The sequence below is a fragment of the Acidovorax sp. PRC11 genome, from assembly GCF_031844105.1.
Classification (GTDB): domain Bacteria; phylum Pseudomonadota; class Gammaproteobacteria; order Burkholderiales; family Burkholderiaceae_C; genus Paracidovorax.
In genome coordinates this window covers 55,463-166,119 of record NZ_JAUZUQ010000007.1, presented here as the reverse complement: position 1 = coordinate 166,119, position 110,657 = coordinate 55,463, and the positions used below count along the sequence as shown (strand labels likewise).

General features: G+C 68.6%; 108 protein-coding genes and 2 tRNA genes (2 of these 110 running past the window's edge). 34 read left to right on the top strand and 76 right to left on the bottom strand.

Features of this window, described 5'->3' with window-relative positions; genetic code table 11:
* A protein-coding gene (locus Q9R47_RS10330; protein WP_311233125.1) for an LPD38 domain-containing protein crosses the window boundary here: on the bottom strand, positions 1-8,952 show its 5' portion. Its footprint begins 21 nt before the window's first position; the window shows 8,952 of its 8,973 coding nt (coding positions 1-8,952); the start codon lies at positions 8,950-8,952; its stop codon lies off the left edge, out of view.
* Between the two features lie 106 nt (positions 8,953-9,058).
* Here Q9R47_RS10330 and Q9R47_RS10325 point away from each other — a divergent pair, with 106 nt between their 5' ends.
* A complete protein-coding gene (locus tag Q9R47_RS10325) occupies positions 9,059-9,766 on the top strand; it encodes a hypothetical protein (protein ID WP_311233124.1) in 708 nt (235 codons plus the stop codon).
* Between the two features lie 23 nt (positions 9,767-9,789).
* Here the strand turns inward: Q9R47_RS10325 and Q9R47_RS10320 are convergent, their stop codons facing one another.
* The 18 genes from Q9R47_RS10320 to Q9R47_RS10235 form a co-directional block, all read right to left on the bottom strand.
* Positions 9,790-11,349 (bottom strand): hypothetical protein, encoded by a 1,560-nt coding sequence (locus tag Q9R47_RS10320; RefSeq protein ID WP_311233123.1) that lies wholly within the window; start codon positions 11,347-11,349, stop codon positions 9,790-9,792.
* Positions 11,349-12,701, bottom strand: a complete 1,353-nt coding sequence (locus Q9R47_RS10315; RefSeq protein WP_311233122.1) for a methyltransferase domain-containing protein — start codon at positions 12,699-12,701, stop codon at positions 11,349-11,351. Before Q9R47_RS10315 ends, Q9R47_RS10320 begins: the two co-directional genes overlap by 1 nt.
* Before the next feature lie 2 nt (positions 12,702-12,703).
* A complete protein-coding gene (locus tag Q9R47_RS10310; RefSeq protein ID WP_311233121.1) occupies positions 12,704-13,567 on the bottom strand; it encodes a hypothetical protein in 864 nt (287 codons plus the stop codon).
* Entirely contained in the window at positions 13,545-13,976 is a 432-nt protein-coding gene (locus Q9R47_RS10305) for a GNAT family protein (protein WP_311233120.1), read from the bottom strand. The genes Q9R47_RS10310 and Q9R47_RS10305 overlap by 23 nt, the downstream gene beginning before the upstream one ends.
* A gap of 29 nt (positions 13,977-14,005) precedes the next feature.
* A complete protein-coding gene (locus Q9R47_RS10300) occupies positions 14,006-14,440 on the bottom strand; it encodes a tail fiber assembly protein (RefSeq protein ID WP_311233119.1) in 435 nt (144 codons plus the stop codon).
* Positions 14,437-16,368 (bottom strand): DUF1983 domain-containing protein, encoded by a 1,932-nt coding sequence (locus Q9R47_RS10295; RefSeq protein ID WP_311233118.1) that lies wholly within the window; start codon positions 16,366-16,368, stop codon positions 14,437-14,439. Before Q9R47_RS10295 ends, Q9R47_RS10300 begins: the two co-directional genes overlap by 4 nt.
* Positions 16,365-18,938, bottom strand: coding sequence for a hypothetical protein (locus tag Q9R47_RS10290; RefSeq protein WP_311233117.1), 2,574 nt, complete (start codon positions 18,936-18,938; stop codon positions 16,365-16,367). The genes Q9R47_RS10295 and Q9R47_RS10290 overlap by 4 nt, the downstream gene beginning before the upstream one ends.
* 39 nt (positions 18,939-18,977) lie before the next feature.
* Positions 18,978-19,385, bottom strand: coding sequence for a hypothetical protein (locus tag Q9R47_RS10285; protein WP_311233116.1), 408 nt, complete (start codon positions 19,383-19,385; stop codon positions 18,978-18,980).
* Entirely contained in the window at positions 19,385-21,451 is a 2,067-nt protein-coding gene (locus tag Q9R47_RS10280) for a hypothetical protein (protein WP_311233115.1), read from the bottom strand. The genes Q9R47_RS10285 and Q9R47_RS10280 overlap by 1 nt, the downstream gene beginning before the upstream one ends.
* Before the next feature lies 1 nt (position 21,452).
* Entirely contained in the window at positions 21,453-22,502 is a 1,050-nt protein-coding gene (locus Q9R47_RS10275; protein WP_311233114.1) for a hypothetical protein, read from the bottom strand.
* A gap of 18 nt (positions 22,503-22,520) precedes the next feature.
* Positions 22,521-22,937 carry a hypothetical protein gene (locus Q9R47_RS10270; RefSeq protein ID WP_311233113.1) on the bottom strand — a complete coding sequence of 139 codons (417 nt, stop codon included), beginning with the start codon at positions 22,935-22,937 and terminating at the stop codon, positions 22,521-22,523.
* 71 nt (positions 22,938-23,008) lie between these two features.
* Complete coding sequence (locus tag Q9R47_RS10265; protein WP_311233112.1) at positions 23,009-23,638, bottom strand: DUF6682 family protein; 630 nt, start codon at positions 23,636-23,638, stop codon at positions 23,009-23,011.
* Positions 23,629-24,249 carry a hypothetical protein gene (locus Q9R47_RS10260; protein ID WP_311233111.1) on the bottom strand — a complete coding sequence of 207 codons (621 nt, stop codon included), beginning with the start codon at positions 24,247-24,249 and terminating at the stop codon, positions 23,629-23,631. The genes Q9R47_RS10265 and Q9R47_RS10260 overlap by 10 nt, the downstream gene beginning before the upstream one ends.
* Before the next feature lie 6 nt (positions 24,250-24,255).
* Complete coding sequence (locus Q9R47_RS10255; RefSeq protein ID WP_311233110.1) at positions 24,256-24,660, bottom strand: hypothetical protein; 405 nt, start codon at positions 24,658-24,660, stop codon at positions 24,256-24,258.
* A 75-nt stretch (positions 24,661-24,735) separates the two neighbouring features.
* Positions 24,736-25,194 (bottom strand): hypothetical protein, encoded by a 459-nt coding sequence (locus Q9R47_RS10250; RefSeq protein ID WP_311233109.1) that lies wholly within the window; start codon positions 25,192-25,194, stop codon positions 24,736-24,738.
* A 35-nt stretch (positions 25,195-25,229) separates the two neighbouring features.
* On the bottom strand, positions 25,230-26,345 hold the full coding sequence (locus Q9R47_RS10245; RefSeq protein ID WP_311233108.1) for a N4-gp56 family major capsid protein: 1,116 nt from the start codon (positions 26,343-26,345) through the stop codon (positions 25,230-25,232).
* A gap of 52 nt (positions 26,346-26,397) precedes the next feature.
* A complete protein-coding gene (locus tag Q9R47_RS10240) occupies positions 26,398-26,601 on the bottom strand; it encodes a hypothetical protein (RefSeq protein WP_311233107.1) in 204 nt (67 codons plus the stop codon).
* Positions 26,601-27,608, bottom strand: coding sequence for a hypothetical protein (locus Q9R47_RS10235; RefSeq protein ID WP_311233106.1), 1,008 nt, complete (start codon positions 27,606-27,608; stop codon positions 26,601-26,603). Before Q9R47_RS10235 ends, Q9R47_RS10240 begins: the two co-directional genes overlap by 1 nt.
* Before the next feature lie 997 nt (positions 27,609-28,605).
* Here Q9R47_RS10235 and Q9R47_RS10230 point away from each other — a divergent pair.
* On the top strand, positions 28,606-30,135 hold the full coding sequence (locus tag Q9R47_RS10230; RefSeq protein ID WP_311233105.1) for a sensor domain-containing diguanylate cyclase: 1,530 nt from the start codon (positions 28,606-28,608) through the stop codon (positions 30,133-30,135).
* Positions 30,136-30,256: 121 nt separating this feature from the next.
* Here the strand turns inward: Q9R47_RS10230 and Q9R47_RS10225 are convergent, their stop codons facing one another.
* From Q9R47_RS10225 to Q9R47_RS10130, 20 genes are all read right to left on the bottom strand, one after another.
* A complete protein-coding gene (locus tag Q9R47_RS10225) occupies positions 30,257-30,514 on the bottom strand; it encodes a hypothetical protein (protein WP_404977126.1) in 258 nt (85 codons plus the stop codon).
* A gap of 47 nt (positions 30,515-30,561) precedes the next feature.
* Positions 30,562-30,927 (bottom strand): hypothetical protein, encoded by a 366-nt coding sequence (locus Q9R47_RS10220; protein ID WP_311233104.1) that lies wholly within the window; start codon positions 30,925-30,927, stop codon positions 30,562-30,564.
* Entirely contained in the window at positions 30,924-31,190 is a 267-nt protein-coding gene (locus Q9R47_RS10215; protein ID WP_311233103.1) for a hypothetical protein, read from the bottom strand. Before Q9R47_RS10215 ends, Q9R47_RS10220 begins: the two co-directional genes overlap by 4 nt.
* Entirely contained in the window at positions 31,187-31,816 is a 630-nt protein-coding gene (locus tag Q9R47_RS10210) for a glycoside hydrolase family protein (RefSeq protein ID WP_311233102.1), read from the bottom strand. Before Q9R47_RS10210 ends, Q9R47_RS10215 begins: the two co-directional genes overlap by 4 nt.
* A complete protein-coding gene (locus Q9R47_RS10205; RefSeq protein WP_311233101.1) occupies positions 31,816-32,151 on the bottom strand; it encodes a hypothetical protein in 336 nt (111 codons plus the stop codon). The genes Q9R47_RS10210 and Q9R47_RS10205 overlap by 1 nt, the downstream gene beginning before the upstream one ends.
* Positions 32,151-34,511, bottom strand: a complete 2,361-nt coding sequence (locus Q9R47_RS10200) for a hypothetical protein (RefSeq protein WP_311233100.1) — start codon at positions 34,509-34,511, stop codon at positions 32,151-32,153. Before Q9R47_RS10200 ends, Q9R47_RS10205 begins: the two co-directional genes overlap by 1 nt.
* The gene (locus Q9R47_RS10195) at positions 34,498-34,920 is read right to left on the bottom strand and encodes a hypothetical protein (protein ID WP_311233099.1); all 423 of its coding nucleotides are present in this window, start codon (positions 34,918-34,920) and stop codon (positions 34,498-34,500) included. The genes Q9R47_RS10200 and Q9R47_RS10195 overlap by 14 nt, the downstream gene beginning before the upstream one ends.
* 31 nt (positions 34,921-34,951) lie before the next feature.
* Positions 34,952-36,334 (bottom strand): PBSX family phage terminase large subunit, encoded by a 1,383-nt coding sequence (locus Q9R47_RS10190; RefSeq protein WP_311233098.1) that lies wholly within the window; start codon positions 36,332-36,334, stop codon positions 34,952-34,954.
* A 1-nt stretch (position 36,335) separates the two neighbouring features.
* Positions 36,336-37,145 carry a terminase small subunit gene (locus Q9R47_RS10185; protein WP_311233097.1) on the bottom strand — a complete coding sequence of 270 codons (810 nt, stop codon included), beginning with the start codon at positions 37,143-37,145 and terminating at the stop codon, positions 36,336-36,338.
* 102 nt (positions 37,146-37,247) lie between these two features.
* Positions 37,248-37,658 carry a hypothetical protein gene (locus Q9R47_RS10180; RefSeq protein ID WP_311233096.1) on the bottom strand — a complete coding sequence of 137 codons (411 nt, stop codon included), beginning with the start codon at positions 37,656-37,658 and terminating at the stop codon, positions 37,248-37,250.
* Between the two features lie 26 nt (positions 37,659-37,684).
* Positions 37,685-38,278, bottom strand: a complete 594-nt coding sequence (locus tag Q9R47_RS10175; protein ID WP_311233095.1) for a hypothetical protein — start codon at positions 38,276-38,278, stop codon at positions 37,685-37,687.
* Positions 38,279-38,281: 3 nt separating this feature from the next.
* The gene (locus Q9R47_RS10170) at positions 38,282-38,593 is read right to left on the bottom strand and encodes a hypothetical protein (RefSeq protein WP_311233094.1); all 312 of its coding nucleotides are present in this window, start codon (positions 38,591-38,593) and stop codon (positions 38,282-38,284) included.
* A gap of 5 nt (positions 38,594-38,598) precedes the next feature.
* On the bottom strand, positions 38,599-39,024 hold the full coding sequence (locus Q9R47_RS10165) for a hypothetical protein (RefSeq protein ID WP_311233093.1): 426 nt from the start codon (positions 39,022-39,024) through the stop codon (positions 38,599-38,601).
* Between the two features lie 65 nt (positions 39,025-39,089).
* The gene (locus tag Q9R47_RS10160; RefSeq protein WP_311233092.1) at positions 39,090-39,530 is read right to left on the bottom strand and encodes a hypothetical protein; all 441 of its coding nucleotides are present in this window, start codon (positions 39,528-39,530) and stop codon (positions 39,090-39,092) included.
* A complete protein-coding gene (locus Q9R47_RS10155; protein WP_311233091.1) occupies positions 39,524-40,663 on the bottom strand; it encodes a hypothetical protein in 1,140 nt (379 codons plus the stop codon). The genes Q9R47_RS10160 and Q9R47_RS10155 overlap by 7 nt, the downstream gene beginning before the upstream one ends.
* Positions 40,660-41,457 carry a hypothetical protein gene (locus Q9R47_RS10150; RefSeq protein ID WP_311233090.1) on the bottom strand — a complete coding sequence of 266 codons (798 nt, stop codon included), beginning with the start codon at positions 41,455-41,457 and terminating at the stop codon, positions 40,660-40,662. Before Q9R47_RS10150 ends, Q9R47_RS10155 begins: the two co-directional genes overlap by 4 nt.
* Positions 41,450-42,448, bottom strand: coding sequence for a hypothetical protein (locus Q9R47_RS10145; protein ID WP_311233089.1), 999 nt, complete (start codon positions 42,446-42,448; stop codon positions 41,450-41,452). Before Q9R47_RS10145 ends, Q9R47_RS10150 begins: the two co-directional genes overlap by 8 nt.
* A complete protein-coding gene (locus tag Q9R47_RS10140) occupies positions 42,445-43,155 on the bottom strand; it encodes a phage antirepressor KilAC domain-containing protein (protein WP_311233088.1) in 711 nt (236 codons plus the stop codon). The genes Q9R47_RS10145 and Q9R47_RS10140 overlap by 4 nt, the downstream gene beginning before the upstream one ends.
* Positions 43,152-43,463, bottom strand: coding sequence for a hypothetical protein (locus tag Q9R47_RS10135; RefSeq protein ID WP_311233087.1), 312 nt, complete (start codon positions 43,461-43,463; stop codon positions 43,152-43,154). Before Q9R47_RS10135 ends, Q9R47_RS10140 begins: the two co-directional genes overlap by 4 nt.
* Positions 43,460-43,765, bottom strand: coding sequence for a YdaS family helix-turn-helix protein (locus tag Q9R47_RS10130; RefSeq protein ID WP_311233086.1), 306 nt, complete (start codon positions 43,763-43,765; stop codon positions 43,460-43,462). Before Q9R47_RS10130 ends, Q9R47_RS10135 begins: the two co-directional genes overlap by 4 nt.
* Before the next feature lie 78 nt (positions 43,766-43,843).
* Here Q9R47_RS10130 and Q9R47_RS10125 point away from each other — a divergent pair, with 78 nt between their 5' ends.
* Entirely contained in the window at positions 43,844-44,311 is a 468-nt protein-coding gene (locus Q9R47_RS10125; protein WP_311233085.1) for a helix-turn-helix domain-containing protein, read from the top strand.
* Positions 44,312-44,343: 32 nt separating this feature from the next.
* Here Q9R47_RS10125 and Q9R47_RS10120 read toward each other — a convergent pair whose 3' ends face one another.
* Positions 44,344-44,583, bottom strand: coding sequence for a hypothetical protein (locus tag Q9R47_RS10120; protein ID WP_311233084.1), 240 nt, complete (start codon positions 44,581-44,583; stop codon positions 44,344-44,346).
* A gap of 9 nt (positions 44,584-44,592) precedes the next feature.
* Complete coding sequence (locus Q9R47_RS10115; protein ID WP_311233083.1) at positions 44,593-45,030, bottom strand: helix-turn-helix transcriptional regulator; 438 nt, start codon at positions 45,028-45,030, stop codon at positions 44,593-44,595.
* A 662-nt stretch (positions 45,031-45,692) separates the two neighbouring features.
* Between Q9R47_RS10115 and Q9R47_RS10110 the strand changes: the two genes are divergently transcribed.
* The 16 genes from Q9R47_RS10110 to Q9R47_RS10035 all read left to right on the top strand — a co-directional run bounded on the left by Q9R47_RS10110 (position 45,693) and on the right by Q9R47_RS10035 (position 55,799).
* A complete protein-coding gene (locus Q9R47_RS10110; RefSeq protein WP_311233082.1) occupies positions 45,693-45,914 on the top strand; it encodes a hypothetical protein in 222 nt (73 codons plus the stop codon).
* A gap of 134 nt (positions 45,915-46,048) precedes the next feature.
* On the top strand, positions 46,049-47,209 hold the full coding sequence (locus Q9R47_RS10105; RefSeq protein WP_311233081.1) for a site-specific DNA-methyltransferase: 1,161 nt from the start codon (positions 46,049-46,051) through the stop codon (positions 47,207-47,209).
* A gap of 58 nt (positions 47,210-47,267) precedes the next feature.
* The gene (locus tag Q9R47_RS10100; RefSeq protein WP_311233080.1) at positions 47,268-47,555 is read left to right on the top strand and encodes a hypothetical protein; all 288 of its coding nucleotides are present in this window, start codon (positions 47,268-47,270) and stop codon (positions 47,553-47,555) included.
* 24 nt (positions 47,556-47,579) lie between these two features.
* Complete coding sequence (locus Q9R47_RS10095; RefSeq protein WP_311233079.1) at positions 47,580-48,581, top strand: recombination-associated protein RdgC; 1,002 nt, start codon at positions 47,580-47,582, stop codon at positions 48,579-48,581.
* A 50-nt stretch (positions 48,582-48,631) separates the two neighbouring features.
* Positions 48,632-50,491, top strand: coding sequence for a DNA cytosine methyltransferase (locus Q9R47_RS10090; protein ID WP_311233078.1), 1,860 nt, complete (start codon positions 48,632-48,634; stop codon positions 50,489-50,491).
* 41 nt (positions 50,492-50,532) lie between these two features.
* On the top strand, positions 50,533-50,718 hold the full coding sequence (locus Q9R47_RS10085; protein WP_311233077.1) for a hypothetical protein: 186 nt from the start codon (positions 50,533-50,535) through the stop codon (positions 50,716-50,718).
* On the top strand, positions 50,715-50,903 hold the full coding sequence (locus Q9R47_RS10080) for a hypothetical protein (protein ID WP_311233076.1): 189 nt from the start codon (positions 50,715-50,717) through the stop codon (positions 50,901-50,903). The genes Q9R47_RS10085 and Q9R47_RS10080 overlap by 4 nt, the downstream gene beginning before the upstream one ends.
* 21 nt (positions 50,904-50,924) lie before the next feature.
* Positions 50,925-51,680 carry a hypothetical protein gene (locus Q9R47_RS10075; protein ID WP_311233075.1) on the top strand — a complete coding sequence of 252 codons (756 nt, stop codon included), beginning with the start codon at positions 50,925-50,927 and terminating at the stop codon, positions 51,678-51,680.
* 25 nt (positions 51,681-51,705) lie between these two features.
* Positions 51,706-52,551, top strand: coding sequence for a hypothetical protein (locus Q9R47_RS10070; RefSeq protein WP_311233074.1), 846 nt, complete (start codon positions 51,706-51,708; stop codon positions 52,549-52,551).
* A complete protein-coding gene (locus tag Q9R47_RS10065; protein WP_311233073.1) occupies positions 52,548-52,772 on the top strand; it encodes a hypothetical protein in 225 nt (74 codons plus the stop codon). The genes Q9R47_RS10070 and Q9R47_RS10065 overlap by 4 nt, the downstream gene beginning before the upstream one ends.
* Positions 52,769-52,966 (top strand): hypothetical protein, encoded by a 198-nt coding sequence (locus tag Q9R47_RS10060; protein WP_311233072.1) that lies wholly within the window; start codon positions 52,769-52,771, stop codon positions 52,964-52,966. The genes Q9R47_RS10065 and Q9R47_RS10060 overlap by 4 nt, the downstream gene beginning before the upstream one ends.
* Positions 52,967-53,242: 276 nt before the next feature.
* Complete coding sequence (locus Q9R47_RS10055; RefSeq protein ID WP_311233071.1) at positions 53,243-54,034, top strand: hypothetical protein; 792 nt, start codon at positions 53,243-53,245, stop codon at positions 54,032-54,034.
* A complete protein-coding gene (locus Q9R47_RS10050; RefSeq protein ID WP_311233070.1) occupies positions 54,031-54,432 on the top strand; it encodes a hypothetical protein in 402 nt (133 codons plus the stop codon). The genes Q9R47_RS10055 and Q9R47_RS10050 overlap by 4 nt, the downstream gene beginning before the upstream one ends.
* Positions 54,433-54,484: 52 nt before the next feature.
* Positions 54,485-55,036, top strand: coding sequence for a hypothetical protein (locus tag Q9R47_RS10045; RefSeq protein WP_311233069.1), 552 nt, complete (start codon positions 54,485-54,487; stop codon positions 55,034-55,036).
* Positions 55,033-55,515, top strand: coding sequence for a hypothetical protein (locus tag Q9R47_RS10040; protein WP_311233068.1), 483 nt, complete (start codon positions 55,033-55,035; stop codon positions 55,513-55,515). The genes Q9R47_RS10045 and Q9R47_RS10040 overlap by 4 nt, the downstream gene beginning before the upstream one ends.
* The gene (locus Q9R47_RS10035) at positions 55,512-55,799 is read left to right on the top strand and encodes a helix-turn-helix domain-containing protein (protein ID WP_311233067.1); all 288 of its coding nucleotides are present in this window, start codon (positions 55,512-55,514) and stop codon (positions 55,797-55,799) included. The genes Q9R47_RS10040 and Q9R47_RS10035 overlap by 4 nt, the downstream gene beginning before the upstream one ends.
* On the opposite strand, the gene Q9R47_RS10030 is transcribed toward Q9R47_RS10035, so the two are convergent.
* The 18 genes from Q9R47_RS10030 to Q9R47_RS09945 form a co-directional block, all read right to left on the bottom strand.
* The gene (locus tag Q9R47_RS10030) at positions 55,720-56,838 is read right to left on the bottom strand and encodes a site-specific integrase (RefSeq protein ID WP_311233066.1); all 1,119 of its coding nucleotides are present in this window, start codon (positions 56,836-56,838) and stop codon (positions 55,720-55,722) included. The two genes, Q9R47_RS10035 and Q9R47_RS10030, sit on opposite strands and share 80 nt — an antisense overlap.
* Before the next feature lie 177 nt (positions 56,839-57,015).
* A tRNA-Val gene (locus Q9R47_RS10025) sits at positions 57,016-57,091 on the bottom strand.
* A gap of 18 nt (positions 57,092-57,109) precedes the next feature.
* Positions 57,110-57,382 carry an HU family DNA-binding protein gene (locus Q9R47_RS10020; RefSeq protein WP_311233065.1) on the bottom strand — a complete coding sequence of 91 codons (273 nt, stop codon included), beginning with the start codon at positions 57,380-57,382 and terminating at the stop codon, positions 57,110-57,112.
* 317 nt (positions 57,383-57,699) lie between these two features.
* Complete coding sequence (gene pgsA, locus Q9R47_RS10015; RefSeq protein ID WP_311233064.1) at positions 57,700-58,269, bottom strand: CDP-diacylglycerol--glycerol-3-phosphate 3-phosphatidyltransferase; 570 nt, start codon at positions 58,267-58,269, stop codon at positions 57,700-57,702.
* 60 nt (positions 58,270-58,329) lie between these two features.
* The gene (gene uvrC / locus Q9R47_RS10010; RefSeq protein ID WP_311233063.1) at positions 58,330-60,360 is read right to left on the bottom strand and encodes an excinuclease ABC subunit UvrC; all 2,031 of its coding nucleotides are present in this window, start codon (positions 60,358-60,360) and stop codon (positions 58,330-58,332) included.
* 36 nt (positions 60,361-60,396) lie between these two features.
* Positions 60,397-61,161 (bottom strand): amino acid racemase, encoded by a 765-nt coding sequence (locus Q9R47_RS10005; protein ID WP_311233062.1) that lies wholly within the window; start codon positions 61,159-61,161, stop codon positions 60,397-60,399.
* 276 nt (positions 61,162-61,437) lie between these two features.
* Complete coding sequence (locus Q9R47_RS10000; protein WP_311233061.1) at positions 61,438-62,256, bottom strand: M55 family metallopeptidase; 819 nt, start codon at positions 62,254-62,256, stop codon at positions 61,438-61,440.
* A 69-nt stretch (positions 62,257-62,325) separates the two neighbouring features.
* Positions 62,326-63,396, bottom strand: coding sequence for a P1 family peptidase (locus Q9R47_RS09995; protein WP_311233060.1), 1,071 nt, complete (start codon positions 63,394-63,396; stop codon positions 62,326-62,328).
* Positions 63,393-64,331 carry a glutathione ABC transporter permease GsiD gene (gene gsiD / locus Q9R47_RS09990; RefSeq protein WP_311233059.1) on the bottom strand — a complete coding sequence of 313 codons (939 nt, stop codon included), beginning with the start codon at positions 64,329-64,331 and terminating at the stop codon, positions 63,393-63,395. The genes Q9R47_RS09995 and gsiD overlap by 4 nt, the downstream gene beginning before the upstream one ends.
* Positions 64,332-64,371: 40 nt before the next feature.
* Positions 64,372-65,292, bottom strand: a complete 921-nt coding sequence (gene gsiC / locus Q9R47_RS09985) for a glutathione ABC transporter permease GsiC (RefSeq protein WP_311233058.1) — start codon at positions 65,290-65,292, stop codon at positions 64,372-64,374.
* Positions 65,293-65,402: 110 nt separating this feature from the next.
* Positions 65,403-66,953 carry a glutathione ABC transporter substrate-binding protein GsiB gene (gsiB, locus tag Q9R47_RS09980; RefSeq protein ID WP_311233057.1) on the bottom strand — a complete coding sequence of 517 codons (1,551 nt, stop codon included), beginning with the start codon at positions 66,951-66,953 and terminating at the stop codon, positions 65,403-65,405.
* Between the two features lie 56 nt (positions 66,954-67,009).
* Entirely contained in the window at positions 67,010-68,905 is a 1,896-nt protein-coding gene (locus tag Q9R47_RS09975; protein ID WP_311233056.1) for a dipeptide ABC transporter ATP-binding protein, read from the bottom strand.
* A 58-nt stretch (positions 68,906-68,963) separates the two neighbouring features.
* Positions 68,964-69,956 carry an isoaspartyl peptidase/L-asparaginase gene (locus Q9R47_RS09970; protein WP_311233055.1) on the bottom strand — a complete coding sequence of 331 codons (993 nt, stop codon included), beginning with the start codon at positions 69,954-69,956 and terminating at the stop codon, positions 68,964-68,966.
* 99 nt (positions 69,957-70,055) lie between these two features.
* Positions 70,056-71,009: a MurR/RpiR family transcriptional regulator gene (locus tag Q9R47_RS09965; protein ID WP_311233054.1), complete on the bottom strand. Its 954-nt coding sequence runs from the start codon at positions 71,007-71,009 to the stop codon at positions 70,056-70,058.
* Between the two features lie 283 nt (positions 71,010-71,292).
* The gene (locus Q9R47_RS09960) at positions 71,293-72,279 is read right to left on the bottom strand and encodes a tripartite tricarboxylate transporter substrate binding protein (protein ID WP_311233053.1); all 987 of its coding nucleotides are present in this window, start codon (positions 72,277-72,279) and stop codon (positions 71,293-71,295) included.
* Positions 72,280-72,341: 62 nt separating this feature from the next.
* Positions 72,342-73,343 carry a tripartite tricarboxylate transporter substrate binding protein gene (locus Q9R47_RS09955; protein ID WP_311233052.1) on the bottom strand — a complete coding sequence of 334 codons (1,002 nt, stop codon included), beginning with the start codon at positions 73,341-73,343 and terminating at the stop codon, positions 72,342-72,344.
* A 29-nt stretch (positions 73,344-73,372) separates the two neighbouring features.
* Positions 73,373-74,359, bottom strand: a complete 987-nt coding sequence (locus Q9R47_RS09950; protein WP_311233051.1) for a hydroxymethylglutaryl-CoA lyase — start codon at positions 74,357-74,359, stop codon at positions 73,373-73,375.
* The gene (locus Q9R47_RS09945) at positions 74,356-75,594 is read right to left on the bottom strand and encodes a CoA transferase (RefSeq protein ID WP_311233050.1); all 1,239 of its coding nucleotides are present in this window, start codon (positions 75,592-75,594) and stop codon (positions 74,356-74,358) included. Before Q9R47_RS09945 ends, Q9R47_RS09950 begins: the two co-directional genes overlap by 4 nt.
* Before the next feature lie 105 nt (positions 75,595-75,699).
* On the opposite strand from Q9R47_RS09945, the gene Q9R47_RS09940 reads away from it, so the two are divergent.
* The 4 genes from Q9R47_RS09940 (at position 75,700) to Q9R47_RS09925 (ending at position 79,169) form a co-directional block, all read left to right on the top strand.
* Positions 75,700-76,605 (top strand): LysR family transcriptional regulator, encoded by a 906-nt coding sequence (locus Q9R47_RS09940; RefSeq protein ID WP_311233049.1) that lies wholly within the window; start codon positions 75,700-75,702, stop codon positions 76,603-76,605.
* Complete coding sequence (gene earP, locus Q9R47_RS09935; RefSeq protein ID WP_311233048.1) at positions 76,602-77,705, top strand: elongation factor P maturation arginine rhamnosyltransferase EarP; 1,104 nt, start codon at positions 76,602-76,604, stop codon at positions 77,703-77,705. Before Q9R47_RS09940 ends, earP begins: the two co-directional genes overlap by 4 nt.
* A gap of 172 nt (positions 77,706-77,877) precedes the next feature.
* A complete protein-coding gene (gene efp, locus Q9R47_RS09930) occupies positions 77,878-78,432 on the top strand; it encodes an elongation factor P (RefSeq protein ID WP_311233047.1) in 555 nt (184 codons plus the stop codon).
* 197 nt (positions 78,433-78,629) lie between these two features.
* Positions 78,630-79,169, top strand: coding sequence for a hypothetical protein (locus tag Q9R47_RS09925; protein ID WP_311233046.1), 540 nt, complete (start codon positions 78,630-78,632; stop codon positions 79,167-79,169).
* A 10-nt stretch (positions 79,170-79,179) separates the two neighbouring features.
* On the opposite strand, the gene Q9R47_RS09920 is transcribed toward Q9R47_RS09925, so the two are convergent.
* The 5 genes from Q9R47_RS09920 to nikR form a co-directional block, all read right to left on the bottom strand.
* The gene (locus Q9R47_RS09920; protein WP_311233045.1) at positions 79,180-80,475 is read right to left on the bottom strand and encodes an MFS transporter; all 1,296 of its coding nucleotides are present in this window, start codon (positions 80,473-80,475) and stop codon (positions 79,180-79,182) included.
* Positions 80,476-80,621: 146 nt separating this feature from the next.
* Positions 80,622-81,944, bottom strand: a complete 1,323-nt coding sequence (locus tag Q9R47_RS09915; RefSeq protein ID WP_311233044.1) for an Nramp family divalent metal transporter — start codon at positions 81,942-81,944, stop codon at positions 80,622-80,624.
* Between the two features lie 107 nt (positions 81,945-82,051).
* Positions 82,052-83,443 carry a 30S ribosomal protein S12 methylthiotransferase RimO gene (gene rimO, locus Q9R47_RS09910; RefSeq protein WP_311233043.1) on the bottom strand — a complete coding sequence of 464 codons (1,392 nt, stop codon included), beginning with the start codon at positions 83,441-83,443 and terminating at the stop codon, positions 82,052-82,054.
* A gap of 94 nt (positions 83,444-83,537) precedes the next feature.
* Positions 83,538-85,616 (bottom strand): TonB-dependent receptor domain-containing protein, encoded by a 2,079-nt coding sequence (locus tag Q9R47_RS09905; RefSeq protein ID WP_311233042.1) that lies wholly within the window; start codon positions 85,614-85,616, stop codon positions 83,538-83,540.
* Positions 85,617-85,704: 88 nt separating this feature from the next.
* Positions 85,705-86,196, bottom strand: a complete 492-nt coding sequence (gene nikR, locus Q9R47_RS09900; protein WP_311233041.1) for a nickel-responsive transcriptional regulator NikR — start codon at positions 86,194-86,196, stop codon at positions 85,705-85,707.
* Positions 86,197-86,790: 594 nt separating this feature from the next.
* Here nikR and Q9R47_RS09895 point away from each other — a divergent pair.
* Positions 86,791-87,513: a hypothetical protein gene (locus Q9R47_RS09895; RefSeq protein ID WP_311233040.1), complete on the top strand. Its 723-nt coding sequence runs from the start codon at positions 86,791-86,793 to the stop codon at positions 87,511-87,513.
* A gap of 27 nt (positions 87,514-87,540) precedes the next feature.
* Here Q9R47_RS09895 and phaR read toward each other — a convergent pair whose 3' ends face one another.
* On the bottom strand, positions 87,541-88,080 hold the full coding sequence (phaR, locus tag Q9R47_RS09890) for a polyhydroxyalkanoate synthesis repressor PhaR (protein ID WP_311233039.1): 540 nt from the start codon (positions 88,078-88,080) through the stop codon (positions 87,541-87,543).
* A gap of 224 nt (positions 88,081-88,304) precedes the next feature.
* Here phaR and Q9R47_RS09885 point away from each other — a divergent pair, with 224 nt between their 5' ends.
* From Q9R47_RS09885 to Q9R47_RS09870, 4 genes are all read left to right on the top strand, one after another.
* On the top strand, positions 88,305-88,820 hold the full coding sequence (locus tag Q9R47_RS09885; RefSeq protein WP_311233038.1) for a surface-adhesin E family protein: 516 nt from the start codon (positions 88,305-88,307) through the stop codon (positions 88,818-88,820).
* A 111-nt stretch (positions 88,821-88,931) separates the two neighbouring features.
* On the top strand, positions 88,932-89,534 hold the full coding sequence (locus tag Q9R47_RS09880) for a type 1 glutamine amidotransferase domain-containing protein (protein WP_311233037.1): 603 nt from the start codon (positions 88,932-88,934) through the stop codon (positions 89,532-89,534).
* A 34-nt stretch (positions 89,535-89,568) separates the two neighbouring features.
* On the top strand, positions 89,569-89,766 hold the full coding sequence (locus Q9R47_RS09875; protein WP_311233036.1) for a hypothetical protein: 198 nt from the start codon (positions 89,569-89,571) through the stop codon (positions 89,764-89,766).
* Between the two features lie 129 nt (positions 89,767-89,895).
* A complete protein-coding gene (locus Q9R47_RS09870) occupies positions 89,896-90,567 on the top strand; it encodes a hypothetical protein (protein WP_311233035.1) in 672 nt (223 codons plus the stop codon).
* Here Q9R47_RS09870 and Q9R47_RS09865 read toward each other — a convergent pair.
* Positions 90,551-91,960: a PLP-dependent aminotransferase family protein gene (locus Q9R47_RS09865; protein WP_311233034.1), complete on the bottom strand. Its 1,410-nt coding sequence runs from the start codon at positions 91,958-91,960 to the stop codon at positions 90,551-90,553. The two genes, Q9R47_RS09870 and Q9R47_RS09865, sit on opposite strands and share 17 nt — an antisense overlap.
* A 119-nt stretch (positions 91,961-92,079) precedes the next feature.
* Between Q9R47_RS09865 and Q9R47_RS09860 the strand changes: the two genes are divergently transcribed.
* The 4 genes from Q9R47_RS09860 (at position 92,080) to Q9R47_RS09845 (ending at position 95,986) form a co-directional block, all read left to right on the top strand.
* Positions 92,080-93,369 carry a hydroxymethylglutaryl-CoA reductase, degradative gene (locus tag Q9R47_RS09860; protein WP_311233033.1) on the top strand — a complete coding sequence of 430 codons (1,290 nt, stop codon included), beginning with the start codon at positions 92,080-92,082 and terminating at the stop codon, positions 93,367-93,369.
* Between the two features lie 87 nt (positions 93,370-93,456).
* Positions 93,457-93,939, top strand: coding sequence for a hypothetical protein (locus Q9R47_RS09855; protein ID WP_311233032.1), 483 nt, complete (start codon positions 93,457-93,459; stop codon positions 93,937-93,939).
* Positions 93,940-93,954: 15 nt separating this feature from the next.
* A complete protein-coding gene (locus Q9R47_RS09850; RefSeq protein ID WP_311233031.1) occupies positions 93,955-95,337 on the top strand; it encodes a tripartite tricarboxylate transporter permease in 1,383 nt (460 codons plus the stop codon).
* A 169-nt stretch (positions 95,338-95,506) separates the two neighbouring features.
* Positions 95,507-95,986, top strand: a complete 480-nt coding sequence (locus Q9R47_RS09845; RefSeq protein ID WP_311233030.1) for an OsmC family protein — start codon at positions 95,507-95,509, stop codon at positions 95,984-95,986.
* Positions 95,987-96,143: 157 nt separating this feature from the next.
* On the opposite strand, the gene Q9R47_RS09840 is transcribed toward Q9R47_RS09845, so the two are convergent.
* Together Q9R47_RS09840 and Q9R47_RS09835 are read right to left on the bottom strand one after the other, a co-directional pair.
* On the bottom strand, positions 96,144-98,042 hold the full coding sequence (locus tag Q9R47_RS09840; protein WP_311233029.1) for an IPTL-CTERM sorting domain-containing protein: 1,899 nt from the start codon (positions 98,040-98,042) through the stop codon (positions 96,144-96,146).
* 370 nt (positions 98,043-98,412) lie between these two features.
* Positions 98,413-99,666 (bottom strand): MFS transporter, encoded by a 1,254-nt coding sequence (locus Q9R47_RS09835; protein ID WP_404977125.1) that lies wholly within the window; start codon positions 99,664-99,666, stop codon positions 98,413-98,415.
* Positions 99,667-99,774: 108 nt separating this feature from the next.
* Here Q9R47_RS09835 and Q9R47_RS09830 point away from each other — a divergent pair, with 108 nt between their 5' ends.
* On the top strand, positions 99,775-100,737 hold the full coding sequence (locus Q9R47_RS09830; protein ID WP_311233028.1) for an AraC family transcriptional regulator: 963 nt from the start codon (positions 99,775-99,777) through the stop codon (positions 100,735-100,737).
* Positions 100,738-100,772: 35 nt separating this feature from the next.
* Here Q9R47_RS09830 and Q9R47_RS09825 read toward each other — a convergent pair whose 3' ends face one another.
* The 5 genes from Q9R47_RS09825 to Q9R47_RS09805 all read right to left on the bottom strand — a co-directional run bounded on the left by Q9R47_RS09825 (position 100,773) and on the right by Q9R47_RS09805 (position 106,129).
* Positions 100,773-101,867, bottom strand: a complete 1,095-nt coding sequence (locus Q9R47_RS09825; protein WP_311233027.1) for an alkene reductase — start codon at positions 101,865-101,867, stop codon at positions 100,773-100,775.
* A 23-nt stretch (positions 101,868-101,890) separates the two neighbouring features.
* Entirely contained in the window at positions 101,891-103,309 is a 1,419-nt protein-coding gene (locus Q9R47_RS09820; protein ID WP_311233026.1) for an NAD-dependent succinate-semialdehyde dehydrogenase, read from the bottom strand.
* 95 nt (positions 103,310-103,404) lie between these two features.
* Positions 103,405-104,211 (bottom strand): helix-turn-helix transcriptional regulator, encoded by an 807-nt coding sequence (locus tag Q9R47_RS09815; protein WP_311233025.1) that lies wholly within the window; start codon positions 104,209-104,211, stop codon positions 103,405-103,407.
* Positions 104,212-104,225: 14 nt separating this feature from the next.
* Positions 104,226-105,008 (bottom strand): IclR family transcriptional regulator, encoded by a 783-nt coding sequence (locus tag Q9R47_RS09810; RefSeq protein ID WP_311233024.1) that lies wholly within the window; start codon positions 105,006-105,008, stop codon positions 104,226-104,228.
* A 134-nt stretch (positions 105,009-105,142) separates the two neighbouring features.
* Positions 105,143-106,129, bottom strand: a complete 987-nt coding sequence (locus tag Q9R47_RS09805) for a tripartite tricarboxylate transporter substrate binding protein (RefSeq protein WP_311233023.1) — start codon at positions 106,127-106,129, stop codon at positions 105,143-105,145.
* 378 nt (positions 106,130-106,507) lie between these two features.
* Here Q9R47_RS09805 and Q9R47_RS09800 point away from each other — a divergent pair, with 378 nt between their 5' ends.
* Positions 106,508-108,022 carry a N,N-dimethylformamidase beta subunit family domain-containing protein gene (locus Q9R47_RS09800; RefSeq protein ID WP_311233022.1) on the top strand — a complete coding sequence of 505 codons (1,515 nt, stop codon included), beginning with the start codon at positions 106,508-106,510 and terminating at the stop codon, positions 108,020-108,022.
* A 109-nt stretch (positions 108,023-108,131) separates the two neighbouring features.
* Here the strand turns inward: Q9R47_RS09800 and Q9R47_RS09795 are convergent.
* The 3 genes from Q9R47_RS09795 to Q9R47_RS09785 all read right to left on the bottom strand — a co-directional run.
* A tRNA-Val gene (locus Q9R47_RS09795) sits at positions 108,132-108,208 on the bottom strand.
* Between the two features lie 102 nt (positions 108,209-108,310).
* Entirely contained in the window at positions 108,311-110,572 is a 2,262-nt protein-coding gene (locus tag Q9R47_RS09790) for a bifunctional (p)ppGpp synthetase/guanosine-3',5'-bis(diphosphate) 3'-pyrophosphohydrolase (RefSeq protein ID WP_311233021.1), read from the bottom strand.
* Positions 110,569-110,657: the 3' end of an alpha/beta fold hydrolase gene (locus Q9R47_RS09785; protein WP_311233020.1), read on the bottom strand. Its footprint extends 883 nt past the window's final position; only the last 89 of its 972 coding nucleotides appear in the window; its start codon lies off the right edge, out of view; the stop codon is at positions 110,569-110,571. Before Q9R47_RS09785 ends, Q9R47_RS09790 begins: the two co-directional genes overlap by 4 nt.

Genomic DNA, 110,657 nt, shown 5'->3' with positions numbered 1-110,657 from the left:
GTCCTCCACGGCCTTGTTCAGCAGGTACATGCTGCGCTCGATCTCGGCATTTACCTCCTTCACCAGCTCGCGCTTGTTCGGGTCGCCACCGGCCTGGATCTGCCGCCGCATCTTCACCAGGTCGGACACTCGCTTGTCCAGCAGATTTGCCGCCCCGTCCACGCGGGCCAGCGGCACGTCCAGCAGCACGGCCTCGGCCTCCTCCCCCCTCGCCACCCGCCCCTTGGCCTCGGCCATGCTGGTGTTCACCCGCTTCAGGTTCTCGTAGTAGGACGTGCTCTGACCGTTCACGCCGCGCGTGCTGCCGTAGAACCGCCCCGCCAGGGTGATCTGGTGCGGCGCCAGCTCCTCGCCGGTCACGGCGGCCGTCACCATATTCCCCGCCTTGGTCAGCTCGCGGCCCACGCCGCCGGTGAACTGCCCGAACAGGTATTCCAGCGCATCCGGATTGGGGCTCCACTTCCCCGGCTGCCATTCGTTGCCGCCGCTGGCATCGTTGATGAGCCGGGCCACCCAACGGGCCGGGGGTGTCACCGAGTCCTTGCCCATGGCGTGCCCGGGTTTCGGATCGAGCCCGCTGCGCTGCTCCTTGTAGATCTGCCGCCCGGTCCAGTCCTTGTTCTCCATCAGCGCCACCACCGGGTCGAAGGGCGTGGGCGCAAGCATCTGCATGATGTTGTCGGCGCCGCCGAGCGGGTTGTAGGCGTTGAGGGCGATCATGGCCATGTCCGCCAGGTGGCCGGCGCGGCTCTTCGTCGGATCGTCGTGCATGCCGAATTCGACCAGCTTGCGGCCGATGTTCGGGAAAACGTGGAAGCCCAGCGGCATCGGGATCGCCACGTAGTCCTGCCGGCTCAGCGGGATGATGATGCTGCGCTCCTTCACGAAGTCGGGGATCTTCTTCCACTCGTCGTCAGCACCGCCCCCGCCCATGATGAGCGCGCCCGCCAGCCCCGACAGCATGCCCAGGGCGACCCCGCCGGCCATGACCTTCCGCCCGGCCGGCCCGGCCAGCGTTTCCAGCATGCGCACGTTGCCCTGGATGGCGGCGTTCAGGAACGCGTAGTAGCTGCCCACCACTGACGTGTTCCGTCCCTTCCGGTTGAAGTTCACCGTGATGTTCTTGGCCAAGCTGGCCGCGGCCTCGCGCGACTGGCCGGCGTCCAGCGCCGCCTTGTACACGGCCAGGCGCGTGGAGGCCTCCAGCGTTTCGTTGAAGTCGGAAAGCCATTCGCCCACGCCGCGCGCCATGCCTGCAGCGCGGCCCTCGCCCTGCTGCTCGAGGGCCTTGCGCAGCGCCGCAGCCCGGTCCTCTGGCTTGGTGTAGAGGTCGCGATAGCCGGTGGTGCCGCCGTCCAGCTGCAGTTGCTCCCAGAGCCGGGCCCACGGCCCCTGCCCTCCACCGCTCTCTCGCCGCTCGCGCCGCAGATCCTGGTAGATGGCGCCCATGTTGCTGCGGATGTTCTTGAACACCTCGCGCTGCCGGCCCGCCAGGGGGGTGGAGGACAGCTGCAGCAGCGAGCCCTGCACGTCGCGCGCCAGGTTGAGCACGCCGAAGATCGGGTTGTACTGGGTGTTCACCGCCGCGAACCAGCGCGTGAGGTGCCCCATCGTGCGAGTGAAGCGGTCCAGCTCCGTGGCGTCCAGGTTCTTCATCGCCAGCGCCAGGCGGGCCGCCCGCTCGTTGCGCTCGTTGAAGATGATGTGCTTGTCCTTGCCGCCGATGCGCAGCGTCAGCACGTTGTCGCGCAGGCGCGCCCCGATGTCTGGCATGGTGCGCACGAGCCCCGTGTCCGGGTCGATGGCCTTCTTCTTCGGCAGCTCCAGGGACCACAGGCTCTCGTCGGGGTTCTGCGCCGCGAGCACGTAGAGGCGCTTCATCACGTTGTTCTTCTCGCCGCGGGTCAGCGCCGCCTCGCGCTGCATCACCAGGTGGCTCAGGATGTTCGTCACCTTCTCATTGGAGCCGGTGCGGCGCTTGGAGGCGTCGCCCTTCGTGCTGAAGCCCTGGCCGATCGGATGCGCCTTGCTGTCCGGCCGAGCCTCGTCGCGGTGCAGCGGGACGTAGTGCTGGTAGGTCTTGCGCCAGGCCTCGATCGAAAGGCGATCCATCAGGCCGTACTGCTCGAGCGTCTGCAGGGTGATGTTGTTCATCCGGTCCACGCGCGTGGCCAGGGCGTCCATCACCTTGCGCTGCTCGGGGCTGTAGCCCCCCATGACGTTCTTGGCCTCGGCGTCGCTCATGCCGGACAGGGATAGGCGATCCTGCTCCGTGCCCTTGAACGCCTCGGCGCTGTTCCAGCGGTCGGCCTCGGCCATGGCGAGCCCCAGCGAGCGCTGGATGCCGCTGATGACCGAGCCGGACGCGCGGGCATGCTGCAGCTGCCGGCGCAGGTCCGCCACGGTCTTGGCGGCGTCGGCGCGCTTCTGGTCCAGCTCCTGCTTGCTGGGGTTGCGCTCGGCCAGCACGCGGTTCGCCTCCGGAGCGTGCCGGGCATGCAGGAATCGCTCGAACTCCTCCATGCCCACTTCCGCGTCGTTCATGGCGGCAAGCAGCGGCCGCACCTCGTCGCGCAGGAAGTTGGCCGTGCGCTTCGCCACGCGCTTGTGGTACAGCTCCTCGCCGCGGTAGGCGTCGTTCGTTTCGCTGACGGTGCCGTTCAGGGCCTTGATCTGGTCCTGGATGCGCTTCAGGTCGATGAACTTGTCCTGCCAGTTGTAGAGCCAGCTGTCCACCGCCTCGGGACTGGTCAGCTGGCGCACGCGGTCCTGCAGGCGGGCCAGCACCCCCTGCACCCCCTGCGGCGCCTGTGGCGTCTGGGGCGCGCCGCCGGCAGCACGGCTGAACATGGCCGGGCCGCCCGCCTGTGCCCCCTTGAATGCCTCCAGGTCCTTTGCGTACAATACGCGCTGAACGAGGTTTGGAAGTTTATGACTGCTGGCCATGACTGCCTTCAGTTCTCTGGCTTCCTTGCCTCGTTTTTCTTTTGCGAACTGTTCAGCTTCGCGCATCGCCTTGGGATCGATCCCGGCAATCTCCCCCTCCCCCACATAGACGGCCCCGCCGTCGCGCACCATCGCCAGGATGGCCGAAGGCTGCTTCTCCGTCACCGTCGCCATCCAGTGGTGCCGGCCCTTGATGGTGCCCTTGTTGGGATGCAGCGCAATGATGAAGGGCTCACCCTTCGCATTGCTCATCGACGTAACGAAGTTCAGGCTGCTCTCGCCACCGCGCCCGCGGTTCCAGATCATCACCATGCGCGGGTCCGCCAGCTCGTCCAGCACGCGCTTCATCTGCGACGGCTTCACGCCGTGGTTGTAGAGCGCGTCCATGGCGTGCACACCGGCGTGCACGGGCAGATCCGGCAGCCCCAGCATCTTCATCACCGCCGTGGAGGACGGCAGCACCTCGTAGGTCTTCGTCTCGTCCAGCCCACCACGGACGAACTGATCGACCAGCCCGGCCCACTTCGCTCGAGCCTGGGCCAGAGCGTCCGCCGGCAGGCTGAAAGCCAGGGCGGGCGCGCTGCCAGCGGCTGCCGGCGCTGCGGCCGCCTGGCGCTCACGCTCCACCCAGCCCCGCGCCGGCACGATGAAGTCCCGGACGATTTCCGCGTCCGTCATGCGCAGGTCCGCGAAGCCCGGAATGTGCGCCCGCACCCAGCTCCGCACGGCGGCCACCGCGCGCTGCACGAAGCCCAGCTTGGGCCGGGACTGCGCCATCTCGGCCAGCACCTCCTCGGCGGCCTGCATGCGCTGGGCCCGGTCGCTGTAGTCCAGACCATACTCCTCGGCCTTGCGGCGCACCTCGGCGGGCCGCGCCTGGGCGAGCTGCTGCAACACCGCATCGAGCCCCGAGCCGAACACCCCGGCGAGCCCATGATGGCCCAGCGCCTCGTGCATGAGCACGCGGGCCACGTCCTGCTCGCGCGGCAGCTGCTCCGCCAGCAGGTAGACCTTGCCACCGAAATAGAACCCCTCCGGAGAGCCCCCGGCGCCGCGGCTGCGCTGGCTCAGATCGGCATCGCGCACCTGCTGCGGCACCTTCGGGTCGGCCATGTCGAACGCCACAACCACCTCGGGGCCGTTCGCCCACCCGGAACGGATCGCCGCCGCAGCGGATTCCGTGCGGGCCACGGCCTGGGCCTTCGCCTCGTCGGGCACGGCAGGGGTGTCCTCCAACGTGCGCAGGAAGGCATCCACGTCGAAGTCGTCGGCGCGGTTCGCTTCGCTGCCGGACTGCTTCCGCTGACGACTGAACACCGGCCCCGAGGCGATTTCGTCGTCGTACTCTGCAGCCGAGCGCCCCGTCGTAACGTTGATCGAATCGAGGGGGCGCACATCCACCTTGGCCAGGGCTGCCGCGATGTTGTTGCCGATAGTGGTGATCCCGCCGAGTTCGTCAGTGGACTCGTCCAGGGAGCCGTCGTGGACCAGGATGGCGGCGCCGGCGTTCGACTCGCTCACTGCCCTGTAAATAGATGCGAGGGCTCCTGTGTTTCGGAGCAAACCGCGCATGCCGTCGCTGACGGGCAGCCACCCGATGACCCGCATCTGAGAATCCAGCAGCAGAACGCCGTCGCCTCCGGCTTGGTGGGATTCCTTTGCGATGCGCCGCGCGGCGGCCGGACTATCCACCACCTCTCGCCGAACGTCTTCGCGTACCTGCTCCCGCTCTACAACAGGCACCCTCACCGAGCGCCCTGGCGGTGGCACCGATCCGCTATCGTCAGTTCGCCCGGTTGGTGAAACCCATTGGTACCGATCGTCGGCAACAGCCATCAGCCCCATGGGCTCAATTCCGCTGCCACGAAAAACGTCCGTCAGAAGTTCATTGAGATGACGGTCTGCCTTGGACAGCTTGGGATCACCGCTCGGGTGGTTGTGAGAGAACCAGACGCGAGCGGCGCCTTTGACGCGGATTGCCTCGCCCACGAGGGTGGCCGGGTAGATGGAGGCCTGCGTCAGCGCGCCCTTGAAGCCGCCCACCACAGCCAAGGGCGTGCCCGCCTCATCGGTCACCAGCGCATCGAACCGCTCGACGGCAGAGCGCGTGAGGTACGCAGTGGCTTGCGCCGCTTCTGCAGGGGTCAGGACTTCGTTCGTTCCGAGGGCTTCTTCTCCACGCCGGCCGATGATGGTGCGGACGGTGTATTTTCCGGCGGGAGCAGGCGTGTCGCCTGGTAGGGCTGCAGCGGCTGGAACGTCCCCACCGGGGGCGGCCGAGAGCCATCCGCGTGGACGCTTTCGCTGGGGCGCCGGTACCGGATCGCCAAAGAGGTCGGTTTCGTAGGCATTGAGAGGACTGTAGCCTCGGTCCGGCTCGCGTGCTACCGCGGGGTGGTCAAAGACACTGCCTTGCCCAGTAATCCCGTCTTCCGGCGCTTGGCCCAGCTGGAAGTTCTCGGCGCTGGCCTCCATGCGGCTGGCCACCTCGCGGCGCTCGCGCTCGGAGCGCGCATCGGCGTAGGCCTTCGCATCGGCTTTCGCCCGGGCCTCCGCGGCCTCCTGCTGCGCGTCTTCACGCGCTGCAACCTCCTGCGGGGTGTAGCTGGAAAGCTCGAGGTCTGGAGCTACTGCGCCACGGCCGTCTTCTGCAGCTCGGCGATCGCCTTGCCCATCCGGCTGTCCGCCGGGATCTTGGGCATCTTCCCGGCCGCCGCGTCGGCCATCCTCAGCAGGGTCTGCCCCTGCTCGATCTGCGAAGGGTCCCCGTGCTTGCCCCCCTGGCTTATCAGCACCGCGGCCAGCAGCGTCGCTGCCAGCGGCTCCTCGCTCGCCTTGCGGGGCTGCGGGTGCGGGTTGTCCGGTTGGTTCGGTGGTTGCTGCTGCATCGCTGGCTTTCTCGGTCGGTTGTGCGCTGAGCGCGGAAAGGATGGCGGCAGGGCCCACCTGCTCGCCGAACATATCACCCTCGGCCCGCGTCGCTGCCGCGGCACCCAGGTAGTCGCGCAGGGCCTGCGCCACGCGCTCGCGCCCCAGGGCCCGGGTCAGGTAGTGGCCCGAATACAGCAGGCGCAGAACGCCCACGGTCATCGGATCGGGCACGTCGCCTGTCACCATGTCCACCTGGTTGATCGCGTCGTAGAGCGATGCGCGCTCGCGCCGCGCCTTCTGCACCAGCCGGATGGCCTGCAGTAGGTTGCCCGTCACGTCCACCTGCGGGTTCACGGCGCCGGCGGCGGCCGCTTGGCGCAGGTTCGCCCACTCGCCCGCCACGTCCTTCAGCGCCTCGCCGATGGCGCGGATGTCGTTGTCGGTGGAACCGAACATGGATTCGACCAGATCGCCGTCGCTGTACGCCTTGTGCACGAGGGCCGCCTGCAGCCGCACCACTCCCGCGGGCGAGAGTGCGCCGCCGGCATCCAGCATGCCGGCCACGTCCTGGCCCTCGGCCTGCAGCTTGCCTACGAACGCCCGCGCGAAATCGCGGTTCGCAGCGCCGGCCAGGTCGCCCGCCTCCAGCACGTCGAGCACGCCGGCATCCAGCAGCGCGGCGTCCGTGGCGGCCTGCTCGGCGGCCGACAGCCCCAGGGCCTGGCTCTGGCTCTTGGCGCCCATGCGGGCCTGGTTGTCGCGCTCCGAGTAGAGGCGCACCAGCATCGGCGCGCGCATGCCGGCGATCACCTGCGGGTCGATCCCGTGCATGGCGCTGTCCGCCATCAGCTCCTGCCGGTAGCTGTCGGCCGTGCCGCGCTCGTAGGCTGCGCGCAGGCCCGCGGTGCGCCCGTTGTTCAGCGCCTTGACGGTGCCCGGGTGTGCGGCGTCGAAGAGCGGGTTCACGCCGCCGTCCGCGAAGTTCGACGGCTGCACGTCGCTGGCCTCCATCACCGCGTACTGGAACGGCACGCGCTGGCCGTCGCTCATCACCGCCGTGTCGCCCCGCCCGATCGCGTGCGCGGCGTGCACCTGATCGCCCACGGCGAACACCATGGGGGCGCCCGTCTCGGGGCTGCGCGACGGGCCCAGGCGCATGTAGTCGGGGCTCTGGGCCATGCCCTGCATCTGCACCACACTGGCCGGCCGGGCCCGGTCGCGGTTCTGGATCTCGGGAGTGGCCGCGCCCACGGCGCCGGTGCCTTCGGGGTTCGTGCCGGCGCGCTTCGTCTTCACGGCGGTCCATTCGTTCTGGAGGCGATCCCACGCGGGCGAGCCCCGGCGCAGCCGCGCCACGTTCTCGCCGCGCTCGGCCACGAACTGCGGCCAGGTCTGCGCGCGGGCGGCGCCGGGCTCGAATGCTTGCGCCGCCTCGGCAGCAGCTGCGGCGACATCGCCATCCTGTGTGTACACCGAATCGGCGCGCACGCGGTCCTGCAGCTCGCCCAGCGGATCTGCCACCGGCCGGCGGTAGGCACGCTCGAATTCCTGCCGCTCCTGCGGCGTGAGCCGATCCGGGGCGGCCGGTGCCGCGGCAGCGTCAGGCGCAGCACCATCGGCCTCGGCCGGCCCGGCGGGCGCGGCGCGCGCGGTGGCCACCAGGTCGGCGGCCTCGCGCTCCACGAAGCGCTGCACATGGGCCGGCATGCCGCCGCCCTCCAGCCGGGCCAGCAGCTCCACCGCGTTGCGCCGCGTGTCGCCGCTCGAGCGCTGGGCGACCGCCCGCAGTTCCTGCTGCAGCTGGCTGCCACCCTGGGGAGCCCCCGCAGCGCTGGCATCCCCGGGCTGGGCTGCTTCTGCCGCAGGCGCGGCTTCGGGCTGCGGCGCCGCGGCGCCGGCCGCTTCCTCGGGCGTCTCGCCGATGGCCTCCAGCTCCTCCTCGCGCGCAGCCGCCCGCTCCACGCGCTCGGCCAGCACCGCACGCTCGGCCTTCTGCTCGGCGCTCAGGCCCACGCTGCCGTCGATGACTTCCAGTTCAGCCAACCGGGTGACGGCCGCGGCCGTGTCGGCAACGTCGGCCGCCGGGCCCGGCGGGCGTGCGGGCTGCTCGGGTAGGGAGTCGGGGAGCATGTCTTCCGCAGGGGTGCCCGCCTCTGCCGGCGGCGCCCCCTCCTCCGCCTTGGCGGCGGCATCACCACGGCGCAGCGCGGTCATCGCGCCGGACACGCCCGCGCCCGGCGCCGAGCCGATGGCCGTTTCCACGGCAGTGCGCCCGACGTTCCGCGAGAGCGGGCGCTGGTCGATGTCGCTGGCCTGGTAGTTCGTCGCGACCTGGGGCAGCACCTCCTCCGCCTGCTCGCCCAGCAGCTCCGCCGCCGCGGAGCGCGTGCCGGCCGCCAGCCCGCCGCGTGCGCCGCCGCCCACCACGGCATGCTCCAGCCCGATCTTTCCCGACAGGAAGCCCGTGGCGGCGCCCACGGCGGCCGGCATGCGGGAGCGCTCGAGCGCCATGCGCTCCGCATCCTCGCGGCTGTGGCCCTGCTTCACGAGCGCATCACGGATGTCCTCGAAGGCCTCGCCCCGGGCGCCGCCCGCATTGAGCACGGCATTGGTCACGCCCGCCGCCGTGGTAGCCGACCCTGCCGCGACGGCCGCGCTCGCGCCGCCTGCGAGGCGCGCGACCTGCGCAGCCTTGGCCACGGCCACGCCCGGGAGCATGCTGGGCAGGTTGGTGGTGACGAACCGCGCAGCCAGCGCCGGATCGCTCCCGTAGGCCTTCGCCGCGGCCACGGCCTGGTCCACGATGGAATCCTGGTTCGCCTGTGCGATCTGGGCGTCCGCGTCGGCGACCTTGCGGCGCAGGGCCTCGCTCTGCTCCCCACGCCAGTGGTCTGCGTTGTCCCGGAAGAAGGACGCAACCCCGGACTGGGGCGCGATCAGGTTGGGCACCGCCCCGGCGATGTTGTTCACGCCCTCGGCCAGCTGCACCACGGTATCGGTCGCCGCCTCACCCCAGGTGCGTTCTGCGGGCTTCTTGGGCTGGGGCTTGAAGCCGGCCATCTCGAAAAGGTCGGAGCCGCCGCCGGCCGCGGCATCACCATCACCTCGCGCCATCGCGAGCAAATCCTGGGACATAGACACACCTTTGAAGTGAACCCCGGAAGGCTGGCAGGCTTGGCACGCAGCCCGGCGATAGGGGTCTGATACAGTTCCCGCGCACGAAAACTCAGAGGGAAGCAAGATGCGCTACGCGATTTCGGCGATGTTTCTGGCGGTGCTGTCAGGCTGTGCCAGCACCGCGAAATGGCAGCACCCAGCGCGAGCGGGAGGAGGCCACGACGGCGCTACGATGGCGCTGGCCGAGTGCGAGAGTTACGCTGCTGGGCGAACTCCAATGCCCAAGCTGCAGGCGTATATGCCCGTGCCCGCGCCCACCGCATATAACACCACCGGCACCATTTCCAGTTATGGGAACGTCAGCACGTTCCAAGGGACCACCACACCATCCGGCGGCCTGGCTTCTGGATATGCGACCGGCGCGAATATGGGTGCGAATATCGCCAACGCCTATGCTTTATCAGCCGCCCGCCAACGCGAGGCAGAGCTGACGGGCGCGTGCATGCGGACACAGGGATGGATCGACACCAGCACCGTCGAGGGGCAGGAAAAATTCAAGGTGGCATTGACCCAACGCCAAGCCCCAAAAGGTGAGGCCACAGAGCAGTCCGCAGTACGCGAATGGGCCGCTGCGGTTTCCACGTTCTTGGACACGGAAGCAGCTCGCCCCGGCGGGATCGATTACCGAGCGGATGCCGCCAAGCAGGCGGCACTCGACCGGTATGTGAAGGATCTCGCCAACGATCCCAAGAACGACCATCAGAAAATGTCGTGGTTCCTCATCGAAGCCCATAAGCGGGTGTTGGCCGACATTTCCAGCTCAACCAAATAAACGCCACTTTGGATCGGCGGGGGCTATTTCGAAATGCCCTGCTTCTGCAGCTCCTTGATTACATCCTCCACCGTCATGCCATATTTCTTGGCCGTGGCGTCGAGATTTTCGGGAGACATCGCACTTCGCACCTTGGCTTTCACAGAATCGCCGGCTTGTCGCGCGGCGCGATCTTTCTGGACCTTGGCGCGATTGAAGCGCACTAGGCCCTCGTCCACGTCTCGGATGGAGGGGTTGTCCGCCATGAACTCCTGAAACTCCTGTTCCGCGCTCGGGTTCCGCTTGACCTTCTCCTTGCCGGATAGCGGGTCGATGGACGTTTCGCCGAATGCCTTCTGCACCTTGGTGGGGTCGTAGTCATACTTCAGCTTCGAGGTGTCCGAGCCAGGGGTTTGCAGGATGCCCGCGCGCACCGCGCGCAGCTGGGTCGGCGTCATCCTCGGGTCCGTCTCGCGTGCCAGCGCCTCGCGCACGTCGCGAAGCTCGCGCTTCTCTGCCAGGCGCTCACCCCGGTCAGCCATGGCCAGGCCGTGCGCTGCCGCCGCCCGGCCGTCGGCATTGTCAGCTCGGCGATCAGCATTGTCCGCGCGGGCCTCGGCGCGCAGCCGCAGTTGGTTCTGCAGCTCGTGCTGGCTGTATTGGTAGAGCGCCATCGGATCGTCCAGCGCCTTCAGCATGGCCAGCGCCTCGCCCTGGTTCTTCAGGGTGAAGGGCGCCACCGGCTTGCCGTCCAGGCCGGTGCGCTGCACGATCAGCTGTCCATCCTTGCCAGCCTCGATGCCCGTCACCTTGTCGCCGCTGGGCACGAATCGGTTGTACACGTCGGCGAGCTGGGAGTAGTCGCCGGCCGCCAGAGCCGCCGCAGCCTTCCCCGCCGCCACCTTGCGCTCGGCCGCGTCCATCTGAATCTTGATGTGCGCGTTCGCCGCGTTCTCGCGGAAGGCCTGCTCCGCTTCCTTGACGTGGCCGGCCTGTGCGAGCCGGAGCGCGCGCTGCTGCGTGGCGCCCAGGTAGTCCTCTGCCGTGGGGGTACGGCGTTGGCCGTCCGGCCCCACGAGGCCCTTCTCGAACGCGGAGCCAAGGTCCTTGTCGATGGCCTCGATGTCGTCCTCCCGGGCCCACTGCTTCTCCTCGCGCCCCTGCTTGCGCGCAGCGAACAGCCCCTGCTGCGCCTGCAGGCTCATTTGCAACCCGCGGACAGGATCCGTTCGGCCGACGGCATCTGCCATCGCCCGCATGCGCAGGTTGTCCTGCTGCTCTCGGCCCATGCTGCCGGCGGTGCGCTCCCCCAGAAAGTCGGACACCCCCTGCATCGCCACCGTCCGGGCCTCGCCGGCCGAGTTCTTTGCCACATAGGCCTTGGCGCCATCATCGAATGTGATGTTGTCAAACCCCTGCTTCGCCAGACTCTCCAGCTGCTGGCCCTGATCTGCTGTGAAGCCGGTGGATTCCACGGGCCGCGCGCTCGCTACTTCGTCAAGCGCACGCTGCTGCTGCGCCTGCTGGAACTGGCTGTGGAAATTCTGAAAAATCTGCTGGCCCTGCAGGATGCCTGCCGCCAGTCCGCCGCGTGGTGCTGCCATTACTCCGTCTCCGAAAGCTCGTCGTCCAACTCCTGCATGCGCCGCGCCAGTTCGGCGCGGATCGTCTGCAGGCCAATCCTGTATTCCGGCAGCACCTCGGGGTGGCGCTGCTTGAGGTACGCCGCCTTGCCGTCATCCCACCACGCCGTGCAGTGCAGGCACTCCGGGGCGCTGATCGCCCGGAAGGTGTCGTAGACCGGGCTGCGCGGCGCGCCCACCTGATCAAGGTAGGCGAACACGTCGTCGTGGCTCCAGTCCAGCAGCGGCAGCAGCACCTCGTAGTGCTCGGTCGCGCCCACGGCAGGCACACGGCCGGTGTCGGCCCGCTTCGTGCCGCGGATCACCAGGTCGATGCCGTCGGCCAGCATGCGCTCGTGCATCGGCCGCATGAGGTTGTGCCAGCAGCAGTCCATCCGCCCGACCAGGGCCACATCGCTCATGCCGTACTGCCGCCCGATCCAGCCGGATTGCGCGGTGGTCACATCGCTGGGCATGCCGTGGGCGGCCTTCCATGCCAGAACATCCGCCTGGATGACGCGGAAGTCCGGCACCCACGCCCGGGCCTGCTCGACCACCTCCACCGTCTCGGGAATCGTGTCGCCCGTGTGCGTCCAGTACACCGGCAGCCCCAGCTCCACGAACGGGCGCAGCAAGTGCAGGCAGGCCTGCGAGTCCTTGCCGCCCGAGAACTGCAGGGCCGCATGGCGGCCGCGGAAAGAGTGGCCGCGATCGCCGAGACGGAACACGGCCACGCTGTGATCGAAGCGTCCGAACACCGGGAGCGCACCGGCTACGGTGGCACCTGGGGCCCGGTGCTCATCCTGCAGCGCCACCACCAGATCGAACCCCACCAGCTGCGCCCACAGGCTGACCTCGGGGAAGGACGCAAGGCGGTAGCCCAGCACCTCGCGGGCCAGGGCCTGATCGTCGTGGCGCGCGGCGTACAGCTCGTGCAGCACCAATTGCCCGCCGGGCGCGAGCAGCCGGGCCGCCTCTTCCAGTACGGCCACCGGGTTGCAGTACCCCAGGGCATAGGCCACCACTACGGCGTCGGCGCGCCCGGCCGAGAGCCCCGTCGCCACCATGTCGGCGGCTACAACCTCCGCCCAGTCGGGCGCCTGCGCCAGCTGCCAATGATCGACGTTCACCAACGTCCAGTGCAGGTCCGGCCGCACGGGCCGGCACAGCTCGGCCAGCCGGCCCGTGCCGCAGCCAAGGTCAACCACACGGGCGCCGCGCGGGAGGGCCAGCAGGCGCAGCAACTCGGCTGCATGCTCTGGCTCGCTCTCGGCGAGGCGCCAGTAGGCCAGCAGCTCGACGCCCTCGGCGTTCAGGATTTGTTCGGGCCGCATCGTCAAATCGCGATCGCTGCGGAAACACCGATGCCCAGCATCGCGCCCGTGTTGGCGCCGGCCGTGGCCTGGCTCTGCTGGTGCGCCTGGCTCTGCGCGGACCATGCGTTGGTCGCCGAGTTGGTCGCTGCGTTCGCCGCCCCGGCGGCCTGGCCGTAGCCCGCGTTGAGCCCCGCCAGCCCGTTGGTCGCGATGGTCTGCCCCGATGTGCCGAAGCCGGCCGTGGCGGCCGTGGTCTGCATGCCCATGGTGGGATAGCCGGCAAGGGCGTTGCTCGCGCGGTCGGTCAGCGCTCGCCCCTCGGCGCGGGCGGCCGTGCGCGCGCCGTTCTTGGCCTGCGTTAGTGCGAGCCCCGTCTGTGCCACCAGCGCGTTGCCTGCGGCGCCATATTTCCCGTCAGCCGGGTTGATGCCCATCCGGGCCATTTCCGCGGCCTGGGTGCGCTGGGTGCCGGTGTAGGCCTGCGACACGTCCGCCGCGGCTTGGCCCGCGAGCTCTTCGCGCTTCGCCTCCGTGTTGAAGGTCGCCGCGTCCTGGATCATGCGGTCCTGCTGGCCGGTCAGCTGGTCGCGGCGGCCCAGCGCGTAGTCGCGGTCCTGCTGCGATTGCTCCCAGGCCTTGCGCGACGTGTCCAGCGCGAACTCGGTCTGCTGGCGCTGGATCGGCGCCATCTCGTTCGTGTTCGCGATGATCTGGCGGACCATATCGTCCTGCACGCCCAGGTTGCGCACCTGGGCCTCCACCAGCCGCGGATCGGGCGCGGGCGTGCCGCCACCCTTGCCCTCCAGGGTCATGCCGCCGCCGGCCCGGGGCCGGAAGGCCTGGTCCGGAAGGAGGTCGAAATCAGTTCGGTGCCAGCGAGACATACCTGCAATCCTTCTTCCACATCACGTACAGAATCACGTCGCTGCCGTCGGGTGCCGCGCCGCGCAGCCGGGCCTCGGGCTTCCACCCCAGGTGTTCGTTCAGGCGCCGGGCCGCCTCGTTGCTCTCGAGCACGTAGCCGCTGATGCGCTCGCACCCGCACACCACGAAGGGGTAGGCGAAGCCGGCCCGCAGGAACTCGCGCGTCATCCAGCGCGCGCCGGGCGTGCCGGCCAAGTGCACCCACAAGTTCCGGCCGTTGAACCCCTCATAGACGGCGCCGGCCACCAGCACGCCGCCCCGGCGCAGGCCGATGGCCCGCTGGCCCTCGCACGCGGCGAAGCCCGGGATGCGCTCGCGCATGAAGGGCAGCACCGCTGCGATATCGAATTCCAGCGCGTGAACAGTCATGGCCCGCAGGGTGGCAGGCTTGGTACGGGCTACCCGGGCGGCGCCGGCCACTCGATCGCGCCCGGGTCGCCCTGCCCTGTCACATCGCGAAGCGCCTGGCGGTACTCCAGCCAGGCTTGGCGTATGTCGGCCGGCGTGGGCGCATCCGGCAGCACCCGCCAGTCGCACGCGCGCAGCAGCTCGTCTCGCCTCGCGCGGACGTGGCCCCACAACTCGGCCGAGTCCGGCACCCACTCCAAGCGCTCGAAGTCAAACGTGTGGCCCTTGCCCGGCCGCGGCGGGAACGGTACCGGCGCGCTGGCGGCGTGGCTCCAGTAGTGCGTCATGGGAAGCACGTCGGCGCCCACGGCCACCCAGCCCTCCGGGGTGCCCATGTCCGGCGGCACGTCGGCGATGCGAAAGATGGTCGCGAGGTCCGGGCAGCCCGGCACTTCCCGCAGCTCGGCGCAGCGGCGCTGGTTCATCGTTTTCCTCCAGTGGCGGTGATGGTGGTGCGCGCCACGGTCAGCTGCTGGTTCGCGCCGGGCCCGTAGTTCGGACTGACCACCTCGATGTCGTAGAAGTGGGTGGCATCCCACCAAGGGGCGTCGAAGCCCACCACGACGATCTGCGATGTCCAGCCCCCGCGCATGGACGTGGCAGCGTGCGCGAACCGCACGCCGTTGCGGCGCAGGTGCACCACCACTGTGGCGTCGCCGCCCAGCGGGTTCACCTCGGCGTAGGCCGAGAGCGTGATGCCCGACGAGTTCGCCGGCATCGGCAGGTAGAGCCCCGCACCACCGCCGCTGCCACCGGCCGGCACCACGAACCCTCCGGACTCGCCGAAGGACATAGCCGTCACTGCCCCGCCCTGCACCTGCAGCGTGCCGATGGCGGCCTGCCCGATGTAGGCCGTGCCGATCGCGGCCGTGTCCATGAACACGCCGATGTTGTTGCTGGTGATGCGCTGCAGCCGGTTCACGAAGTCGGTGGTCTGCATCACGGAGCCGTCCGGCAGCCCCACGGTGTCACCGATGCGCACCATGTCGCGCCGCGCCAGCGCCCCGAGCCCGTTCACCTGGGCCGCCTGCAGGTTGCGCAGCCACTGCGCGTCCATGCCGTTGGCGGACAGGATGACGTTGCCGGCGTTGTCGCGCACCGTCAGCCCCCGCGTATCCACCTTGCGGGCCGCCACCGTTCCGTCCACCAGCAGGTCGCCGCTCAGCACCGCGCCGGGGATGGTCCAGGCGTAGCCCATCCAGTGCCGCGTCTGCGTGAAGGCCCCGCCGTCCGTGATCGTCACCCCGTCGCCCAGCACCAGGTGGTTGTTGTTGGGCGCGCTGCCGCTGTAGCCCAGCGCCTGCCAGATGGCTTGCCGGGCCGTGGCGTCGCTCCAGCCGCTGCCGCTCGCCATGAGCAGCAGGGAGCCCCGCATGCCGTCGGCGAGCGTGCGGCCCTGTCCGTCCACGCGGAGGTTGCCCTTCACATAGACGTTGGCCTGCAGGTAGATCCCGTTGCCGTCCACCCCGAACACCACGTCCTGCGGCCGCGGCGTGCGCAGCAGCCCCCCGCTGTAGTTCGGCGCCACCACGGCGAACTTGTCGGCCAGGATGATGAAGGCGCTGGTGGTCTGGCCATCTCGCTCCTCCGCCGCGATTCCAAAGCCGGCGAGTGCCCCGCCGGCCTGCACCTTGAACGTGTACTGCGCGCGCAGCCCGTCAGAGTAGCTGGCGAGCACAGTCATTTCCTGCTCGAGGCTCGCGCGCCCGGGCGTGCCGTCGCGATAGTACTTCCCAAGCGAGGCCTGCAGCTGCAGCACGTTGGTGGCCATGGCGCGCTGGCCGTCGCTCCACGCCGCCTGCGTGGCGCGGATGCCGGCGCTGGCCTGTTGGAGGCTGGCCGTCACCTCGCGCACCTGGCGCGCGAAGCTGCGCTCGTTCGTCTGCACGATGGTCTCCAGGTCGCGCACCTCCGCACCGCGCTTGGCGGCCTCGTCGGCGATCGAGCGCACCAGCTCGTCGCGGATCTCCTTCGCAAGGTGGTCGAACCGCGTGGGGTCGTCCAGCGTCTTGATGAGGGAGCGGAACAGCTGGGAATCGATGATGGACCGGGCGAAGCGCTCGATCTGCACGGTGGCCGACAGCCCGCCGCCCAGGTCGATCACCGTTTCCCCCGGGCCGGGCTTGCGGTCCTTGTCGAGGATGTCCACCAGCCCCTGCATCCCACCCATCGCGTCGCGCAGCTCGCGCAGCGTCACGCCGCGCTCGAACTCGTTGCCGCGCGCGCCCGCGCGCACCTCCAGGTGCTCGGTTACGGCCTGCGCCCAGTTGGCCAGCTCCTTGTCCTGGGCGTTGAACCGCGGCAGGCCCGGAAGGCGAGCCGCGCCCGTGTCGATCTTGCGGCTGTTCGTCATAGACCCCGCAGCTCCTCGGAGGTCGAGCACAGCACCACGGACGTGACACGCGCGGCGCCCTGGATCTCCACCTGGTGCTCGAGCCACCGCCCCGGCGGCAGCCGCTGGGGCTGCAGGTTCGTGAACGTGGCCGTGTGCTGCAGCACGCCGTCGCCCCACAGTCGCAGCGTGATGGGGTGCGCGTCGTCCTGCTGGCCGTAGACCTTCGCCCACGCGAGCGGCTGCTGGCGCGGCTGCGTGGCGATCCCCGTGCGCCACCGGCCCGCGCGGCCGGCCCCGCCGGTGAAGCACTCGAGGATGTCCGAGCCCCGGGCCAGGTACATCAGGTCGTTGAGCTTGTCCACCCACACGGCCGAGCCCGACAGGTCGATGCGGCCCAGCTTCATGCCGTCCTGCATGTTGCACGCGAGGCAACCGCCGCCCGCGCCCGCGTAGAACAGGTAGTAGACGCCCTCGTGTTCGGCCGCGAACATGCTGGCCGGCTGCATGGCCTGCCAGTCCTTGCGCGCGATCAGCTGCCGGGACACCACCTCCACGCCACGGGCGCTCGCCAGGCACAGCCCGTCCGGCGACGCGTAGAGCACCCCACCCTGCACGCCCACCACAGACCGGCGCGAGGCGCACGCCTGGTTGCTATCGAGCCGCTGGGCCGACATGGAGGCCGAGTGCGCGCCGGTGATGAAGTAGGGATTGCCGGCCGTGCCTACGAACAGCGTCTGGTCGAACACGGCCATGCCCACCACGGGGAATTCGGTCGTGACCTGGTATTCCACCGGCCAGGCGTAGGGCACGTAGGGTTCGCAGAACGCCACCGTGTTGTCGATGAAGCCGGCCATGATCCCGTTGGGCATGCCCACCAGCCCCCGCAGGTAGGGGTTGGCGCCCACGCTGGGCTTCAGCTCGCCATCGAATTGGCCGTCCATGCGATACGGCGGCGCCGCCCAGGCGAACTGCGGCTGCAGGCTCTCCAGCTCCTCGCTTGCCTTGTCGTCCAGAAAGGCGGCCACCGCGATGGGCATCTCCTGCACCAGCTGCCACGCGGCCGCGGTGCCGGACGTGTTGCTGCGGTACAGGCGCCACTTCACGATGAAGCGCTCCGCGTGGCTCTCGCCCGTCATCAGGGCCGGCCGCTGCACGGTCACCGTGTCGTTCGCGTCCGCCTCGAGTAGATCGGACAGCGGCGACGGCTCCGACTCTTCGCCCCAGTCGGTGACGAATGCCACCACGTAGTAGCGCGAGGACACCACGCGGTCCACTGTCTCGCCGGCCAGCTTCGCCACGCCGCCCAGCTTGTCCACCCAGGTGCCCACCACGGCCACGTCCTTGGTCAGCGCCGTGAACTGGTTGGCCAGCTGGGTCTGGATGCTCGCCACCAGCGTGGTGCACCGCTGCTGGATCTCCACCAGCCGCGCGTTGAGGCTCGCAGCCTGGGTGGATGCCGCATCCTTTCCGGAGGTGTACGTCTCGAGCGCCAGGAAGTAGGCCTCCAGGTCCTTGCGGTACTGGATCCAGGCCGACGATTCCACGAGTTCGGTGCTGTCGCCGCCCGTGGACTGGTATTGCGGCACGGAGGGCTCCTTCGGTCGCACCGGCGCGGATGCGGGCGCAGCCCAGCTCTTCTCCAGCGCCAAGGTTGCGAATTCCTTCACCAGCTTGTCCAGCTCCGTGCGGGCGGCCGCGCACTCGGCGCCGGGTGCGGCTGCCTTCTCCGCCAGATCGGCCACCTTGCTGGCCAGTTCCGCCGTCAGCACCGTCTCGCCCGCGCGCTCTCCCGCGATGGCCGGGAACTCGTGCAGCTGCAGCGCCTCCACCAGCGCCGCGCGGCGCAGCGGGTAGGTCGCCGGCATGGCAGCCACCGGCACGGCCCAGCCCCCGCCGGTCTGGGTGGCGCCCAGGCGCGTCATGTCCATCTGGGTGGCGGTCGCGCGCGCAGCTGTCATCACGGCGTAGAGGTTGCCCGGCGCCACGCCGCCGCCCACGGCGGTGGAGAGCGTGAGGCCGTAGTTCGACGTGGGCCCGGCGTAGGCCTTGCCCGAGGCGTCCCACCGGACCGCCTCCTGGTTGCCGGCCGGCACAACGAAGGTGGCGAGCAGGTCGTCCAGCAGCTCCTGGGCGAAGTCCCCGTAGAGCCAGGTTTTCGCCTCCTCGGGCGTGAACTCGTCTACCACCTGCAGCTTCACGGTCGGCTTCACCGGCCGGGCCACGCCCAGCAGCCGGTCGTTGCCGCGTGCGTCCACCACACGCGGGCGCGCGCTGCCGTCGTCGGTGGTCAAGTAGGTGCGTTCCGTGGCCTCGTCGTTGATCTGGCCCTTCACGAAGGACAGCTCCTGCGCGTAGGACCGGATGGGCGCGGCCGGATCCTTGACCACCTCGCCGTTCGCGTTGCGCGCCATGCGGTGCAGCGTGCGCGCGCCGGCTATGCAGGGCGAGTGCAGACGGTCGGCGGCCAGCGGCCAGAACTCGCCGCTGGGCAGGAAGAGGTTTTCGTTCACGCGAGCGAAGTCGCCCAGAGCGCGATCGGAAACGCTGGGGGCTTCGCCGCCGAACGCGGCCAGGCGGTAGATCGTCATGCCCGCCAATCTGGCAGGCTTGGCACGCGCGGCGTTAGGTCATAGAGCAGCCGCCCGGATGAACAGCGAATCCAGCCCCGCATCATCCAGCCCTATTGCCGGACCCAGGTGCTGCACCAATGTCGAAGCGCGCTCAACGGTGGCGCGAAACTGCCAATCGATTTTGGCCAGTGACCGCTGAGGCTCCGGCATCGCATCGATGGCGGCGTTGACCGCGACCAGCAAGCCCGCCTCGAGTAACGCGTGGCGTGCTTGGGCCATGGACACGCTCGCCGGCACGCGAGTTCGCGGCGGAACGTATGGGGCCGGCACTCCGCCAGCCTCGCACCATGCATCGAACGCTTGGCGCATCTTGTTGTCAGGATCAGCCGGGACTGACCACATGGCGCCATCGTCATCGGTGTAAAGCACCGCTTTGGTGGCAGTAAGGGCGTAAGGCGTCGTCATTAATAAATGTCCGCGTCGGCAACAAATCCGACGTTAGTCGCGGTCGAGAAGAAGTAGGCATCTCCAGCGGCTACGGCGTTGGCAAACAAGGTTACGTGTGACTTACTGACAGAGCTAGGAGCGGGCTGACCACAGTTCCCGGTGACCCATGCGCCCACCATGGAAACCGATGGTGCTGCTCTCATCTCGACGGGCCACGGCATACTGAAATAGATGGCTGATCCCCCGCCGGGCGCCCCCCGCGCGGGGAACGCCGCACCTGCGCCCGACCCCATAAACTGGTTGCGGTAGCGCTGACACAGTGCCAGCTCCTGCGCATGGGGACGTGGCACATACCGGCTGCGCCCAGGTGCAGACATGCACATGGCAGTGACCCGCACCGTGGCCGGTGAAGCACTGCCGATGTTGCTGATTGCATTGCCTGCCAAGAAATTTCCAGACAACCATGCACCGGTCGTTGCAGTTCGGTACGTTGCTGCAGCCTGGATCGTCACCCCCACGCGCAGCCCGGTCCCATTGGTCGAATTCCATGTCCCACTCGTAGGCGCGGGGACACTGACGGTGAAGCGCTCTACACCGCTACCCGTGTGAACAAGAGGAAATACGAACGACTGTGTGAAATCGTAGTTGCGTAGGCTCAGGAAGTAGGTCCCAGCCGCAGCCGTGTCGAGGGTAATCCCAATTTCGATTGGGCGACCTTGTGCAGTTCCCCAGCGGTAGCGTGCAGTCGAATAGCCTTCCAAAGCTGTCTCGAAAACCAGCAAGTCCCCATTTCCGAGAGCGCCGGTCGCTGCAGTAATGGCAATCTGCGCGGCTTTTCCTGTCCCCTCGACGCCGTTCTGCTCGACAACAGAAACCACAACGGTTCCGCCGCCAGTGCGGAATGCTGTAAATCTGTCGATGAACCGCAAGTAGGTTCCACTGGCCAAGGTTTGGGCGCCAATTGCAAACTGATCAATTTCAAAGCCACCGTTGATAATCTCGTTTGCACTCGTCGCTGCGTTGTCCAGCGCAGTCTGCAGGCCCGCAATAGTGGCGATTGCCTGTGTCCCGGTATGGGTTGCCCGGTCCCGGAGTTGCGCATCGGCGGCGTTCGCCGTGGCGCCGTAGCCCACGCCGTCCAGCTTGGTCTTGTCGTCGGCCGAAAGAAAGCCAGCCGCGCCTGTGCTGGCCACTGCATGCGCGCCACCGCCGGCCCCAATGTGCGCAGAGATCTGGCCCTGCAGCTTGCCCAGCGCCACCAGCACCGAATCGGCCGCTGCGATGACGGTGGCGGCGGCCGTGCTCAGGCCCGTCAGGACAGAGGCGCGCACGTCCGCCCCGAAGTCCCTCCACGTCTTGTCCCCGCGCCAGTACTGGCCGCCCGCACCCGCGGCGATCACGGGCTCCTTCACATCGAGGCTCGCCTGCAGGTCCGTCACGGTGCTGATCGCCTGCATACCGGTATGCGTGCTGCGGTCGCGCAGCTGGGAGTCCGGCGCGTTCTTGGTGGCTTGCTCCGCGACCCCGGCGAGCTTGGCCACATCGGCGTTCGTGTAGTCGTTGGCGCTCAGGCCCTTGCCAGCCACCTTCTCCACCCTGCCCTCCATCTGGGCGACGGTGGCCATGGGCTGGGCGAACCCCGGATTCGGGTAGCTGCCCGAGAGCACGCCGCCCGCGGCGCCGGTGGGCGTGCGCGAATCGGACATGCGCGGGTCGGTGGTCTGGGCGTACTGACTGATGCCGCCGGCCGTCAGCCGCAGTTCCACCAGGTCGCCGGCCACGTAGGCCTTCGGCGCGGTGCCCTCCTGCCCCCGCAGCACGGTCAGCCGGCACTCGCCCACCACAGAGTTATCCACCCCGGTGACGCGCAGGATCTCGTAGTCCGATTCCAGGGTGCCGGCGCGCTTGAAGGCCGTGAGCACATACCAGCTGCCGGCCGGCGGGTTGATGAGCGTTCCGGCCGCGCCATCGGACACGCGCAGCACACCGTAGTCGAGTTCGCCCGCCGGGTTGGCGCTGGCCGGCGCGGACTTGACGGACGCGATGAACTGCGTGGTGAAGTTGTTGAGGTAGAGCTGGGGCATGTCACTGCTCCTTGATGGGTACGACCAGCTCCACCTCCTTGACGCGGCCATCGCTCGTGGTCGCCGTCACGGTGATCTGGTACTTGGTGCCGCTCTTGCCGCCCGCGTACACCCATACCTTCACACGCTGGGCGTTGATCGCGTAGCTGGGCGGCATCGGCATGGCGGGCGCCACCTTGAGGGCCACGGTCACGATCTCGTCGCCGGGCGGAAACCAGCCGTCGAATTCGATGTCGTAGTCCTGCACGTCGGCGGGCTGTTGCGGGGGGCTGGCTCTGAACATGCTGGTGCCCTGGTCGGTCACATGGAAGGTGGTCATGGCGGGCGGCACGGAGAACGTGCGCGAATCGGGTGCTGGCTCATCGAACGGCAACTGCTTGAACACGGCCGGGTCGATCGCAATGACCGCCCTCCCCCGCGTCGCCAGCGGTGCGCGAGCTGCGACGTGACCACGAGGTGTGACGCTGGCCGCGGCGCGCAGCAGCACGCCCAGCCGCGCGGAGGTCCGCGTGCGCGTCACGATGAAGGCCTGGGCCTTGGCATTGAGGGGCGATCGAACTTGGCGCCGGGCGTACACCGTGCCGTCCGCCGTGATGCCCGCGGCAGGCTGGGCGCGAACCGGGCCGCGGCGCTCCAGGTATGTGGACTGCGACAGCTTCGCGCGGGCCGCCACCGAAGCCGCTCCGCGCGCCAGGACATGCGCACGGAGCCCAATGCTCGCGTGCGCTTTCGCTGCCACCACTGACCGCACGGGCGGCAGCGTCACCTTGATGACCGCGCGGCCGCTCGCGGCGATCAGGCCGTGGACCTCCGCGTGGCCGAGCGCCCCCAGGACCGCTGCCCGCGCCATCGCATCGGCGCGGATGTGCGCCTCGACCCGGCCCAGGTGCCCTGCCAAGCTGGCGGCGGGCTCGCTCTGGATGCGCGCATAGGCGAGCACCCGCCCGCCGGAGCGGATGCGGGCATAGCCGCGCGCGTCAACGCGGACGCGAACAACCTGGTCCCCTGCGGGACCGTTGATCGCGAACCCGTTGAACTTGCCTCGATTCACGCAGCCGCCCCGCCGTGGTTACAGCAGCTGCAGGGCGAAATCGCCCGCGAGCGCCTGGCTGTCCACCACGAACACGTCGTTGATCTGCAGCGTGCGCGGAGCCGGCAGCGCCTCCGAATACATGAGCGTTGCGGTGGGATCGTTGAGGGAGTCACCCTCCACGATGCCGATGTGCGTGACCGTCGTCTGGGCACCGGTCACGGGCGGGAACGCAGCACGCACGGCGTTGTAGGTGGCGCCGTTCACCGGAGCGGCGAACGCGCCAGTGGGCACGCGGCGATACCACGCCGCATTCACTTCGGTGCCCGCGGTGAACGCGTCGGTGGGATCGCTCGTGAAGAGCGCGAAATACGGCGTGCGAATCGCCGGGAACGCCTGCTGCCGCAGCGTGGCGCTGATGATCGCGTTGGCGAGGGAGTTGGAGAAACCGGCCATGGAGGCCTCCTGTGGTTTCGAGCACTCCAGCGCCCCGGTTGCAGAAATTTCCCGCCAGGATGGCAGGCTTGTCACATGGTCGGCGCCACCTCGTTGGAAGCCTTGACCTGCACACCGAGCGCGCCCTGGAACAGTTCAAGGTGCGCGGCGGCCAGCGCCTGGTTGCCGGCGAACTCACCGTCCACGGACCAGGCCCGGAAGAGCATGAAGTGGCGCAGCGCATCGAGCCAGCGGGCCGGCACCCACGGCGATGCGCTCTCGTCCGCCAGATCCACGGCGGCGGGGGCCACCACCGCGCGCACCTTCACGCCCGCGCGGGCCGGCGGGTACACCAGGTACTCCCGCGGCGTGCGCATGTCGTGCATGAAGTGCTGCACTTCCAGCGCGGGCGTCTGCGAGCGCCAGGCGCCGGCCACGGCGTCCAGCGTCCACAGTGCGGTCTTCGTGATGCGGCGCTGCGCGGTGTTGGCGTTGTTGGTGATGTCGATGAGGGTCAGCACGTCGGCCGGCAGCTCCTGCCGCCAGCCGGCGGCCAGCACCAGCTCGCGGTCCTGCGCCAGCTGGTCGGGCCGGTACTCGGCGAACGCGCGCTGGGCCGCATTGAAGAAGTCGAGCAGGTCCGCCCGCGTCCAGCGGACGTTCCCCTTGTCCTGCAGCTCGCGTGCCACGTCGTCCAGCAGCTGCTTCACGTTCAGAGCCATTGCGCCCTCCCCCGCGGCGTGCTCGACGTGTGCGACCGCCACACGTCGGTAGTGGCGTCATCGATCGCGGCGTTGAACAGCGCCAGCGCCACGGCGGCTTGGTCGGGCCGGTAGTAGTCGGTGCCCGCGGTGGCCAGCAGCTCCGCCTTCGCGCCGTCGCGGATCGCCTCGTGGTAGAGCCGCGCCACGCTGTCGGGCACGCTGGTGCCGCGTGTGGACGGGATGAGCGATGCCCGCACCTGTACGGTGCCGCCCGCCCCGAGCGCGCCCACCGCGAAGGAGGCCAGGTCGGAGGTCACGAGGTAGGCGCAGCCCCCCCGCGCATGCCGCCAGGGGTCGGCCGGCAGGCTACCCTCCTTCGCCACCTCCAGGGGCTTGCCGTCAAGCGTGGCCGCCTCGATGCGCCGCAGCTCGGCGCCTTGGGGCAGCTCGAACGAGTATTCGGCGAAGGGCGCGCCCGTCACCTCCACCGGCTCCAGCCATTCCTGCCACGCGCGCGTCTTGCGCAGGAACTGGCGGGCGGCCCGGTTGACGCACAGGTAGATGAGCGGCACGGGCGCCGTGGGAGCAGCCAGCACCAGCTCGGGCATCCAGTTGTCCCACGATGCCATGGCGCGTCAGCCCTTCACCACGTCGGACTTGCTGGCGCGGCGCACGCGGCCCGTGGGCGGGGTGTTGCCTTCCAGCGGCAGCCCGGTACCGGCGTCCGCCAGGTCGCTGCCCGCATCGTCGTCTTCGTCGGTGCCGCCGCCGAAGGTCGGCGAGAAGGTGCCGGCGTTCCCCTTCGAGCCATCCCGTGCGGCCAGGCGCGCAGCGCGCTGCGCGGCACGCTTCTGGAATTCGTGCTCGGCCTCGAAGTCTTCCTCCGTCAGGAAGCCATTCGCCTGCAATTCGTCCGCGTGGTCTTCGTCTTCGACCTCGGCCGACAGCGGCATGCCGCGGAAGGTGTAGACGGCGCCGTCAGCGAGGCGGGCGATCAATTCGCCGGTCTTGCGCGCGGGCAGCATGGTGAAGAGTTTCATCTTGTTCTCCGTGATTCAAAAAGCCCCGCCGGGAGAGAACCCAGGCGGGGAGGAAAGCCCTTGCGGGCCAGCACATCAGGCGTTGGCGTACACCAGATCGACGGCGAAGAGGCCGGCGGGGGTGCCGGTGCCGGGGGCAGTGATCTTCAGGAGCACGCGGCGGTCGTAGTCCTTGGGCGCCACCTTGGCGAAGGCGGAAGGCGCGAGCTGCACGTAGCCGCCGGCCGCGCCGGTGTTGTTGTCCACCACCCAGGCCGCGCCGCCGTCCTCGGCGGCCGTGCTGAAGTCCGTGCCGGCGGCGTTCGCGATGCCGATGGACGCGGTGAAGCCGGCGCCGAGCGCAGTGGGCACGCGGACGTACAGGTGCGCCGGAAGAGTGCCGGCCGGCAGCACGCCGATGACGCCCACCGTGCCGGCCACATGGTCGGCCGCGACGAGCTGTTGACCGCAGCGGCACACGACCTGCTCCGGGCCGCCGGGGGTGATGGGGTTCTGATAGCCCGCCAGCTGCGGGCTCTTGTTTGCGAAAGGCATTTCGACTCCTTCGATAGTGATGGTGCGGCTTGGGCTCAGCGCGGCGCGCAGGCCGTTTCGACGGCGAACACGCCCTGGTCGTGGGTCACGCCTTCCCAGTCGAACGTCGTCTTTTTGACCCCGAAGATCGAGCTGGTCGTGATGACCACCTGGTTCCCGTTGTCGCGGGTTTCCTCGTGCCAGCCGTAGCGCATGCCGGTGCCGGGCGACCCGAACGCCATCACGCCGGCTTGCGAGCCCATGAAGAGAGCGCGCGCCGTGGCCACGTTGCCAGCTGCGCCGTGGGTGCTGTGGCGGATGACGTTGCGGTGCGAGTGCAGCACCACGTTGCGGTGCATGCCCAGTGCGTTCCGCACCAGGGGGGACTTCATGCCGGTGGCCGCGGCGAGCGCCTTCTGGATCTCCAGCCAGCCGGAGGCGCCCAGTTCGTTGCGCATGTCGTCTTCCTGCCAGACGTGCATGACCATCACGAACACGTCTTCACCGTCCACGGAGCACGGCTGCATCACCGGGATGTTGGTCGCGCCGCCGCCCTGCGTATCAGCGCGGGTGCGAGCGTCGCCCACCAGCTTCAGCGCCATCTTGTCGGTGGCGTCGATGTTGCCGGTGCTGGTCGCGTCGCCGCCGAACAGCTGGTGGTTCACAGTGGGCGGCGTCAGCGGGTTGTTCGCCCGGCCGGTGTAGCCGAACGGCAGGATGAAGTTCTCGTTCACGCCGCGGCTTCCGCTCAGGTACGTGAACGTCAGTTCGTCCTGGAAGCGGCCCCACCAGCTGGCCTGCTGCGCCTTGGCGCGGGTGCGCAGGTCGTGCAGCGTGCGCTTGCGCGACATGCGGCCACCCGTGTTCACACCGCCGCGGGCCTGGTCGATGTACAGCTGGTCCGTGTAGAACTTCTGCGCTTCTTCCTTGCCTTCCAGCACGCTGTCGCCCTCGACCGGCGCCATGCGCAGTTCGGTCAGCAGGTCATAGGTCACGAGGTCGCCGGCCTCGGATTCCAGGTCCGTCAGGATCTGGATGGGGGTCTTCGCGCCCTGGCCCACCGCGGCGAAGCGGCGGCCGAAATAGGACTGCTGAGAAACATCGAGCGCCAAGTCGCCCGAGAAGCGCTTGACGGCACGCGGGCTGTTCACGCCCGTGCTGGTTTTGCCCATGGAATGCTCCTAGAGAGGATGCGAGCACTCCAGCGCCCCGGTTGAAAAAACTTCAGGCCTTCACGATGGCAGGCTTGGTACGGGCCGGCACCTTCTTGAAGGAGATTTCCGGCGCCGCGCACACCACCATGCGCGCGGTCTGGCCGGACTTCTCCACCATCTGGATCACCACGCCCGGCAGCTCGAGAACGTCCCCGGTACGCAGCTCCAGGTGGACGCGGCGCACGGTGTCTTGTGAGGTGTTGGCGGCGGTCATCACACCCTCAGGTAGCGTTCGCGTTGCTCGAGCGAGAGGCGGATCAGCGCGCGCTCGTATTCCAGGCCGGTCAGCTTGTCGAGTTCCGAGAACTCGTCGCCGACGGGATCGGCGTCACCGCCGCCGCCGGGCAGGTCGGCCAGATTCGTCACCACAGCGCTTGCGTCGGGCTTTCGCGTCGCGGGGGCGGCTGCCGCCGGCTTCGCAGTAGCAATGCCGTGCAGCGCGACCACGCGGCGGTGGCCTTCCTCGAGGAACCAGCGGTGCGGCTTTGCGGCGTTCTCCGGAGCGGCGGCCAAGGCCTTCACGAACACGTCCAGGTCGGCCGCCTTCGCCTGGTCCTTCGCGTAGTCCACCAGGCCCAGTTCCGGCTTCGTGGCGGCGTCGGCGACGAACGTGTTGATAGCCGACACCCAGGCACCGGCCTCGGCCTGGTCCTGCATCTCACTCGCGACCTGGGCGCGGGTCTTGGCTTCGCGCAGGTCCGCGCGCTGCTCCTGCAGCTCGTCCAGCTTGGCGTGGTATTCGGAGGCGTCCACCTCCCCGTCATCGAACTTCTTCCGCAGGTCGGTCAGCGCGACCTTGTTGGCGGCCACCTGTTCCTCGTAGTCCGCCGGCAGCTCGGCCTTGTAGGCGGGATGCGGTGCGGGTGCGGGTGCGGGTGCGGGTGCGGGCGCGGCCCGGTCGCCGCGGGCTGCTGCGGCATCCTCGGCGGGCGCAGGCGCTGCAGCAGGCGCGGGTGCATCCACCGCCGCGGCTGCAGGAGCGGGCGCAGGCGAAGGGGCTGCGGCCTGCGCAGGCGAAGGTGCCGGGGCGGGCGCGGCAGTGCTTGCCTTTTCGCCGTCGTCCTCACCCCCGTCGTCATCCTTGTCGTCCAGGTCGCCGCGGCCGATCTCGCGCATCGCCGCCGCGTTGTCCTCCTCGGGGTTGTAATCGTCGTCTTCCATCGCCGCGCGCTCGGCGTCGGAGAGCAGGCGCAGGCGATCGTCGTCCTTGTCCATTGTCATTTGGTGTGCTGCTGTGGTTGTTGAGCAGTAGACGATGGCAGGCTTGGTACGGGGTGTTCGGCTGCCTTGGATGTGCGATGCAGGAACGCGTGACAATACGAAAGGGTCAACTGAACCTGGCTCCAGCTGCGCATCCGTTCCTAATAAACCGGTATAGTACTGTCCCGTTAATCTACTTGGCAGCACTTCATGCCCCTCGAATGTCTTACTCGATTGATTGGCTCGGGCTTACCCGCTCAGGTTCAAGTACTGGAAGACATTGACAAAGTCCGAATTTTAGTGGCTGCTGGGCTTGCGACAGCTGATCTGCCAAAGCCTGGGGAAGAGCAGGAAGGTGCCATTCTCACAGGAGTGACAGCGGAAGGTAGAGCGGCCTTGGTGCGTGCGAACATGGCTCCGCCATCGCTTCCTTAGGGTCCTGACGAGCGCTTGTCGGTAGTGCAGCGCGCGACCCGAATCGCCAAGCCAGAGCGGTCAGTCTGGCGAAATTCGTATCTCTGGCCCGCCTCGCACGGCTCAGTGCGCGCAGAATAAACGGCAATTTCGGCGGTTCTTCCGTCGTGATCCAAGATGTCGCAGTGGATCGTTTCGACGGTAGGTTCTTCATCGAGTGAGCATGTAAAGCCGACCGCTGGCCAGCGCTTAAAATCAGTCGGGATTCAATGGTTGAGATGTGAGCGTGTGGAAGCATCGGGCAGGTCGATATAGACCACACAGTTGCATCGCTTTTTTTAAAGCCCTATCAGGTTCGCGAGTTAATAGAATTGATCGTACCAAAACATGCACACGGGCCCGCTGTTCCCAAAAATTGGGCATCGAAACAACCAAAAGTCGGGGGATTTCCACCCCCCGGAACTTGGAACATCGGTATGACGGCCTCGGGGACGTGCTAAAAGCCGGCATCGTTCGGTAGTACCGTCACTCTATGGACTTGTCAAAAAAATCTCAGTCGGCCACGAGGCTCCCGAAAGTAGGGCGGCCGCTTCTGGTGACGGGCGTGCTCCTCGCGCTGATGACGGCTGTTTTAGTTGGGACGAACTTGTGGCTGGCTGTGCGAGCCTATGATGCGGAGTGGTCGCAGGTGACTTCTACTTCGAAGAATCTGGGTCACTCAGTAGCAACTCAACTGGACAGTATCTTCAATGAGGCAGAACGAGTTCTTGGAACCATGGGCTACATGGCGGAAAGCGCCGAGTTCAGCCAACAGGCTCTGGACGCGCTGCAGCCAGTGATGGTCAATTACGTCAGCCGCAACGACTATTTCAACGGATTGTTTGTTTATGGAGCGGACGGCAGCTGGCTCGTCCATACGCAGTCGGCGCAAGGACCCATCTCGAATAATTCTGATCGTGAATACTTCCAGGTCCACCGTAGCAGTCGCAGCGAGCGGATCCTCATCGGCAGACCCATAACCAGCCGATCCACCGGGGAGTGGGTCATCCCGGTGTCAAGACGACTCAACGATGCAAACGGGGAGTTCGCAGGAGTGGCTCTGGCCACGGTCAAAGTGACCTCGATCTTAAAACTGCTCAACAGCTTCGACGTAGGCGCCAAAGGGGCCATCTCCCTTAGTCTGATCGATGGCACGATCGTGGTGCGGCGCCCATTCTCGGTGGACGACCTCGGCCGCCGGGTGAGCGATAACCCTTTGCTACGGCTGGTTGCGAATGCCCGCAGCGGTTCATTGTTGTTGGCGTCGCCAATCGATGCCGTCGAGCGCCTTGTCGTTTTCGAACATCTGGCGGACAGCCCGCTCTTTGTGACTGTCGCCGTTGCGAAAGAGGAGGTATTGCAGCAGTGGCGCCGTAGTACTGAAGTGCAGTTTCTGTGCGTCACGCTGCTCATCGCAGTGATAGGCTCTGCAGGATGGTACGTCGTGCACGCCTTGACGCTTCGCCGTGCAAGTGACCATGCTTTGGCTCAGGCCCATGTCCAGCTCATGCAAGCAAATGAACAGTTGGCTCACATGGCCGACCATGACGCACTCACGGAGCTGCCGAATCGTCGGGCGTTTGATCGCAGACTTCTCGAATTCATGGGGCATTGCAAGCGACACAACCGTCCCGTCACCCTGCTGATGTTCGACGTCGATTTCTTTAAACAGTACAACGACGAGTACGGACACCCTGCCGGCGATGAATGCCTGCGCATCGTTGGTGCGGCTCTAAGGGCGGCTATGCGACGACCAGGAGACTTCGTTGCCCGGTATGGCGGCGAAGAGTTCGCGGCGGTACTGCTCGAGACGGACACGCCTGGCGCCGCGCTCGTGGCCTCAGCTGCGCGGTCGCAGGTACTCCAACTCCAGTTGCGGCATGCCAAGGGAATCGACGGCGTCGTGACAGTCTCATGCGGCTTGGCGTCTACCAGCTGCAAATCAGGAGGCGAAACCCCGGCCGACTTACTGAAGCGCGCAGACGCCGCCTTGTACGCTGCGAAGCAAGGCGGGCGCAACAGGGTGGAGGCTGCGCCGGATGTGCAGGACGTGGAACTACAGCACTCGTCGGGCGCTTCTCGGGAGAGCCTGTGACGGTATGAGCAATTACTTGTTGGCGATGAGCATGAGAAGGAGTTCCACCCCAGCCTTCCCGCAGCAGCCGCACGCTGATTTTGGGCCTTCCGGCGCGGCGAGCCTGCTTGACCGCCTCCTGTCATGATGGAACCGGGGAGCGGCACGCTTCCAGTGCCGCGAGCAGCTGCCCCTCGTAGCCCTCGCGGCGCGAGATTTCGGCCATCGCCGCGCGCGTGAAGTCATCGACCGTGGCGCCGAGCTGGAGCGAATCGGTGGGCATCACCGGCCGGGCGGGCACGGGCTCCTGGCACTCGACCGGCACCGCCACGTTCACGCGCTGCACGACTACGCGCGTAGGCGCCGTTGTGCAGCCGGCCAGCAGCGCGCCCGCCACCAGAAGGAGAGGAATTTGCGAAATTGCGCAACTTGAGCGTTTCAGCAAGTTCACGGCCTCGCCCTCCCCTGCAGCCAGGTGTCTACCCGATGCTGCGCGCTGGCGCAGGCATCGCCGAGCACGGCCGGAGGCGCGGCCAGGATGGCGTCGGCGTCCCGGTTGTGGTCGGATGCACGATCAGCCGCCGCGCGCCGGGCGGGCGCTGCCGTCTCCGCGCGTTTGCCCGCGAGAGCCCGCAGCTCGTCCACCGAGGAGCTGCAGGCCTGGGCCGCGCCGCGCACGCCCGCCAGCTCCTGGCCCTTCGCGGACACCGCCGCGCGCGCCTCGGTCGCATCGTCGCGCTCGCCCAGGTACGCCCATCCGAGCAGCCCATTGGCTGCCAGACTGACCAGCAGGATGATCTGCAGGGGCGTCATGGCATGGCCTCGCAGTCCTTGCTGTCGCGATACCCACCCTGAGCCGAGGCGAAGCACGCCCGGCGCTCTCCATCGGCCCGGGCGCCCTGCTGCCCGCACCGCTCGAGCACGGCGCCCGCGTCGATGTACCAGGCCGGCGCCATGTCCGCCTCGCTGCTGGCCACCTGCAGCAGCCTGCATGCCTGCTGCGCCGGGCCCGTGGGCACGATCGTGCAGCCGGAAAGCGCCAGGGCGGCGCACACAGCGATGGAAATGCTCTTCATTGCGTCAACCTCCATTCACGGCAGATCTCGTCGTTGGAATCGCCGCGGATCTGCAGCCCGGGCAGCACGGTGGACACGCCGCGCACGGTGCCGCGGTTCCAGCGAGGGTTCTCACGGCATGCGCCCACCAGATCGCCTGCGTTGGCCTTCCGCCGCATGGTGCTGGCCTCCAGCGCCTGCGGCCCCTTGTTCCACACGAAGTCCACAAACGTCGCCTGAATGAACGGGTCGTAAGCGGCCCAGTACCGCAGCAGCCGCGCCGCGTCGCGCTCGGCCTGGATGTACCGGGCCCGCTCCAACTGGTAGCAGTCGGCGGGCGTGTAGTAGCGCCACGCGTCCACCTCCGGGCCGGTGACGCCGTTGCACACCGTGAGGGGCTGCCCGCGGCCGGCGCGGTCGATGTAGGGCGTGCCGATGTGCCGGCTGCTGGACTCGTAGTGGGAGCCCATCACCATGGCGATCTTGACGGCCGGCGACGTGCCGGGGTCTGCAGCAACGGCCTGCACGTACTGGTCGCGCTGCGCGGTTTCGGTTGCCTGCTGCGCGACGTAGGTGCCACCGCCGAGGCCGGCCAGCAGCACTAGGGCCGCCAGCTTCTGTGCGAGTTGTGGTGGGATGCGGGACATCACAGCGGCGCCCGATCCGTGTCCTGCTGCTCCTGCAGGTCATCCAGCGTGATGATGTAGCGCTTCCGGGGCTTGACCCACCGGCGGCGCTCGGCGAGCGGTCGCAGGAGCTTCTTCCACAACCACTCCCCGATGAGGAGGGCGGTGTAGGCCGCAGCCATGATGGACGCGATAGTGCCCCACGGGATGGCGTTGACCGCCCCCCAGGCATTGGCGTTGGGGTGCCCCGTGGCGGCTGCGGCGATCTGGTCCACCACGTCCGCCTTCGCCGCCGCGGCCACGCCGATCGCGCTGATGCCTTTGGTGATCGGCATGCTGATGTCTGCTCGTTCCATCACTGTGTCGCCTCTTCATTCGTGGGTATGGGTGCCTGCTGCTCGTACTGGGCCAGGCGGTCGCCCATTGCCGTGAGGCGTTCCTTGCTCGCGGCCTGGATCTCTGCCACCCGTTCGCGCGAGTCGGCTTCGATGCGCGCGACCTGCAGGCGCACGTCCCCGTCCGCCTTGATCTGCAGCGTCTTGTTGGCCAGATCGGCCTGGGTCTTGGCGAGCTGGCGGCGCACGTTGTCCAGCTCCATGTCCGCATCGCGGCGCACGGTGGCGGCCACGCCCTCAAGCTGCTGGGCCTGCGCCGCCTCTCCGCCGGAGCGCAGCTGCTCGGCCTCGGCTTCCAGCTTCTCGGCGCGGGCGTTGATCTCGCGCACCTTCGCCAGCTGCTCGTCCAGCGCCGCGCGCGCGGCCGCCTGCTGCATCTGCAGGGCCTCGGCCTGGGCCTGCATCTGCTGCTGCATCTGCTGCTGCTCCTCCGGCGTGAGGGGCTTGTTCGGATCGCGCTCGCCGGTCAGCTTGCGCATCTCGTCCGCCATCTGCTCGTGGTTGGGCAGGTCGCTGTAGTCCATGGCCATGGTCATCAGCCGCATGGCCGTGGTCGGGTCCATGCGGCCGGCGAGCCCCAGCATGGAATTGAACATCTCCTGCCGCAGCGTGCCGGCATAGTCCTGCTCGGACACCACGAAATCCGCGATGCTGGCGGTGATGTCGTTGAGGTAACGGATCGAGCCGTCCGGCTGCTGCTCGGGCGTGTTGACCTTGACCCACTCCAGCTGCCCCTTGTGCCCGGACAGGCGGATCACCTTTTCTTCCGTGTACCACTGCTCCACGAGGGAGAGCATCTTTTCGCCATGCACCTGCGTCGAGAAGCGCAGGTTGTCGAAGGGCTGCGTGGTCACGACGGAGCCCTGCGTCTGGCGGGCCTTGATGGCCTCGCCGCTGCTGGCATTGGTCTGCCGGCCGAGGTTTTCATTGCTGATGCCGGCGTTCCGCTGGATCGCCTGTGCGTCGAGGGTCATCATCTGCACCTGGCCGGTGGCCATCTCGCTGTCGCGGTGGACCTCGAATTTCTTCCCGGCCTTGTAGATGACGGTACCGTCAGGCTGGTTCACTTCCTCGCGGGCTTCCGCGATGTCGTCCACCGCACCCTTCTCGGCGAAGATCTGATTGGTGTTCAGCAGGAAGAGCGCCTTAGAGGCGCGCTTGTTCATGTCCATCTGCAGGTCGCGCACGCGGCGCACCACCCCGTAGGGCATGCGGTCCCGACCGCGCCGGTAGCACCAGATGGGCGTGAGGCTGAAGCTGTTGTGCCGCATGGGCATCGGGCCCAGCGCCAAGAGGTGGCCTTCCGTAAACACCGCGACGTGCATGCGCATCACCACGCGATCCACGATGGAACCGCCGAACGCCGACACGGCCGCCATGAGCGCGCTATCCCAGCCCTCCACCACGGAGCCCTTGAACGGGCCGCTGGTGACCACGCGCGTCTGCGCCGGCATCCGGAACTGGCATTCGATCAGGCGCACGCGCCGCCGCGGCTCGCTGTCCACCGTGCTGTGGCCGCCGGACGCGTACCCGCCCGCGGCCTCCCCGCTGCGGCTGGAATGGCCCTGGTAATAGAACTCGTCTTGCTCCCACTGCTGGGCGCTCCACTCGCGGTCCTGCTGGACGGCCCGGCGCACGACATCGGCACGCTCAGGGTACATGGCCGCCGCCACGTCCTCATCCACCCACCTGGTGCGGAAGATGTACCGGCCGTCGCTCAGGTCCGGCTCGATGGACATGCTGTCCCACAGGACGTTGCGCCAGTCCTCGTACTTGTCGTAGATGATGTCCTTGGTCGGGTCGTTGCGCACGCCGCAATCCAGCCAGCCCACCCCGACCTTCACGGCATCCTCGAAAGCCCGCGACCGCGCGAAGGTGCTGCGGTTCACGTCCTGGACGTATTTCATGACCTTCGTTTTCACGTCGGCCAGCTGCACCGCGTCTTCCGTCCGCGGCAGGATGGTCCAGTCCACGCGCGCACGGCGCTCGGTGCCGATCAGCCAGTCCACCATGGGCGCGATCTCGTTGAAGACCAGCGGCATCTGGCCGCGGTCTTCCAGCACCGCGGCGTCGGCCGGGTCCCATTGCTCGCCGTCGTACATGTCCGCGTCGATCGCCATGTCCAGCCGATTCGCGGCCTGGATGTCGCGCTCGCGGTAGTACCATCCAAGGCATTTGCGCAGCGTGTCTCGCGCGGCCGGCCCGTCGAGCTTGTGGCGCGGGGCGGCGTCCGCGTCTTGGTCGAACTGCAGCGGCACATCGTTCAGGATGCGCTCGCCGACACCAGCCCGGCGGTTGAAGCGGATATCAAGCGCGGACATACTCCGCCCCCTGGTCCCCGACCGTCACAGCCTCGGCCGCGATCTCCCGCCCATCGAGCTTCGCCACCAGCGTGCCGATTTCGCGGCCCGCCCTCTCCCAACTTGGCTCGCTGGGCATCTTGATCAGGTCGGGCAGCCCCTCGTGGATGATGGTCGCCACGCGCACCCAGTTGGGACGGGACGGCTCGATGCCGAGAACGCCGCATGCCACCCGGCACTGCTTCGCCAGGTAGGCCGGGTTGTCGTAGCGGTAGGCGGCGCTGTCCAGCACCACGTACCAGGGAGCCCCCGGGCGCAGGTGCGGGATCAGGACCAGGGCGCGCTCACCGTTGATCCAGGTGTAGATCGCCATCAGGTCGCCGTGCTGGCGGTGCAGGTGCGCTTTGCGCAGGTCGATACATGCAGGCATGGCCGGCAAGATGGCAGGCTTGGTACGGAAATCACCGTGCCATTCCGCTGCCGCGGCGCTTCACCTGGGACGAGTTCTGGCGCATCACGCTGTTGTCCATCCGCGGCAACGCCATGCCGATGTACCGCCACACGTCCGCGCCGTGGGAGAACTCATCGTGCAGCGGCGCGCCGGGCTCCTGCGTGCGGGGATCGATCTGCCGGCGGTACTTGCTCAGGCACTCCAGCAGCCGCGCGCCCTTCGAGGTGTCGATGTAAGCCTGGCTGAAGATGCCGCGGGCGATGCGGATGCCAGCCTCCAACCCGAACCGGTCCAGCACCTCCACCTCCCGGTTCAGGTCCTCGAGGATCTGCTGGGCCGTCTGCCCCGTCTTGAAGTCGCCGTGTGAGCCGTCGTGCGGCAGGAAGTCCGTGCCCCAACGGTAGGGCAGCTTCTCCATCTCCTCCACGTAGGACTCGAGCGTGCGCTGGTTGTCCTGGATGAAGTTGATGACGCGGAAGTCCACGGCCGTGCGCTGGATGAACGCGATGGCCATGTTGTCGGCCCAGCCCAGATCCCAAACGGTGTGCACGGGCAGCTTCGGGTCGTAGGGCACGCGGCACACGCGGTCGTCGTTGTAGAGCCGTTCCACCTCTTTCGCGTAGATCGCGCCGGCCAACGTGCGCTTGGGACGCCCCTCCCAGACGTTCCAGTAGGTGTCCGGGTCGCGCTTGAAGTGGCGGACCCGCTCCTTCTCGAGCACGGCCGGGAACCAGGGGTTGTCCCGCCAGTTGATCTCGCAGAGCCAGGTGTCTTCGTCCGAGTTGGTGATGAAGCGGGAATAGGTCGGGTCGCTGGCCAGGTCGGGATTCAGCGTCAGCCAGATCTCGGAGCCGGGCCGCCGGATGGTCGGCACCAGCACTTCCCAGGACCGGGCGCTGACGGACTGCGCCTCTTCCACCCACACGATGTCGATGGCCTCGAAGGACTTGATGGAGTCCACCGTGTGGGCCTGCAGCCCCGCGAACAGGATCAGCGTGCCGTTCGCGCCGCGGATCTCCGTGTCCAGCACCTCGTAGAAGCCGCCCAGGCCCAGCGTTGCGATCTGGTCGGAAAGCAGCCGGTGCACCGAGTCCCGCATGGACTTCTGGACCTCCCGCGCGCACAGGATGCGCAGCGGCCGGTTGCTGCCCATGATGAGCAGCGCCATGGCCACGGACCAGGACTTCGCCCCGCCGCGGCCGCCGTACATCACCTTGAACCGCCGAGGCTGGAACAGGCCGCGCAGCTTGGCGGGTAGCTCGATGCGCACCCGCTCCCGCTCTACCTCGTAGTCATGAGCGAAGTCGGCCACGGCCGAGCCCGCCAGCACATCCGACAGGGATGACGCGAGGATGGTGGGCTGGGTGGTGCCGCGGATTGGGTTGAGACGCACATCAGCTCCCGCCGGCTGCTGGATCGTTCTCGCGGGGCGGCGGCTCCACGAAATGGATCTCGAAGTGACCCACGCCGCCGCCCTTCGCCCCTTGCTCGTTGTCGCGCTTGTAGAGGCCGTGGTAGCGCATCAGCTTCTCGGCCACATCGAGCTGGCTGTGCAGGCTGACCTCCAGCCCGTTGCGCGTCTCCTTCGCGCCGGCGAACAGGGCGAGCGCCCCGGGCGACATCTGGCGGGTGTCCTTCAGCACCGTGCGGGACTGCCCAGCGCCGAAGCACTCGGGGCATTCCTGATTCGGCGGCTTGCGTGCGTCGTACCCCACTCCGCCCTGCTCCGGGAAATCAGCCGCATCCTTCCGGTCGTTCAGCCACTTCTCCCGCTTGGCGTTGTATTCCGCCAGGGTGTACTGGTACTGATGGCCGATGCCGTAGCAGTGCCTGCAGCAGGCCACGAACACTTCCACCAGTTCGCGCGGGTCGGCCATCAGCATCTGGTTCAGGCGGCGCACCACGTCCTCGCCCTTCACCTCGGCGCGCTCGATCACCACGGCCTTCGCCTCCCGCACATACTCCTGGACCTTGGCATCTCTCAACAGGCGTGCACCTTGGGACGCAGCGGTGTTGGTGCTGTATCCGGCCGAGACGGCGGCCTGGGTGGCGTTGAAGCCGTTGGCGACGAACTCACGCGCGAAGAGCCGGTGCCGGTCCTCGGTGGTGATCTGGGCTTTCTTGGGCGCGGCCCCGGCCTTGGCGCTGCGCCTGGCGCTCTTGCCCTTGGCGAGCTTGGGCTTCTTGGGGGTCGGTTTGGTCATGTGCCGAAGCTGTCAGGCTTGGCACGGTCACAGGGGCGCAGGCAAAAAAAAAGCCCCGTCGTCCGGGAGGACAAGGGGCTGGGCGCAGGGGGGTGGATTGACCTAGAACGGAATGTCGTCCTCTGGAAGGAGTTGCCGCACCTGTTGGCCCTGCTCGGTGGCCATTTTCTCAAGCGCGACCAGACACGCCTGCCGGAGAGCTGCCACCCTCGGGCGAAGTTCGTACATCGCCACCCCTAAGGAAGGCGACAGCAGTTCGAAGATCAGTTGCTGGTGCTCGCGCACGCTCCACACCTCCACCAACCAGGCCATCCAGAAACAGGCCTGCCCGAGCTCTTCACGGCTGGGTATGGGGTGAGAGCGCAGGTCCACGCCATCGAGGTAGAAATCCACCAGCCCCTCGCTGTCCTGCCACAGTTCGGCTGCGGCATCATCGGTTTCCGGCTTGGCCGCCAGAAGGCGCTCTACCGCGCGGAGCGCCTCCGAATGGTCCGGCGAAGATCTCTTGGGCATGTTCTCCCTCCTTTGGAAGAGCAACTCTACCAAGGATTCAGCCCATCCCTCGCCCGGCCGCGTGCCGCGTTCGGCTGCCGCCTCCGACCCAACACCTGGGCCAACTGCCTGGCGATCTCTATTCCCAGTCGCTTTTCCAGCCAGCCCGCCGGCGAGTCGTGCAGAGCGTCCTCGGAAATGGCGTAGACCACCTCCCCACTGCCCAGCGTCACGCGCATGTGGATTCGGTATTCCGAGTCACGCAGGCCGGGGGGCCGGTGCTCAGCGTCAACCAGCAGCGTGCGCATGCGCTGGACCTTCAGCGCAACCTCTTCCCTGGCGACGTTCGCGGTGATGTCGTCCAAGGCCAGTCGCTGCTGTGGGCGCGGAAAGGCTTCGAAGTCCCCGCCGCGTGCGTAGGGGTGCCGGCCCGCATGCTTCGGCGGCAGGGCGATGGAAGCGCCCAGCAGCTCGCGCGCCTCGTCCAGCACATCCTCGAGGGCGTGCACCTCCTGCCGCATCGCCTGGGCGCGGCTGGCCTGGCTGCGCGCCGCGTCGAGGCGGGTTTCCGCCAACTGCTGCGCCGCCTGCAGCGCCTCGCGGGCCCGGCGGCGCTGGTTCCGGCCAAATCTCTGTGCCATTGCTCAATTTCCTTTCAGCTTGTAGCGCGCCACGGGCTTCCGCCCGGGCAGTTCGGCCGTCTCGGCCAGGATGAAACCCTGCCCTGTCAGGTACTGCAGAGCCCAGTCCACCTCTCCCTTGGAGCGGCCCAGGGCCAGCACTAGCTCGGGGTGGAAGAACCAGCGCAGGGGATGCAGGCGCAGGAACCGCAGCAGCACGTCCGTTCCGCTGCCCGGGCGGATCACGCCGGCCGGCCTGGGGTTGGCGTGCAGCGGGCGCGGTGGCTCCTGGCGGGCTCCAATCTGGGCCGCCAGCCAATCCATGGGGTCGTTCATCGTTATCAGGATGGAAGTTCTACGAAAGCAGGCACCGGCAAGGACTTCGGCCAGAGCCCCATCGCCCAAATCTGCCGCTGGGTGTCGGCGATCCAGACCCGTTCAATCTCGCGGCGCGCCAACTTCGTCAGCAAAGCCCCCTGGTCGAACAGCGCATGGCAGCCGCGCACGCCGGGCCGGTCAGCGCAGAGGGGGAAGCTCTCGAGGTCGCACACCTTGAGCGAGACGCCCTTGTCGGTGTTCGCGTGTGCGCACTGGCTCAGGCCCGGCACGCCACAGAACTTGCACGGCAGCTGCGCCACCAGGTGACGGTACGTGCGACTGCGCACGAAAACGCCTTTCAGCACCGCGGGCGCTGGCGAGCCACACGGCGCGTGCACCGCAGCCCGTGGCGTCACCTCCGCCATGGCGCGCGCCGCGCGGACAGCCAAGCGCTCCTCACGGTCACTCGGGCGGGGGGTAGGCGGTGCCGAGCGGCGGAAGCCAGACCTACGCATCACCGGCCTCCCTTGCGCAGATCGGCGGCGCGGCGGAAAGGCCAAGCGATCATGCCGGCGTCGCGGCTGTGCTCGTTCGACGGACCCGCCCAGCCGGTGATCCGAGCGAAGGCCTCAGCGTTCAGCTTGCCGCCCTTCCCCGCGGGGCTGATGCCGTGGGCAGGTATGCCCAGCTCGCCGCACACCTCGGTGATGAGGTTGCACCACGCGTCAACGGTGCCCACGTTGCGGGCCATCTTGGCGCTCGCCGCCGCGCTCTTCGCCCGCGTCCAGACGTGGCTCTGCAGCCGGGAATCCTCGAAGACTACCCGGGCCGGCATGCGGCCGCGGATGATCCGCTCAATGTGGTGCGGCGGGATCGTCTCCAGGTCCGTGAGCACGCCATCCACGTAGGTCGCCACACCGGTGTGCGCGCCGGGGTCCATCCCGAGGATCAGCATGCAGACCTCCCGCCCAGCCCCGCGAACGGGCTGGTCACCACATAGTCGCGATAGCTCCGGCCCGCGCGGGCGTCCTGCACCACCGATTTGGTCTTCCCGAGCTGGCGCGCCAGCTCGGCGCCCGTCAGGGGGCTGGTGCGGATCAGTTCCACCTGCTCGGGCGACAGCGATCCGACCTTGTGCCGGATGGCGGCAGAAACCCGTCGGCCGTGCGCTTCACCGCCGAAGCCGATGGCGGCGAACGCCTTGCGCATCGCCGCGCTGCGCGTGACCTGCTTGTGGTGCTCATGGTTGCAGCAGCCCGGCGTCTCGCAGGTCCTGGTGAGCGTGTGGCCCTTCTTGAGTTCCTTGCCATGCACGGCCGTCCACAGCACGATGTCCACGCGCTTCACGTTGCCGTCGTGGCGCGTCAGCGGATGGCCTTGCGGACTGCGCGCGCCGCTCCAGCGCAGGCAGTCTCCGCCCACGTCCTCGCAGCGCAGCAGGATGTCCTGCTCGATCTCCGCGGACGTGCGCACGTAGTCCGGCAGCACGTAGCGCCAGCTGCCGTCCACTCCGCGGATGTTGACCTTGCCCTCGCGGCGCAGCTGGTGCACGCGCTGCCGGGTGTAGACGCGGCCGCGCCCCGTCAGCTCCGCCAGATGCTCCAACCGCATGGGCTGGTGCTGGGCGATCAACGCGAGCAGGTCGCCGTCGTAGGGCTCGGGCCGCGAGCCCCCGGGGGCGATGTACCGGCCGAAGGGCACCCACTTCCGGAGGCCGTCGAACGCCGCGAGCTTGATCCGTTTCGCGCGTTCCATCCTGCGCAGCAGGAGCCCCATCGCCACCTCGGGGGACTTCGCCGCCTCGGCCAGCTCGCGGGTGCCCATTTCCCGCACGGTGATGGCCTTGAGGATCCGGGCAGGCTTCCAGGGGCAGCGCGCGATCAGCACGTTCACAGCAACCCATTCGGTGTCTTCCTGGGGCTTCGTGGCGACCGGTCGGGTGAGCAAGCCCTCGCGGGCCTCCTCCAGCACCATCGCCAGATGCTCGGCTGTCCAGCCGGTGGCAGCACGCAACGCGCTCTCACGAGCAGAGCCCCCAGCATCGCGCAGCGCCTCCAGCAACTGAGCCATGGTCTTCTTCATCGTCATGCATTTCCCTTCGAGGCCTGGGCGGCCAGATGCTCATCCACCATCCGCTGCGCAGCGGCCTTCAGCTTCCGCGTGCGTCGGCGGTCCTGCCACGCGCGCACGCGCTTCACGCGCCGGGCCCGCGAAAGCCCGCGGGTCACCAGCCGTTGAAGCCGCGGCAACTGGGACAGGGCCATGGCTTTTGCGGCGCTGTCGCCCGCAGCGGGTGCGGGCAGCGCACACAAACCGCGCGGCGCCGGCAGGGCCAACTGCTCGCGCACGTCGGCGGGCAGCGCCTCCAACCCACCGGGGAGGCGGCCGGCGGCGATGGCCTCCTGCACGGCCCGGGTGCGGCCCTCGGCGTCGTAGCCCAGGCTCACCTGCAGCTGCGGCCGCTTGCGCAGGGCCCGCGCCTCGCCGGTGATGCGGGCGTAGCCCTCCATGAACGCCTGCCGCGCTCCGAACTTGTCGCCCGCATCGAGCAGTGGCGCGGCCAGCCCCCATGCCTCCGCGATTTCGTTGTTCCACACCACGGTGCTGCGCTCGTCCTGGCTGGACATGGCCAGGGCGTAGGCCTCGGCGGGCAGCAGGCGGCCCAGCGCGTGGTCGGCGTACTGCAGCACCGTGCCGGTGAGGATCGGGCCCCTGTGCTCGGCCCGGATGCGGGCCAGGGCCATCTGCAGCACCGGCTTGGGCAGGTGAGCCAGATCGTCCATCAGCAGGCTCAGCGCGGCGGGCCGGATCTGCTGGCCCGCCAGCTCCATCGTGGCGCCCAGCTCCTCCGCGAGCCAGTCGCGTGCGTCGTCGTCAAGCATTGCAGCCCTCCCCGCTCTGGCCTGCGCGACGGGCGGCCCGCTCCCGCGACAAGCGTTTCGCCTCCTCGATGGCATCGAGGTTGCCCGCCGTGCGGTCTTCCTGCTGGGCCTGCACCCGCGTCATGCCGGTCCCCGTGCTGGCCTGGGTGTGCCACTTCTCCGCATCGGCCAGCAGCAGGCGAACGGGGTGCATCTGCTGCACCACGAACTGCTCGGCGACACGACGGACATAGTGCACCGCGACCCGCGGCGCCGCATCCGCGCCCACCCGGTCGATGAACTTGGCCATCTGCCCGGCCACCGACGCGTTCCACACCGGCCATGCGGCGTAGCGGACGAAGTAGGTGATCGCGTAGGCCATCCAGGCCTTGAAGGTCTTCGACTTCTCGAGGGGGTAACTCAGCTCGCCCGGGATCTCGTAGATCGTGCCGTTGGGTGCCGTGAAGCGGCGAGGTGCTGGGGGCTCCGCCGGGGCGTCAGCCCCTGCCGGAGAAGTATCTGCCGTAGTCTCTGAGGTAGTCTCTGAGGTAGTCTTTCTTATCTTAGATTGCGGGGTTACAGCAGTCCTGTTTGCGGGATTCCCGCAATCTGGCGTGCTGGATTCCGGCGTGCCAGATTGCGGGGCCTCTGCACTCTTGATTGCGGGATTCCCGCAATCTTGATTGCGGGCAGCTTCAGCGGTGAGCAGCTGGGCCTCCAGCTCCTGGAAGTTCACCCGGTAGAACAGCTTCGCGGGGATGCCGCGGCGCTCTTCCTCCATCGCGCCCAGCGCGATCAGGCGCTTGCGGGCCGTCTCCTGCTCGGCGCGCCTGAGCCCCGTTTCTTCCTCCCACTCCACCTGGGACTTGAAGAACCAGCCGTCCTCGTCTTCGCTGCGGCGAGCCCAGTAGACGGCCTGGGACAGCATGAGCGCCCCGGTCACGCCAATGCCCAGCCCCACGAAGGAGCGCTGGAACGCGATCGGGCGATCCAGATAGTTCGCCAGGTTCATGCCTGGGGCCCTCCTTGCGCCTTCCGCGCCTGATGCCGGCCCCAAAGCCCCGCAACCCACTCCACCCCCTTCGGCGTGAACTTCGTGACGTTGAAGGCGTGCTCGGTGGCCGTGGCCACGCCCGAACGCACGACGAAGCGGCCGGCATCAATGTGGCTCTGGTAGGCGGTCCACTCCCCGCCCAGGCGGTACATGACCTTCTCCTCCTGCAGGAACGCGCGGAACTCGTGTTCGTTGGCCCGCAGGAGCTTCGCGACCTGTCGGAAGCCCTTGGCGCCGTTGGCGGCCACGTACCGGTCGACGTACTCGACTTTCGGCGCGGCCTCCTCCAGCTGGGCCCTCTGCAGCTCGATCTGCTCCAACTGGTCAGCAGCCAGGCGCAGGGCCTGCGCCATGGTGCGCGGCAGCGCGGGGGCGGCCTGGGCCTCCAGCTCCTGCCAGCGGTCGACCACGAGGGCCGTAAACTCGGGCGACAGCCGGGCGATCAGCACCAGCGAGTCGCGCTTGCTCAGGCGGCACTCCATGTAGGTCTGCCCGTTCTGGGTGTTGGTCCAGGGGGTCTCCTGAATTTCAGGGCACACCCCCGACTCCCGCAGCGAGCGGCAGATGGGCATCACGTTGTCGTGGCGCCTCCCGGTCAGCTCGGCGATCTCGCGGCTGCTCATGGTGAGGGGTATAGGCCCCTGGGTTGCGAGGATCGCGCTCATTGCCCAAAGCCCTCGGATTCGGGGGCCCCGAACGGACCTATGAGCTTCGCCAGCGCGTCGATACGCTTCGAGTCATGGCTGATCTTCTCCACCAACATTTGCCGGTACGTCTTGCCGTGCACCAGCGCGTAGATGCAGTCGCGCAGCACCCCTGCGGTGTCCAGCCCGCGCGCAGCACAGTGCTGCAGCCACAGCTCGTGGGTCACTTCGTCGATCTTGGTCTTGGCGTCGCAGGTGAGCTTGCCGAGCGGCCCGGCAATGCCTCGGGCGAACATGGGGTCGTCGTGGTCTTCTGGGGTCGTGCTCATGCGTCCGCCGGTGTGGGTTTCAGGGATTGGCTGCTTTCCCTTGCGGCGACCGGGGCGGCCTGGTCGGCCAGTTCGGGCCAGATCAGGTGCCAGTCGTCGGGGCGGAGGTCTCGGCGCGTGACCGTCTTGGCGGCACGCTCGATGCGAAAGCAATACACCTCTGGGAAGATCCGCTTGCCGGACGTCCAGGGGAACACGTTGCGGCGGTCTGGGAAACCGAGGTGCCGCGCGACCGCGGCATGCCCCCCGATTTCTTCCGTCGCCTTGCGGTTTGCTGCCGCCCAGGTGGGTTCTTTAAGCATACCGTCAGTCTAAATTGATTAGACAGATACGTCAAACCTCTTTAGACGCCGTGTTTGGCGCGCTTGTACCCTTCCGCGATGGCAAACGAAATTGACCCGGACCGCGTCGGCGTGGGCCTGAGACTGAAGGCGGCGCGTGAAGCCGCCGGCCTCTCGCAGCATGCGGTGGCGGAACGGTTCAGCTTGAACAAGGCGACTGTGTCTGCCTGGGAAACCGGCCGAGGTGACCCAGGTGTCTATCGCTTGCGGGAACTCGCGAAACTCTACAAGACGAGTTCCGAATCGCTGCTATGGGACAGCGCCCCGTCCCATGAAGCCATGCAGATTGCTGTGCAGTTCGACGCTCTGGCCGATCGGAAGAAGCAGACACTGCGCACGCTGTGGATCGCTTTCCTGGCGGACAGCAAGGGTGACGACGAGGTTGAAAGCTCAATGCCTGCCACCAGGGCGCTGAAAGAGCAGAACGCCCGCGCGACCGACATTCCCGCGGCCGTGCCCCGGCTGGTCAAGGCTTCAAAGAGGAAGAACACGGAGGGCGCCCGATAGGCGCTGTGCCGGCAAGCCCCCCCCTGCTGGACCTACCCGCCGCGGGACTTCTTCAGCCAGTCCTCAACATTCGTGGCGCTCAGCACGGGCACCAGCACCGTCGACCGGCGGTGCACCACCACTCCCAGTTCGATCATCTGCTCAAGCTCCGCGGGCGAGAGCTTCGGCGCGATCGCGGCCAGGCGTGCGGCGTAGAGAGAAGTTACGCAGCGGACATGGGGAGCTTTCGCGTCATCGTCGTCCATCCGCTCGTACAAGGTCTTCGCATCCATCGTGGTTCCTCACCGTTGCGACAAGGCTGCAGCGCCTCGCCTGACCATGGCCGCAACGCTCACATGCGTGAACGGCTCGCCGAACAGAAGAGCATGGGCACACGCGCAGTAGATGGTGGCCAGCTCGCCCAGCTGAACCGCCGACGGCACGCTCACGCCCGTCTCCCAAGCTGACACCGACTGCCGGGTCACGCCGAGCGATTCCGCCGCGAACTCTTGCGAGAGCCGGGCTTCCGCCCGCGCCGCCTTGAGACGCTGCCCCAACAACTTCCTGCGCACATCCATGAGACCTCCTGTTTTTTTATACAGTGTTTCATAAACTTCACCAGATCGCAACCGCAAGTTGCCGAGGCGCAAACACAGCTTGCGCAACCGCAAATTGCAACGCGCGGCAGGCCGCACGGCATCGCGCTCGAACGCTATCAATCTGTGTTTTTTTGCTTCCATGTCTAAATTGGTTTGACTGCATTGTCTAACCTAGATAGACTTTCCTCAATCGCAGCAAAGGCCGTTCGGCAGTGCCTGCGATGGGGCCCGATCCATCGAGAGCAGCCCGCCAAGTTCTTGCAGCAGGCACGGCTGGGTAAACACAGGGTCGCCGCAGGCGGTAGCGGGATAGAAAAGATCGCCGTGCAAAGGCCAGTAGCGCTCTGCCCCCGGATGGGATCAGGCATCGCGAACGAGATATAGGTGGGCAAAGGAAGGAAACGACCGGAAGACCCCTGCATTGCGAAATCCACCCGCTGGGATCAATACGGCGGTGCGGCATCACGGGAGGCCAAGAGCAAGAACGACCGGCGCGTGAGCGCTGACCACCTCGGGAAAGTAGCGAGGGTATGATTTCACCGTGCAGCGCCTGCCCAAAGCGGTCGCTGCCCAGTGCGATCCACCGCATCCAGTTTTCGCCGCGCGCCCCGCTCTCCTCCCTCCCTCTTCTTTGGGGCGCATCCACGCGGCTCTTTCTTTCGGCGTCCTGCTCAGGGCCGCCCTCCACCGCGCCCGGAGGGTCTCCACTCCTCCCTCTCTTCCTTCCCTCGGCACGCCCCGATGGGGCAGCGGTCCTTCTACAACCCGGCCCCGCCCGGGGCCCCAGCCCCACGGAGCCCCGCATGCCTGACGATCTCGTGCTGCCCTTCCGCGTCCCCGACGGGAAGTGCTTCGTGCTGATCGGGCCCAGCTGCTACGGACCCGTGCCGACGTTCCTGCGGTCGGTCGCCGATGTTCGCGAGCTGCAGCGGCAGTACCGGGCCGACGGGTGCCACGCCGGTGTCACCGCTTGGCAGCGCCGCACGCCCACGGCGCCGTGGCGCCTGATGGCCGCCGCGCCCTGACGCCGCACACCACTTTCGCCAGCCGGGCCGGGGGCTCTCCTCCCTCCCTCTCTCTTCCCCCTGCAGCCCTTCGATGGGCAACCGGCTTTTTCTCTTCCGCCTGCCCGCCGCATGCGGGCTTTCCTGGAGCCCGCATGGAATACACCTTGCACCGCGGGGACTGCCTCGCCGTCCTGCGCACCATGGCCGACGCATCGGTCGACGCCATCGTGACCGACCCACCGTACGGCCTGACATCGGATGGCGGCGGCCCGAGCCGGAAGGGCCAGGACGGGCCGTATGGGCGCGCGCGGGCCGGCGCAGCGCGCGGCGGCTTCATGGGGCTGGCCTGGGACAGTGGCGTGCCCGGCGTCGAAATCTGGGCCGAGTGCCTGCGCGTGCTCAAGCCGGGTGGCCACCTGCTGGCCTTTGCCGGCACGCGCACGCAGCACCGCATGGCCGTCAACATCGAGGACGCCGGGTTCGAGATCCGCGACATGATCGCGTGGGTCTACGGCAGTGGCTTCCCGAAGAGCCGGAACCTCGACGGGGAATGGCGGGGATGGGGCACTGCTCTGAAACCCGCACTGGAGCCGATCACGGTGGCGCGCAGGCCGCTGGCGGGCACAGTGGCGGCGAACATGCTGCAGCACGGCACCGGGGCGCTGAACATCGACGGGTGCCGGGTCGGTGGTGAAGGTGGCCGCTGGCCCGCCAACCTGATCCACGACGGCACAGAGGAAGTGGTCGCGCTGTTCCCGGAGAGCACCAGCGGCGCCATGAAGGCAGGGACGATGCGCGCGGCCCAAGAGGGCCCGGGCAGCGTCTGCTACGGCACGTTCGGCGGCAACTTCACCAGCGCCGACATTCCGGCCAGCACGGGCAGCGCCGCCCGCTTCTTCTACTGCGCGAAGGCATCCCGGGCCGATCGCAACGCCGGCATGCCCAGCAGCGACACGCCGGCCGTAGCCTACGGCGCCACCATGCGCGAGCGCGAGGACGCCGACTGGGGCGCCCGCAACGGCAACTTCCACCCCACGGTCAAGCCCACCGACCTCATGGCCTACCTCGTGCGCCTGGTGACGCCGCCCGGCGGCCTGGTGCTGGACCCATTCATGGGCAGCGGCAGCACCGGCAAGGCCTGCATGCGGGAGGGCTTCCGGTTCGTCGGGATCGACTTGGACGACGACGGCAACGGCAACCCGCTCGGCTACGTCGAGATCGCCCGGGCCCGCATCGAGCACGAGCGGCAACGCGTCCAGCAGGCGCCGCCGCCCGCTCCGCAGCAACTGGACCTTCTGCAGGCGATCGCCTGACCACCACACTTGGCCCGCCTCGCGCGGACCTTCCTTTTTTTCCCAACCGGAGACACCCATGGACGTTCATCACCCCGCCATGCGCGCAGCCACGCAAGCCCCCGCCCCGAAGCCCCAGAGCACCTTCCTCGGCTCCGTTGGGCTGGGGCTGCTGATCTTCGCGGCCTTGATCTGGGCCGGCCAAGACGACAGCCAGGCCGACACCCGCCACCGCGCCGCCGCCGAGCAGGCCCACGTCAAGGCCGCCGAGGAGCGCCGCGCCGCCGCCGCGGCCCGCGCGTGCGAGCCCGGCACCACGCCGGCATGGATCGATGCCACCACCGTGCAGTGCCTGCGCGCCCGTTGACCATCAACACGAGAGCCCCAGCCCATGTTTTCCAACCTGATCATCTACCGCATCGCCGAGTGGCATGCAGAACTCGCCCAGCTCGAGGAAGCCCTGGCCCGCACCCCGTTCGTGGAGTGCGGCGCCACCCAGGAGAAATCCGTCGGATGGGTGCCGCCGCGAGGCGAGGCCTACGGCGCGCTCGTCGAATCCGTAGGCGGCCAGTGGATCCTGCGCTTCATGACCGAGGCCAAGACCATCCCTGCCGCGGTGCTCGCGCGGAGGGTGAAGGACAAGGCCACGCGCATCGAGCAGGAGACGGGCCGCAAGCCCGGCAAGAAGGAGACCCGGGAGTTGAAGGAAGAGGCGAAGCTGGACCTGCTGCCCATGGCCTTCTCGAAGCAGGCGGCGATGTGGGTCTGGATCGACATCGAGGCGCGCCTGTTGGTGCTCGATACCGGCAGCCAGGGGCGTGCTGACGAGGTGGTGTCTCTGTTGGTCGAGGCGCTGCCGGGCCTGTCGCTGTCCCTGCTGGACACAGCCACCAGCCCTCAGGCCGCCATGGCGCACTGGCTCAAGGAGCAGGAGCCGCCCGAGGGGTTCAGCCTGGACCGCGAGTGCGAACTGAAAGCCGCCGACGAGACGAAGGCCGTGGTGCGGTACGGCCGCCACCCGCTCGACATAGACGAGATCCGCGAGCACATCGCCGCCGGCAAGCTGCCGACCAAGCTCGCGATGAGCTGGGACGACCGCGTCGCCTTCGTGCTGACCGAAGGCCTGCAGATCAAGAAGGTGTCGTTCCTCGATACGGTGTTCGAGGGCCGCGGCCAGGACGACTCGGGCTTCGACACCGACGTGGCGATCGCCACGGGCGAACTCTCCAAGCTGATCCCCGACCTGATCGAGGCGCTGGGCGGCGAGGGCCGCGCGGGCCTGGGCGGCGCGGCACCACCCACATCGGAATCCCAGGCCCCGGATCTGTGCACCTGCCCCACCGGCGACGGATCGCTGCGCTGGCCCTGCCCCTCCCACCCGCCAGCCGCCTGACCAACACCCACAGCCCGCCACGAGCGGGCTTTTCTTTTTCTGGAGCCCGCATGCTCGCACCCCAGTTCATCCTCCCGCTCGCCGCCAAGCTGGTGATCGACCTGTTCGCCGGTGGTGGCGGTGCATCGACCGGCATCGAGCAGGCCATCGGCCGGCACGTCGACGTGGCGATCAACCACGACGCCGAAGCGATCGGCATGCACGAGATTAACCACCCGCAGACCCGGCACTACCGGGCGGACGTGCGCGAGGTGGATCCGCTCGCCGTCACGCGCAGCCAGCTGGTGGGCTTGCTGCATGCCTCGCCGGACTGCACGCACCACAGCCAGGCGCTGGGCGGCCAGCCCCGCAGCGAGGAGATCCGCTCCCTGGCCTGGGTGGTGCACCGGTGGGCCGGCAAGACCCGGCCCGACGTGATCACGCTGGAGAACGTCGAGCAGATGCTGCAGTGGTCGCCGCTGGTCGCAAAGCGCTGCCCGGACACACGCCGCGTCATCACGCTGGACAAGGTGACGGACGCCGCCGGCAAGACGGTATACCGCGTGGCAGCTCCGGGCGAGGTGGTGCCGCGGCGCAACCAGTTCCTGGTGCCGGACGCGAAGCGCAAGGGCCGGAACTGGGAGCACTTCGTCGGTGGGCTGCGTGCCATGGGCTACAAGGTCGAATGGCGCGTGATCTGCAATGCAGACCTGGGCGCGCACAGCACCCGCACCCGGCTCTACATGATCGCGCGGTGCGACGGCCTGCCGATCGTGTGGCCTGAGCAGACCCACGCGAAGAAGCCGAAGGCTGGGCAGCAGCGCCACCGGCCGGCCGCCGATTGCATCGACTGGAGCATTCCGGGCGCCAGCATCTTCGGCCGCAAGAAGGAGCTGGCAGAAGCCACGAAGCGCCGCATCGCCCACGGCATGCGGAAGTACGTGCTGGAGAGCCCCGAGCCGTTCATCGTCTCTGGCATCGCGCCCGCTCTGATGCCTGTGACCCACACCCGGGACACGGCCTACGACGTGACCAAGCCCATGCGCACCATCACGACCGCCAAGGGCGGCGAGACAGCGCTGATGGGCGCTCACCTGGTGCAGATGGGCTACGGCGAGCGCCCCGGGCAGCAGCCGCGTGCGCTCGACCCGCGCGCCGCGCTGGGCACCATCACCGCCGGCGGGCAGAAGTTCGCTGCGGCTGGAGCCTACCTCGTCCAGGCCGGTCACGGCGAGGGCAACAGCGGCGGGAAGCGCTGGAGCCACGGCGCCAACGACATTACCGGGCCGCTGGGCACGGTGACGGCCAGCGGCGGCGGCCAGAGCCTGGCGGCGGCGTACATGGTCCAGGCGAACGGCGGGCATAACACGGTGCACGCGCGCGACCTGCGGGAGGGCGTGTCCACGGTCACGACCTCGGGCAGCCAGCAGCAGCTGGCGGCAGCCCACCTGGTGACGCTGCGCCGCAACTCTGTGGGCCGCGGGATGGATGAGCCGGTGCCCACCCTGACGGCCGGCGCAGAGCACCACGCGCTGGTCCAGTACCAGCTGAGCCCCGAGCACGAGGCCGGCGCGCTCCAGTGCGCGGCGTTCCTCATGCGCTACCACGGCAACGGCGGGCAGTGGTCGGACCTGCGCGACCCCATGACGACCATCACCACGCACGACCGCCTGGCGCTGGTGACGGTGTGGCTCAAGGGCGAGCCTTGGGTGATCGTGGACATCACGCTGCGCATGCTGGTGCCGCGCGAGCTTTACAACGCGCAGGACTTCCCGGCCACCTACGTGATCGACCGCACCGCCGCGGGAAAGCCCCTCACGAAGACCGCCCAGGTGCGCATGGCAGGCAACAGCGTCAGCCCCCTGCCCATGAGCCTGATCGTCCGGCTGAACTACAGCGACGGCGCAGACCAGCTGCGCGCCGCAGCCTGAACCCACCCGCCCGCACCAGCGGGCTTTTTTTTGGAATCCCCATGCCCCATTCCCCCACCACCCAGCCCTACACGCCGCCGGACGGCGACTACCAGGGCGGCGAGCTGCAGCGGTCCCGCGGCCTCCCCGCCGGCCGCTACCGCGCCCTCGATCTGCCCAGCCGCATGGGCGACCGCCTGCACTACCCGGATGGCCGGGTGGAGCCCTTCCCGGAGCCCCAACCATGAGCGCGCCGGCCGACCACCTGGCCGAGAGCCGCACCCGGGCCTCGCTGCCCGACGCGCAGCGCGCCGCCGCCCGCGCCCGGGATCTCTGGTGGCAGCAGCGCCAGACCCAACTGCGCTGCGCCAGCTGCGGCGCCCCTATCCCCCACCGGCCCGCCGAGGGCCAGGGCCTGCCCTGCGGGCATTGATCCACACCACAGGAGGCCACCATGGCCCGCATCGTTTGCCAATTCAGTTGCGGCGCGGCTTCGGCCGTGGCCACGAAGATCGCGCTTGCCCAGTACGGCGGCACCCATGAGGTCCACATCCTGAATGCGCTCGTCCAGGAGGAGCACCCGGACAACCGCCGGTTCCTGGCGGACTGCGAACGCTGGTTCGGGCGGGCCATCACGGTGCTGCGCAACGAGAGATACGGCGCCTCCGTGATCGAAGTCTTCCGCCGCAAGCAGTTCATGAAATCGCGGTACGGCGCGCCCTGCACGGCAGAGCTGAAGCGCAAGTTGCTCGACTCGTGGCGCCAGCCGGGGGACGTGATGGTATTCGGCTACACGGCCGAGGAAGAAGACCGCCTCGAAGACTTCCGAGAGCGGAACCCGGACAAGACGGTGGTGGCCCCGCTCATCGAACGCGGCCTGGGGAAGAAAGACTGCCTGGCGATGGTCGAACGCGCGGGGATCGAGCTGCCGACGATGTACCGCCTCGGCTACTCCAACGCCAACTGCATCGGCTGCGTCAAGGGTGGCGAAGGCTACTTCCGCGCCATCCGCGAAGACTTCCCCGAGGAATTCGAGCGGCTGTGCCAGGTGCAGGAAAGCATCGGCCCAGGCGCCTACCTGTTCCGCGATCGCAAGACGGGCGTGCGCTACAGCCTGCGCGACATACCTCCCGGCAAGGCGCGGCGCGACCTGTCCCCGCCGGCCTGTGGTCTGCAGTGCGAGATCGCCGAGCAGGAATACACCGCCTGACCCCACCAATGCCTGAAGGATCACCATGACCGAGAACACCACCACGGCCGCCCCGGCGGCAACCCAGCCCGAGGCAATCGGACTGGCCCTCGACGTCCTGCGCGAGATGCTGAGCGACCCAGACCAGCGACTTGATCAATGCCCAGCACGCATGGATCGAGCGAATCAGGCCGCAAGGGCGCTGGCCGGGGTGCAAGCACCACCGGCCGCCCAGGAGGCCGAGCCCGCCGCATGGATGGACCCTGCCACGTCTGATGTGATCAACTCAGCCCGCAAAAAAGCATGGCTGGAGGATTTCGGCATCGGCTGCAAGACGAAGGCTGAGGCGTACACGGTGCCGCTCTACGCCCACCCTCCGCGCCCCCAGGCGGATGCGGGAGCAGTGCCCGGCAAGGTGACGCCGGACATGCGCAGGGTATTCCGGGAGGCATACCGCGTCGGCGGGTTCTGGGCCGACCGCCTGGACTATGCACTGGACCGCATGCTCGCCGCCGCAGCAGTGGCGCCGGCCTATGCGCCGCTGCCTGAGCCGGCATGGCACGCCAAAACCATCGGAACCACCGAGGATGGCTACTGCGCCGAGCAGATGCGAACCTACGCCGACGCACATCGCGCCCCGGCCGCCGCCCCCACTCAGGAGGCAGACGGGTGGATGCCGATCGAGACGGCGCCGGATGGCGAGCGCGTGCTGCTCGGCCCGCGGCATGCGCCCGTGGTGGGCACGGTCCACCGGCCGGCGCATTGGCACGAGGAGCAGGAACCCACCATCACCGTCGTGCACTACAACGGCAACGTGCTGGTGGCCGGCTACCGCTGCAGCGAGTGGCACCGGCTGCCGGCCGCCGGCGCGCGGCAGGACGGCGGAGCATGAGCGCCGACACCAACCTGGCGCCGACCGTCGAACAGTACGAGCAGGCGCTGGCGCTGCTGGCTGGACTGCACCCCGGCCTGACCATCGACGGACCTCCGATGGAGGTGGCAACGCGCATCTTCGATGCCGTGACCGCAGACCGGGCGCACTACGAACAGGAGATCCGCCGCCAGGAGCGCGCCCTGGAATCGATGCGTGCGCACGCTTGGCGCCGGCCATGAAGAGCCCCACCAAAGGCCGCCCAGCGCGCCTCACCTTCGCCGACCTCGCCACCGTGCACTGCATGGTGTGCGACAAGGACAAGCCCGCCGAGGGCGCCCGCCCCTTCAGGGCCTGCCACGTCTGCGCGGACTGCGTGCGCCTGGTCACGCAGCGCGCCGCGGCCCGAGCCAGCGCGCCAGCCCCGCCGGGATAGCCCCGGCACACCCCCACAACCTCAGCCCGCCACCCGGCGGGTTTTCTTTTTCTGGAGTCCGTATGTCCGAGCACCCCGGGATGCGGCCGACAAGGCCTACCAGCTCCACCACGTCAGCTGCGGCACCTGCATCGGAGCAGGTGCGAGCCCCAACACCCAGACCCGATGCCCGGAAGGTCAGGCGCTCTGGGATGCCTACAACGCCGCCGAGCTGCCCGCGTACTTCTCGCGGCCCCGCACGCTCGGCATCAAGCCCACGCCCCAAGGAAACCATCCATGACCGAAACCACAGCCCAGCTCGAAGCCCGCGACCAGGCGATCGGGCCCACCATCCTCCTGGCCTCGGGTCGGTATTTCAGCTTCACGGACCCAGAGAGCACGCCCGTCAGCGTGGAGGACATCGCGCACGCGCTGTCCCACCTCTGCCGATTCACCGGTCACTGCCGCGGCTTTTACTCTGTCGCGCAGCATGCCGTGCTGGTGTCGCACCTCGTGCCGCCGGAGCATGCCTACCACGCGCTGCACCACGACGACGTGGAGGCCGTCATGGGCGACATGTCGAGCCCCCTGAAGCGCCTCATGCCGGAATACAAGGCGCTGGAGCACCGCGTCGAGGCCGCGATCCTGGCGCAGTTCGGGCTGCCGGCGGCCACGCCCGCCGAGGTGAAGCATGCGGACCTGGTGGCGCTGCACACGGAGCAGCGCGACCTGATGCACATCGACGGCGGCCGCTGGCCCATGCTCGACGGAATCGCCCCCAGCGCGAAGCACAAGCTCGAGCCGATGCCGCCCGAGGAGGCTCGGCGCGCGTACTTGGAGCGGCATTTCCAGTTGCTGCTCGCCACCCACGGGGCGCCCCCACCAGCAACCGAAGCCCCGGCCATGAACGCCACGCACTGGATCCCCGCCCCAGGCGAGCACGGCTGGGTGGCAGAGCGGAAGTGGATCGGCTCGACCTACGACTACATGCGCCTGCGCCGTGGGCTGGTGTACCTGGTCGCGGGTGACGCAGCAGTGCGCGGGCGGTTCATGGCCGCCGCACACGGCGGGGCAGCGGAGGCGGCATGACGATGATCGAAAACGAATTCACCCTTGAGGACGCCCCGATCGGCACGAAAGCCCCTTGCGCCGGCGGCGGCGCCTGGTGCAAGACCGCCAAGGGCTGGAAGTGGAACGGCCCCGGTGGCCACGGCAGCACTTTCCCGAGGCCCGGCGCCGAGTGGGACGGCCGCCTGCTGCCGCCGTCGGGCACCCTCTCCCGCGCGCCAGCGCTCCCGGTCCCGGCCGACCCCCAGGCCAATGCGAAAGCGCTGGCTGCGGGCCTGCAGATGCCCACGGCGACGGCGATGGCCCTCATCACGGCTGCCTCCTGGGCCCGTTCGTACAGCGTTTCCAACCTGGATGCGCTGGAGCTGGTCCGGGAAGTGGAGCGCTACTACGGGCGGACGGAAAGCGCCCCCGCCTGATCCACCCGCCCACAGCCCCGCCGCCGCGCGGGGCATTTTTTTGGAGCCCCCAATGTCCCAAGCAACCATCACCGTAGACGCCAATGCTCTTCGCCAGGTGCTGCATGCCCTACTCGGTCCGACCCATCACGTCGCCGAACTGCAGGCCACGCGCACGCTGCACTCCATGGGCGGCAAATACACGAATCCCATCGAAACCCTCTGGGAGCAATTCAAGGCGGGCGGGGTGACGCCGGCCCCCGCCACGACCAGCTCGTCGCCGCTCGGTCTGGAAGCCGTGCCTGCAATGACCACGGAACAGCTCGCGCTTTTCATGCTCGGCCGAAAGCTGGAGTGGGTCAGGATCGCCGCGAAAAAGCCAGACGCGAACCTTGAGACGTGCGTCCAGTTGGATGTCTCCGTCAGAGCCAGCGACCTTCTGGACGTGGCAAGAAAGCATGGACTGCTGCCGCCCGCGCTCGATACGCAACCGCCCCCCCCCACGCAGAAGCCCTCCGATGACGCCCGGTGGAAATGCCTGGTCTGCGGCAGTAACCGCCCGGGGCACCACGGAGCCATGGAAGACGGTACCCCCTGCACCAACGGGAAGGCGGGTGCAGCATGAAGATGGCCCGCCCTTCCGCCCGCGACATCGATGCGGCCGACGAACTTCACTGGGTGCTCTCCGCGATCGACTCACGATGGGGTGGCCCGTGGGCGACGGATGGCCCAGACGATCTTCGCGCCGCACTCGCCGCAGACGAAGAGTTCGACTCTGACAACCGCGAGCACCTGCAGGCGCTGTACAACCACCTGGCCAAGCTGCTGCGGCGGACGCCGAATTTCTACGGACGGGTGATCGACGGCATGTGCCACGTCATCTGTTGGGACCGCAACGCGATCCTGGACCCGGCCGACGACTGCCTTTCGCTCCATCCCGACCTGCTTGCGGGCCGGGAGCTGCTGCACAAGCACCGGGCGGACTTCCTCCCGCGGTTGGAGCGCGAGGCGCGCGCCGCCGTCGCTGCCCAAGTCGAGCACTCGGCCGCCACCCACCTGACCGCCATGCGCGCCGACTGGGCGCAGAAAGCGAGCCCCGCATGAACAGCCCTATCAAGCCCACCATGGATCTCCAGGAAACGGCCGACACCCTGAAGATGCACCCGCACTCGGTGGAGAAGCTGATCCGCCAGGGAGATCTGCCCGCGGGCAAGGCCGGGCGGGCCTACCTGCTCCTCACGCGCGACGTGCTCGCCTACGCCGAGAAGATCGTCATCGAGCAGACCGCCGAGCGCCTGAGCCGTCGGCCTACCAAAGCGCCTTCGACAGGTCGGAAGCGCGGAGGTTCGCGTAGCGCATCAGCATCCGCTGGCTCTTGTGCCCGGTGATTTTCATGATCTGCGTGTCCGAGAGCTGCGTGCGCTCGAACAGCCGGCTCGTGGCCTCGTGCCGCAGATCATGGAATTTCAGACCCTCGGCGCCGGCCTGGGAGAAGATGTCGATGAACAGCTTGCTCAGGTAGTCGCTGGTCGCATCCAGATCATTCGCTTCCCCGTTCCACCAGGGGAACAACCGCGTGCCGGGCTCAGGGGAGAGCCCGTGCACTTCATCCAGGTAGCTTCGCAGCTCGGCCAACGCGACCGACGACAGCGGCACCTGACGCTTATCCCCATTTTTTGTCTTGTCCAAGAACACCGTGCGCCGCGGCAGGTCCAGCTGGGCGAGGTGCAAGGTGAACATTTCCCGCAGGCGCATGGCCGATTCCACGGCCAGGATCATCAGGCAGCGCAGGGCCCGGGCGTGCTCCAGCACCAGCGGCCGCTGCTTGCGGGCCAGCACGCCGCCGGCGAGCACAGCCAGCGCCTTCTCGAACTCGCCCTCCTCCAGGCGCCGATCGCGCTCCACGTCCTCGCGCTTCACCCCGGCGATCGCCTCGTCCGCCTTGGTGTATTGGGCGTAGCCCTCCGGCAGCGTGCGCAGCGGGTGGTCCGGCATGACCAGGAAGCCCTTGCGCATACCCCAGTCGCAGCACCGCGCGAGAGCCCCCACCTTGGCCCGGATCGAGGACGGCGCGAGCTTGTCGACCCGCTTCATTTCCGTGATCCAGTCGTCCACCCAGCCGGAATCGATCTTGGTGAGGGGGGCGCCGCCGCGGGACGCCACGATGGTGTTCAGGGCGCCGATGTCTTTCTTGGACGGGTGCGCATCCCGGATGTACAGCCCCGCGAGCTGCTGGATGGTCATGGGCCGATCGGGCGTGCGCAGCTCGGTCGGGACGATCCCGCGTTCCAGCAGGGCGTCGAGCCTAGCCGCGTACCGGTCCCCCTCCTCCTCATCATCGAAGCTGAGGTACAGCGGCTTCTCCAGCACCCCGGCCCGCTTGAAGATGTATTCCCACGAGTTGCCCCGTTTTCTCTTGCCTGCCATGGCCCTCCTGAGCGTTGGTTGCGGGCGCGATTCTATGCCGTTTACGGAGATAGTACGGGTGGCAGGCGGCGTTTTGTGGGTGGCAGTGGCGTCCTTTGGCGTCCTTCGGAGGTGGCGGAGCGGGCAAAGAAAAAGGGCCTAAATTTCTCTAGGCCCTTGATTTCATTAGGTTTTTAGTGGTGGGTGCTGACGGGGTCGAACCGCCGACCTACGCCTTGTAAGGGCGCCGCTCTACCAACTGAGCTAAGCACCCCACCTTGAACCTGTGGCCTCAGTTGAGGGCATCCTTCAATGCCTTGCCGGGGCGGAACTTCGGAACTTTAGCAGCCTTGATCTTAATCGTATCGCCCGTACGGGGATTGCGGCCCGTACGCGCAGCGCGCTTGCCCACGGCGAACGTGCCGAAACCGACGAGGGAGACCGTACCGCCCTTCTTCAGCGTCTTCTTCACCGAATCGATCATGGACTCCAGCGCGCGGGCGGCAGCGGCCTTGGAGATGTCGGCGTTGTTCGCAATTTGCTCAATCAGTTCGGTCTTGTTCACAAGAAGCCTCTCGGGAAAGGGTATGGAGGGAAAGCCTGGCGCGAATCCGGCCTTCACACGCGCCGGAGCAGCCGCTGCAGCGCGGGGCTCGGGACGGGGCGTGGGAGGTGCTGGCGGGGGCAGATGCCGCTGTGCCAGATTAAAGCCATCGACTTTCCGGGTGTCAATACAACGGGCCGCTTGGGGCGGCGGAAGCTGTGGATTTTAGCTGCAATTCCGGGCGCGCAAGGGGATGCGCGGGGTTTGCGCAACGCGCGCCGTGACCGCTATCGCAAGCACCCATTGACATGCGGCAGGCCCGCGCCGCCCCGGCGTGATCACCGCTTGACCCGCGCGCGGATCTCCGGCAAGGCCTTCTGCAGGTAATAGACCATCGACCACACCGTGAGCACCGCGGCCAGCCAGATCAGCCAGGTGCCCCAGACACCCGTGTCGATCGCACCCGCGATGCGGCCGTCGTAGAGCAGGAAGGGGATGGCGACCATCTGCACCGTGGTCTTCAGTTTGCCGAGCATGTGCACGGCCACGCTGCGGGACGCGCCGATCTGCGCCATCCATTCGCGCAGTGCCGAGATGGCGATCTCGCGGCCGATGATGATGAGGGCCACGAACACGTCCGCCCGCTGCAGGTGCACCAGCACGAGCAGCGACGCGCAGACGAGGAACTTGTCGGCCACCGGATCGAGGAAGGCGCCGAAGGAGGAGGTCTGGTTCAGCTTGCGCGCCAGGTAGCCGTCGAGCCAGTCGGTGGCGGCGAAGACGACGAACATCACCGTCGCGATGAGGTTGCGCGTGGCCGGCTCCAGCGGCGCGTAGAACACGCCCACGATCAAGGGTATCGCGACGATGCGCGTCCAGGTCATGATGGTGGGGATGGTCAGGAACATGGGCCGATTGTGTCATGCCACCGCGGCGTTCCGGCCCATCCGCCGGATGCCCCTGCGGGCTCAGCGCAGGGCGCGGTAGATCTCCTGCGCGAGCTCGACGGAAATGCCGTCCACGGTGGCCAGATCCTCGACGCTCGCGGCGGCCACGCCGCGCACGCCCCCGAAGCGCTGCAGCAGCCGCGCCCGCTTCTTGGGGCCGACGCCCGGGATTTCCTCCAGTTGCCCGCCGCCGATGCGCGTCTTGGCGCGCGCCGCGCGCATGCCGGTGATGGCGAAGCGGTGGGCCTCGTCGCGGATCTGGGCGACGAGCATCAGCGCGGCCGAATCGCGGCCGAGGTAGATCTTCTCGCGGCCATCGGCGAAGACGAGCTCCTCCAGCCCGACCTTGCGGCCCTCGCCCTTCTCCACGCCGACGATGCGGGTGAGGTCCAGCCCCAGTTCGGTGAACACCTCGCGCGCCATGCTCACCTGCCCCTTGCCGCCGTCGATCAGCACCAGGTCCGGCAGGCGCGCCTGCCCCGGCGCGGGATCGGCCCCGCCGGCCTCGCGCTGCGCCTCCACCACCTTGCTGTAGCGGCGCGTGAGCACCTGCCGCATGGCGGCATAGTCGTCGCCGCCGGTGATGCCCTCGATCTTGTAGCGGCGGTATTCGCTGCTCTGCATGCGGTGATGGTGGAACACGACGCACGAGGCCTGCGTGGCCTCGCCCGCGGTGTGGGAGATGTCGAAGCACTCGATGGTGAGCGTCTCCAGGTCGTCCATGGGCAGGTCGAGCGCCTCGGCCAGCGCGCGGGTGCGCGCCTGCTGCGAACCTTCCTCCGACAGCAGCCGCGCGAGCTGGATGTCGGCATTCTTCTGCGCCATCTCCAGCCAGGCGCGGCGCTGTTCGCGCGGCTGGTGCACGGCGCTCACGCGGATGCCGGCCTGCAGCGAGAGCGCTTCCAGCAGCGCGCGGTCCACCGGCTCGCTGGTGACGAGCACGGGCGGCACGGGCACGCCGATGTAGTGCTGGGCGATGAAGGCCTCGAGCACCTGCACTTCCAGCGAGCGCTGCGGCGGGCGCAGTACGGCGGTGGCCGCATCCGCCGCATCCGCCGCAGCGTCCGCGGCCTCGGCCTCGACCGCGCCGTCGGCGCCGTCGCTCCCCTCCCCGCCCTCTTCCGCCTGGTACACCGCGGCCGCGTCTTCCACGTGGACGGGGAAGTACGGCCGGTCGCCCAGGTGGCGGCCGCCGCGCACCATGGCGAGGTTCACGCAGGCGCGGCCGCCCAGCACCTTCACGGCGAGGATGTCCACGTCCTTGTCGGAAACGGTCTCGATGGCCTGCTGGTGCAGCACGCGGGAGAGCGCGGTGATCTGGTTGCGGATGTCCGCCGCCTGCTCGAATTCGAGCCGCCCGGAGTGCTCCATCATGCGCGACTCCAGCGCCTGCAGCAGCTCCTTGGTCTCGCCGCGCAGCATGGCGTCGGCGTTGCGCACGTCGATCGCATAGGCCTCGGGCGAGATCAAGTCCACGCAGGGGCCCGAGCAGCGCTTGATCTGGTAGAGCAGGCAGGGGCGCGTGCGGTTGGAGAAGACGGTGTCTTCGCAGGTGCGCAGGCGGAACACCTTCTGCAGCAGCAGGATGGTTTCCTTCACCGCCCAGGCACCGGGATAGGGCCCGAAATAGCGGTGCCGCTTGTCCATCGAGCCGCGGTAGTACGCGACGCGCGGGAAGCGCTGGCCGGGCTGCTCGCCGGTGCCGTCGCGCGCCGCGACGCCGGTGATCTTCAGGTAGGGATAGCTCTTGTCGTCGCGGAACAGGATGTTGTAGCGCGGATTGAGCGTCTTGATGAGGTTGTTCTCCAGCAGCAGCGCCTCGGCCTCCGAGCGCACCACGGTGGTTTCCAGCCGCGCGATCTTGCCGACCATGTGGCCGATGCGCGTGCCGCCATGGGTCTTGGTGAAGTAGCTGGAGACGCGCTTCTTGAGGTTGCGCGCCTTGCCCACGTAGAGCAGGCCGCCCTGGGCGTCGAAATAGCGGTAGACGCCGGGCAGCGGCGGCAGCGAGGCCACCTGCGCGAGCAGTTCATCGGAGTGCACATCGGACATGTGCGTATTGTGGCCGGCACGCACGGCCGCGCAGTGTCAGCGGCCGCCGTAGGCGCGGCGCACCAGGGCCGTTGCCAGGATCTCCGACGGATCGACCAGCGTCCAGCCGGCGGCCTCGGGCGCATCGGGCAGCGCCAGCGGGATCTCGGTGCAGGCCATGACGAGCGGCACGTCGCCGTGCTGCGCGCGCACGGCCTCGCCCACCGCGGCGAAGCGGCGGCGCGCCAGGGCCACGTCGCCGGCCTTCACGCCGTCGTAGATGCCCTGCATCAGCCATTCCTTCGCCTCGGCCGAAGGCAGCACGCACTCCACGCCGTGCGTGGCGAAGGCCTCGTCGTACAGCCCCATGCCGTAGGTGCCCTGCGTGGCGAGCAGGGCCGCGCGGCGGATGCCCCGGCGCTGCAGCTCGGCGGCGGTCTCGCGGGCGATGTGCAGCAGCTCCACACCGGGCACCCGCTCCTGCAGAGCCGCATGCCACGCATGGGCCGTGTTGCACGATATGGCCGCCGCACGCGCGCCCACCGCCACCAGGCGCTCCAGCGCCGACACCATTCCTTCGAGCGGCTGCGGCGCCGCCGGATCGCGCAGCGCCTGCGTGCGGTCCACCACCGGCACCTGGGCGATCCAGTGCTCGGGAAACGCCTGGTCGCGCACGGCCTGGCCATGGCCCTGCAGCCACTGCTCCGCCGCGCGCACGAACAGCCGCGCGAAATCCACGCCCGCGGCGGGGCCCATGCCGGCCACGATGCCGACGGTCATCGCGGGCACGGCAGCCGCGGACGAATTCTCAAGTGCATTCATTTCATTGACTCTGGAATGGGAGCATTGTGCGCAAACTTCGAAACCGGCGCTGCCGCAACATTCAGAAGGCCGCGGAGCAGGCCCAGCCAGCAGACGCCGTGGAACCGGCTTCGCCGTGCCACCGGCGGCGTCCCCCTGCCCGCCGCGCCATGCACGGCGGGAAAGGGGCTGAGGGCCGCGGCTCCGAGCCTGCCTGCGCAGGCTCGGACGTGCCCGAAGGGCTGCCGCCTCTGGCGGCTGCATGGAAGGCGCGCAGCGCCTCAGGGGGGGTGTTCCCTACCTCAACATGCTGGACATGGCGGACAGGCAGTTCACCATCCGCACCGCCGATTCGGTGTCCGGCGCGGTGAACCGCAGCGCGTCGGGTGCGGTGCGCTCCAGCGTGGGCCACTGGCAGAACAGGTCGGCCAGCGCGACCGACTGCGCCACCAGATCGACGGTGACGGGGCCGTCGATGCAGAACGGCCGGGCGCTGCGCACCTGCGCCATGGCCCGCGTCACACCCTCGCGGATCGCGGCGCAGGCGCGTTCGGGCGAGAGGCTGGTGCCGCTGGTGGCGCCGGTGGCCCGCTTGGTCTGCACGAAGGTCGCGTGCGGGAACAGGTCGCGCGTTTCGGCGATGAAGGCGTCGTCGCCCGAGGCGGCGATGACGGGCGATCCGTAGGCACCGGCCAGCGCGCCGTAGATGCCCGCCTCGCCCAGCTCGCGGCCGTTGAGCGCGATGCGCGCGAACGCGAAGCTGTTGATCGTGTGGGCGAGGATGCCGTGGGCGCGCGAGCGCGCGTGGTAGCCGATGAAGCAGACGCCATCCACGCCCAGCTCCACGCCGGCCACCATGCTCAGGTAGCGCGGCTTGCCCTGGATGGCCTGCGCGCGCGCGTCGAGCAGGTCCGGCGGCATGTTGCGGAAGCCGCCGTGCGAATCGTTCACGAACACTTCGGCGGCGCCGCCTTCGAACGCCCCCGCGATGGCGGCGTTCGCCTCCGCCGCCATCAGGCGCCGGGCACGTTCGTACTCGGGGTTGCCGGCGCGCACCTGTTCGGGGTGGTAGACGCCGGCCACGCCTTCGATGTCGACGGAGATGAGGATTTTCATGGAGGGCTGCACTCGGCGTGGAAAGGGACAGAAGAAAAAGCGGAACGGGCTGGGATGCGGCAGCCGGCGTCAGCAGGCCCGGGCGAGCAGGTCGCGCAGGGCGTGGCGGCGATGGCCGTCCCGGCCGGTGACGGTTTCCGCGTGCCAGAGCGCGTGCAGGATGGCCTGCTCGACGCTGTCCGCCGCCGCCTGGAACAGGCCGTCGAGCAGCGATTCGTGCACCATGGGAACGGCCGGCATGGCCTCCTCCGGCAGGTGCGGCAGGGTGTAGGCGGTGGAGAACGCGATGGCGATATCGCCGCTGCCGTGGCCGTACACCGAGCCCGTGCGCGCGAGGCCCGCGGCGGCGCGGCGGGCGAGGCGGGCGAGCTGGCGCGCGTCCAGCGGCGCGTCGGTGGCCAGCACCATGATGATGGAGCCCTTCTCGGGCCCGGCCGCGGCGGCGCGCGCTTCTGCTTCCGCCTTCAGGGCGTCGGCGAGGCCCGCGCCGATTGCGGCACCGCCCCAGACGAAGTTCGGCAGCAGCCCGTAGTTGGCGAGCACCAGCGCGCCCACGGTGCGGTGGCCGCCGGCGAGCGGCACGCGGCGCGACGCGGTGCCGATGCCGCCCTTGAGCTGGAAGCTCGACATGCCGCGGCCTGCGCCCACGGCACCCTGGGGCACCTGCGCCCCGGCGCCTGCGCAGGCGGCGCGGTAGTGCTCGTCGCCGACGGCCATGCGCTGGATGTCGTTCAGGAAGCCGTCGTTGCATTCCAGCACCAGCGGGTTGACGGTGGGCAGCGCGCGGCCCGTCTCGGGATTCGCGCGCACGCAGTCGCGGATCTGCGCCTGCGCCACGGCGGGCACCGAGAACGTGTTGGTGAGCGCGACCGGCGTCTCCAGCTGGCCCAGTTCCTCCAGCTGCACCAGGCCCACGCTCTTGCCGAAGCCGTTGATGACGGCGGCGCCCGCCGGCACCTTGTGGCGGTACGGGTCGAGCGCGTGCGGATGGATGACGGTCACGCCGGTCTGGACCGGGCCGTCGGCCAGCGTGGCATGGCCGACGGTGACGCCCGCCACGTCGGTGATCGCGTCGAGCGGCCCCGAGTCCAGCAGGCCGATGCGCGGCGGCGCGGCGGCCGCGAGGTCGCGCGCGCTCATGACTGCCGGTCGATCTTGGGGTCCAGCGCGTCGCGCAGGCCGTCGCCCAGCAGGTTGAAGGCCAGCACGGTGAGGAAGATGGCGAGGCTCGGGAACAGCGCGACGTGCGGTGCGTTCACCATGTCGGCACGTGCCTCGTTGAGCATGGCGCCCCACTCCGGCGTCGGCGGCTGCGCGCCCATGCCGAGGAACGACAGGCTCGCTGCCGTGATGATGGACGTGCCCACGCGCATCGTGAAGTACACGACGATGGAGGAGATGGTGCCGGGCAGGATGTGCCGCACGATGATGGTCCAGTCCGATGCGCCGATGCTGCGTGCGGACTCGATGTAGGTCATCTGCTTGAGCACCAGCGTGTTGCCGCGCACCAGCCGCGCGAAGGCCGGCACGCTGAACACCGCCACGGCCACCACCACGTTGGTCATGCTGCTGCCGAGGATGGCCACCACCCCCAGCGCCAGCAGGATGCCGGGGAAGGCGAACAGCACGTCGGAGATGCGCATCACGATGCGGTCCCACCAGCCTTCGTAGTAGCCGGCCAGCAGGCCCAGCGTGGTGCCGATCAGGCAGCCGATCGCCACCGAGAGGAAGCCCGCCGCCAGCGAGATGCGCGCGCCCATCAGGATGCGGCTGAAGATGTCGCGGCCGAGCGGATCGACGCCGAACCAGTGCATGGCCGAGGGGCCGTCGTTGAGGCGGTCGTAGTCGAAGAAGTTCTCGGCGTCGAACGGCACGATCACCGGGGCCAGCACGGCCACGGCGACGAGCAGCACGACGAACACCAGCGCGGCCACCGCGACGTGCTGCTTCTTGAACTTGCGCCAGAACTCGCGCCAGGGGGTGCGCACCGTGGAGGCATTGCCGGCGGCGGGGGCCACCGTGGCCGCCGCCACCTGGGCGGCGTCGGGCGGCGTGGGAATGGAGGGCGTGGTCATACCGTGTCTTCGTCGGTGGAGGGGGTCCGGTCCGTGCGCTTCACTTGTAGCGGATGGTCGGGTTGATGAAGCCGTAGAGCATGTCCACCACCAGATTGATGAGGATGAACTCCAGCGAGAAAAGCAGCACCAGCGTCTGGATGACGGGGTAGTCGCGCATGGTCACGGCATCCACCAGCAGGCGGCCGAGGCCGGGCCAGTTGAAGACGGCTTCGACCACGATCGAGCCGCCCAGCAGGAAGCCGAACTGCAGGCCCATCATGGTGACGACCGGGATGAGCGCGTTGCGCAGGCAGTGCTTGAGCACCACGGTGCGCTCGTTGAGGCCCTTGGCGCGCGCGGTGCGCACGAAGTCCTCCTGCACCACCTCGACGAAGGAGGCGCGGGTGAAGCGCGCCATCACCGCGGCCACCGCGGCACCCAGCGTGATCGAGGGCAGGATGTAGTGCTTCCAGCTGTCGGCGCCCACGGTGGGCAGCCAGCCCAGCTGCACCGAGAACACCTGCATGAGCGTCATGCCGAGCGCGAAGGCGGGAAAGGAGATGCCGGACACCGCGAGCGTCATGCCGAGCCGGTCGGGCCAGCGGTTGCGGTACACGGCCGAGAGGATGCCGATTCCCATGCCGAGCACCACCGACCAGGCCATGGCGGCGATGGTGAGCAGCAGCGTGGGCATGAAGCGCTCGCCGATCTCGGCGGCCACGGGGCGGCGGGTGCGGATGGATGTGCCGAAATCCCCCTGCACCATGCGCGAGAAGAAGTGCACGAACTGCTCGGGCAGGGGCTTGTCGAGGCCCAGCTCCTGGCGGACGATCTGCACGGTGGCCTCGTCGGCGTCCACCCCGGCGGCCAGGCGCGCAGGGTCGCCCGGCAGCATGTGGACGAAGAGGAACACCAGTACCGCCACGATCAGCAGCGTGGGCAGGAGCCCCAGCAGTCGTTTGAGGAAATAGTTCAGCATGGGTGCGGCGCTGCGGTGCGCAGCGAGGGGAAGACGGAAGCGGAACGGGAACGGGAGCGGAAAACGGGAAAAGGGCCCCCGCGGCGTGCGGGGGCCGCAAGCCCGGAGGCTTACTTCAGCGAGATTTCGTCGCTGTTGATGTTGCCGTCGGGCATCACGTACACGCCGGAGAGGCGCTTGGCGTGGGCGTAGAGCACTTCCTCCGTGACCAGCGGGATGCGCGGCAGATCCTTGGCGAGCTGCTCCTGCGCGGTCTTGTAGAGCGCCGCGCGTTCGCCGCCGTCGGTGGTCAGCAGCGCCTTGGCGATGGACTCATCCACCACCGGGTTGCTGTAGAAGGCGTAGTTGGCGAGCTTCGGCGCCCACGATTCGGTCGCGAACAGCGGGCGCAGCGCCCAGTCGGCCTCGCCGGTGGAGGACGACCAGCCGATGTAGTACAGGCGCAGCTTGGAGGTCTTGGGATCGGGCCAGGCGTCCACGGTCTCGGCGCGCTTGCCAGGCTCCAGGGCCTCGACCGACACCTTGATGCCCACCTGCTGCAGCTGCTGCTGCAGGAACTGGATCACCTTCTGGCTGGTGGTGTTGTTGTAGCCGCTCCACAGCGTGGTCTCGAAGCCGTTGGGGAAGCCGGCTTCCTTCAGCAGTTCCTTGGCCTTGGCCACGTTGTAGGGGATCGGCTGCATCTTCACGGCGTATTCCACGCCCTGCGGCACGAAGCCCTGGGCCGGGAAGGCGTAGCCGTTGAAGGCGACCTTGGAGAGCGCCTCCTTGTTGATCGCGTAGCCGATGGCTTCGCGCACCTTCGGGTTGTCGAAGGGCTTCTGCAGCATGTTGAACGTCAGGAAGCGCTGGATGATGGAGGGTGCCGTCACCACTTCCACCTTGTCGCTCTTCTTCAGCGTGGCGATCTGCTCATAGGGCAGCGTGAAGGCGAAGTCGGCCTCGCCGGTCTGCAGCATGGCGGCGCGGGTGTTGTTCTCGGTCACCGGCTTCCAGGTCACCTGGTCGACCTTGGGATAGCCCTTCTTCCAGTAGCCCGCGAACTTCTTGCCGACGATGGCTTCGGTCTGCTTCCACTCGACGAACTCGAACGGGCCCGTGCCCACGGGGTGGAAGGCGATGTCCTTGCTGCCCCACTTGGCGAGCGCGGCGGGAGAGATCATCGCGGCCGAGGCGTGCGCCAGCGCGTTGATGAAGGGGCCGAAGGGCTCCTTGAGCGTGATCCGCAGGGTCTGCGGGTTCACGGCCTCGACCTTGGCCACGCGGTTGAACTGGTTGGCGCGCAGCAGGCGGTTGGCCGGGTCCATCACGCGGTCCAGCGTGGCCTTGGCGGCGGCGGCGTTGAAGTCGGTGCCGTCGTGGAACTTGACGCCGGAGCGCAGCTTGAAGGTGTAGACCAGGCCGTCCCGGGACACTTCGTAGCTCTCCGCCAGCACGTTCTTGACCTTCATGTCCTTGTCGAACGCGAACAGGCCTTCGTAGAAGCTCTTCGTCACGGCCGTGGTGATGGTCGTGTTGGTGTTGTACGGGTCCAGCGTCTCGGGCTGCTGGTAGATGGCCAGCACGGCGTTGCCCGCGGCGAGCGCGGAGCCGGACGCGGCCACGGCCACGAGGGCCAGGAGGCCCGCTGCGATGCGGCGGGAATGCGGGGTTTTCTTCATGGTGGACTCCGGTTGGAAAAGGAACGAAGGCAGGAAGGAAAGGAACGAATGCGGGATCAGTACAGGTTGGCGATGGCGTGGCGCGCCACGAAGTGGCCCGGGCCCACTTCCACCAGCGGCTGCACGGCCGGCTCGTCGCCCACGGCGCGGATCGGGCTGGGGATTTCGCCGCCCAGCAGCGTGCGCTTCAGGTGGCGGCGCGCCGGATCGGCGATCGGCACGGCGGCCATGAGCTTCTTCGTGTAGGCGTGCTGCGGGTTCTCGAAGATCGCGCGGCGCGGGCCGATCTCCACGATCTGGCCGAGGAACATCACCGCCACGCGGTGGCTGATGCGCTCCACCACCGCCATGTCGTGCGAGATGAAGAGGAAGGCCACGCCCAGCTCGCGCTGCAGGTCCAGCATCAGGTTGACGATCTGCGCCTGGATGGAGACGTCGAGCGCCGAGACGGATTCGTCGGCCACCACCACCTTGGGGTTGAGCGCCAGGGCGCGCGCGATCGCGATGCGCTGGCGCTGGCCGCCGGAGAATTCGTGCGGGTAGCGCTGCGCATGCTCGCGCGGCAGGCCCACCTTTTCCATCAGCCAATCGACGCGGGCCTGCGCCTCCTCGCGGGTGCCGATCTTGTGCACCAAGAGCGGCTCCATGATCGAGAAACCCACCGTGAGGCGCGGGTCGAGCGAGGCGAACGGGTCCTGGAAGATGAACTGGATGTCGCGGCGCAGGGCCTGCACTTCGGAGGTGGGCAGGTCCAGGATATTGCGCCCGCCGAACTCGATGGCACCGCTCTGGCTTTCCACCAGGCGCAGCAGCGAGCGGCCGGTGGTGGACTTGCCGCAGCCGGATTCGCCCACCAGGGCGAGCGTCTCGCCGGGATAGAGATCGAAGCTCACGCGCTCCACCGCATGCACGCGGCGCTGCACGCGGTTGAAGAGGCCGGCGCGCAGGTCGAAGCGCGTCACCAGGTCCTTCACGCGCAGGATGGGGTGGGCGCCCGCGGGGCGGGTGTCGGCAGGGGTGGATTCGAGCACCGCCTCCGTGTCGGGTGTGCCATCGGCGCCGATGAGGTCGAAGTGGCGCGGCAGGTCGGTGCCCTGCATGGCGCCCAGCTTGGGCACGGCCGACAGCAGCGCCCGGGTGTAGGCATGCTGCGGCGCGGCGAAGACGCGGTCCGACGGGCCCTCCTCCACCTTGTCGCCGCGGTACATCACCAGCACGCGGTCGGCCACCTCGGCCACCACGCCCATGTCGTGGGTGATGAAGATCACGCCCATGTGCATCTCGTCCTGCAGTTGCCGGATGAGCTGCAGGATCTGCGCCTGGATGGTGACGTCGAGCGCGGTGGTGGGCTCGTCGGCGATCAGCAGCTGCGGCTTGCACGACAGGGCCATGGCGATCATCACGCGCTGGCGCATGCCGCCCGAGAGCTGGTGGGGGAAGCGGTCCAGCACGTTGCGCGCCTCGGGGATGCGCACCAGCTCCAGCATGCGCAGCGCCTCGGCGCGCGCGGCGGCGCGGTCCTTGCCCTGGTGCACGCGGATGGATTCGGCGATCTGCTCGCCCGCGGTGAACACCGGGTTGAGCGAGGTCATCGGCTCCTGGAAGATCATGGCCACGTCGGCGCCGCGCACGTCGCGCATCACGGCGTTGCTGGCACGGGCCACGTCCAGCACCTGGCCGCTGCGGCGGCGCAGCGCCACCGAGCCGCCGATGATCTTGCCGCCGCCGTGCTCCACGAGCCGCATCAGCGCCAGCGAGGTGACGGACTTGCCCGAGCCCGACTCGCCCACGATGGCCAGGGTTTCTCCGCGGTCCACGTGGAAGGAGAGGTGGCGCACGGCGTCCACCGTGCGCTCGGAATTGGCGAAGCGGATGGTGAGGTCATCCACGGCCAGCACGCGCTGCTCGGGCAGGGCGAGGGTCGTGGAGGCGGTCGGGGCGGTGGATTTCATGTCGGGCGAAGGGAAGATCGGTCGTGGAGCGGAGGGCGGGGGCGCGGGCGCCGGGCCCTCAGCGGTAGATGGAGGTCTCGGGCGCTTCGCCCACGCGGGCGAATCCGCGGTACATGCCCTCGGTGTTGAAGGGCAGGCAGACGTTGCCGTGGCGGTCCACGGCGATCAGCCCGCCCGTGCCGCCGAGGGCCGCGAGCGTGCCGTGCACCACGGCGTCCGCCGCGTCGCCGAGCGCCGCGCCGCCGTGGGCCATGCGCGCGCAGAGGTCGTGCGCGGCCGCCACGCGGATGAAGCTCTCGCCGTGGCCGGTGCAGGAGACGGCCGCCGTGCGGTCGTCGGCATAGGTGCCCGCGCCGATCAGCGGGCTGTCGCCCACGCGGCCGGGGCGCTTGTTGGTCATGCCGCCCGTGGAAGTGGCGGCGGCGAGGTGGCCGTGCGCATCCAGCGCCACGGCGCCGACGGTGCCCATCTTGCGGTCCTCGTCGAGGGCGCGGCCCGCCAGCGCAGCGGCGCCGTCGTGGTCCAGCACGGCGCCGCGCTGGCTGGCGCGCGCGGCCTCCAGCTGCGCGCGGCGCGCGTCGGTCGAGAAATGCGACGGCTCCACCATCTCCAGGCCCGCGTCGCGCGCCATGCGCTCGGCACCTTCGCCGGCCATCAGCACGTGCTGGCCGTGCAGCATCACCGCGCGGGCCGCCAGCACCGGATTGCGCACGTGCGCCACGCCCGCCACCGCGCCGGCCGCGAGGTTGGCGCCGTCCATCACCGCCGCGTCCAGCTCGTGCGTGGAATCGGCCGTGAACACCGCGCCGTGGCCGGCGTTGAACAGCGGGCATTCCTCCAGCAGGCGCACGGCCTCGCAGACCGCATCCACCGCGCTGCCGCCCCGCGCCAGCACGGCCTGGCCCGCGCGCAGCACGTCCTGCAGCGCGGCGTGGTAGGCCTGCTCCTGGGCGGGGCTGATGTGGGCGCGGTTCAGCGTGCCCGCGCCGCCGTGGATGGCGATCACGGGCGCGGGGCGAACGGCGGACAGGGAAGCGGCGGAGGCGGTCATTGCGGGCGGTATCGGCAAAAAGCGGCGAAGGGAATGCGTGCGGACGGAAGAACGGAACGAAGCGGAAGAAGGCGGCGCGTGGGCGCGGGTCGGCGGTGCTCAGCGTCCGGCGGCGCGCGCCTCCGCCCGCCGCTGCCCGGCGTCGGCCGAGCGCGGCGCGAGCCGGCTGCGGGCGCTGTCGTGCAGCCACGGCAGCACCGCCTCCGTCATGCGGGCGGCGGTCTTCACCGATTCCCGCGACTGGTGGGCCACCGCACTGGTCAGCGCCTCGATCAGGGCCAGCGCCGACGATTCGGAATTGGCCGCGTACTGGTTTTCGGTGTGGGCGAACAGGCAGCCGTGGGCGAACGGCACGAGCGGCGACTGCGGCCCGTCGGTAAGCGCCAGCACCTGCACGCCGCGCTCGTAGGCGCCCTGCGCCAGCACCACGGTATCTGTGAGGTAGCGCGGATAGCTGATGGCGACGAGCAGGTCGTCCCCGCCCATGCGCGGCAGCATGCGCGCGCCGTAGGACGAGCCGCCCACGCCGGCCAGCAGGTGCACGTTGTCGCAGTACGCGTCGAGGCCGCGCTGCAGCAGGCCGGCCAGCCAGCCGCTCGCGCCGAAGCCCGCCAGGTAGATGCGGCGCGCGCCCAGCAGCGCCTGCACCGCCGCCTCGCAGGCGGCAGGGTCCAGCGCTTCGCGCGTGGCGGCGATGTTGCGCTGGCTCTCTTCCAGCGCGGCGGCGAACACGTCGCGGATGGAGGTGGGCTTTTCCAGCTTGATGCGCATCTTCTCGATGGGCGCCAGCATGGCCTCGAACCCCTTCACCAGTTCGGCCCGCAACATCGGATAGCCCTCGAGGCCGATCGCCCGCGCGAAACGGTTGGCCGTGGCGATGGACACGCCCACCGCCGCCGCGAGTTCGTCGATCGGCATCGTCGCGGCCTGCAGCGGATGTGCCAGCACGTAGTCCGCCATCTGCTGGTGCGAGCGCGTCAGCGTGGGACGCGCGCGGCCGATGCGGATCGCGATCGATACGGTATCGCCGGCAACGTCTGGAAGGTCGGGCATGGAGGAAAGGAAGGACGGCGATCGCAGCACGGAACCCGCAAAAGCGGCATGAGCTCCGGCGACAACGTTTGATAAAAAATTTACAACGGGCGCATGTTAAAGAAAAAATTCAATCATTCAAAGCGTTTTCGATGCTGCACACCCTTGGTGCGGCACGGCATCAAAAAAGCCCCCATGCGGTGCATGGAGGCCCTGAAATGCAGCACGAAGCCGCAATGGGGGAAACCCTTAAAAATGGCGCGATGGAATCGTTGGAAAACGCTTCTCCGGTTCTCCTGTCGCCTCACTCGGCCTGGATGTTCGCCGCCTTGATCACCTGCGCCCAGTTGGCCAGGTCCGACTTCACGCGCGCGCCGAGCTGCTGCGGTGCCTGGTAATCGGCCGTGGCGCCCTGCTCCTGCGCCTTCTGCTGGAAGGCCGGGCTCTGCACCACGGTGCGCACATCGGCCACCAGCTTGTCGACCACGGGTTTGGGCGTGTTCGCGGGCGCGAACAGCGCGAACCACGACGTGGCGTTCACCTGCGGATAGCCCGCCTCGGCCGTGGTGGGCACGTTCGGCAGGCTGGGCAGGCGCTCCTTGCCCGTGACGGCCAGCACGCGCAGCTTGCCGGCCTGGATGTGCGGCATGAAGGGCGGCGCCGTGCCGAAGGTGAGATCCACCTGCCCGCCCAGCAGATCCTGCAGCGCGGGGCCGGTGCCCTTGTAGGGCACGTGCACCATCTTCATGCCGCCCTGCTGCTCCAGCATGGCGCCGGTCACGTGCTGCAGCGAGCCGTTGCCGGACGAGGCGTAATTCAGTTTGCCGGGATTGGCCTTCGCGTAGGCGATGAGCTCGCCCAGCGTCTTCACGGGCAGGCCCTCGCGCACCACGATGATCTGCGGCGCGGAGAGCATGTTCGCCACGGGCTGGAAGTCGCCCATGTCCCAGGTTTTCTGCGCCGTGAGCAGCGGCGAGATCACATGGTAGCCCGAGTACTGCATGAGCAGCGTGTAGCCGTCGGGCTCGGCCCGCTTGACGGCGCCGGCCGCGATGTTGCCGTTGCCGCCGCCCTTGTTGTCCACCACCACCGACTGGCCGAGCACCGGCCCGAGCGCCTGCGCGAGCATGCGCGCCGAGAGATCCGTGGTGCCGCCGGCCGCGGTGGGCACGACGAGGGTCACCGGCTTGGCCGGGTAGGCACCCTGTGCCAGGGCCGCCGCCGGCAGGACCGCGCAGGCCGCGGCCGCCAGGGTGGCCAGCGCGAGCCGGCGGGGGAAGGAAGGTTGCATGTCGTTGTCTCCTGGGTCGTTATGTGTTGCGTTCTCTGCTTGCGCGCCGCGCCGCGCGGCCGTCAGTCCACCGTGGCGCCGGTCTCCTTCACCACGCGCGCCCACTGCGGCAGCTCGGCCTGCACCAGCGCACCGAGCTGGGCGGACGTGCCCTTGAACGGCTCGCAGCCCACGCCGGCGAGCTTGTCCACCACGTCCTTCTGCTCCAGTGCCCGGGCCACTTCGGCCTGCAGGCGCGCGACGATGGGCGCGGGCGTGCCGGCCGGCGCGAACAGCGCATACCAGGGCGACTGGCCGAAGCCCGGCAGCGTCTGGCCTATCGTCGGCACGCCGGGCAGCGCGGCCACCGGGCGGCTGTTGACCACGCCGAGCACCTTGAGCTTGCCGGCCTTGATGAAGGCGATGCAGGACGGCAGGCTCTGCACCGACAGCGGCACCTGCCCGCCGGCCACGTCCGTCGCGGCGGCGGCCGATCCCTTGTAGGGCACGTGCTGCAGCCGGATGCCCGCGGCCTTCTGCAGCATCTCGCCGATCAGGTGGTTGAGCGTGCCGTTGCCCGCCGAGGCGATCGCGTATTCGCCGGGCCTGGCCTTGGCGAGCGCGATCAGGCCCGCGATGTCGTTGGCGGGGAACGACGGATGCGCGACCAGTACGTAGCCCGCCGTGGCCACCGGCGCCACGGGTTCGAAGTCCTTCACCGGATCGAAGCCGGGATTGCGGTAGAGCGCCGGGCCGATGACGTGGGCGCTGTCGGCCGTGAGCAGCAGCGTGTAGCCGTCGTGCTTCGCGCGTGCCGTGGCCGCGGTGGCGAGGGTGCCGCCCGCGCCAGGCCGGTTGTCCACCACCACGCTCTGGCCCATCTGCTCCGACAGGCGCTGCGCCACCACCCGCGCGATCGCGTCGTTCGCGCCGCCGGCGGCCTGCGGCACGATCAGCGTAATCGGCTTGGAGGGATAGCCGTCCTGCGCCCAGGCGAACGGAGCGGGCGCGCAGAGGGCGGCGGCGAGCGCCTGCAGCGCGCGGCGGCGCGGCAGGCGGCCAGAGAGGGAAGGAAGCGTGGGCATGGTGTGTCTCCTATCGTTGTGTTTTTCTGCTATCTCGCCATCGCCCGTTCGCGAATGGCCTCGAAATCCGCCGGCACCGGATGCAGGTCCAGGCGCCGCCCGGCCTTGGCGAGCTGGCCGGGAATGTCGTGGCCGATGAGCGCGGGCAGGCGCCGCGCGGCGGCGAGCAGCGCCGCCAGGTCCACGCCCGTGTCGTAGCCCATGAGCGCCAGCGCGTGAACGACCTCTTCGCTGCAGACGTTGCCCGAGGCACCCGGTGCGTAGGGGCAGCCGCCCAGCCCGCCGAGCGAGGCATCGAAGCGGTCGGCGCCCGCGCCGATCGCGGCGAGCACGTTGGCGAGGCCCATGCCGCGCGTGTTGTGGAAATGCAGGGTGAACACCAGGCCCGGCCAGCGCGCGCGCGCCGCGGCGACGAGCGTCGCCACCTGGGCAGGATGCGCCATGCCCGTCGTGTCGCACAGCGTGATGCCGGCCACGCCCAGGTCCGCGAAGCGCTGCACCCATCCGAACACCTCGGCTTCGGCCACGTCGCCTTCCATCGGGCAGCCGAACACGCACGAGAGCGACACGTTCACCGCCACGCCCGCCCCCTGCGCGGCGGCCACCACCTGCGCGAGCGAGGCGAACGACTGCGCGCGCGTCATGCGCAGGTTGGCGAGGTTGTGCGTTTCGCTGGCGGACATCACCAGGTTCAGCTCGTCGGTGCGCGCCTCGATCGCGCGCTCCGCACCGCGCACGTTCGGCACCAGCGCCGCATACACCACGCCGGGGCGGCGCGCGATCTCGCGCATCACGATCTCGGCGTCGCGCAGCGCGGGAATCGCCGAGGGCGAGACGAAGGCCGTCACTTCGATCTTGGCGAGCCCCGCGTCCGACAGCGCATCCACCAGCGCGATCTTGTCTTCCGTGGGAACGAAGGCCTGCTCCATCTGCAGGCCGTCGCGCGTCCCCACCTCCTGCATGTGGATGCGGCGCCCGGCGCCCTGCCACACGCCGCCAACAGCGTTGCCATTCATTGCACCACCCCCTTCTCGCGCAGCAGCGCGATCTGCGCCTCGCTCAGGCCTGCCTCGCGCAGCACCGCATCGGTGTCGTCGCCCAGCCGCGGGGCGCTGGAGCGGACCGTGCCCGGCGTGGCCGAGAGCTTGGGCACGATGCCCGGCACCTCCACCGTGTAGCCGTCGCGCGTGGTCTGCGGCAGCAGCATCTCGCGGGCGCGGTAGTGCGGATCTTCCGCGATGTCGCGCGCCGTGTAGACCTTGCCGGCAGGCACGCGCGCCGCTGCGAGCGTCTCCATCACCTCGGCCACCGTGCGCCCGGCCGTCCAGGCGCCGATCGCGGCGTCGATCTCCTGCACGCGCGCCACGCGGCCGGCGTTGCTCCCCAGATCGGGCGCCGCGGCCAGGTCCGGCCGGCCGATCGCCTCCATGAGCCGCCGGAAGATGCTGTCGCCGTTGCCGGCCACCAGCACCCAGCCGTCCGTGCACGGGTAGGCGTTGGAAGGGGCGATGCCCGGCAGCGCGCTGCCCGCGGCGTCGCGCACGGCGCCGAACGCGCTGTATTCGGGGATCAGGCTTTCCATCACGTTGAACACCGCCTCGTGCAGCGCCACGTCGATCACCTGCCCCTGGCCGCCGTTCACCTTGCGGTGGTAGAGCGCCGTCAGCACGCCGATCGCGCCGTGCAGCGCCGCCAGCGTGTCGCCGATCGACACGCCCACGCGCACCGGCACGCGGCCGGGCTCGCCCGTCAGGTGGCGCAGCCCGCCCATGGCCTCGCCGATCACGCCGAAGCCCGGCAGGTCGCGGTAGGGGCCCGTCTGGCCGTAGCCCGAGATGCGCAGGATCACCAGGCCCGGATTGAGCGCGTGCAGCGCCTCGGGCGACATGCCCCAGTCCTCCAGCGTGCCGGGGCGGAAGTTCTCGATGAGCACGTCGGCCTCGGCGATCAGACGGCGGGCGATCTCCTGCCCCTCGGGCTGGCGCAGGTCCAGCGCCACCGAGCGCTTGTTGCGCGACTGCACCTGCCACCAGACGGAGGTGCCCTCCTTCAGCATGCGCCAGTTGCGCAACGGATCGCCCGCGCCCGTGGCCTCGATCTTCACCACGTCGGCGCCGAACTCGCCGAGCGTCTTGCCGCAGAACGGGCCCGCGATGAGCTGGCCCATCTCGATCACCCGCACGCCGGCCAGGGCCGCGGGGGTGGCGGGGATGGCGGACGGGGCGTTCGCCCGCGCCGCCGTGGATTCCATGGGGGATGTCTCCTGCATGGCGCGCATCATGCCCAGCCCCGGCGCGGCCGCAAAACGCCCAATCGAGAAGGTGCCATCGCAAAACGGCATGGCAGACTAGCGCCCATGAAACTCGATCCCGTGTCCCTGCGCCTCTTCGTGGCGGTGATGGAGGAGAACGCCATCGCCCGCGCCGCGGCGCGCGAGCACATCGCGGCATCGGCCGCCAGCCGGCGCCTCGCGGAACTGGAGCATGCCCTGGGCGTGGACCTGTTCGCGCGCAGCAACCGCGGCAGCGAGCCCACGGCCGCCGCCTATGCGCTGCTCGACATGGCGCGGGGCGTGCTCAACGACCTGGACGGCATCGCCGCCCAGATGGGCGACTACCGTGCGGGGGTGCGCGGCCAGGTGCGCGTGGTGGCCAACATCTCCGCCATCACCCAGTTCCTGCCGCGCGATCTGCAGCGCTTCATGGCGGCGCACCCCCAGGTGCAGGTGCGGCTGGAAGAGCAGATCAGCAGCGCGATCGCCCGCTCGGTCGCGGAGAACGCGGCCGACATCGGCATCCTGAACCACGGCAACTACGGCGACCGCGTCACGCTGCTGCCCTACCGCGAGGACGAACTCGTGCTGGTGGCGCCCCGGGGCCATGCCCTGGCGCGCCGGCGCAGCGTGCGGCTGGCCGAGGCGCTGCACTGCGACTTCGTGGGCGTGCACCCGGGCAGCGCGATCAACAACCTGCTGACGCGCGCGGCGGCCGAGGCCGGGATGCCGCTGCGGCTGCGCATCCAGGTGACGAGCTACGACGCGCTCTGCCTCATGGTGTCGGCCGGCCTCGGCGTGGGCGTGCTGCCGCGCGGCAGTGCGCGGCTCTACCTCGGCACCCTGCCGCTGCGCACCGTCGCGCTGGCGGAGCCCTGGGCGCGGCGCCGGCTGGCGCTGTGCGTGCGCTCGGGAGACGCGCTCTCCAGCGTGGCGCGGCTGCTGGTGGACCACCTGCGCGAAACCCCCACAGCGGAGGACGCCCCATGACCGCACCGAAACACACCACCGCCCCGTCCGCCTGGGACCTCTTCTGCCGCGTGATCGACAACTTCGGCGACATCGGCGTCTGCTGGCGCCTCGCGGCCCAGCTGGGCGCACGCGGCCACCGCGTGCGGCTGTGGACCGACGACGCCTCCGCGCTCGCCTGGATGGCGCCGCAGGGCGCACCGGGCGTCGAGGTGCTTCCCTGGCCCGCGGGCCCGGTCGCCGCCTCGCCGTGCGACGTGCTCGTCGAGGCCTTCGGCTGCGACGTTCCCGAAGGCTTCCTGGCCGGCCTGCCGCCGCCCGCTGCGGACGGGCAGGCCCGGCAGCCGGTGTGGATCAACCTCGAATACCTGTCGGCCGAGGGCTACGTCGAGCGCAGCCACCGCCTGCCCTCGCCGCTCTTCTCGGGCCCGGGCGCGGGCCGCACGCGCTGGTTCTTCTACCCCGGCTTCACGGAGCGCACCGGCGGCCTGTTGCGCGAGCCCGATCTGCCGGAACGCCAGGCGGCGTTCGACCGGGCGGGCTGGCGCGAGCGCCACGGCATCGCGCCGGGAGCCTTCGCCGTCTCGCTCTTCTGCTACGAGCCCGCCGGGCTGCCCGCACTGCTGGGCCGGCTCGCCGAACGCGGCGACGCGCACCTGCTCGCCACGCCGGGGCGCGCCACCGCGGCCGTGCGTTCGGCACTGCAAGGCGGTCCTGCCGTTCCTGTGCCGGTCTTTCCGATCACCTTCCTCGAACCCTGCCCCCAGACGGCGTTCGACGAGATGCTGCTCGCCTGCGACCTGAACGCCGTGCGCGGCGAGGATTCGCTGGTGCGCGCGCTCTGGGCGGGCCAACCCTTCGTCTGGCACATCTACCCGCAGGACGACGGCGCCCACCACGCCAAGCTCGACGCATTCCTCGACTGGCTGCAGGCCCCGGCGTCGCTGCGGCGCTTCCACCACGCCTGGAACGGCATCGACCCCACCGATGCCGCCGTGCCGCCCCTGCACCCTTCCACCCTGGCGGACTGGCGCGGCTGCGTGCAGGCGGCGCGCTCGCGGCTGCTCGCCCAGGACGACCTCGTGACGCAACTGCTCGGGTTCGTACGGGAAAAAAGCTAAAATCCGGGGTTTTGCGCCTTCATGGGCCGGCACGCTTGGCAAAAGCGTGCGGCCGGCGCATCCCCCGCCGCGGAACATGCCCGGCGCCCTCGTCGCATCCGCCGCGCCTCGCTGCCCGGCTTGGGCAGGGCGCTCCGGTGCGTTGAGCGGCCCCAACCCAGGCAAATCTGCTATGAAAATCGCTCAAGAAATCCGCGCCGGCAACGTGATCATGCACGGCAAGGACCCGATGGTCGTCCTGAAGACCGAATACGCCCGCGGCGGCCGCGGCGCCGCCACCGTGCGCATGAAGCTCAAGAGCCTGATCGGCAACTTCGGCACCGAAAACGTCTACAAGGCCGACGACAAGATCGACAACGTCATCCTCGACAAGAAGGAATGCACGTACTCGTACTTCGCCGACCCGATGTACGTCTGCATGGACACCGAATACAACCAGTACGAAGTCGAAGCCGAGAACATGGGCGACGCACTGAACTACCTGGAAGACGGCATGTCCCTCGAAGTGGTGTTCTACGACGGCAAGGCCATCTCCGTCGAACTGCCCACCAGCGTCGAGCGTGAAATCACCTGGACGGAACCCGCCGTCAAGGGCGACACGTCCGGCAAGGTGCTCAAGCCCGCCAAGATCGCCACCGGCTTCGAAGTGCCCGTGCCGCTGTTCGTCAGCCAGGGCGACAAGATCGAAATCGACACGCGCACGGGCGAATACCGCAAGCGCGTCTGAGCGGCATGCCGCCTGCCGGGCGGCGAGTGCTCACGCACATCCAGGGAAAGGGCACGGGCCGCAGGGCCGGTGCCCTTTTTTTCGCCCGCCTACACCGGGCCATTCAGCGCTCTTCAGAACAATTCAGCGATCCTTCAGCGCGCGGCTCCGCATACCACCCAAAAATGGACATGGAGATGTCTCCAGGGAGAACACACATGACCATGCCAACCCTCCAACCTTCGGCTTTGCGCGTTCCGCACGCGTTCCGTCGGCACGCTGCCACCCCTCTGCTTGCAGCGATCGCCCTCGCTGCAGGCATATACACGGCCGAGGCCCAGGCCGAGCCGTGCCGTGCGATCGCATCCGTGCAGCAGAGCGGGGTCTCGGCCAACAACAATGCCGCGGGAGGCCACCTCAACCAGCACGTCTTCGGCGCCACGCCGCCCGCCGGCACGAGCCAGGCCACCAAGACCCTCTTCTCCAGCGTGGAGGAATACAAGGGCTTCTGGAACAACTACCTCGACCCGAAGAAATACACGGGCACCGCGGTCAACTGCCCTGGCAACACCGCCCGGCAGAAGGTGACCGTCTACAGCGTGCTCAAAAAAGACAAGATCGGCGGCTTCAACTGCACGGCAGCGAACGCCCAGGGCCAGTGCACCACCAAGACGGCTTCGCAGTTCTCGAACATTCAGCTCGATTTCCAGGTGGTCGGCAGCCAGTGGATCCTTCTCACGGCCTATCCGACCAACTGACCACGGGGGGTTACCGCCGCCCGGCAGCCCGGCGGTACAGCCGCAGCGTGGCCAGCAGCCCGCACACCGCCGCCGCCGTCATCCACCAGCCCGGCGCGGCCTTGTCGCCCGACCATTCGATCAGGCCCGTGGCCACGGCCGGCGTGAAGCCGCCGAACACCGCCGTGGCCAGGCTGTAGGCCAGCGAGAAGCCCACCGTGCGCACGTCCACAGGCATCACTTCCGTGAGCGCGACGACCATCGCGCCGTTGTAGCTTGCGTAGAGGAACGACAGCCACAGCTCGACCTCCAGCATGCGCACGAAGTCCGGCGCGGCCACCAGCCACTTCAGGGCCGGGTACGCGGTGAGGATGGTCAGCACCGTGAAGGCCACCAGCAGCGGCTTGCGGCCCACGCGGTCGGAGAGCGCGCCCATCACCGGCAGCCAGAAGAAGTTGGACAGCGCCACGCACAGCGTCACGACCAGCGCATCGGTGGTGCTCAGGTGCAGCACGCTCTTGCCGAAGGTGGGCGTGTAGACGGTGATGAGGTAGAACGACACGGTGGTCATCGCCACCATCATCATCCCCGCGATCACCAGTCCCCAGTTGGAGACGATGGAGCGGAAGATCTCGCGCGTGGACGGGCGGTGCTTGCGCGCCTTGAACTCTTCCGTCTCCTGCAGCGAGCGGCGGATGATGAACAGCACCGGCACGATAAGGCAGCCCACGAAGAACGGCACGCGCCAGTAGAAGTCGGCGATCTCCTGCGGCACGAAGGTCACGTTGAGCCAGTAGCCCAGCGCCGCCGCGACGATGATCGCCACCTGCTGGCTGGCCGACTGCCAGCTCACGTAGAAGCCCTTGCGGCCCGGCGTCGCCATCTCGGCGAGGTACACCGACACCCCGCCCAGCTCCACGCCGGCCGAGAAGCCCTGCAGCAGCCGGCCGACCAGCACCAGCAGCGGCGCCGCGAGGCCGATGGTCGCGTAGCCTGGCACGCAGGCGATGAGCAGCGTGCCCAGCGCCATCAGCGCGAGCGTGACGATCAGGCCCTGGCGGCGGCCGACACGGTCGACGTATGCCCCCAGGAAGACGGCGCCCAGGGGGCGCATCAGGAAGCCCGCGCCGAACGTCATGAACGTCAGCATGAGCGAGGCGAACTCGTCGCCCGCGGGGAAGAACGCCTTGGAGATCTGCGTGGCGTAGAAGCCGAACAGGAAGAAGTCGAACATCTCCATGAAGTTGCCGCCCGTCACGCGCAGGACGGTGCCCACTTTGGATGGCGCGGGCGCGGCAGGGGCGGCTTCGCTGGTGGAAGCGGCCATGGAGGATCGGGGGGAAGAGGTCATGGGGAAACAGGAGTGCGGGCAGACGATGTGCGCACGTCCATGAGTGGAAACCCCGGCATTAGAGCTCAACCGTTCGCAAAATCCTTCCGTGGAATTGCGTATGCCGCGGCGCCGACAAGGCTTCAGCCCGCCAGCACCGCCCCCACCAGCCAGACGTTCGCCACCGAGATCACCGCGAACAGCGCCCAGGCCAGCCACCGCACCGCGCGCCCGTTCGCGAACCCTCCCATCAGCGAGCGGTCGCTCGTGAAGCGGATCAGCGGCCACATCGCGAACGGCAGTTGGAAGCTCAGCACCACCTGGCTCAGCACCAGCATCTTGCCGACGCCGTCGTCGCCCAGCCACCACACGCCCACCAGCGCCGGCACCAGCGCCAGCACGCGAGTGATGAGGCGGCGCTGCCAGCAGGGAATCTTGAGTTGGAGAAACCCTTCCATCACGATCTGCCCGGCGATCGTGCCCGTGAAGGTGGAACTCTGGCCCGACGCGAGCAGCGCGATGCCGAACAGCGTGGCCGCCAGCGCGCTGCCCACCAGCGGCTCGATCAGGCGGTAGGCGTCCGCGATGTCGGCGACGTCGTGGCGGCCATGGTCGTGGAAAGCGCTCGCGGCCAGCACCATGATGGCGGCGTTCACCAGCAGGGCCAGCGACAGCGAAATCACCGCGTCCAGCGTGCAGAAGCGGATCGCCTCGCGGCGTCCGGCGTCGCTGTCCTCCACCAGCCGGGTCTGCACCACGGACGAATGCAGGTAGAGGTTGTGCGGCATCACCGTGGCGCCCACGATGCCGATGGCCAGGTACAGCGCCCCGGGCTGCTGCAGGCGCTCCAGGCTGGGCGCGAAGCCGATCGCCACCTCGGACCAGAGCGGCCGGGCGAAGGCCAGCTCCACCGCGAAGCAGGCCGCGATCGTGCCCACCAGCCCCAGCACGATCGCCTCCACCCGCCGGAAGCCCGCGCCCTGCAGGCCCAGCACCAGCAGCGTATCGAACGCGGTGATGCCGATGCCCACGGGAATCGACACCCCGAGCAGCAGGTGCAGCGCCAGCGCACCGCCCAGCACCTCGGCCAGGTCGCAGGCGATGATCGCCAGCTCGGCGCCCGCCCACAGGAACCGGTTGGCCGCGGGCCCGTAGCGTTCCCGGCACAGCTGCGCCAGGTCCTTCTGCGCCACCAGCCCGAGCCGCACGCACAGCGTCTGCAGCAGCATCGCCGCCAGGCTGGCGAGCAGCACGACGAACAGCAGCCCGTAGCCGAACCGCGAGCCTGCCTCGATGTCGGTCGCCCAGTTGCCCGGGTCCATGTAGCCCACGGATACCAGCAGCCCGGGGCCCGCGTACCGCAGCAGCTTCTTGTGGAACGGCAGGCCGGGATCGATGCGGACGGAGCCCTTCACCTCCGAAGGGCAGAACGGAGCGGTGGCGGTGCGCGGCAGCGGGAAGAACATGCTGCGATCTTATGCAGGCGGCATGCGGGCGTGCAGCAAAAGTTGCTATCTCTTGGATAGCGGATCAGCCGCCCTGGCGGCCGAACACCAGACCCCCAGGAGGAAGCCTAGATAGGTTTTGCGACCAGGTCGTGGCCCTGCACGCCCACGATCTGCGCGCGCGTGAACTCGCCCACCTTCAGCTGCTTGCTGATCTTCTCGGGCGGCAGCAGGTGCACCACGCCGTCGATCTCGGGCGCATCGGCATAGCTGCGGCCCGTGCCGCCCTTGCGGCCCAGCGCCGGCGCATGGTCCACCAGCACCTGCATGGTCGCGCCCACGCGGCGCCGCAGGCGCTCGATGGACACCTCCTCGGCCACGGCCATGAAGCGCGCGCGGCGCTCCTCGCGCACTTCCATCGGCAGCATGCCGGGCAGCTCGTTGGCCACGGCGCCGTTCACGTCGCTGTAGGCGAAGCAGCCCGCGCGGTCGATCTGCGCCTCGCGCAGGAAGTCGAGCAGGTGCTGGAACTCCTCTTCCGTCTCGCCCGGGAAGCCGGCGATGAAGGTGCTGCGCACCACCAGCTCGGGGCAGGCCTCGCGCCAGCGCTGGATGCGCTCGAGGTTGCGCTCGCCGCTGGCCGGCCGCTTCATGCGCTTGAGCACGTCGGGGTGGCTGTGCTGGAACGGCACGTCCAGGTAGGGCAGGATCTTGCCCGTGGCCATGAACGGAATCACCTCGTCCACGCTCGGGTACGGGTACACGTAGTGCAGGCGCACCCAGGCGCCGTAGGGCTCGGCGATCTCGCCCAGCGTCTGCACCAGCTCCAGCATGCGCGTCTTCACGGGCTTGCCGTCCCAGAAGCCGGTGCGGTACTTCACGTCCACGCCGTAGGCCGACGTGTCCTGGCTGATCACCAGCAGTTCCTTCACACCGCCTTCGAAGAGCGCCTTCGCCTCGCTCAGCACGTCGCCCACGGGGCGCGAGACCAGGTCGCCGCGCATCGACGGAATGATGCAGAAGGTGCAGCGGTGGTTGCAGCCCTCGCTGATCTTGAGGTACGCATAGTGCTTGGGCGTGAGCTTGATGCCCGCCACGCCGAAATTGCCGGGCACGAGGTCGATGAACGGGTCGTGCGGCTTGGGCAAGTTCTGGTGGACGGCGTCCATCACCTCCTGCGTGGCGTGCGGGCCGGTGACGGCCAGCACGCTCGGATGCATCTCGCGCACCAGGTTGCCGCCGCCCTCGCCCGCGCGCGCGCCCAGGCAGCCGGTGACGATCACCTTGCCGTTCTCGGCCAGCGCCTCGCCGATGGTGTCGAGGCTTTCCTTCACCGCGTCGTCGATGAAGCCGCAGGTGTTGACGATGACGAGGTCGGCGCCCTCGAAGGTCTTGGAAGTCTGGTAGCCCTCGGCGCTCAGCTGCGTGAGGATCAGTTCGGAATCCGTGAGGGCCTTCGGGCAGCCGAGGCTCACGAACCCGACTTTGGGTGTTTTCGTGGGGGAGAGAACGTCGCTCATCCCCGTATTGTCCCAGTTCCGGGCGCGGGGCGCCGAGCGTGGCTTCCACCGCGGTGAAATGCGGGGAGCGTGGAGCTCCCGATCATCGGCGTCCTTAAAACGCGTAGCGCGCGCTGATCCGAACGCTGCGCGGCTCCATCGGATGGATGTGGCGGCCGTTCACGCCGCCGTTGCAGCCCCCGCCGGCGACCTCTCCGGCGGTGCACGACGCATAGTAGTACTCGATGTCGTTGCCTTTGCTTCCCGCCAGATTGAACACATCGAGCCCCAGGGTCAGCTGCCGGTCCACCGCGTAGCGCGTTCCCCAGTTCAGCAGCGTGGTGGAGCGGGAGCGCACGCTGTTGCGCGTGTCCAGCGCGCGCGGGCCGAGGTAGCGCAACCGCAGCGACGCCGTCCAGGGGCCTTCGATGTAGGTGATACCGGCGGCGAGCACGCGCTCCACCGCGTTGTCGACGTCATTGCCCTCGCCTTCGGGCGCGGCGCCGCGGAAGCGGGCGCGCGACAGGGCGCCGTCGAGCTCCAGGCGCCAAGCCGCGCTGGCCCGCCATCGCAGGGTGGCCTCCACGCCGTGCCGGGTGCTGGCCCTGCCGGGCTCCGTCGTGCCGGCGTCCCCCGTGTAGACCAGCTCGGAGTCGAGGCCGAGCCTCCACCATGCGAGCGTCGCCGTCAGGTCCTCGCCCGGCTGGAAGCGCCACCCGACCTCGGCGCCACGGCCTTTCACCAGCACCGGGACGCGGTCGGCCGGATCGCCGGTCTTCGGGTCGATGGCGATGGTGGCGCCGCGCACGTCGTTGCTGTGGAAGCCGACGCCCGCGTTGAGGTACAGCTCGTGGGACGCCGCCGGCGTGAAGGCCATCCCGAACTTCGGGCTGACGGTGGCGTCGTTCCCGCGCCCCCCATTGAGGGCCCCGTACCGCGGTTCGCGGCCGTGCACGCCGTAGCGCAGCGCGTCGCCGCGCACCCCCGCATAGCCGCGCCACCGGTCACTGAAGTGGACGAGCTGCTGGGCATACACCGAGAACAGGTCCTGCGAGACCCTGTCGTCGCGCACCGTGCCCGTCCGCCGGCGGGCCTCGGTGTCGTACAGGCCCACCTGGCCGATACGGTCTCCGCGCCACTGCGCCCCGAAGCTCAGCGCGCCGTCGAAACCGGCGACCGTGTTGCCTGCGGTGTGCGCGCCGTGCACGCCATAGATCCGGCGCCGGTCGGTCTGCTCGAACTGGTCGCCGCCCGCAGGGTTGGCAAGGAAGTAGGTGAAGTCCGAGAAGAGGTCGAAGCGGTAGTCGATGGCATAGGCGCCGAGCCGGGTGTCGCCCCCCGGCCCCCTGTCGAACCACTGGCCCGACAGGCTGAGGCGCTGCGTCTTTCCGCCGTCGGTGGGGTTCATGCTGCCGAAGCGGCCGATCTGGCCGCTGTCCACGGCCCGCTCGGGCACCTGGTCCGTCGAGGTCCAACTGCTTTTGTGGGCCATCGCGGTGATGCTGAGGCCTCGGGCGGGCGACCCCTGCGAATAGCGCAGGACGGCATTCACTTTCCGGAGATTTTCGGGCACGTCCCAGGGGCCGTCGTTGCCTTCGATCTCGATGGCGCCTAGCCATGTCCGATCGGCGACCGTCCGCGAGCCGGCCGCCAGCAGCCGCCTGAAGTCGTGCGAGCCCCGGGTGACCTCCACGAAGGGTGCCTCCAGCACGCCGAGGTAGTCGAGCGAGGCGCTGCCCGCCAGCGAGAAGTCGCCGGTCTGCGCGAAGTACGGCCCCTTGCGGTAGCGCACGCCCGAGACCAGCTCCGGGATCAGGAAATGGAGGTCGGCGTAGCCCTGCCCATGGCCGTGCGTGGGCATGTTCACCGGCATGCCGTCCACCGCCACCGCGAAATCGGTGCCGTGGTCGAGGTTGAAGCCGCGAAGGAAGTACTGGTTGGCCTTCCCGTCGCCCGAGTGCTGCGTGGCGACCACGCCCGGCACCGCCTCGACGATGTCGCCGGGGCGCAGCCTGGGACGCGTCTGGTAGGAGGCGCGCTCCACGGCGCCTTCGCTCGCACTGTCCGCGGAGCCGATCGCCGAATCCCGGGGGCCGGTGACCTGGATCTCGGGCAGGTGCGAGGTCTGGGCATGGGCGGCCGCGCCTCCGAGGAGCGCGGAACAGAGCAGACGGCGGGGAAAACGGGCTGGCATGGGGGCGGGCGGCGATGTATGAAAAAATACTGATTCTTCACACATTTTTCCGCAGTGCCATACGCCGTTCGGCGCAGGAGCGGGCGCGTCAGTTCCGCGGCCTGAGGTGCGCGTGCGGGCCCGCGCCGCCGTGCGAGTGGGTGCCGCTGCCCGGCTCCAGCGGCACGAGGTGCACGTTGCCATGGCGCACGCCGCGCAGGGCCACGAGGCGCTCGGCGCATGGCCTCACCTCCGCCGTCGGCCCGCGCAGCACCACCGTCTCGAGGCAGTGGTCGTGGTCGAGATGGGTGTGGAGGCTGGTGACGACCAGATCGTGGTGGTCATGCTGCAGGTCCAGGACGCGGCTCGTGACCGTCCGATCGTGGTGGTCGTAGACGTAGCTGACGCTGGCAACGCACCAGTTCCCATCCCTGTCCTGCCGGCGCCCGCCCGCGGGCGCTTCGCCCAGGGAATCGCTCCCCAGCCTGGACCGGATGAGGTCGCGCACGGCCTCGGAACGGTTGCCATAGCCCTTCTCGGCGATGAACGCGTCGAACTGGGAGGCGAGTTCGTCGTCGAGGGAAATCGTGAAGCGTTGCATGGGCGGAGGGCGCGCAGTGGTGTGCCGGGATCATAGGCATTCGCGCCGCGGCGCGCGCCTTCGCGATCGCCCGGGGGAGGCACCGGAGCATCTTCCTACGATGGGCCATCTGCTCACCTCGTCCTCGCCATGAGACCTCTTTCTCTGACCCATCTGTTCCGTGGCAACCGTGCCCATGCGCGGCAGGACGCACGGGGCGAAACTTCCGCAAGCCCTCCCCGGCCGCAATCCGGCGCCGCCGAGAGTTTCTACATAGGCCCGCCGCTCGGGCAAAGGACGCCGCCCCGCCCGGGCGCCCCCGGCTCGCCCCCGGCCATGCGCCCCCGGGCCTCCTTGCAGGGCGCCGCCCCGCCCACCGGCCGCCCCCCGGCGGCAGGCGCGTCGGGCCCTGCGTCCGGCCACTCCGCACCGCCGGCCGAGGTACTCGGCGCGCTGACGACGATGCCGCTGCTCCCCCTGGACCGGATCGCGGGCATGACCCGTCCCGGCGGGACGCCGCTGCACCCCCACGTGGTCGGCGCGTTTGCCCGCGGGGCCCCTCTCCGGCCGGTCGTACCCGGCGGGCCGATGCCGTGGGACCATACGAGATTGAGCGTGGATGTCCTGGCCACCTCCACCGATGGAGCCGTCCGGCGCTATCCCCCGCTGTCGGATGGCCGGCGTGACCTGATGGCCACCGGAGCCATTTGCGACATTCCCGCGGCGCACGTGAAGCAGCGGATCGGCGGCATCGAACTCACCCCGGACAGGCACAGCGCAGCGTTCATGGTGAACGGGCGACCGGTGCCTCCGCTGAAGCTGGGACGCTTCCAGGGCCATCCGCTGCCCGACGGCAGGATGCTGGTCCTGCAGCCGGACCAGGACCAGGGCGCCATGGCATGCGCACTCATGCTGCTGCTCGACCAGGGACACCTGCCGCCCGGACGGGCCGACCAGTTCCAGCCCGAGGAGGGCCACCGGGCCGCCTCCCTGCAGGGCATCACCGGCCCACTGAAGGCCATGGCCGGGCTGGAACCCGTGGTGGTCAGCCACGAGGCCAATTTCCACCAATTCGGCCGTCGCCACGCGGCGAGGAACGCCTTCTGGAAGGAGATGGCGGACCGGATCGGCACGCTGGGACCGGCCATCCTGGACCGGGGACGCGGCCACGTGGTGCTCGACAACGTCAGGAGGGAAGGCGGCAGCTACCGCATCACGATCAGGGACCCGTTCCACGGGACATGCGTCGAATTCAAGGACACGCACGATTTCTTCAAGGACCTCGACCACTCCGGGGGCAAGGCCACGCTCGACGCCGTGTTCCTCCCGCGCCGCTGAGGCCCGCCGGCCGGCCCTTGCAGCCCTTCAGCGCTTGATGCCGAACGCCCCGAGCATCTGCTCCGTCTGCTTCTGCATCTGTTCCTGCATCTGCGTGAACATCGCCTGCGACTGGTCGCGGTACTGGCCCATCATGCCCTGGTAGAGCGGCGATTGCGGGTTCATGAACTGCGTCCACATCTCGGGCGTGAACCCGTGCGACTGCTCCGCCATGCGCGCCTGGAAATCCGAGAACATCTGCACGTTCTTCTCGAGGTAGGCGCCCATGAAGCCCTGCATGGCATGGCCGTAGAAACGGATGATGTTGGCCAGCACGGCCTCGGTGAACATCGGGGCGCCGCCGGCCTCTTCTTCCAGGATGATCTGCAGCAGGATGCTGCGCGTGAGGTCTTCGCCGGTCTTGGCGTCGCGCACGGCCACGTCCTCGCCGTCCATCACCAGTTGCTTGACCTCGGTCAGCGTGATGTAGGTGGAGGTGGAGGTGTCGTAGAGCCGGCGGTTCGGGTACTTCTTGACGACCCGCTGCGGAGCGCGGGGCGCGGGGGCTTCGGAGGGAGAATCTGGCACGGCGGGCTCCTTGGGTCACCCGGGGCCGCGAGGGCCCCGAAACTTGTCGTTATGGGCTGTCTCCCCCCGATTCTAGGGAGCCGCGCTCGACCGGGCCGCGAAGGAATACCCTGACGGGATGCGGCCGGGGTCACACTGGGGTGATTCCGCTGTGCGGCATCCTTTGGGTAATACCGTTTAAGATGTCTGGGCCGTTCCTTCCCCGGCCCGCTTCTGGAGATCCATTGCCCCAGCCTGCCCACATCGTTCTGTCGGTCGCTGCCCTGGTCGCCGGCGAGGTCGCCGCGCAGCCGGCCGCGCCTGCGCAGGCCGTGTCCGGCCGCGCGCTTGCGGCGTCCACCGCGGCTCCGGCGGCCCCTCCCGACGCGACCGTGCAGCGCAAGGAGGAGTGGCTCACCATCCATGGGTTTCCCGAACTCGGCGAAAGCGATCTGGTGCAGATCAACCCCACGGTCATGCCTTGGCAGGAGAAGGTCGCGGTGGAGGTGCGCGTTTCGCGCAGCTCCCTGCGCACCAACGCGCGCAACGTGTCCTACCAGTCGTATGAGGGCATGGCCGTGTTCGACTGCGTGCAGCGCAAGGGCTCGTACCTGTCCCTGCGCTACTACCAGGAGCCGAACTGGAAGGGGCCCGTCACCGCCCGCGCCGAGTTCAAGGAACACGATGCGCCCGTGGTGTTCGCCGGCATTCCGGGCGACCCTGCCGGCAAGCTCATCCGCGCCGCCTGCCGCGCCCGGTGACGGGCGGGTGCCGCGCGGGCACCCACGGGGATCATCGCCCTTGGCCGACAGGCGCGGCGTGCGGCCGTCCCTAGATTGGAAGTTTCGTCCACCCACCGGAGCTTTCATTCCATGGCCTCTTCCTCCACCCCTTCGTCCTCCACGTCCGGCGCGTCTTCCCAGTCCGGCGGCCGCCGCGTCGCCCTGCTCGTCACCGACGGGTTCGAACAGGCGGAGCTGACGGGCCCGCGCGATGCGCTGAAGGGCGCCGGCCACGATGTCCAGATCATCGCGCCCAAGCCCGGCCAGGTACAGGGCTTCAACCACGTCGACAAGGCCGACCGTTTCGACGTCGACCAGACGCTAGACGACGCTTCGCCCGACGCTTTCGACGCCGTCGTCCTGCCCGGCGGCGTGGTGAATGCCGATGACCTGCGCACCCACGAGAAGGCCCGCGCCTTCGTCCAGGCGATCGACCGCGCCGGCAAGCCCGTGGCCGTGATCTGCCATGGCGCCTGGCTGCTGATCGATGCGGGCCTCGTCAAGGGCAAGACGCTGACCAGCTGGCCGAGCCTCGCCACCGACCTGCGCAACGCGGGCGCGCAGTGGGTCGACCAGCCCGTGCAGGTGGAAGGCCAGTGGATCAGCAGCCGCAAGCCCGACGACATTCCGCAGTTCAACGAGCAGATCCTGAAGACGCTGCAGCAGGGCGGTGCCACCGCCGCGCGCGGCTGACCCCGCCCCGTCCATTCACCCCCAGGAGACCACCATGGTGACCCAGCTCGACTCTCCCGACGGCAAGCCCCGCAAGGACCCTGACCGTCCCAGCCCGACGTTCGTGGAAACGGACGACCGCCGGAACACCGAATCCCCCCGCCCCCCGACGCCCGGGCAGGCCCCGGGCGCGGAGCCCGGCCGCACCGAACCGGACGCGGGCCCCGATTCGGCTCCCCGCCGGGGCGCCTGACGCCGGCCGCTCCCCCGGAACCACGCCGGGCGCCGCATCCCTTGCGCCCGGTGCGCCCGGCTATGATCGGCGAAACATCCGTTCGATCAGAACCAGGAGCCCGCACAGCGGGCCCATCCGGGAGGGAGCATGCCGTTTCATCCGACGCCGCTGCAGCGCACGGGCGCGCCGCATCCGATTCAGCCGCCGGCACAGGGCCCGGTGCCCGGCTGGCACCGCATGGGCCGCATGTTCCGCGCGCACCGGGCCCTGGCCAGGGCGGCGTTCGCCGCGGCGGTCTGGTGCGCGGCCATGTCGCCGGCGGCCCATGCTCAGGCGGTCTACCGCTGCGGCAACACCTACACCCAGGAGGCCTGCCGGGGCGGCCGCGCGGTGGACACGACGCCGCCGGTCGCATCCGCAGGCGGCGCATCGGCACGCGAGGACGCGCCGGTCACGCTCTATCTCTGCGAAGGCAAGGGCGGCGGAAAGTTCTGGTCCCGCCAGCACTGCCATGCGCATGGGGCCTGGCTCGATCGCACGGAAACCGTTCCGGGCGGACTGCGCTGGCAGGACCAGGTGGCGGCCGCGAGCGCCCAGCGCGCCCAGATGGCAGCGCTCGCCGCGCCGCAGCCCCGCGGATTCCAGGATGCGCCCGCTGCGGCGATGGCGCCGGACCCGCGCGCCGTCTGCGCCGGCCTGGAGCGGCGCATCGCCGAGCTGGACGCCATGGGCCGGGCGGGCAGCCGCTACTACGACCTCGACCGCATCCGCACCGAGCGCCGCGAGGCGCGGGACCAGCAGTTCAGGCTGCGGTGCTGATGATCGCCCGCTGGAACCGTTCGTCCAGCACCGCGCTGACGTTGCAGCGCGACCAGCGCGACACCCTGGAGGGGTCCACCTGGAACACCCGCCCCGGTGCCATGCTCACCCTGTGCTGCAGCAGTTGCGCGGCCCAGTCGAGCGAATCCTCCACGCCCGGGAACGCCACCCACAGGTAGAGGCTCTGCGCGCTGCGTGCGAACACCTCGCAGCCCTGGGCATCCAGCAGCGCCAGTGCCTGGGCCGTCGCCTGCCCCAGCTTCTGCCGCAGGCGCACCAGGTGGCGCTCGTAGTGGCCCTCGCGGAGCATCACGTCCACCATGCGCTCGCAGTATTCCGATCCGCTCACGTGGATCAGCGCCTTCAGGTCGGCCAGGTCGCTCGCCAGCGCATCGTTGCAGGCGATGAAGCCCACGCGCAGCGCGGCAGAGAACGATTTGGAGAAACTGCCGATGTAGATGGTGCGCTCCAGCTGGTCGAGCGTGGACAGGCGCACCGCGGAGGTGGGCTTGAAGTCCGCGAGCGGGTCGTCCTCCACGATGAGCAGGTTGTGGCGCTCGGCCAATTGCAGCACCTTGTAGGCCTTCGCGGCGGTGATGTCCGAGCCCGTGGGGTTGTGCGCCAGCGACTGCGTGAAGAAAAGCCGCGGCCGCTCCTGCTGCAGCAACGCCTCCAGCGCCGCCACGTCGGGCCCGTCGGCCAGCCGCGGCACGCCGATCACGCGCGCGCCGGCGAGCTGGAGCTTGCCGAACAGCGGGTAGTAGCCCGGTTCGTCCACCAGCACCGTGGCACCCGGCGGCACGAAGTAGCGGATCACCAGGTCCATGGCCTCGTTGGCGCCGTGCGTGAGCACCAGTTGCCCGGGCGCCGCCTGCAGCCCGAAATCCCCCAGCTTGCGCACCAGGCTGTCGCGCAGCGGCCCGTAGCCGTAGCGGCTGCCGTAGCGGAACAGCGACCCCAGGCCCGTGCGCACCACCTTCTGGTGGTAGCGGTCCAGGCGCATGTCGGCCAGCCATTCGACGGGCGGGAAGCCGTCGCCCACGGCCACGGCGCCGGGTTCGGTCTTGAGCTGCTCGCGCATCAGCCAGACGATGTCCATGGCCCGGCCCAGCTGGCCGGATTCCTCCTGCGCCCGCTGCGCCGGCCGCGCCGGGCCCAGCACGTAGAAGCCCGAGCCCCGGCGCGGCTCCACCACGCCGCGCGAGACCAGCAGGTCGAACGCGGCGACCACGGTGTTCTTGGCATAGCGGTGCAGTTGCGCCAGCTCGCGCAGCGAGGGCAGCTTGTCGCCCGGCCGGTACACGCCGTCGTCGATCTGCTGGCCGATCAGGTCCGCGAGCCGTTCCGCGATGGGGGCCTGGCGGCTCCGCGCGCTGGTGGGGGTCTGGGCCATGGCGGCCTCCGTTCATGTTGCAGTGCGATGGTACTGTTCGCGCAAACTGTACCTTTCTCAAAGGGTACAGTCTGCCTACAGTCCGGCGACCAGATTCTTGACTCCAGGAGATGCCTTCCATGGTTGCCGACTCGCGACTGCCCCAGTTCCGTTCCCTCACCCCCGCACAGCGCCGGGACTTCCTCATCGACGCCTGCGGCCTCGGCGCCGAGGACCGCGCCCTGCTCGATGCGCCCGGCGCCCTGCCCCTGCCGCTCGCCGACGGCATGATCGAGAACGTGTTCGGCACCTTCGAGCTGCCGATGGGCGTGGCCGGCAACTTCCGCATCAACGGGCGCGACGTGCTGATCCCCATGGCCGTGGAGGAACCCTCGATCGTGGCCGCCGCCTCGTACATGGCCAAGCTGGCGCGCGAGGACGGCGGCTTCCAGACCTCCAGCACGCTGCCGCTGATGCGCGCGCAGGTGCAGGTGGTCGGCATCACCGATCCCTACGGCGCGCGCATCGCCGTGCTGCAGGCGCGCGACCGGATCATCGAGCGCGCCAACGGCCGCGACAAGGTGCTGATCCAGCTGGGCGGCGGCTGCAAGGACATCGAGGTGCACGTGTTCCCCGATTCCCCGCGCGGCGCGATGATCGTCATGCACCTGATCGTGGACGTGCGCGATGCGATGGGCGCCAACACCGTCAACACCATGGCCGAATCGGTGGCGCCGCTGCTGGAGGAGATCACGGGCGGATCGGTGCGCCTGCGCATCCTCTCCAACCTGGCCGACCTGCGGCTGGCGCGCGCCCGCGTGCGGCTCACGGCGCAGACGCTCGCCACCAAGGAGCGCAGCGGCGAGGAGATCATCGAAGGCATCCTGGACGCCTACACCTTCGCCGCGATCGATCCCTACCGCGCTGCCACGCACAACAAGGGCATCATGAACGGCATCGATCCCGTGATCGTCGCCACCGGCAACGACTGGCGCGCGGTGGAGGCCGGCGCGCATGCCTACGCCAGCCGCGGCGGCCTCTACACCTCGCTCACGCGCTGGGAGAAGGACAACTCCGGCGCGCTGGTCGGCACCATCGAGCTGCCCATGCCCGTGGGCCTGGTGGGCGGCGCCACCAAGACGCATCCGCTGGCGCGCCTCGCGCTCAGGATGATGGACGTGAAGAGCGCCCAGGAACTCGGCGAGATCGCCGCGGCCGTGGGCCTGGCGCAGAACCTGGGCGCGCTGCGGGCGCTGGCCACCGAAGGCATCCAGCGCGGCCACATGGCCCTGCACGCCCGCAACATCGCGCTGGTGGCCGGCGCCACGGGCGACGAGGTCGAGGCCGTGGCCAAACGCCTGGCCGCCGAGCACGACGTGCGCACCGACCGCGCGCGGGAAGTGCTGCAGGAACTGCGCGCCGGGGCCTGATCGATCCGGATGGGCGCCGGCCGGACGGCGACGGACCGCCCGTGCACGGCCCCTCCCGCAATGACACACAACGAAGGAGACAACACCATGGCAACCCGAGATCCCGCCGGCTGGCGGCTGGCCGAAGTCTGGGGCGACACCGTCGACCTGCGGCACCTGGCCTGGTCCATCGCGATCGGCATCGGCATCAGCGTGACCGGCTTCTTCCTGGCCAGCCGCTGGCTCGCCACGGTCGTCGCATCGCAGCAGCTCGCGCATGCCTACGCCATGCTGGCGGGCCTGGCGGGCTGCGTGGCGGCCGGCGTGATCTGCGCACGCGCCTTCCCGCCCAAGCGCGAAGTGACCGAGCAGGACACCTCCACCGATCCGGCTTGGCGCCGCGAGGTGCTGGAGGAACTGGCCGCGCAGCCGGGCGGCCTGGGGTCCGTGGCCGACCTGCCGCCCGCGGTGGTGCAGGAGCTGAAGGAACTCAAGCTCTACGACCTGTTCGTGCAGAACGCACAGGCAGCGCCATCCACGCCAACGCAAACGCAAACGCAGACCGCGGCCGCCGGCCGCGCGCCACGCTGAACCCGGAGCCACGACATGGATCCGCAACTCCTCAACGACATCGCCGTCGCGGCCGCCATGGGGCTGGTCGGCGCCGTGGTGTTCGCCGCCATCGGCCTGGTCTCGGGCACCGACGAGACCACCACGCTCGCACCGCTCACGCTGCTGGTGGTGCTGCTCGGCGTGCCGCCCGCCGGCGTGTTCACCTTCTTCCTGGCCGGCGCCGTCGCCAAGCACATGACGCATGCCGTGCCCACCGCCCTGCTCGGCATACCGGGCGACACGCTGGCCACGCCGCTGCTGCAGGACGCCAACATGCTGCGCAAGCTCGGCGTGCCGCACATCGCCCTGCGCAAGATGGTCTCGGGCGCGATCGTCGCGGCCTTCGTCGCCGTGCCGCTGGCCGTGCTCTTCGCCGTCATGCTGGCACCGTTCGGCGCCGCCATCACCAAGACGGCACCCTGGATCTTCCTGGCCGCCGCGCTGCTCATCGCCTACTTCTCGGCCGGCCGCTGGGCCTCGGTGGCGCTGCTCGTTCCTTTCGTGGTGGTGATCATCGCGCTGCAGGCGCTCACCGCGAAATACGACGTGAAGCTCAGCATCAGCTACTTCCTCGGCATCGCCATCGGCCCGCTGATCGCCGACCTGTTCACCGTGATCGCGCCGGCCGGCCGCCAGCGCATGCTGCGCGATCAGGTGCGCCAGTTCAACCTGGCACCGGACGTGAAGGGCTGGTCGGGCTACTTCCCGAACCCGTTCAAGGTGATGGACCGCGTGCAGACCCGCTGGACGCTGATCACCGCCACCATCTCCAGCGCCACCTTCGTGTTCAGCCCCGTCGCCATGACGGTGGTGCTGGGCGAGCTGGTCGGCTCGCGCATCAAGCACGCCTACCACCGCCTCACCACGGTGCTGAGCGCGCGCAACGGCGTGACCGAGGCCACCTACATCGCCGAGGCGCTGATCCCGCTGATCGCCTTCGGCCTGCCGCTGAGTCCCGTGGCCGCCGGCCCGGCCGCGCCGCTCTTCAACGCCCCGCCGCGCTTCACCGTCGATGCCGCCACCGGCCAGACGCACAACCTGCACAACCTGCTGAACCACTGGGAGTTCCTGGGCTACGGCATGCTGGCGGTGCTGCTGGCGGCCGTGGTGTCGTACCCGTTCGCCATGAACTTCGCGCGCCGCGCCGCCCTGTTCGTCTCGCGCCGCGTGAGCCACGAGGCGATCATCGCCACCTTCGTCGGCCTGATCATCGTCATCAGCGTGTGGGAGGGCCAGCTGCTGGGCCTGCTCGTGATCCTGACCATGGGCCTGCTGGGCGGCCTGCTGTCGCGGAATTTCGGGTTCAACACGGGCGTGCAGTTCATGGGCTACTACACGGCAGTGCTGAGCGTGCCGGCCATCGTGAAGCTGTTCTGACGGCCGCCGCGCGCGCTGCGGCGCGGAGATGCGGTGAGGTGAGGTGAGGTGAGGTGAGGTGAGGTGAGGTGAGGTGAGGTGAGGTGAGGTGAGGTGAGGCGGGATGCGGCGGGCCGGCCCTACACTGGCGGCCCACCGCAACCCATCCTTGCAGGGAAAGAGGACCTCCATGGCAGAACACACCGCCACCGTCGCCTGGCAGCGCGGCACCGACGACTTCCTGGACAAGCGCTACCACCGCGCCCACACCTGGCAGTTCGACGGCGGGGCCACGGTGGCGGCCTCGTCGTCGCCCCACGTCGTGCCGCTGCCCTACTCCGACGCGGCCGCGGTCGATCCGGAAGAGGCCTACATCGCCGCGCTCTCCAGCTGCCACATGCTGTGGTTCATGGACTTCGCCAGCCGCGCGGGCTTCCGCCTCGACAGCTACACCGACGCGGCCACCGGCACCATGGCGAAAAACGAGGCCGGCCAGATCGCCATCACCCACGTGCGGCTGCGGCCCGTGACGCGCTTCGACGCGGCGCATGCGCCCAGCGCGGAACAGCTCGAAGCCCTGCACCACCGCGCCCATGCGTCGTGCTTCCTGGCCAACTCGGTAAAGACGCAGATCGACTGCGAGCCGGTGCTGGAGACCAGCGGGGGCTGAGGCGAGCCGATCAGCAGAAACGCCCCTACTACCGGGCGCCGCCCGGCGCCCATGGAAAAAGCCCTCTTGCGAGGGCTTTTGCTGGTGTGATCACGTCACGGTCCGCCGCCGGCCTGCCCGGAGGACAGCGGCCCGGCCGGCAAACGCACGCGCAGGCTCAACCGCGACGGCGCCGGATCGTGGCGACCGCGCACAGTGCCAGCAGCGACGACATCAGCAGCATCCCCCATTCGGACATCGTCGGAATGGGCGTCGGAGCCGCACGTGCCGCCACGGGCGTCGCAGGGCCGCCCGGAGTGGCGGATGCAGCGGTACACACCTCCGCGCCCGGGCTGGCTCCCGTCTGCGCCTGCGGGGTCACGCAGAAGAACAGGAACTCGCCCACGTCCGCCGTGGCCGGGGTGTAGGTGTTCGCGGTGCCGACGGTGGAACCCCCGGTGGCCGACGTGGCGGAGGTGCTGCGCACCCAGCGGAAGGTCGATGCCGATTCGGCATCGTTCTGCGCGTCGCCGTAGGTATAGGAGCCCGTCATCGGCACGCCCTGCTGCGGAACGCCGGTGACCGTGACGGCGGACGCCACCGGCACGGTGTTGGGAGGCACGGTGATGGCGGCCGTCGCGGTACACACTTCGGCGCCCGGCGTGGTGCCCGTCTGCGCCTGCGGGGTCACGCAGAAGTGCAGGAACTGGCCCACGTCCGATGCGGTCGGGGTATAGCTGCTGCCGGTGCCGACCGTGAAGCCGCCCGCGGGCGACGTACCGGACGTGCTGCGCACCCAGCGGAAGGTCGATGCCGATTCGGCATCGTTCTGCGCATCACCGTAGGTATAGGTGCCGGTGAGCGGCGAATCCTGCTGCGCGGCGCCGGTGATCGTGACGGCGGAGGCGACCGGTGCGGTGTTGGCGTTCACGGTGACGGTCACCGTGGCGGTGTCGCACTGCGCGGTATTGGGCGCAGGCAGGCACAGCCGGTACTGGAACGTGTCGGTGCCGGTCACGTTGGCATTGGGGGTGTAGGTGTAGTTCCCCGTGGCCGGGTCCATCGTGACCGTTCCGCGCGTGGGCGACGAGGACACGGTGAAGGTCGCCCCCGGCGGGAACACGTCGTTGTTCGGCACGCTGGCATTCACTGGCGTGTTGGGCCGCGTGCTCGCCCGGTCGTCGACGGCATCGAGCCCCACGGTGACCCGGACCGTGGCGTTCGCGCACTGGTCGGAATCCGGCGCGGGCTTGCAGACGGTGTAGTCGAACGAGTCGACGCCGATGAAACCCGGAGCCGGCGTGTACGTGTACGTGCCGTCGTCGTTCATCACCACCGAGCCGTTGGCCGGGTCGGTGGTCTTCGTCCAGCGCGAACCCGTCGGCGCGGTGTCGTTCGCGGCGGCGTTGCCGGACACCGGCGTGTCCACCCGGGTGGCGCTGGTGTCGTTGGACGCGCCCACGGCGCCCGGCGGCAGCGCGACGGGCTGGCTGCCGTAGTCGACCCACGAGGTATCGACCGGCACCGGGTCCGCGATGGCGATGTTGTCCAGCTCGAAGTTCGAGCCGCGGATTTCGATGCGGCCGAAGCGCACGCTCGTGCCCTGCAGCAGCAGGTTCACGTAGCCGTACGGCTCCCGGTTGTTCATGCCCAGGAAATTCGGGTTCGGGTTGCCGAAGTAATCGGCCTTTGCATACTGCTGGCCGTCCAGCGCCGTGATGTTGCCGGGGCCCTGCAGCAGGTTGACCAGCGAGGCCGTGGTGAACTCGGCCAGCAGGTTGTTGTCCGTGTCGTAGAACCGGATGATGTTGGTCGCATCCCCGGCGGACCACCAGAAACCTACGTACTGCCGGTTGCCGGTCAGCGCGACCGAGATCGTGCCCGCGCCCACCGACAGGAACTGCCCGGTGCCGCCCGCGCCGCCGTACTGCGACGCCGCCGCGCGGTTGCCCGACGTGGCCGTGTAATCGCCGATCGCCCAGGTGCCCGACGCCCCGATCGCGCCTGCGGTGAGAAAGCGCTCCACGGTGGCGCCCGAGCGCGTCGTGTCCTGCTGGGCCGGGGCCGAGAGGTACATGCCGAGGGTCTGCGCAGAGACCGAGGGACTCCACAAGGCCGCCGATGCGGAAATGGCAGCAAGCGCAAGTTTCCAGGACGGGCGAACGGAGCGGGAATGGACGCGGGAACGGCTTGGGTGCATCGGGCTTTTCTCTGAAAGTTGGCGGTAGAAGACGTTTCGCAGATGCGGATGCATCGCGGTGGAACGCTTTTACGGCGAATAGCTTTCATTAATCGCCAGTTGACAATTATTGACGTTCTTATGCCCCCGCGAATGCTGTCGCGTTGGGGTCGTACCTCAACCTTAAGGAGGCGCAGTGCCGAGAAGCGAAAGGCAATGGCAGTCCTTTCAGGGCTGGAAGACTCTCCAGTTCTTCCCCCAACATGGCCTACAGATGGGGCCGTCCGGGCATGGGCCCGCCGGCAGGAGCCGGCCCGACGCTGACGGTCATGGCGATCAGCAGCGCCGCCACCAGCATCAGGACGCCGCCGGCGACGAACACCCCCGCGATACCGCCCACGCTCAGCATCGCTCCTCCCGCCGCCGCGCCTGCTGCGATGGCTGACTGTACGCAAGCCACCACCATGCCTCCGGCGCTCTCCGGCTGGTCCGGCACGGCCAAGGCCACCCAGTTCGACCAGGCCACGGGCACCGCACCGAAGGCGAAGCCCCAGAGAGCCACCAGCATGGCTTGCGCACCCACCGAGGCCGGCAATACCACCATGGTCAACGCGGCCAGGCCAACCAGCGCTGGCATCAGTACCAGCGTGAAACGGGCGCTGCGGTGCAACAGCCAGCCCGCCGCCAGGGTGCCCGCGAAGTTGGCCAGGCCAAAACCCAGGAGCATCACGGCCAGGCCGTCGGGCCCCATCCGGACCGCGTGTTCCAGGAACGGCCGGATGTAGGTGAACAGGGCGAAATGTCCGGTGTGCACCAGTACGCAGGCCAGCATCCCCACCCGGACGCCTGGGCGCCGCAGCACATCCAGCACCGTGCGCAACCGCGTCGGCACGCCACGCGGAGCGAGACGTGGCAGCGTGAACCACTGGACGGCCAGGGTGACCACCCCCACCGCAGCCGCCGCGAGGAACGCGCTGCGCCAGCCATGGCGTCCGCCCAGGTAACTGCCAAGGGGCACCGCCACCACGGTGCCCAGAGCGATGCCGCTGAAAATGATCGACAGAGCACGCGGCAGCAGCGACGCCGGTACGAGGCGCATCGCCACGGCCGCCGCCATGCTCCAGAAGCCTCCCAACGCGACGCCTAGCAGAATGCGCATGAGGAGCAGCACCGCCAGGCTCGACGAGGCGGCCACCAGCAGGTTCGACAAGATCATCAGCATCGAGAAGCCCAGAAGCACCACGCGCCGGTCGAAAGAACGTGTCAGTCCCGGAACCAGCAGGCCGGCGAACAGCGCCACCACCGCCGTCACCGTCACGGCCTGCCCGGTCAGGGCTTCGGAAACACCCAGGTCGAGCGCCATCGGCGTGAGCAGGCTGGCCGGCAGGTATTCCGCCGTCAGCAATCCGAAGACGCCCATCGCCAGCGACAACACGGTCGTCCAGGCCGGCGAGTCCGGTATGCCCCCGGAAGCGGGGGTCGCTCCGCATCCTGCTTCTGCCTCTAAAACACTGTTCTCCATCGCACGTCCATCCTCTGACAAGCTGTGGAGTGACGTACTCTAGGTGCATGTTTCAGGATGATCTATGATGATGAATCTTGAATTCTTGATCAAAACACCGAGCCAGCCATGAGCATGCCTGTCGCTGTGTGGTCCGACGTCGTCAGCGAGATGCTGGCAGGCATGCGCCTGCGCGGGGTGCAGTACCGGCGGGTACAGACCGGCCCGGCGTTCGGCATCGGCTTCCCGGCGCGGCCCGGGCACGCCTATTTCCATTACTTGGCGGTCGGCTCCTGCCTGCTGCGCACCGATGATGGCACCCTGCATGCGCTCGCGGCCGGCAACGCGGTACTGCTGCCGCAGGGTTCGGCACACCAGTTGCTGTCTGCACCGGGCGCGCCGGTACAGGACATCGCCAGCTTCGCTGCGCCGCCACTGGGCGATGGCGTGTTCGGAGTGGACGCCTGCCCCAGCACCTTCCCGCTGCCCAGTGCGATCTTTTTCTACGGCTGCCTGGAACTCGATCTCGGCGGCATGCACGCCCTGGGCCGGCTGATGCCCGACGTCATGCTGGTGGACGCCAGCAGCGACCGCTACCCCGGGATGCTGCCGATCCTCGCTTCGATGAAGAGAGAAATCTGCTCCGGGCGCGTGGGCTTCGCCGGCATCCTGGCGCGGCTTGCCGAAGTGATGGCCGCGATGATCGTGCGCGGCTGGGTGGAGTGCGGCTGCGATCACGCCGCGGGCATCGTCGCCGCGCTGCGCGACCCGCGGCTGGCACACGCCCTCCTCGCGCTGCACCGTGAGCCCGGCCGCGACTGGACGGTAGCCGAGCTGGCTGCGCGGTGCCACATTTCGCGCTCGGTCTTCGCGGACCGCTTCCAGGCCACTATCGGCATGCCGCCGCTGCGCTACGCCGGCGAGCTGCGCATGCGCCTGGCCAGCCAATGGCTGGAGCGGGACCGGCTGTCGATCGACATGGTGGCCGATCAGCTGGGTTACACGTCGCAGGCCGCTTTCAGCCGCGCGTTCAAGCGCATCACCGGCATGTCGCCAGGGGCGATAAGGCGACTTCGCACCGCCGCGCCATGACGCGGACGGTGCCCCCCTGAATCCGGTGGCCGGCGCTAGCGCAGGCGGGGCCAGTCCGAATAGCCGGTGGAGTCGCCGCCATACCAATACTCCTTGGGCGCCTCGGCCAGCGGCCCCCCGGAGCGGAGACGGTCGACCAGATCGGGATTGGCGATGAAGGGCCGCCCCATGCTGATCAGGTCCGCGTCCCCACGGGCCAATGCGCTTTCAGCGAGGGCCAGGGTGTATTGGTTGTTGGCGATGTAGGCTCCGCGGAACCGCTCGCGCAGCGCATGGAAATGAACACCACCCGCTTCCTGGCGATTCATCTGCGTGACGCCTTCGATGTCGTGCACGTACAGAATCCCCATCGCCGACAGTTCGTCCAGATACGCGCCGTAGGTGGCCATGGGATCGCTGTCGAGCGGCGTCTCGCCCGGTGTGGTCGTGACGGGAGAAATCCGCACGCCCACCCTGTCGGCCCCCCAGACCTCGACCACCGCCTGCACGACCTCCAGCGGAAACCGCAGTCGATGCCGAAGCGACCCGCCATAGGCGTCGTCCCGAAGATTCGTGCTGTCACGCAGAAACTGCTCCACCAGATAGTTGTTGGCGGCGTGGACTTCGACGCCGTCGAAGCCTGCGGTCTTGGCATTCGCGGCCGCCGTCCCGTAGTCGTTCACGATGGATGGGATTTCGCCGATACCCAGTGCGCGCGGGGTGACGAAATCCTTCATGCCATCGTGCACCCGGATCTGGCCTTCGGGCTTCACCGCGGAAGGGGCCACCGGCGCATCGCCGCCATGCATGTCGGGATGCGAGATGCGGCCCGTATGCCAGAGCTGGAGAAAGATCTTTCCCTCTTCGCGGTGGACCGCATCGGTAACGGCCTTCCACGCCTCGATCTGTGCGTCGGACCAGATGCCGGGCGTTCGCGGATAACCGCGCGCCTGGGCCGATATGTTGGTCGCTTCCGTGATGATCAGACCCGCGCCGGCCCGCTGGGAATAGTAGTCGGCGGCATAGGCGGGAAGGACGCCTGCGTCGTCCGCCCGGCTCCGCGTCATGGGCGCCATGACGATGCGGTTCGCCAGCCGTAACCCGCCCATCGTGACGGGTTGAAAGACGGGGCTCTCGGTGTGATGCACCATGTTGTTCTCCAAGATACTGAGGGTCAAAGCGGTACCCCGGTCCGGGTCGGGCCGGCCGAACACACTGCCTGCGCATTGGTGAATTCGCGAAGGCCGAAGTGGGACAGTTCCCGTCCGTACCCGCTTCCCTTCACTCCGCCGACGGGTATGCGAACGTTGGTGGCCGAGAAGCTGTTGATGAAAAGCCCCCCGGTCTCGATGCGGTGGCCGAGCTGGCGGGCGAGGTCGGCGTCGGCCGTCCATACATTGGCACTGAGGCCGTATGCGCTCGCGTTGGCGAGATGGATGGCATGCTCGAGGTCGTCGGCGATGCCCAGTGCCGCTACCGGCCCGAACGTCTCCTCGTCGAAAACGGCCATGCCGGGCGTGACTTCGGAGAGCACGGTGGGCGGATAGTAGTTTCCCGGCCCTTCGCCGATATGGCCGCCCAGCAGCAGACGTGCACCCGCGGCTACCGAGCGCAGGACCTGACGGTGCAGTTCCCCGCGCAGATCGGATCGGGCCATGGGCCCCACGTCGGTCGTGGAGTCCATCGGATCTCCCACCCTCAGCCGGCTTGCGGCAGCCACGAATTTCGCGGTGAACGCCTCGGCGATCGGCTTCTCCAGAATGAAGCGCTTCGCAGCCAGGCAGACCTGACCGGCATTCTGGAACCTCGCCTCGATGCCCGCCGCCACCGCGAGATCGATGTCCGCATCGGCCAGGACGATGAATGGATCGGATCCCCCCAGTTCCAGCAGGCTCTTCTTCAGGGCCTTTCCGGCGACGGCAGCCACTGCGGACCCTGCGCGTTGGCTGCCGGTCAACGTCACCGCCGCGATCGACGGGCTTTCGATCAACCGGGCCACTGTTTCGTTGTCCACATTCAGGCTGATGAACAGGCCGTCCGGGAAGCCAGCGGCATCGAACGCCTCCACGAGGGCGGTCGCGGAGCCCAGAACATTGGGGGCATGCTTCAGGACGAAGGCGTTACCCGACAGCATGATCGGTGCGGCCGCGCGAATGACCTGCCAGAAGGGGAAGTTCCAGGGCATCACGCCCAGGATCGGGCCCAGGGGTCGGAAGGACACGTACGCCTGGTTGCGTCCCCCGGTCCGCACCGGCTCGTCCGCCAGAAAGGCCGGCCCGTTGTCCGCGATCCAATCGATGGTCGCCGCGCATTTCTCGATCTCGGCACGTGCGGCGGCGATGGTCTTTCCCATTTCCGCAGTGATGAGGGTGGCCAGGGTCTCGGAACGCCCGCGCAGGACAGAGGAGAGCCGGCGGTAAGCCGCCACGCGCGCACCCATGGGCGAGGCTCTCCACTCCTGGAAAGCCGCGGCATTGCGGTCGAGGGATCGGCGCACCTCTTGCGGCGTGGAGAACGGATGGCTTGCTATCAAGCCGCCCGTGGCAGGGTTGCGCGTGACAGCGCAATGGGATTCCGAATGGTCGCTTTCCATCTACAGCCTTCATGACGGTGAAGAGCAGCACGTCGAGCTGCTCCGGGTGACCAGCTTAGGCACCCTCGGCCGTTGCAGGAAGGCGTGTCGTGAACCTAGGAGCGGCACTCCCCGCCACGCGGGCGGGGCAGGTAGGTCACGAGCGAAAGGTCGGGCCGGCCCTGCGGCGCCAGTGCGACGTAGATGAACTCGAGGAAGCTGCCGTCCGGCTGGCGAAGCCGTTTGCTGCCCTCGTCGAAACCCTTGACCTCAGTGTCGGGCCACCAGGCCCGGAACTCGGGGCTGAGGGAGTTCAGTTCGTCGATCAATGCGTCGAAAGGCTCCCGGTCACGGGCCTGCGCGCGTGCCGCCCGGAAGGTGGAAATCATGCCGCGTGCCATCGCTTCCCACTCGTCGATCAGGGTTCGATAGGGTCCGTGGAGAAACAGCAGGCGCAGCGTATTGCGCTCCGGCGGCTGCAGCAGCCCATAGTCCACGAAAAGCCTTGCGATCGCGCCGTTCCAGGCGAGGATGTCGAGCCGGGCATTGCGTACATAGGCGGGAACGGGATCGATCGCGCGGACCAGCATCTCCAGGCCGGTGGTGAGATCTCCGTCCAGGGCGACGGACGGTGCCGAAAGCGACGCCAACGCGAAGAGGTGCACCGACTCCACACGATCCAGCCGGAACACTTTCGAGAGCCGCAAGAGCACATCGGGCGAAGGGTGGATGTCGCGGCCCTGCTCCAGCCACGTGTACCAGCTGACACTCAGTCCCGCGAGGACGGCCACCTCTTCCCGTCTCAGCCCCGGCGTGCGGCGTTTCCCGCTGTTGAACCCGAAGTCCGCAGGATCTGAACGGGCCCGGCGGCTGGCGAGGAAGGATCCGAGCTCCCGCCGTTGAGCGACCGAGTTTTTCGACACGCCGTTCCCCGCGATCACTCCGGCCGCAGCCGGGCGCCGATTTCCATCGCGGCTTTTTGCACCAGCGGAAGCAATGCAGGCCGGCCGTCGACCATGTCGAATTGAGGCGTCAGGGAAGCGATGCTGATGCTCGCCACCAGCTCGCCCTTGCGATCGAGAACCGGCGCCCCCAACGCCGACATGCCCAGCATGTAGTCATCGGTTACGAACTCCCACCCCCGCGACCGGATCTGGGCCGCAATGGTTTCCAGCGCGGCGGGATCCACGATGCTTTTGTCCGTGGGACGCTCCAGGGGAGCGCCGAGAACCCTCGCCCGCTCCTCCGCAGGCAGGTAGGCCAGCAGTATCCGCGGCGCCGCGCTGTGGTTCAGGGTCACGCGCGTGCCGATTCCCGAGCGCAGCGTGTCGATATGCAGATGGGGGCTCTTCACCCTGTCGAGACACACGGCGAAGCCGTCGAAATACGCCCAGAGGTAGGAAGTGGCACCGCATTGCTCCGCCAGCCGGGAGAGCACCGGCGCAGCGATGTCCCGCAGGTCGCTGCCATACCTCACGGCAGGCATCAGCAGCAGGATGCCGGGCCCGAGAGAATAGGTTTTGGTCGGCTCGTCGAACTCGATGAAGTCGCCCGCTGCAAGGGTCTGCAAAATGCGCCGGGTCGTGCCCTTGTCCAGCCCGCCCAGACGGGTCAACTCGGCAAGGGACAGGCGCGTCGTGGCAGGACCGAACGCGCGCAACAGGGTCATCGCGCGCTCGACTGCACGAACCTTCGAAAGGGAGCCTCCGGTATCGGCCATGGAATGCATTGAACGCTGGGTAGGGCGCTCAATATATCATCTGATGACACGGTTGCTGCCCGGCAGACAGCATTGGCCGCGGACTGCCGACCTGCACGCATCCCGGTCGGCGCGGCGGTGATTCTCCAGCGTGGTCAGCCTGCCTTGATGTGGTTGCGCCTGGCCGTCTCCCCCCACAACTTGAAGTTGTGCTCCGTCAGCTGGGCCAGCCGCTCTGGCGTGCCGCCGCCCGGCAGATCGCCATTTTTCGTGATGGCGCTCGAGATGGCAGGAGACGAAACCGCGCCGTTCAGTGCCGCATTCATTCTGCGGACGATGTCCCGATCGAGTTTCGGCCGTCCCCACAGGCCGACGAAGGAACTCACCACCATGTCCTTCAGCCCCAGTTCCGAGGCCGTGGGAACGTCCGGCAGCGAAGACAGGCGGGCCGCGCTGGTCACGAGGATCGGCCTGAGGCGTCCCGACGCGATGAATGGAATCAACAGCGATGCACCGTCCATGACACACGGCACCTGGTTACCGACCACGTCCTGGATGGCCGGACCGCTCCCCTTGTAAGCGACGTGGCTCATGGAAGCCAGGCCCGCACGTTCCCGCAACAGTTCCATGGCGAGGTGCGTGATGCCGCCGTTGTCCGCGGTCGCGTAGTTGAAGGCCCCCGCCTTCGATTCGGACTGGACCCATTTCCGGAACTCATCGAAGTTCTTTGCCGGGGCGGCCGGGTTGACGCACAGCAGGAGGTTCGACTCCAGGATCAATCCGATCGGCGTGAACTCCAGCGGACTGGGTGCGGGTGACGGGAACGTATGCGGATTGATGGTGATGCTGGTGTTGGCTACCAGCATCCTGTGGCTGTCCTGGGTCCTCAGCACCTCGACCGCTGCGAGGTTGCCCGAAGCGCCCGGTTTGCTCTCCACGATCGCAGGTTGCCCCAGCGACGTTCCCATTCCGGTGGCCAGATAGCGCGCGCCAGCATCCGTCAGTCCGCCGGGCGGGAACCCCACAACGAAGGAAATCGGCTTGGAAGGCCAGTCAGGCTCCGCGAATGCCGGACACGCCAGGCTCGAGAGAGCGCCGAAGGCAACGGTGGTATTGAACATGCGCCGGGTTGGGATGGTCATGGGGTTCCTCGGTAGGGATGAGACGCCGGAACGAAGCTCCTGTCATCCGGCCATGTGATTCTACCCACAATGTCATCGAATGATCTATTATGTCATTCAATGACACTCCATGGAAGCCGATCCGAGATGCACGGCCCCGGGGACAACGAACGCAGAGGAACAAGCATGGTCAATGACACTCCCATCCCGCTCACCCCCCCCGCCCACGTCTACGGGGGAAGCGCGCAGACCGGGAAATCTCCCGATCCGGTAGTCGTAGGCCAGATCTCCGGCCCGCGGCACGGAGGGCGGGAGACCTGGGTGGAGGTGCCCGTACCGGGCGGGCCGCCGGCGGCCTGGTGCTATTCGGACCGGCGCTCCTATCGCCCTGGCGAGACAGTGCAACTGCACCTGTCGTCCAACGTGGACCGCATCGCTCTGCGCATTCGCCGCGACGACGCAGTCAGCGCTCCGGTGCACCAGACGCGTTCGGCCCAGGCCGCTTTCCACGCACTGCCCGACCGTGCGTATGAGCGCGGGTGCGACTGGCCTGTGTTTTCGGAGTGGATCGTTCCCGCGGAGGTGCTCCCGGGCGCGTACCTCGTGGAAATGGTCGGCCCGGACGGCGCGGTGCTGGGTCACCACCTCTTTTTCGTCAGGCCCCTGCACCAACGTACCGGTGCTCTGGCGCTGGTCGCCGCCACGGCGACCTGGGCGGCCTACAACGACTGGGGCGGCGCCAACCACTACTACGGGTTGCATCCCGGATCACCCCGGGGCCGGTCGCCCCGGCTGTCCCCCCACCGGCCCTGGGCTCGGGGCCAGGCCTGGCTCCCACCGGGCGCGCCACGCTCGATGAATTCACAGCGACCCACCGGGCCCGGCCCTGCGCGCTACGAATTCATCGAATGGGCGTCGGTGCATGGCTTCAGCAAGTACTACGCACTGGCAGGCTGGGCATCCTACGAGAGGCCTTTCGTACTGTGGGCCGAACAACAGGGCTACACCGTCGACATCCTCACCCAGGAGGAATTGCACGCGCAGGCTGACGCTCTGGACGGCTACGCCTGCGCGGTTTTCGTGGGCCATGACGAGTACTGGACGCGCGAGATGCGCGACCATGTGGACGCCTATGTCGAGCGCGGAGGCAACATCGCCCGGTTCGCCGGCAATTTCATGTGGCAGATCCGGATCGACGGCGAAAGCGGCCAGCAGATCGCCTACAAGTACGACGCCCACCTGCTCGATCCCTTGCGCGACTCGGATCCAGGCCGGGTGACGAGCGCATGGGAAGACCCAGCCGTCGGTCACCCCGGAGCACGGACGTTCGGCGTCAACGCCCTGCGTGGCATTTACGCCGGCTTCGGCGCGATGGCGCGTCACACCCCACGCGGATACTCGGTCTTCAGGCCGGATCACTGGGCCTTCTCCGGTACCGGGCTGGGCTATGCGGACATGTTCGGCAACGCAGCGGGCATATTCGGGTACGAGGTGGACGGGCTGGATTACACCTTCCATGAAGGACTGCCACAGCCCCTCGGCACCGACGGCGCGCCTCCCGGGCTGGAGATTCTGGCCATGGGATGGGCCACGTCGGCCGAACAAGGACGGCCACAGGACGCATACGCCTTCATGCTAGAAGACCGCGACGCCCAGTTCAGGGCAGCCCTCCTGGACTCGGACATTTCGCCCGAGAACGTGAAAAAACACAGTCGGGGATGCGGCCTGATTGTTCACTTCAGAAAAGGTGCCGGCCAAGTCTTCACGGCCGCCACCTGCGAATGGGTGGCTGGCCTTGCAGCCAACGATTTCCATACCATCGCCATCACCAGCAACGTCCTCGATGCGTTCACCCAGCCCTCTGCGGAAAAAATCACGGGCCAGAGTGTCAGGAGCTCGAAAAAAGCGACGTAGAAATGAGAAAAGCCACCTGAAAAGGTGGCCTTTTTGGCACCAGGAGTCCCCTGGATTTTTCCATCTTTTCCCTGCTTGCCTGAAGTCTGGTTCACTTCAGAGGAAAAGTTGGTAGGCGCGATTGGACTCGAACCAACGACCCCCACCATGTCAAGGTGGTGCTCTAACCAGCTGAGCTACGCGCCTGTGTGTATTCGAGAAGCGAGAGTATAGCAGCAAAAAAAACGGCCGCCGGCCAAAGTCGCGAAATCTCGCTCCATGCCCACCCTTACCCGCCTCACCGACGCCTCACCGCCGCCGCGCCGACCGCACCCCCGGCACCGAGGCGACGATCGACAGCACCTTGTTCAGCCGCCCCGAGTCCGCGACTTCCACGGTGAAGGTCATCCACGCCGTGCCCTTCACCGACTGGGTCTGCACGCCGATCACGTTGGTCTTCTCGCGCGCGAACACTTCCGAGATGTCGCGCAGCAGGCCCTGGCGGTCGGCGGCCTCGACGGCGACGTCCACGGGGTAGAGCGCGCCCGTGTTGCCGTGCCCGCCGCCCTGCGCGTTCCCGCTGGCGCCACTGCCGCCGCTGCCCCACTCCACCTCGATCACGCGCTCGGCGCTGCGCGCCGCCATTTCGCGGAAGTTGCTGCAGTCGGCGCGGTGCACGCTCACGCCCTTGCCGCGCGTGACGAAGCCGCGGATCGGGTCGGGCGGCGCGGGCCGGCAGCACTTGGCCAGCTGCGTCATGAGGGAGTCGATGCCCACAACCAGCACGCCGCCCTTGGGGGCGTTCTCGTTGGTGCGCGCCTTCTTGAGCAGCAGGTAGTCGTCGGGCTGCAGCACGGGCTCGGGCGGGCGCAGCAGGGTCTCGATGGTGCGCAGCGAGAATTCGTCCTTGCCCACCACTTCGAAGAGCGCGTCGGCGGTCTTGAAGCCGAGCTGCACGGCCAGGTCTTCGAGCCGGATGGCGGTCTTGCCCTCGCGCTGCAGGAGCTTTTCGACGGCCTCGCGGCCGCGCGCGACGGTTTCGTGCGTGGCCTGGGCGTTGAACCAGGCGCGCACCTTGGCGCGGGCGCGATGGCTGGTGAGGTAGCCCAGGTCGGCGTTGAGCCAGTCGCGCGAGGGCCGGCCTTCCTTCACGGTGGTGATCTCCACCGTCTGGCCGTTCTGCAGCGGCGTGTTGAGCGTCACCATCGCGCCGTCCACGCGCGCGCCGCGGCAGCGGTGGCCCACGCTGGTGTGTACCGCGTAGGCGAAGTCCACCGGCGTCGCGCCCTGGGGCAGCTCCACCACCTCGGCGTTCGGCGTCAGCACGTAGATGCGGTCCTCGAACAGGCCGCGGTGCTGCACCGCGCCGGACATGTCGCGCTCCCACGCCAGCAGCTGCCGCAGCACGGCGATCTTGGCGTCGTACTCGCTGCTGGCGGACACGCCCGCATAGCCCTTGGCGCCCGCCTCCTTGTAGGCCCAGTGCGCCGCCACGCCGTGCTCGGCATGGTCGTGCATCGCCTGCGTGCGGATCTGGATCTCGATCGCCTTGCCGGCGTCGTCGCGCACCACGGTGTGCAGCGACTGGTAGCCGTTGGGTTTGGGCTTGGCGATGTAGTCGTCGAACTCCGCGTCGATCGGCTTGAAGTGCGAGTGCACCCACGACAGCGCGGCGTAGCAGTCCTTCACCGAGGGCACGACCACGCGCAGCGCGCGGATGTCGAACACCTGGTCGAAATCGAGCGACTTGCCGCGCATCTTCTTGACGATGCTGTAGATGTGCTTGGGCCGGCCCTGCACGGTGGCGCTGATGCTGCGCGCGCGCAGCTCGGATTCGAGCCGGCCGCGCAACTGCTCCATGTACACCTCGCGCTCGGCGCGCTTCTCGTCGAGCAGGCGGGCGATCTGCTTGTAGGTATCGGGCTCCAGGAAGCGGAAGGACAGGTCCTCCAGCTCCCACTTCATCTGCCAGATGCCGAGGCGGTTGGCGAGCGGCGCGAACACCTGCAGCGCTTCGCGCGCGATGGAGGGCGAGACGGGCCGCTTGCTGGCCGCGTAGAAGCGCAGCGTCTGCAGGCGCGACGCCAGGCGCAGCATGACCACGCGCAGATCGCGCGAGAAGGCCAGCAGCATCTTGCGCACGTTCTCGGTATGGGTGGCAGGATCGTCCACCGCGTGGCCGGCGAGCTGGGCCTCGCGCGCATGGTGCTGCACGCGCATGAGCTTGGTGGTTTCCACGGCGAGCGTGGCGAAGTTCTGGCCGAAGGCCTTGGCGATGACCTCTTCGGGCTTGTTCAGGTGCGAGCAGGCGTGCACGAGGTAGCTGGCGGCCTGCATCGCCTCCGATCCGCCGATCGCCTTGAGAATGGCAGCGACGGCCTCGGCATGGGCGAAGGTGTTCTCTCCGGTCTCCAGGGTTTCGGCGGAGAGCAGCGGCTCGGCGAAGGCCCGGGCGCGCGCCAGGGCGCCGGCCTGCTCGGGCAGCGCGAGCGAGGTGGCGGCGATGAGCTGGGGCACTGCCTCCTGGCCGGGGAGGTGGTGCGGATGCTGCGGGGCGGCGACGCTTCTCATGGGCGGGCCTCCTGCGCTTGCGCGGCGCCCTGCCCGCTGCCGAACAAAAACTGCTCCACCACGTCGGCCTGCTCCGCGGCCACGA

What these genes read in the sequence shown, in the direction of transcription:
- Q9R47_RS09965 (WP_311233054.1), bottom strand. Translation starts at nt 71,009, where the DNA reads ATGCCCGACCTTCCAGACGTTGCCGGCGATACCGTATCGATCGCGATC.
- Q9R47_RS10120 (WP_311233084.1), bottom strand. Translation starts at nt 44,583, where the DNA reads ATGGATGCGAAGACCTTGTACGAGCGGATGGACGACGATGACGCGAAA.
- Q9R47_RS09975 (WP_311233056.1), bottom strand. Translation starts at nt 68,905, where the DNA reads ATGAAATCCACCGCCCCGACCGCCTCCACGACCCTCGCCCTGCCCGAG.
- Q9R47_RS09870 (WP_311233035.1), top strand. Translation starts at nt 89,896, where the DNA reads ATGCCGTTTCATCCGACGCCGCTGCAGCGCACGGGCGCGCCGCATCCG.
- Q9R47_RS10075 (WP_311233075.1), top strand. Translation starts at nt 50,925, where the DNA reads ATGGCCCGCATCGTTTGCCAATTCAGTTGCGGCGCGGCTTCGGCCGTG.
- Q9R47_RS10110 (WP_311233082.1), top strand. Translation starts at nt 45,693, where the DNA reads ATGCCTGACGATCTCGTGCTGCCCTTCCGCGTCCCCGACGGGAAGTGC.
- Q9R47_RS10185 (WP_311233097.1), bottom strand. Translation starts at nt 37,145, where the DNA reads ATGACCAAACCGACCCCCAAGAAGCCCAAGCTCGCCAAGGGCAAGAGC.
- efp (WP_311233047.1), top strand. Translation starts at nt 77,878, where the DNA reads ATGAAAATCGCTCAAGAAATCCGCGCCGGCAACGTGATCATGCACGGC.
- Q9R47_RS10095 (WP_311233079.1), top strand. Translation starts at nt 47,580, where the DNA reads ATGTTTTCCAACCTGATCATCTACCGCATCGCCGAGTGGCATGCAGAA.
- Q9R47_RS09825 (WP_311233027.1), bottom strand. Translation starts at nt 101,867, where the DNA reads ATGGTGCATCACACCGAGAGCCCCGTCTTTCAACCCGTCACGATGGGC.
- Q9R47_RS10000 (WP_311233061.1), bottom strand. Translation starts at nt 62,256, where the DNA reads ATGAAAATCCTCATCTCCGTCGACATCGAAGGCGTGGCCGGCGTCTAC.
- Q9R47_RS10235 (WP_311233106.1), bottom strand. Translation starts at nt 27,608, where the DNA reads ATGACAATGGACAAGGACGACGATCGCCTGCGCCTGCTCTCCGACGCC.
- Q9R47_RS10145 (WP_311233089.1), bottom strand. Translation starts at nt 42,448, where the DNA reads ATGAACCTGGCGAACTATCTGGATCGCCCGATCGCGTTCCAGCGCTCC.
- Q9R47_RS09905 (WP_311233042.1), bottom strand. Translation starts at nt 85,616, where the DNA reads ATGCCAGCCCGTTTTCCCCGCCGTCTGCTCTGTTCCGCGCTCCTCGGA.
- Q9R47_RS09915 (WP_311233044.1), bottom strand. Translation starts at nt 81,944, where the DNA reads ATGTTCTTCCCGCTGCCGCGCACCGCCACCGCTCCGTTCTGCCCTTCG.
- Q9R47_RS10115 (WP_311233083.1), bottom strand. Translation starts at nt 45,030, where the DNA reads ATGGAAGCAAAAAAACACAGATTGATAGCGTTCGAGCGCGATGCCGTG.
- Q9R47_RS10300 (WP_311233119.1), bottom strand. Translation starts at nt 14,440, where the DNA reads ATGAACCAGCGCCGCTGCGCCGAGCTGCGGGAAGTGCCGGGCTGCCCG.
- Q9R47_RS10040 (WP_311233068.1), top strand. Translation starts at nt 55,033, where the DNA reads ATGAAGATGGCCCGCCCTTCCGCCCGCGACATCGATGCGGCCGACGAA.
- rimO (WP_311233043.1), bottom strand. Translation starts at nt 83,443, where the DNA reads ATGAGCGACGTTCTCTCCCCCACGAAAACACCCAAAGTCGGGTTCGTG.
- Q9R47_RS10125 (WP_311233085.1), top strand. Translation starts at nt 43,844, where the DNA reads ATGGCAAACGAAATTGACCCGGACCGCGTCGGCGTGGGCCTGAGACTG.
- Q9R47_RS09950 (WP_311233051.1), bottom strand. Translation starts at nt 74,359, where the DNA reads ATGAATGGCAACGCTGTTGGCGGCGTGTGGCAGGGCGCCGGGCGCCGC.
- Q9R47_RS10280 (WP_311233115.1), bottom strand. Translation starts at nt 21,451, where the DNA reads ATGCCCCAGCTCTACCTCAACAACTTCACCACGCAGTTCATCGCGTCC.
- Q9R47_RS10155 (WP_311233091.1), bottom strand. Translation starts at nt 40,663, where the DNA reads ATGACGATGAAGAAGACCATGGCTCAGTTGCTGGAGGCGCTGCGCGAT.
- Q9R47_RS10085 (WP_311233077.1), top strand. Translation starts at nt 50,533, where the DNA reads ATGCCCCATTCCCCCACCACCCAGCCCTACACGCCGCCGGACGGCGAC.
- Q9R47_RS10325 (WP_311233124.1), top strand. Translation starts at nt 9,059, where the DNA reads ATGCGCTACGCGATTTCGGCGATGTTTCTGGCGGTGCTGTCAGGCTGT.
- Q9R47_RS09830 (WP_311233028.1), top strand. Translation starts at nt 99,775, where the DNA reads ATGAGCATGCCTGTCGCTGTGTGGTCCGACGTCGTCAGCGAGATGCTG.
- Q9R47_RS10270 (WP_311233113.1), bottom strand. Translation starts at nt 22,937, where the DNA reads ATGGCCGGTTTCTCCAACTCCCTCGCCAACGCGATCATCAGCGCCACG.
- Q9R47_RS09860 (WP_311233033.1), top strand. Translation starts at nt 92,080, where the DNA reads ATGGTTGCCGACTCGCGACTGCCCCAGTTCCGTTCCCTCACCCCCGCA.
- Q9R47_RS09790 (WP_311233021.1), bottom strand. Translation starts at nt 110,572, where the DNA reads ATGAGAAGCGTCGCCGCCCCGCAGCATCCGCACCACCTCCCCGGCCAG.
- Q9R47_RS09940 (WP_311233049.1), top strand. Translation starts at nt 75,700, where the DNA reads ATGAAACTCGATCCCGTGTCCCTGCGCCTCTTCGTGGCGGTGATGGAG.
- Q9R47_RS10035 (WP_311233067.1), top strand. Translation starts at nt 55,512, where the DNA reads ATGAACAGCCCTATCAAGCCCACCATGGATCTCCAGGAAACGGCCGAC.
- gsiB (WP_311233057.1), bottom strand. Translation starts at nt 66,953, where the DNA reads ATGAAGAAAACCCCGCATTCCCGCCGCATCGCAGCGGGCCTCCTGGCC.
- Q9R47_RS10265 (WP_311233112.1), bottom strand. Translation starts at nt 23,638, where the DNA reads ATGGCTCTGAACGTGAAGCAGCTGCTGGACGACGTGGCACGCGAGCTG.
- Q9R47_RS10100 (WP_311233080.1), top strand. Translation starts at nt 47,268, where the DNA reads ATGGACGTTCATCACCCCGCCATGCGCGCAGCCACGCAAGCCCCCGCC.
- uvrC (WP_311233063.1), bottom strand. Translation starts at nt 60,360, where the DNA reads ATGTCCGATGTGCACTCCGATGAACTGCTCGCGCAGGTGGCCTCGCTG.
- Q9R47_RS10320 (WP_311233123.1), bottom strand. Translation starts at nt 11,349, where the DNA reads ATGGCAGCACCACGCGGCGGACTGGCGGCAGGCATCCTGCAGGGCCAG.
- Q9R47_RS10215 (WP_311233103.1), bottom strand. Translation starts at nt 31,190, where the DNA reads ATGAAGAGCATTTCCATCGCTGTGTGCGCCGCCCTGGCGCTTTCCGGC.
- Q9R47_RS10005 (WP_311233062.1), bottom strand. Translation starts at nt 61,161, where the DNA reads ATGAATGCACTTGAGAATTCGTCCGCGGCTGCCGTGCCCGCGATGACC.
- Q9R47_RS09850 (WP_311233031.1), top strand. Translation starts at nt 93,955, where the DNA reads ATGGATCCGCAACTCCTCAACGACATCGCCGTCGCGGCCGCCATGGGG.
- Q9R47_RS10030 (WP_311233066.1), bottom strand. Translation starts at nt 56,838, where the DNA reads ATGGCAGGCAAGAGAAAACGGGGCAACTCGTGGGAATACATCTTCAAG.
- Q9R47_RS10315 (WP_311233122.1), bottom strand. Translation starts at nt 12,701, where the DNA reads ATGCGGCCCGAACAAATCCTGAACGCCGAGGGCGTCGAGCTGCTGGCC.
- Q9R47_RS09865 (WP_311233034.1), bottom strand. Translation starts at nt 91,960, where the DNA reads ATGGCCCAGACCCCCACCAGCGCGCGGAGCCGCCAGGCCCCCATCGCG.
- gsiC (WP_311233058.1), bottom strand. Translation starts at nt 65,292, where the DNA reads ATGCTGAACTATTTCCTCAAACGACTGCTGGGGCTCCTGCCCACGCTG.
- Q9R47_RS09845 (WP_311233030.1), top strand. Translation starts at nt 95,507, where the DNA reads ATGGCAGAACACACCGCCACCGTCGCCTGGCAGCGCGGCACCGACGAC.
- Q9R47_RS10305 (WP_311233120.1), bottom strand. Translation starts at nt 13,976, where the DNA reads ATGACTGTTCACGCGCTGGAATTCGATATCGCAGCGGTGCTGCCCTTC.
- Q9R47_RS10205 (WP_311233101.1), bottom strand. Translation starts at nt 32,151, where the DNA reads ATGGAACGAGCAGACATCAGCATGCCGATCACCAAAGGCATCAGCGCG.
- Q9R47_RS09820 (WP_311233026.1), bottom strand. Translation starts at nt 103,309, where the DNA reads ATGGAAAGCGACCATTCGGAATCCCATTGCGCTGTCACGCGCAACCCT.
- Q9R47_RS10200 (WP_311233100.1), bottom strand. Translation starts at nt 34,511, where the DNA reads ATGTCCGCGCTTGATATCCGCTTCAACCGCCGGGCTGGTGTCGGCGAG.
- Q9R47_RS09945 (WP_311233050.1), bottom strand. Translation starts at nt 75,594, where the DNA reads ATGGAATCCACGGCGGCGCGGGCGAACGCCCCGTCCGCCATCCCCGCC.
- Q9R47_RS10260 (WP_311233111.1), bottom strand. Translation starts at nt 24,249, where the DNA reads ATGGCATCGTGGGACAACTGGATGCCCGAGCTGGTGCTGGCTGCTCCC.
- Q9R47_RS10250 (WP_311233109.1), bottom strand. Translation starts at nt 25,194, where the DNA reads ATGCCTTTCGCAAACAAGAGCCCGCAGCTGGCGGGCTATCAGAACCCC.
- Q9R47_RS10310 (WP_311233121.1), bottom strand. Translation starts at nt 13,567, where the DNA reads ATGTCTCGCTGGCACCGAACTGATTTCGACCTCCTTCCGGACCAGGCC.
- Q9R47_RS10195 (WP_311233099.1), bottom strand. Translation starts at nt 34,920, where the DNA reads ATGCCTGCATGTATCGACCTGCGCAAAGCGCACCTGCACCGCCAGCAC.
- Q9R47_RS10220 (WP_311233104.1), bottom strand. Translation starts at nt 30,927, where the DNA reads ATGACGCCCCTGCAGATCATCCTGCTGGTCAGTCTGGCAGCCAATGGG.
- Q9R47_RS10180 (WP_311233096.1), bottom strand. Translation starts at nt 37,658, where the DNA reads ATGCCCAAGAGATCTTCGCCGGACCATTCGGAGGCGCTCCGCGCGGTA.
- Q9R47_RS10150 (WP_311233090.1), bottom strand. Translation starts at nt 41,457, where the DNA reads ATGCTTGACGACGACGCACGCGACTGGCTCGCGGAGGAGCTGGGCGCC.
- Q9R47_RS09805 (WP_311233023.1), bottom strand. Translation starts at nt 106,129, where the DNA reads ATGACCATCCCAACCCGGCGCATGTTCAATACCACCGTTGCCTTCGGC.
- Q9R47_RS10135 (WP_311233087.1), bottom strand. Translation starts at nt 43,463, where the DNA reads ATGAGCACGACCCCAGAAGACCACGACGACCCCATGTTCGCCCGAGGC.
- Q9R47_RS09995 (WP_311233060.1), bottom strand. Translation starts at nt 63,396, where the DNA reads ATGAGCGCGCGCGACCTCGCGGCCGCCGCGCCGCCGCGCATCGGCCTG.
- Q9R47_RS10045 (WP_311233069.1), top strand. Translation starts at nt 54,485, where the DNA reads ATGTCCCAAGCAACCATCACCGTAGACGCCAATGCTCTTCGCCAGGTG.
- Q9R47_RS10290 (WP_311233117.1), bottom strand. Translation starts at nt 18,938, where the DNA reads ATGACGATCTACCGCCTGGCCGCGTTCGGCGGCGAAGCCCCCAGCGTT.
- Q9R47_RS09955 (WP_311233052.1), bottom strand. Translation starts at nt 73,343, where the DNA reads ATGCCCACGCTTCCTTCCCTCTCTGGCCGCCTGCCGCGCCGCCGCGCG.
- Q9R47_RS10050 (WP_311233070.1), top strand. Translation starts at nt 54,031, where the DNA reads ATGACGATGATCGAAAACGAATTCACCCTTGAGGACGCCCCGATCGGC.
- Q9R47_RS09835 (WP_404977125.1), bottom strand. Translation starts at nt 99,666, where the DNA reads ATGGAGAACAGTGTTTTAGAGGCAGAAGCAGGATGCGGAGCGACCCCC.
- Q9R47_RS10065 (WP_311233073.1), top strand. Translation starts at nt 52,548, where the DNA reads ATGAGCGCCGACACCAACCTGGCGCCGACCGTCGAACAGTACGAGCAG.
- Q9R47_RS10240 (WP_311233107.1), bottom strand. Translation starts at nt 26,601, where the DNA reads ATGACCGCCGCCAACACCTCACAAGACACCGTGCGCCGCGTCCACCTG.
- Q9R47_RS10055 (WP_311233071.1), top strand. Translation starts at nt 53,243, where the DNA reads ATGACCGAAACCACAGCCCAGCTCGAAGCCCGCGACCAGGCGATCGGG.
- Q9R47_RS09925 (WP_311233046.1), top strand. Translation starts at nt 78,630, where the DNA reads ATGACCATGCCAACCCTCCAACCTTCGGCTTTGCGCGTTCCGCACGCG.
- Q9R47_RS09855 (WP_311233032.1), top strand. Translation starts at nt 93,457, where the DNA reads ATGGCAACCCGAGATCCCGCCGGCTGGCGGCTGGCCGAAGTCTGGGGC.
- gsiD (WP_311233059.1), bottom strand. Translation starts at nt 64,331, where the DNA reads ATGACCACGCCCTCCATTCCCACGCCGCCCGACGCCGCCCAGGTGGCG.
- earP (WP_311233048.1), top strand. Translation starts at nt 76,602, where the DNA reads ATGACCGCACCGAAACACACCACCGCCCCGTCCGCCTGGGACCTCTTC.
- Q9R47_RS10170 (WP_311233094.1), bottom strand. Translation starts at nt 38,593, where the DNA reads ATGAACGACCCCATGGATTGGCTGGCGGCCCAGATTGGAGCCCGCCAG.
- pgsA (WP_311233064.1), bottom strand. Translation starts at nt 58,269, where the DNA reads ATGTTCCTGACCATCCCCACCATCATGACCTGGACGCGCATCGTCGCG.
- Q9R47_RS10090 (WP_311233078.1), top strand. Translation starts at nt 48,632, where the DNA reads ATGCTCGCACCCCAGTTCATCCTCCCGCTCGCCGCCAAGCTGGTGATC.
- Q9R47_RS10160 (WP_311233092.1), bottom strand. Translation starts at nt 39,530, where the DNA reads ATGCTGATCCTCGGGATGGACCCCGGCGCGCACACCGGTGTGGCGACC.
- Q9R47_RS09880 (WP_311233037.1), top strand. Translation starts at nt 88,932, where the DNA reads ATGGCCTCTTCCTCCACCCCTTCGTCCTCCACGTCCGGCGCGTCTTCC.
- Q9R47_RS09960 (WP_311233053.1), bottom strand. Translation starts at nt 72,279, where the DNA reads ATGCAACCTTCCTTCCCCCGCCGGCTCGCGCTGGCCACCCTGGCGGCC.
- Q9R47_RS09920 (WP_311233045.1), bottom strand. Translation starts at nt 80,475, where the DNA reads ATGGCCGCTTCCACCAGCGAAGCCGCCCCTGCCGCGCCCGCGCCATCC.
- Q9R47_RS10080 (WP_311233076.1), top strand. Translation starts at nt 50,715, where the DNA reads ATGAGCGCGCCGGCCGACCACCTGGCCGAGAGCCGCACCCGGGCCTCG.
- Q9R47_RS10130 (WP_311233086.1), bottom strand. Translation starts at nt 43,765, where the DNA reads ATGCTTAAAGAACCCACCTGGGCGGCAGCAAACCGCAAGGCGACGGAA.
- Q9R47_RS10070 (WP_311233074.1), top strand. Translation starts at nt 51,706, where the DNA reads ATGACCGAGAACACCACCACGGCCGCCCCGGCGGCAACCCAGCCCGAG.
- Q9R47_RS10255 (WP_311233110.1), bottom strand. Translation starts at nt 24,660, where the DNA reads ATGAAACTCTTCACCATGCTGCCCGCGCGCAAGACCGGCGAATTGATC.
- Q9R47_RS10245 (WP_311233108.1), bottom strand. Translation starts at nt 26,345, where the DNA reads ATGGGCAAAACCAGCACGGGCGTGAACAGCCCGCGTGCCGTCAAGCGC.
- Q9R47_RS10060 (WP_311233072.1), top strand. Translation starts at nt 52,769, where the DNA reads ATGAAGAGCCCCACCAAAGGCCGCCCAGCGCGCCTCACCTTCGCCGAC.
- nikR (WP_311233041.1), bottom strand. Translation starts at nt 86,196, where the DNA reads ATGCAACGCTTCACGATTTCCCTCGACGACGAACTCGCCTCCCAGTTC.
- Q9R47_RS09840 (WP_311233029.1), bottom strand. Translation starts at nt 98,042, where the DNA reads ATGTACCTCTCGGCCCCGGCCCAGCAGGACACGACGCGCTCGGGCGCC.
- Q9R47_RS10210 (WP_311233102.1), bottom strand. Translation starts at nt 31,816, where the DNA reads ATGTCCCGCATCCCACCACAACTCGCACAGAAGCTGGCGGCCCTAGTG.
- Q9R47_RS10295 (WP_311233118.1), bottom strand. Translation starts at nt 16,368, where the DNA reads ATGACGAACAGCCGCAAGATCGACACGGGCGCGGCTCGCCTTCCGGGC.
- Q9R47_RS10285 (WP_311233116.1), bottom strand. Translation starts at nt 19,385, where the DNA reads ATGACGACGCCTTACGCCCTTACTGCCACCAAAGCGGTGCTTTACACC.
- Q9R47_RS10140 (WP_311233088.1), bottom strand. Translation starts at nt 43,155, where the DNA reads ATGAGCGCGATCCTCGCAACCCAGGGGCCTATACCCCTCACCATGAGC.
- Q9R47_RS09810 (WP_311233024.1), bottom strand. Translation starts at nt 105,008, where the DNA reads ATGGCCGATACCGGAGGCTCCCTTTCGAAGGTTCGTGCAGTCGAGCGC.
- Q9R47_RS10105 (WP_311233081.1), top strand. Translation starts at nt 46,049, where the DNA reads ATGGAATACACCTTGCACCGCGGGGACTGCCTCGCCGTCCTGCGCACC.
- Q9R47_RS09875 (WP_311233036.1), top strand. Translation starts at nt 89,569, where the DNA reads ATGGTGACCCAGCTCGACTCTCCCGACGGCAAGCCCCGCAAGGACCCT.
- Q9R47_RS10175 (WP_311233095.1), bottom strand. Translation starts at nt 38,278, where the DNA reads ATGGCACAGAGATTTGGCCGGAACCAGCGCCGCCGGGCCCGCGAGGCG.
- Q9R47_RS09970 (WP_311233055.1), bottom strand. Translation starts at nt 69,956, where the DNA reads ATGACCGCCTCCGCCGCTTCCCTGTCCGCCGTTCGCCCCGCGCCCGTG.